This is a genomic window from Clostridium sulfidigenes (assembly GCF_052067195.1).
Classification (GTDB): Bacteria; Bacillota; Clostridia; order Clostridiales; family Clostridiaceae; genus Clostridium_J; species Clostridium_J sulfidigenes.
Genome location: NZ_JBQHQR010000005.1, coordinates 1 through 115,343, shown reverse-complemented (window position 1 = coordinate 115,343; position 115,343 = coordinate 1). Strand labels below are relative to the sequence as shown.

Annotated in this window: 97 protein-coding genes, 2 riboswitches and 1 other annotated feature (1 of these 100 running past the window's edge); of the genes, 22 read left to right on the top strand and 75 right to left on the bottom strand. The window is 29.5% G+C overall.

All coding sequences use genetic code 11. The features are described from left to right. The 4 genes from ACTNBA_RS07705 to ACTNBA_RS07690 all read right to left on the bottom strand — a co-directional run. Positions 1-93, bottom strand: partial view of a heavy-metal-associated domain-containing protein gene (locus tag ACTNBA_RS07705; RefSeq protein WP_035132469.1) — the start only. Its footprint begins 111 nt before the window's first position; the window shows 93 of its 204 coding nt (coding positions 1-93); it begins with the start codon at positions 91-93; its stop codon lies beyond the left edge, outside the window. Between the two features lie 180 nt (positions 94-273). Then, positions 274-2,709 (bottom strand): heavy metal translocating P-type ATPase, encoded by a 2,436-nt coding sequence (locus tag ACTNBA_RS07700; RefSeq protein ID WP_441073299.1) that lies wholly within the window; start codon positions 2,707-2,709, stop codon positions 274-276. 13 nt (positions 2,710-2,722) lie between these two features. After that, positions 2,723-2,989: a metal-sensing transcriptional repressor gene (locus ACTNBA_RS07695; protein ID WP_150844034.1), complete on the bottom strand. Its 267-nt coding sequence runs from the start codon at positions 2,987-2,989 to the stop codon at positions 2,723-2,725. Positions 2,990-3,134: 145 nt separating this feature from the next. Further along, positions 3,135-3,704: an ECF transporter S component gene (locus ACTNBA_RS07690; protein ID WP_441073298.1), complete on the bottom strand. Its 570-nt coding sequence runs from the start codon at positions 3,702-3,704 to the stop codon at positions 3,135-3,137. Between the two features lie 248 nt (positions 3,705-3,952). Between ACTNBA_RS07690 and ACTNBA_RS07685 the strand changes: the two genes are divergently transcribed. Then, positions 3,953-4,123, top strand: coding sequence for a hypothetical protein (locus tag ACTNBA_RS07685; protein WP_156964319.1), 171 nt, complete (start codon positions 3,953-3,955; stop codon positions 4,121-4,123). A gap of 39 nt (positions 4,124-4,162) precedes the next feature. On the opposite strand, the gene ACTNBA_RS07680 is transcribed toward ACTNBA_RS07685, so the two are convergent. The 3 genes from ACTNBA_RS07680 to trpS form a co-directional block, all read right to left on the bottom strand. Next, positions 4,163-5,758, bottom strand: a complete 1,596-nt coding sequence (locus ACTNBA_RS07680; protein WP_441073297.1) for a peptide chain release factor 3 — start codon at positions 5,756-5,758, stop codon at positions 4,163-4,165. Positions 5,759-6,048: 290 nt separating this feature from the next. After that, positions 6,049-6,579: a hypothetical protein gene (locus ACTNBA_RS07675; protein ID WP_441073296.1), complete on the bottom strand. Its 531-nt coding sequence runs from the start codon at positions 6,577-6,579 to the stop codon at positions 6,049-6,051. Positions 6,580-6,963: 384 nt separating this feature from the next. After that, positions 6,964-7,962 (bottom strand): tryptophan--tRNA ligase, encoded by a 999-nt coding sequence (trpS, locus tag ACTNBA_RS07670; RefSeq protein ID WP_441073295.1) that lies wholly within the window; start codon positions 7,960-7,962, stop codon positions 6,964-6,966. Positions 7,963-8,029: 67 nt separating this feature from the next. After that, positions 8,030-8,260, bottom strand: a binding site (T-box leader). 268 nt (positions 8,261-8,528) lie between these two features. Here trpS and ACTNBA_RS07665 point away from each other — a divergent pair. After that, positions 8,529-8,795: a hypothetical protein gene (locus ACTNBA_RS07665; RefSeq protein ID WP_051824017.1), complete on the top strand. Its 267-nt coding sequence runs from the start codon at positions 8,529-8,531 to the stop codon at positions 8,793-8,795. Positions 8,796-8,839: 44 nt separating this feature from the next. Here the strand turns inward: ACTNBA_RS07665 and ACTNBA_RS07660 are convergent, their stop codons facing one another. Together ACTNBA_RS07660 and ACTNBA_RS07655 are read right to left on the bottom strand one after the other, a co-directional pair. Then, positions 8,840-17,455, bottom strand: coding sequence for a GH36-type glycosyl hydrolase domain-containing protein (locus ACTNBA_RS07660; RefSeq protein WP_441073294.1), 8,616 nt, complete (start codon positions 17,453-17,455; stop codon positions 8,840-8,842). Between the two features lie 294 nt (positions 17,456-17,749). Further along, positions 17,750-19,051, bottom strand: a complete 1,302-nt coding sequence (locus tag ACTNBA_RS07655; protein ID WP_441073293.1) for a M18 family aminopeptidase — start codon at positions 19,049-19,051, stop codon at positions 17,750-17,752. Between the two features lie 153 nt (positions 19,052-19,204). Between ACTNBA_RS07655 and ACTNBA_RS07650 the strand changes: the two genes are divergently transcribed. Next, entirely contained in the window at positions 19,205-20,383 is a 1,179-nt protein-coding gene (locus ACTNBA_RS07650; RefSeq protein WP_035132558.1) for a cation diffusion facilitator family transporter, read from the top strand. A 75-nt stretch (positions 20,384-20,458) separates the two neighbouring features. Further along, on the top strand, positions 20,459-21,547 hold the full coding sequence (locus ACTNBA_RS07645; RefSeq protein WP_441073292.1) for a PRK06851 family protein: 1,089 nt from the start codon (positions 20,459-20,461) through the stop codon (positions 21,545-21,547). A gap of 46 nt (positions 21,548-21,593) precedes the next feature. Here ACTNBA_RS07645 and ACTNBA_RS07640 read toward each other — a convergent pair whose 3' ends face one another. From ACTNBA_RS07640 to lepB, 5 genes are all read right to left on the bottom strand, one after another. Then, positions 21,594-23,714, bottom strand: a complete 2,121-nt coding sequence (locus tag ACTNBA_RS07640; RefSeq protein ID WP_441073291.1) for a HelD family protein — start codon at positions 23,712-23,714, stop codon at positions 21,594-21,596. 127 nt (positions 23,715-23,841) lie between these two features. Then, a complete protein-coding gene (locus ACTNBA_RS07635) occupies positions 23,842-24,933 on the bottom strand; it encodes a dipeptide epimerase (RefSeq protein WP_035132568.1) in 1,092 nt (363 codons plus the stop codon). 246 nt (positions 24,934-25,179) lie between these two features. Then, positions 25,180-25,554: a PqqD family protein gene (locus tag ACTNBA_RS07630; protein ID WP_441073290.1), complete on the bottom strand. Its 375-nt coding sequence runs from the start codon at positions 25,552-25,554 to the stop codon at positions 25,180-25,182. 117 nt (positions 25,555-25,671) lie between these two features. Beyond that, complete coding sequence (locus ACTNBA_RS07625) at positions 25,672-27,597, bottom strand: OPT family oligopeptide transporter (RefSeq protein ID WP_346848935.1); 1,926 nt, start codon at positions 27,595-27,597, stop codon at positions 25,672-25,674. A 287-nt stretch (positions 27,598-27,884) separates the two neighbouring features. Further along, positions 27,885-28,391, bottom strand: coding sequence for a signal peptidase I (lepB, locus tag ACTNBA_RS07620; RefSeq protein ID WP_346848934.1), 507 nt, complete (start codon positions 28,389-28,391; stop codon positions 27,885-27,887). 254 nt (positions 28,392-28,645) lie between these two features. Between lepB and ACTNBA_RS07615 the strand changes: the two genes are divergently transcribed. Together ACTNBA_RS07615 and ACTNBA_RS07610 are read left to right on the top strand one after the other, a co-directional pair. Continuing rightward, positions 28,646-29,365 (top strand): pirin family protein, encoded by a 720-nt coding sequence (locus tag ACTNBA_RS07615; RefSeq protein WP_441073289.1) that lies wholly within the window; start codon positions 28,646-28,648, stop codon positions 29,363-29,365. A 205-nt stretch (positions 29,366-29,570) separates the two neighbouring features. After that, positions 29,571-30,521 carry a Ppx/GppA phosphatase family protein gene (locus ACTNBA_RS07610; protein ID WP_441073288.1) on the top strand — a complete coding sequence of 317 codons (951 nt, stop codon included), beginning with the start codon at positions 29,571-29,573 and terminating at the stop codon, positions 30,519-30,521. An 89-nt stretch (positions 30,522-30,610) separates the two neighbouring features. On the opposite strand, the gene ACTNBA_RS07605 is transcribed toward ACTNBA_RS07610, so the two are convergent. Both ACTNBA_RS07605 and ACTNBA_RS07600 read right to left on the bottom strand, forming a co-directional pair. Next, the gene (locus ACTNBA_RS07605) at positions 30,611-31,780 is read right to left on the bottom strand and encodes a CD0519/CD1768 family membrane protein (RefSeq protein WP_441073287.1); all 1,170 of its coding nucleotides are present in this window, start codon (positions 31,778-31,780) and stop codon (positions 30,611-30,613) included. Between the two features lie 322 nt (positions 31,781-32,102). Beyond that, complete coding sequence (locus ACTNBA_RS07600) at positions 32,103-32,837, bottom strand: acyl-[acyl-carrier-protein] thioesterase (protein WP_441073285.1); 735 nt, start codon at positions 32,835-32,837, stop codon at positions 32,103-32,105. A 124-nt stretch (positions 32,838-32,961) separates the two neighbouring features. Here ACTNBA_RS07600 and ACTNBA_RS07595 point away from each other — a divergent pair, with 124 nt between their 5' ends. Further along, entirely contained in the window at positions 32,962-34,263 is a 1,302-nt protein-coding gene (locus tag ACTNBA_RS07595; protein WP_441073284.1) for an alkaline phosphatase family protein, read from the top strand. A gap of 72 nt (positions 34,264-34,335) precedes the next feature. Here the strand turns inward: ACTNBA_RS07595 and ACTNBA_RS07590 are convergent, their stop codons facing one another. Then, positions 34,336-34,851: a phosphatase PAP2 family protein gene (locus tag ACTNBA_RS07590; protein WP_441073283.1), complete on the bottom strand. Its 516-nt coding sequence runs from the start codon at positions 34,849-34,851 to the stop codon at positions 34,336-34,338. Between the two features lie 231 nt (positions 34,852-35,082). Here ACTNBA_RS07590 and ACTNBA_RS07585 point away from each other — a divergent pair, with 231 nt between their 5' ends. The 3 genes from ACTNBA_RS07585 (at position 35,083) to ACTNBA_RS07575 (ending at position 42,342) form a co-directional block, all read left to right on the top strand. Next, on the top strand, positions 35,083-39,936 hold the full coding sequence (locus tag ACTNBA_RS07585) for a nucleotidyl transferase family protein (RefSeq protein ID WP_441073282.1): 4,854 nt from the start codon (positions 35,083-35,085) through the stop codon (positions 39,934-39,936). Positions 39,937-39,950: 14 nt separating this feature from the next. After that, positions 39,951-41,210 carry a lactate/malate family dehydrogenase gene (locus ACTNBA_RS07580; protein WP_441073280.1) on the top strand — a complete coding sequence of 420 codons (1,260 nt, stop codon included), beginning with the start codon at positions 39,951-39,953 and terminating at the stop codon, positions 41,208-41,210. 79 nt (positions 41,211-41,289) lie between these two features. Further along, complete coding sequence (locus tag ACTNBA_RS07575; RefSeq protein WP_441073389.1) at positions 41,290-42,342, top strand: flavodoxin family protein; 1,053 nt, start codon at positions 41,290-41,292, stop codon at positions 42,340-42,342. A 71-nt stretch (positions 42,343-42,413) separates the two neighbouring features. Here the strand turns inward: ACTNBA_RS07575 and ACTNBA_RS07570 are convergent, their stop codons facing one another. Continuing rightward, positions 42,414-42,719 carry a rhodanese-like domain-containing protein gene (locus ACTNBA_RS07570; RefSeq protein WP_051824021.1) on the bottom strand — a complete coding sequence of 102 codons (306 nt, stop codon included), beginning with the start codon at positions 42,717-42,719 and terminating at the stop codon, positions 42,414-42,416. A gap of 73 nt (positions 42,720-42,792) precedes the next feature. Next, a complete protein-coding gene (locus tag ACTNBA_RS07565; RefSeq protein WP_441073279.1) occupies positions 42,793-43,965 on the bottom strand; it encodes an AI-2E family transporter in 1,173 nt (390 codons plus the stop codon). A 235-nt stretch (positions 43,966-44,200) separates the two neighbouring features. Between ACTNBA_RS07565 and ACTNBA_RS07560 the strand changes: the two genes are divergently transcribed. After that, positions 44,201-45,013, top strand: coding sequence for a DUF368 domain-containing protein (locus ACTNBA_RS07560; protein ID WP_441073278.1), 813 nt, complete (start codon positions 44,201-44,203; stop codon positions 45,011-45,013). Between the two features lie 47 nt (positions 45,014-45,060). Here the strand turns inward: ACTNBA_RS07560 and ACTNBA_RS07555 are convergent, their stop codons facing one another. Both ACTNBA_RS07555 and ACTNBA_RS07550 read right to left on the bottom strand, forming a co-directional pair. Beyond that, positions 45,061-45,786: a hypothetical protein gene (locus tag ACTNBA_RS07555; protein ID WP_441073277.1), complete on the bottom strand. Its 726-nt coding sequence runs from the start codon at positions 45,784-45,786 to the stop codon at positions 45,061-45,063. Positions 45,787-46,067: 281 nt separating this feature from the next. After that, positions 46,068-47,231 carry an iron-containing alcohol dehydrogenase gene (locus ACTNBA_RS07550; RefSeq protein WP_441073276.1) on the bottom strand — a complete coding sequence of 388 codons (1,164 nt, stop codon included), beginning with the start codon at positions 47,229-47,231 and terminating at the stop codon, positions 46,068-46,070. A gap of 231 nt (positions 47,232-47,462) precedes the next feature. Next, positions 47,463-47,520, top strand: a riboswitch (Fluoride riboswitch). Positions 47,521-47,665: 145 nt separating this feature from the next. Here ACTNBA_RS07550 and ACTNBA_RS07545 point away from each other — a divergent pair. Both ACTNBA_RS07545 and mgtE read left to right on the top strand, forming a co-directional pair. After that, positions 47,666-48,850, top strand: a complete 1,185-nt coding sequence (locus ACTNBA_RS07545) for a cation:proton antiporter domain-containing protein (protein WP_441073275.1) — start codon at positions 47,666-47,668, stop codon at positions 48,848-48,850. Between the two features lie 142 nt (positions 48,851-48,992). Then, positions 48,993-49,152, top strand: a riboswitch (M-box (ykoK) riboswitch). Positions 49,153-49,558: 406 nt separating this feature from the next. Beyond that, positions 49,559-50,896 carry a magnesium transporter gene (gene mgtE / locus ACTNBA_RS07540; protein ID WP_441073273.1) on the top strand — a complete coding sequence of 446 codons (1,338 nt, stop codon included), beginning with the start codon at positions 49,559-49,561 and terminating at the stop codon, positions 50,894-50,896. 127 nt (positions 50,897-51,023) lie between these two features. On the opposite strand, the gene ACTNBA_RS07535 is transcribed toward mgtE, so the two are convergent. From ACTNBA_RS07535 to nagZ, 15 genes are all read right to left on the bottom strand, one after another. Then, entirely contained in the window at positions 51,024-51,179 is a 156-nt protein-coding gene (locus ACTNBA_RS07535) for a zinc-ribbon domain-containing protein (protein WP_035132598.1), read from the bottom strand. Between the two features lie 304 nt (positions 51,180-51,483). Next, on the bottom strand, positions 51,484-51,639 hold the full coding sequence (locus tag ACTNBA_RS07530; protein ID WP_035132599.1) for a zinc-ribbon domain-containing protein: 156 nt from the start codon (positions 51,637-51,639) through the stop codon (positions 51,484-51,486). 158 nt (positions 51,640-51,797) lie between these two features. Further along, on the bottom strand, positions 51,798-53,240 hold the full coding sequence (locus tag ACTNBA_RS07525) for a DEAD/DEAH box helicase (protein ID WP_441073272.1): 1,443 nt from the start codon (positions 53,238-53,240) through the stop codon (positions 51,798-51,800). 197 nt (positions 53,241-53,437) lie between these two features. Continuing rightward, on the bottom strand, positions 53,438-53,593 hold the full coding sequence (locus tag ACTNBA_RS07520; protein WP_035132601.1) for a zinc-ribbon domain-containing protein: 156 nt from the start codon (positions 53,591-53,593) through the stop codon (positions 53,438-53,440). A gap of 177 nt (positions 53,594-53,770) precedes the next feature. After that, positions 53,771-56,386, bottom strand: coding sequence for an ATP-dependent chaperone ClpB (gene clpB / locus ACTNBA_RS07515; protein ID WP_441073271.1), 2,616 nt, complete (start codon positions 56,384-56,386; stop codon positions 53,771-53,773). A gap of 60 nt (positions 56,387-56,446) precedes the next feature. Then, complete coding sequence (locus ACTNBA_RS07510) at positions 56,447-56,884, bottom strand: MarR family winged helix-turn-helix transcriptional regulator (protein ID WP_441073270.1); 438 nt, start codon at positions 56,882-56,884, stop codon at positions 56,447-56,449. Between the two features lie 289 nt (positions 56,885-57,173). Next, positions 57,174-59,150 (bottom strand): YgiQ family radical SAM protein, encoded by a 1,977-nt coding sequence (locus ACTNBA_RS07505; RefSeq protein WP_035132606.1) that lies wholly within the window; start codon positions 59,148-59,150, stop codon positions 57,174-57,176. A 181-nt stretch (positions 59,151-59,331) separates the two neighbouring features. Continuing rightward, positions 59,332-60,366, bottom strand: a complete 1,035-nt coding sequence (gene gap / locus ACTNBA_RS07500) for a type I glyceraldehyde-3-phosphate dehydrogenase (RefSeq protein WP_346868915.1) — start codon at positions 60,364-60,366, stop codon at positions 59,332-59,334. Between the two features lie 305 nt (positions 60,367-60,671). Continuing rightward, on the bottom strand, positions 60,672-60,980 hold the full coding sequence (trxA, locus tag ACTNBA_RS07495) for a thioredoxin (RefSeq protein WP_156964322.1): 309 nt from the start codon (positions 60,978-60,980) through the stop codon (positions 60,672-60,674). A gap of 174 nt (positions 60,981-61,154) precedes the next feature. After that, entirely contained in the window at positions 61,155-61,607 is a 453-nt protein-coding gene (locus tag ACTNBA_RS07490; RefSeq protein ID WP_035132610.1) for a magnetosome magnetite crystal formation protein family, read from the bottom strand. A 193-nt stretch (positions 61,608-61,800) separates the two neighbouring features. Further along, positions 61,801-62,184, bottom strand: coding sequence for an aspartate 1-decarboxylase (panD, locus tag ACTNBA_RS07485; protein WP_346868834.1), 384 nt, complete (start codon positions 62,182-62,184; stop codon positions 61,801-61,803). A 15-nt stretch (positions 62,185-62,199) separates the two neighbouring features. Continuing rightward, positions 62,200-63,045, bottom strand: coding sequence for a pantoate--beta-alanine ligase (panC, locus tag ACTNBA_RS07480; protein WP_346868835.1), 846 nt, complete (start codon positions 63,043-63,045; stop codon positions 62,200-62,202). A 56-nt stretch (positions 63,046-63,101) separates the two neighbouring features. Continuing rightward, positions 63,102-63,929: a 3-methyl-2-oxobutanoate hydroxymethyltransferase gene (gene panB / locus ACTNBA_RS07475; protein ID WP_441073269.1), complete on the bottom strand. Its 828-nt coding sequence runs from the start codon at positions 63,927-63,929 to the stop codon at positions 63,102-63,104. A 1-nt stretch (position 63,930) separates the two neighbouring features. Continuing rightward, positions 63,931-64,788 carry a Rossmann-like and DUF2520 domain-containing protein gene (locus ACTNBA_RS07470; protein WP_441073268.1) on the bottom strand — a complete coding sequence of 286 codons (858 nt, stop codon included), beginning with the start codon at positions 64,786-64,788 and terminating at the stop codon, positions 63,931-63,933. 288 nt (positions 64,789-65,076) lie between these two features. Then, on the bottom strand, positions 65,077-66,318 hold the full coding sequence (gene nagZ, locus ACTNBA_RS07465) for a beta-N-acetylhexosaminidase (RefSeq protein ID WP_441073267.1): 1,242 nt from the start codon (positions 66,316-66,318) through the stop codon (positions 65,077-65,079). 93 nt (positions 66,319-66,411) lie between these two features. Between nagZ and ACTNBA_RS07460 the strand changes: the two genes are divergently transcribed. The 5 genes from ACTNBA_RS07460 to ACTNBA_RS07440 all read left to right on the top strand — a co-directional run bounded on the left by ACTNBA_RS07460 (position 66,412) and on the right by ACTNBA_RS07440 (position 69,684). Beyond that, a complete protein-coding gene (locus ACTNBA_RS07460) occupies positions 66,412-66,567 on the top strand; it encodes a hypothetical protein (protein WP_167402876.1) in 156 nt (51 codons plus the stop codon). 136 nt (positions 66,568-66,703) lie between these two features. Continuing rightward, positions 66,704-67,408, top strand: coding sequence for a glycerophosphodiester phosphodiesterase (locus tag ACTNBA_RS07455; protein ID WP_441073266.1), 705 nt, complete (start codon positions 66,704-66,706; stop codon positions 67,406-67,408). A 180-nt stretch (positions 67,409-67,588) separates the two neighbouring features. Next, on the top strand, positions 67,589-68,119 hold the full coding sequence (locus tag ACTNBA_RS07450) for an ECF transporter S component (RefSeq protein ID WP_441073265.1): 531 nt from the start codon (positions 67,589-67,591) through the stop codon (positions 68,117-68,119). A gap of 21 nt (positions 68,120-68,140) precedes the next feature. Further along, a complete protein-coding gene (locus ACTNBA_RS07445) occupies positions 68,141-68,575 on the top strand; it encodes a DUF1893 domain-containing protein (protein WP_441073264.1) in 435 nt (144 codons plus the stop codon). Continuing rightward, on the top strand, positions 68,572-69,684 hold the full coding sequence (locus tag ACTNBA_RS07440) for an aldo/keto reductase (RefSeq protein WP_441073263.1): 1,113 nt from the start codon (positions 68,572-68,574) through the stop codon (positions 69,682-69,684). Before ACTNBA_RS07445 ends, ACTNBA_RS07440 begins: the two co-directional genes overlap by 4 nt. Positions 69,685-69,820: 136 nt before the next feature. Here ACTNBA_RS07440 and ACTNBA_RS07435 read toward each other — a convergent pair whose 3' ends face one another. The 10 genes from ACTNBA_RS07435 to ACTNBA_RS07390 all read right to left on the bottom strand — a co-directional run bounded on the left by ACTNBA_RS07435 (position 69,821) and on the right by ACTNBA_RS07390 (position 81,462). After that, on the bottom strand, positions 69,821-70,723 hold the full coding sequence (locus ACTNBA_RS07435; RefSeq protein ID WP_441073262.1) for a GGDEF domain-containing protein: 903 nt from the start codon (positions 70,721-70,723) through the stop codon (positions 69,821-69,823). Between the two features lie 144 nt (positions 70,724-70,867). Then, complete coding sequence (locus ACTNBA_RS07430; RefSeq protein WP_441073261.1) at positions 70,868-72,253, bottom strand: DNA recombination protein RmuC; 1,386 nt, start codon at positions 72,251-72,253, stop codon at positions 70,868-70,870. A gap of 218 nt (positions 72,254-72,471) precedes the next feature. Continuing rightward, a complete protein-coding gene (locus ACTNBA_RS07425; protein ID WP_441073260.1) occupies positions 72,472-73,755 on the bottom strand; it encodes a sensor histidine kinase in 1,284 nt (427 codons plus the stop codon). Positions 73,756-73,764: 9 nt separating this feature from the next. Continuing rightward, entirely contained in the window at positions 73,765-74,463 is a 699-nt protein-coding gene (locus ACTNBA_RS07420; RefSeq protein ID WP_441073259.1) for a response regulator transcription factor, read from the bottom strand. Between the two features lie 236 nt (positions 74,464-74,699). Continuing rightward, positions 74,700-77,225, bottom strand: coding sequence for an ABC transporter permease (locus tag ACTNBA_RS07415; protein WP_441073258.1), 2,526 nt, complete (start codon positions 77,223-77,225; stop codon positions 74,700-74,702). 12 nt (positions 77,226-77,237) lie between these two features. Continuing rightward, positions 77,238-77,918 carry an ABC transporter ATP-binding protein gene (locus tag ACTNBA_RS07410; RefSeq protein ID WP_346877870.1) on the bottom strand — a complete coding sequence of 227 codons (681 nt, stop codon included), beginning with the start codon at positions 77,916-77,918 and terminating at the stop codon, positions 77,238-77,240. A gap of 254 nt (positions 77,919-78,172) precedes the next feature. Then, positions 78,173-79,267 (bottom strand): hypothetical protein, encoded by a 1,095-nt coding sequence (locus ACTNBA_RS07405; protein WP_441073257.1) that lies wholly within the window; start codon positions 79,265-79,267, stop codon positions 78,173-78,175. After that, positions 79,260-80,126 (bottom strand): DUF1700 domain-containing protein, encoded by an 867-nt coding sequence (locus ACTNBA_RS07400; protein WP_346848900.1) that lies wholly within the window; start codon positions 80,124-80,126, stop codon positions 79,260-79,262. Before ACTNBA_RS07400 ends, ACTNBA_RS07405 begins: the two co-directional genes overlap by 8 nt. Further along, complete coding sequence (locus ACTNBA_RS07395; protein WP_441073256.1) at positions 80,119-80,454, bottom strand: PadR family transcriptional regulator; 336 nt, start codon at positions 80,452-80,454, stop codon at positions 80,119-80,121. The genes ACTNBA_RS07400 and ACTNBA_RS07395 overlap by 8 nt, the downstream gene beginning before the upstream one ends. 393 nt (positions 80,455-80,847) lie before the next feature. Then, complete coding sequence (locus ACTNBA_RS07390) at positions 80,848-81,462, bottom strand: superoxide dismutase (protein WP_441073255.1); 615 nt, start codon at positions 81,460-81,462, stop codon at positions 80,848-80,850. 192 nt (positions 81,463-81,654) lie between these two features. On the opposite strand from ACTNBA_RS07390, the gene ACTNBA_RS07385 reads away from it, so the two are divergent. Next, a complete protein-coding gene (locus ACTNBA_RS07385; protein ID WP_346877871.1) occupies positions 81,655-82,188 on the top strand; it encodes a DUF6512 family protein in 534 nt (177 codons plus the stop codon). A gap of 83 nt (positions 82,189-82,271) precedes the next feature. Here the strand turns inward: ACTNBA_RS07385 and ACTNBA_RS07380 are convergent, their stop codons facing one another. Continuing rightward, the gene (locus tag ACTNBA_RS07380; RefSeq protein ID WP_441073254.1) at positions 82,272-83,606 is read right to left on the bottom strand and encodes a sensor histidine kinase; all 1,335 of its coding nucleotides are present in this window, start codon (positions 83,604-83,606) and stop codon (positions 82,272-82,274) included. Positions 83,607-83,655: 49 nt separating this feature from the next. Further along, the gene (locus ACTNBA_RS07375; protein ID WP_441073253.1) at positions 83,656-84,342 is read right to left on the bottom strand and encodes a response regulator; all 687 of its coding nucleotides are present in this window, start codon (positions 84,340-84,342) and stop codon (positions 83,656-83,658) included. A 154-nt stretch (positions 84,343-84,496) separates the two neighbouring features. On the opposite strand from ACTNBA_RS07375, the gene ACTNBA_RS07370 reads away from it, so the two are divergent. After that, entirely contained in the window at positions 84,497-85,927 is a 1,431-nt protein-coding gene (locus tag ACTNBA_RS07370) for an urease accessory protein UreH domain-containing protein (RefSeq protein WP_441073252.1), read from the top strand. A 90-nt stretch (positions 85,928-86,017) separates the two neighbouring features. Here the strand turns inward: ACTNBA_RS07370 and ACTNBA_RS07365 are convergent, their stop codons facing one another. The 11 genes from ACTNBA_RS07365 to ACTNBA_RS07315 all read right to left on the bottom strand — a co-directional run bounded on the left by ACTNBA_RS07365 (position 86,018) and on the right by ACTNBA_RS07315 (position 100,460). Continuing rightward, positions 86,018-86,197, bottom strand: coding sequence for a DUF1858 domain-containing protein (locus tag ACTNBA_RS07365; RefSeq protein WP_035131910.1), 180 nt, complete (start codon positions 86,195-86,197; stop codon positions 86,018-86,020). 193 nt (positions 86,198-86,390) lie between these two features. Then, complete coding sequence (gene hcp / locus ACTNBA_RS07360; protein ID WP_441073251.1) at positions 86,391-88,094, bottom strand: hydroxylamine reductase; 1,704 nt, start codon at positions 88,092-88,094, stop codon at positions 86,391-86,393. 208 nt (positions 88,095-88,302) lie between these two features. Next, a complete protein-coding gene (locus ACTNBA_RS07355) occupies positions 88,303-88,851 on the bottom strand; it encodes a hemerythrin domain-containing protein (protein WP_150842895.1) in 549 nt (182 codons plus the stop codon). Positions 88,852-88,862: 11 nt separating this feature from the next. Then, positions 88,863-89,501, bottom strand: coding sequence for a hypothetical protein (locus ACTNBA_RS07350; protein WP_441073250.1), 639 nt, complete (start codon positions 89,499-89,501; stop codon positions 88,863-88,865). Between the two features lie 299 nt (positions 89,502-89,800). Further along, positions 89,801-92,695, bottom strand: coding sequence for an EAL domain-containing protein (locus ACTNBA_RS07345; RefSeq protein ID WP_441073249.1), 2,895 nt, complete (start codon positions 92,693-92,695; stop codon positions 89,801-89,803). 193 nt (positions 92,696-92,888) lie between these two features. Beyond that, a complete protein-coding gene (locus ACTNBA_RS07340; RefSeq protein WP_346867741.1) occupies positions 92,889-93,542 on the bottom strand; it encodes a putative bacteriocin export ABC transporter in 654 nt (217 codons plus the stop codon). Between the two features lie 5 nt (positions 93,543-93,547). After that, positions 93,548-95,659, bottom strand: a complete 2,112-nt coding sequence (locus tag ACTNBA_RS07335) for a DUF1430 domain-containing protein (protein WP_441073248.1) — start codon at positions 95,657-95,659, stop codon at positions 93,548-93,550. Positions 95,660-95,701: 42 nt separating this feature from the next. Next, entirely contained in the window at positions 95,702-96,004 is a 303-nt protein-coding gene (locus ACTNBA_RS07330; RefSeq protein WP_441073247.1) for a hypothetical protein, read from the bottom strand. 400 nt (positions 96,005-96,404) lie between these two features. Further along, a complete protein-coding gene (locus ACTNBA_RS07325; RefSeq protein ID WP_346867745.1) occupies positions 96,405-96,596 on the bottom strand; it encodes a YwbE family protein in 192 nt (63 codons plus the stop codon). A gap of 12 nt (positions 96,597-96,608) precedes the next feature. Continuing rightward, entirely contained in the window at positions 96,609-98,804 is a 2,196-nt protein-coding gene (locus tag ACTNBA_RS07320) for a DNA topoisomerase III (protein ID WP_441073246.1), read from the bottom strand. 174 nt (positions 98,805-98,978) lie between these two features. Beyond that, positions 98,979-100,460 (bottom strand): aldehyde dehydrogenase family protein, encoded by a 1,482-nt coding sequence (locus ACTNBA_RS07315; protein WP_441073245.1) that lies wholly within the window; start codon positions 100,458-100,460, stop codon positions 98,979-98,981. A 418-nt stretch (positions 100,461-100,878) separates the two neighbouring features. On the opposite strand from ACTNBA_RS07315, the gene ACTNBA_RS07310 reads away from it, so the two are divergent. Next, positions 100,879-101,214, top strand: a complete 336-nt coding sequence (locus tag ACTNBA_RS07310; protein ID WP_150842901.1) for a winged helix-turn-helix transcriptional regulator — start codon at positions 100,879-100,881, stop codon at positions 101,212-101,214. A 304-nt stretch (positions 101,215-101,518) separates the two neighbouring features. On the opposite strand, the gene ACTNBA_RS07305 is transcribed toward ACTNBA_RS07310, so the two are convergent. From ACTNBA_RS07305 to ACTNBA_RS07260, 10 genes are all read right to left on the bottom strand, one after another. Next, positions 101,519-102,061, bottom strand: coding sequence for a GNAT family N-acetyltransferase (locus ACTNBA_RS07305; protein ID WP_441073244.1), 543 nt, complete (start codon positions 102,059-102,061; stop codon positions 101,519-101,521). 32 nt (positions 102,062-102,093) lie between these two features. Further along, the gene (locus ACTNBA_RS07300; RefSeq protein WP_441073243.1) at positions 102,094-102,621 is read right to left on the bottom strand and encodes a GrpB family protein; all 528 of its coding nucleotides are present in this window, start codon (positions 102,619-102,621) and stop codon (positions 102,094-102,096) included. Between the two features lie 48 nt (positions 102,622-102,669). Beyond that, positions 102,670-103,431, bottom strand: coding sequence for a Nif3-like dinuclear metal center hexameric protein (locus ACTNBA_RS07295; RefSeq protein ID WP_441073242.1), 762 nt, complete (start codon positions 103,429-103,431; stop codon positions 102,670-102,672). A gap of 179 nt (positions 103,432-103,610) precedes the next feature. After that, positions 103,611-104,258: a hypothetical protein gene (locus ACTNBA_RS07290; protein WP_441073241.1), complete on the bottom strand. Its 648-nt coding sequence runs from the start codon at positions 104,256-104,258 to the stop codon at positions 103,611-103,613. A 62-nt stretch (positions 104,259-104,320) separates the two neighbouring features. Further along, positions 104,321-105,010 carry an HAD family hydrolase gene (locus tag ACTNBA_RS07285; protein WP_441073239.1) on the bottom strand — a complete coding sequence of 230 codons (690 nt, stop codon included), beginning with the start codon at positions 105,008-105,010 and terminating at the stop codon, positions 104,321-104,323. 69 nt (positions 105,011-105,079) lie between these two features. Next, complete coding sequence (locus ACTNBA_RS07280; RefSeq protein WP_441073238.1) at positions 105,080-105,265, bottom strand: hypothetical protein; 186 nt, start codon at positions 105,263-105,265, stop codon at positions 105,080-105,082. Positions 105,266-105,294: 29 nt separating this feature from the next. After that, entirely contained in the window at positions 105,295-105,822 is a 528-nt protein-coding gene (locus tag ACTNBA_RS07275) for a hypothetical protein (protein ID WP_441073237.1), read from the bottom strand. 13 nt (positions 105,823-105,835) lie between these two features. Next, positions 105,836-106,441, bottom strand: coding sequence for an adenylyl-sulfate kinase (locus ACTNBA_RS07270; RefSeq protein WP_441073236.1), 606 nt, complete (start codon positions 106,439-106,441; stop codon positions 105,836-105,838). A gap of 13 nt (positions 106,442-106,454) precedes the next feature. After that, entirely contained in the window at positions 106,455-106,625 is a 171-nt protein-coding gene (locus ACTNBA_RS07265; protein WP_346885481.1) for a hypothetical protein, read from the bottom strand. Positions 106,626-106,647: 22 nt separating this feature from the next. Continuing rightward, complete coding sequence (locus ACTNBA_RS07260) at positions 106,648-106,914, bottom strand: hypothetical protein (RefSeq protein WP_441073235.1); 267 nt, start codon at positions 106,912-106,914, stop codon at positions 106,648-106,650. Between the two features lie 417 nt (positions 106,915-107,331). Here ACTNBA_RS07260 and ACTNBA_RS07255 point away from each other — a divergent pair, with 417 nt between their 5' ends. Then, positions 107,332-107,958 (top strand): flavodoxin family protein, encoded by a 627-nt coding sequence (locus ACTNBA_RS07255; RefSeq protein ID WP_346897855.1) that lies wholly within the window; start codon positions 107,332-107,334, stop codon positions 107,956-107,958. A 91-nt stretch (positions 107,959-108,049) separates the two neighbouring features. Here ACTNBA_RS07255 and galE read toward each other — a convergent pair whose 3' ends face one another. The 6 genes from galE to ACTNBA_RS07225 form a co-directional block, all read right to left on the bottom strand. After that, positions 108,050-109,063, bottom strand: coding sequence for a UDP-glucose 4-epimerase GalE (gene galE, locus ACTNBA_RS07250; RefSeq protein WP_441073234.1), 1,014 nt, complete (start codon positions 109,061-109,063; stop codon positions 108,050-108,052). Between the two features lie 141 nt (positions 109,064-109,204). Next, a complete protein-coding gene (locus tag ACTNBA_RS07245) occupies positions 109,205-110,332 on the bottom strand; it encodes an ArsR/SmtB family transcription factor (protein ID WP_441073233.1) in 1,128 nt (375 codons plus the stop codon). 69 nt (positions 110,333-110,401) lie between these two features. Then, a complete protein-coding gene (locus tag ACTNBA_RS07240; protein WP_441073232.1) occupies positions 110,402-111,658 on the bottom strand; it encodes an MFS transporter in 1,257 nt (418 codons plus the stop codon). Between the two features lie 190 nt (positions 111,659-111,848). After that, complete coding sequence (locus ACTNBA_RS07235) at positions 111,849-113,618, bottom strand: sensor domain-containing diguanylate cyclase/phosphohydrolase (protein WP_441073231.1); 1,770 nt, start codon at positions 113,616-113,618, stop codon at positions 111,849-111,851. Positions 113,619-113,908: 290 nt separating this feature from the next. Then, positions 113,909-114,241 (bottom strand): hypothetical protein, encoded by a 333-nt coding sequence (locus ACTNBA_RS07230; RefSeq protein ID WP_346885474.1) that lies wholly within the window; start codon positions 114,239-114,241, stop codon positions 113,909-113,911. Between the two features lie 84 nt (positions 114,242-114,325). Further along, positions 114,326-115,105: a PHP-associated domain-containing protein gene (locus tag ACTNBA_RS07225; protein ID WP_441073230.1), complete on the bottom strand. Its 780-nt coding sequence runs from the start codon at positions 115,103-115,105 to the stop codon at positions 114,326-114,328. Positions 115,106-115,343 lie beyond the last annotated feature (238 nt).

Genomic DNA, 115,343 nt, shown 5'->3' with positions numbered 1-115,343 from the left:
TTCTGAAACTCCAGCTAACTCTTCTAGAGCATTTTTTACGTGAGCTACACAGTTTTTACAGCTCATTCCTTCAATTAATATTTTCTTTTTCATCGCTTTCTCCTCCTAAAATATATATTAGTATGATAATTTAATATTATCATTAAAATTATCAAATGCCTTGAAACCCTGATAAACAGAACAAATAGTTAACTATTTATATAGTTTCCTATTTATATAGCTTAATATTTATATAGCTTAATATTTATATAGTTTCCTATATAAATAGGGATATTAAGCTTTAAATCTTCTAAGCCTTAATGCATTTAATAATACTGATACTGAACTTAGACTCATAGCTCCTGCAGCTATCATAGGATTTAATAATGGGCCACCAAAAATGTGTAATACTCCCATAGCCACCGGTATTCCTAATACGTTATAACCAAAGGCCCAGAATAAATTTTCCTTTATATTTTTAATAGTTGCTTTGCTTAGTTTTATGGCTGATATCACATCCATTAAGTCACTTCTCATAAGAACTATATCTGCTGATTCAATGGCTACATCTGTTCCTGATCCTATTGCTATTCCTATATCAGCCTGGGCAAGAGCTGGAGCATCATTAATACCATCACCAACCATGCCTACTCTATTTCCATCAACTTGAAGCTTTTTCACTTCATTTGCTTTATCCTCTGGTAAAACCTCTGATAATACTATATCTATACCAACTTGTTTTGCAATGGCATCCGCCGTTCTCTTATTATCTCCAGTTATCATAGCTACTTTTATACCCATTTTATGCAGACTTTCTATGGCATTTTTACTACTTGCTTTAACAGTATCTGCTACAGCTATAATTCCAGCAGCATTTCCATCTATAGCTATATACATTGGTGTTTTTCCCTCTGAAGCTAATCTATTAGAAGTTTCATCTAAACTTGAAATATTAATATTTTTTTCTATCATAAGTTTTTTATTTCCTAGAAGAATAGATTTTTTATCTATTTCTACTTCTATACCGTGTCCTGGAATAGCATTAAATTTATCGATTACTTTAAGGATCAACCCTTTTTCCTCTGCATCTTTGACAATGGCTTCACCAAGTGGATGCTCTGATCCCTTCTCTGCACTAGCTGCTAAAATTAGAATTTCTTCCTCTGATTCACCATTAGTTATAATATCTGTAACCTTAGGTTTTCCCTCTGTTATAGTTCCTGTTTTATCAAATACTATGGTTTTTAATTTATAAGTAGTCTCTAATGGTTCTCCACCTTTAATTAAAACACCATTTTCAGCACCCTTTCCTGTTCCCACCATAATGGCAGTTGGAGTAGCAAGACCTAAAGCACATGGGCAGGCAATAACCAGTACTGCAATAAATATAGTAAGAGAAAATATAGGTGTTTCACCAGCAATCAACCAACCCACTGAAGCAATTATAGCAAGACCTATAACTACAGGTACAAAGTAGGCTGATATAACATCTGCTAGTTTAGCAATAGGTGCTTTTGAACCTTGAGCATCTTCTACTAGCTTAACTATTTGCGCAAGAGCAGTATCTCTACCAACTCTAGTGGCCTTATACTTAATAAATCCTGTTTTATTAATACTAGCCCCTATTACACTACTTCCTATAGATTTTTCAACAGGTATGCTCTCTCCTGTAAGCATTGATTCATCTATAGATGTATTTCCTTCTATAACTTCTCCATCTACTGGCAACTTTTCACCTGGTTTAACTAGTACTATATCCCCAACTATAACCTCTTCTACAGGTACTACAATTTCTTTGTTATCTCTAATTATAGTTGCTGTTTTAGGAGCTAACCCCATTAAAGCCTTTATAGCTTGAGAGGTTTTACCTTTAGATACCGCTTCTAAATATTTACCTAAGGTTATTAAGGTTAGTATTACTGCAGCAGATTCAAAATATAGATGCATTGCATACTCATGATTCCCTTGCATTATTTTATATATAGCAAATATACCGTATATAAAAGCAGCCAAAGTTCCTATGGATATTAGTGAGTCCATATTAGGACTTAGTTTAATTAAATTTTTAAGTCCTACCTTATAAAACTTATATCCAGCTATCATTACTGGTAAGGTTAGTATCAACTGAATTAATGCAAAGTTTAGCGGATTAGCCATAGGATCTATTATAGATGGAAGATGCATCCCTACCATGTGACCCATTGTTATAATTAGTAGTGGAACTGTAAAAATTAGGGAAGATATGAACCTTGTAAGTAATTTACTAGCTTCACTTTTTTCCTCTCCTTGTTTTTCCTTATCTTTTACTTCCTCTTTAATTAACTTATACCCAGCTTTATCTACTGCTGCTTTTATATCACCATAGGATATCTCATCTTCATTCACTTTAATAGTAAGCTTCTCTGTGGCAAAATTTACTGCAGCATTTTCTACTCCATCTAGTTTTCTAGTTACTCTTTCTACTCTATTAGCACAGGCAGAACAAGTCATTCCTTCTATTTTAAAATTGTAGGTTTTTACATTTTTCTTTACGCCATATCCGGCTTTAACTACAGCTTCCTCAATCATTTGAGAATTTAAATTTTCCTTATTAAAATCTACAGTTAAAGTTTCTGTAGCAAAATTTACATTTGCTTTTTCAACCCCCTCTAACTTACTAATTGCTCTCTCTACTCTATTGGCACAAGCAGAACAAGTCATTCCTTCTATTTTAAATGATTTATTATCCATGTTTTCACCTTCTTTATTTTGTAATTATCTTTTCTAATATATTATTTATTTCCACAATCTTTTCATCCATATTATTATTTATTGCTGCATCCTTAACACAATGATTTAAGTGGCCTTTTAGAATTTCTAAGTTTGATTTCTTTAATAAAGCTTGTGATGCTAAGATTTGATTAGAAATATCGATACAATACCTCCCATCTTCTATCATTTTGATAATCCCATCTATCTGACCCCTTGCTGTTTTTAACAATTGCAAAGCTTTTTTTCTTTCTTCACTCATCATTTACCTCCCCTCCCCCCTCAGGGGGTATATCTACATAATAGTACTCCATTTATATATTGTCAATAGGTTAATTTTTTATTTAAATTTAGTTTGCCCCAAAATATAAAAAAATAAAGCACCACCTTTAGTGATGCTCTATCTATTATAAATATTTAGCTAAATATTTTTTTAACGGTATGGAAAGTGGTAATGCTATAGCAATTCCCCCTGCTACTTGAAGTATATTAGCTGGTATATCCTTTAAAGCCACTATAAATCCTTGTCCAATAGTTGGTATTCCATATACAAAGTGATTTAAGCAACCTCCAGCAAAAAAATATCCAAAAATCATAACTATTCCGGCTACAATGAATGCAAATAAGTTATTCCAAAATTTATCTCCTTGATAATCACCTCTATAGGCTATAGCTCCTGCTATATATGCCATAACTCCTTTTATAATAAAGGTAAATGGCGCCCATATATAGTATGGAGAAAACAAATCAAAAAATGTCATACCTATAGCAGCAGCCACAGCTCCTCTTTTTTTTCCTAGTAAGATGGCACATAAAAATAGTACTGCATCACCTATATGTAAAACTGCATTATCTCCCACTGGTATAGCTATAACTGCAGTTGCTATATATGTTAACGCTGCCATAAGTCCTATTTGAACTATTTCAATAATTCTAAAACTATTTCTCGATGCTTTTATTGATGCCTTTTCTTTCATTTTAAGTCCCCCTTTATGATTATGCAATATTGTACCCATACAACAAATTTAGTATCCATACAATTAAATTATACATTAAATCTAAAGAATTTCAACCTTATTTTTTAATATAAAAGAATAATATTAAATATTTTACACAAAATAATTTTAACTTTGACTTTCAGATCTTATAATCCTATATATTTTTGAGAAAATAGTCAAAAGATCTAACTTATTACTTTACTTGGATGTAGAAAGGATTGACATATATGATGTATCTTCGTTGGTTTGGTAGCTTTTTACTATTAGTAGTTTTAATTGGTTTATTTTTTGTTATGGGAGGAAATTTAATTAATTTAATAATTGCAGTAGCTCTTCTAACTATTGCCATGGACTACATAGAAGAATACCTAACTGTAAAAAATAAATTTAATAGTTAAATAAAAAAATTCCTCAAAGAAACTTGAGGAATTTTTCTATTATTCACCTTTACTAATATTAGATAAAACTAAGCCCTTATTGTGATCTAGTGCCCAACTAATACCCCAATCATTTTGGAATATAAGTAAGTCTCTATCTTTAATATCCTTAACAACTTTAGAATCACTTGTTAAACTTAAATCATCAACTTTACCTTCTAAAGCTTCAATCCATCTAATATTTCTATATGGAAGCATATCCATTTTTATATCTACATTATATTCATTTTTTAATCTAAATTCTAAAACTTCAAATTGAAGAACTCCTACAACTCCTACTATAATTTGTTCTGTTCCTATGTGAAGCTCTTTAAATACTTGAATTGCTCCCTCTTGAGCTATCTGTGTTACACCCTTTATAAACTGTTTTCTCTTCATAGTATCTACAGTTCTAACCCTTGCAAAGTGTTCTGGTGCGAAGGTTGGAATTCCTTCAAACTTAAACTTCTTGCTTGGTGAACAAAGGGTATCACCTATACTAAATATACCTGGGTCAAATACTCCTATAATATCTCCAGCATAAGCATTATCAACAATTTCTCTATCTTGAGCTAAAAATTGTTGAGGTTGTGCTAGCTTTATTTTATTTCCACCTTGAACATGATAAACTTCCATACCTTTTTCAAATTGACCTGAACATATTCTCATAAAAGCAATTCTATCTCTATGAGCCTTATTCATATTAGCTTGAATTTTAAATACAAAAGCAGAAAAGTTATCATCTGTTGCCTCTATCTTTCCTATATCAGAATTTCTTCCTAATGGGGCTGTAGTTAACTTTAAGAAGTTCTCTAAAAATGGTTCTACACCAAAATTAGTTAAAGCACTACCGAAAAATACAGGGGTAAGTTCTCCAACTCTCACCTTTTCTTCATCAAAGGCATCTCCAGCTATATCTAATAATTCTATGTCCTCAAGTAATTTTTCATATAGACTATCGGTTATAGCCTCTCTAGCTGCTGATTCATCCTCTAAATCTATAACAGTCTCACTTACTTCTAACTGTCCATGATCTCCAGCTTTAAAAATATGAACTTGTTTATTATTTCTATCATAAACACCTTTAAAGTGCATACCTGTACCTATAGGCCAGTTTATTGGATATGATTTTATACCCAATTCATTTTCTATCTCTTCCATAAGTTCAAAAGGGTCTCTTGTTTCTCTATCCATCTTATTTACAAAAGTAAATATTGGAATATCTCTCATACTACAAACATGAAATAGCTTTCTAGTTTGATCCTCTACCCCTTTTGCTCCATCAATAACCATTACTGCACTATCTGCAGCCATAAGTGTTCTATATGTATCTTCACTAAAGTCCTGGTGTCCTGGAGTATCTAATATGTTTATACAATATCCCTCATATCCAAACTGCATTACTGAAGATGTAACAGAGATTCCTCTCTTCTTCTCAATTTCCATCCAGTCAGAAACAGCATGCTTAGATGTCTTTCTTGCTTTAACAGATCCTGCTAGTCTTATTGCTCCCCCATATAAAAGTAATTTTTCAGTAAGTGTAGTTTTACCTGCATCTGGGTGGGAAATTATAGCAAAGGTTCTTCTCTTCTCTATCTCCTTTATATAATCACTCATTACCTTAACTCCTTTATTTAAATTTAAAATTATCTTCAATTTATATAGTATCTCTTTTTAGCACATTTTATATAATACCATATTAATTAATATAAACACAAATATTATTAATGTTTTTATGTATATCACATTTAAAATTAATACTAAAATTTTAGTTTAAATATCATACTAAATTTATCATTTTCAATTTAATTATACCAAAATAAAGCAGTAAGATATTTGTATCTTACTGCCATTGTAATAAATATTAAAATAATAAAATATAATTCCACAAATATATAATTATAATTTTAGTGTGCATATTGACTTAATAAGCCACTATAAACAACTTGTCCCTTTTCTATTCCATCGAAATCCTCTGGTTTCACTAAAGAAACATCTTTATCAAAGTTTATGATTTTGCCTTCTTTTAGTACGTAAGCCACAAATTGTGAGCATAAAAAATGATATCTTCTTTGATAAGGAATGTGTAACATTATAGCTAAAATTCCTAAAAAATTATATTTATATCTATCATGTTCACTTTCAAATCGATCTATAATCTCTTTAACTTCATTATATTCATCTTCTGTAACACTTAATTCATAAACTCTACAGGATGTCCTTTTATATAGTTTAAATATTCCTCCATCAATTTGTTCTCTAACAAAACCAGCATGAAGTGGAAAATATATTTTTCTTCTTCCAAAGCTATATAATTGCTTTAATTCTTTATCTAAGGCTATAGATGTATGATTATAATTATATCTAGTATATAGCTTTATAGCTCTTGAAAAAAAAGTTCCTGTCTGTGTCAATACAACATAGATTTTTCTATCCACTTAATCACCCCAATTATTATTATTATAATAATGTATTAATTCATTATAAATTAAATTATTTAATAAGTATACTATATTTAAAAAATATACTATAGATATATTATAATTTAAAAACCTTACAATTTCATTAAGAAATTATTACAATTTATATATTTTTCCTTTATTTCATTTTAACCATATATGATAATCCAATCTTTTGTTCCTTTGAAAAAGAGGATACTTCTTAAGATTTTACAAAGGATATACATAGACAAGCTCCTACTATCTTAACCATAAATACTGATGTAGTAACAGATATTAACTTCAAAAAAATTAAAAGGTACTTTATATAAACTATTATTTATTAGTTTATATAAAGTACCTTTAGTATTAATACTGATAATATTAATACTGAACTAATCCTATTTTCTTTTGCATCTTTCTTAAAGTCTTTGTAGCTACATAATTTGCCTTTTCCGCCCCAGCTTTGAAGATTTCTTCTAGCTTACCTTTATTATCTAAAAGCTCTTTAACTCTCTTTTGAACTGGTTCAAGCTCCTTAACTACAGCCTCTGCTACATCTAATTTAAATTGGGCATAACCTTGACCCTTATATCTTTCTTCTATTTCTTCCATAGATATATCTTCAATAGTGCTTAAAATTGTCATTAAATTTTTAACTCCTGGTTGTTCATCACAGAATTTAACTTCTCCTACACTATCAGTTACAGCTCTGGATATTTTTTTTCTTATGACTTCTGGTGGATCTAATATTAAGATATATCCATTAGGATTTTCTTCCGACTTAGACATCTTCTTTTCTGGATTTTGAAGGTCCATTATTTTTGCTCCAGCCTTGCCTACGTATGGTTCAGGTATTTTAAAGGTTGGACTGTATAATTTATTAAATCTGTCAGCTATATCTCTAGCTAATTCTAAATGCTGTACTTGATCTATTCCAACTGGCACTACATCTGTTTGATATAATAATACATCAGCAGCCATTATAACTGGATAACTAAATAATCCTGCCCCTATACTTTCTCCACTATTTTTAGATTTATCCTTATACTGAGTCATTCTACTTAGTTCTCCCATATAACTATGGCAAGTTAAAAGCCACGCAGCTTCAGAATGAGCTGGTACATGAGATTGTACGAATAGAGTATTTTTTTCTGTATCTATTCCTGCAGCAATATAAATTGCTAGTACTTCTAAAGTTCTCTTTCTAAGTTCAGCTGGTATCTGTCTTACTGTAATTGCATGCAAATCTGCAATAAAGAAATAACATTCATATTCATTTTGTAGTTTCACCCAATTTTTTATAGCTCCTAAATAATTTCCTAGTGTTAAATCCCCAGAAGGCTTAATTCCACTTAACATAACTTTTTTCTTATCTTCCATGTTTTTTCTCCTTTCAATCCGTAAAATTATTCCATTTAATTGTAAATAAAAACCCTATGGAATAAATCCATAGGGCATAAATCACGCGGTACCACCTATTTTGAGATAATAAAACCTCACCTCTTTCAGATACAAACATATCCTAGCTCTATAACGTGAGCATCCGTGCTAGGCTACTTTAAATTCACCCAACATCTCAGCGACCCATTCATATCAAGCATAATTGCGATAATCTCACCATCTATCGCTCTCTGAAAATCTGTTTTTAATACTACTTACTTCGCCTCACCGATCAATTAATAATAAAGTTGTTTAATATTACATTAAAGTTATTATAATTCTAATATTATATTATGTCAATATTAGAAATTGTTATTCTATTTTTTAGTTTATCTATTTTTAACCTTACCATATAATTATTTTTATTTAAATTAGAATTATATAAAAGCCCATAAATTTCTAGTATTTATTTACTGTATTGAAGCAAACTAAACATATTAAATACATTTTAGTATTTTAATATAATTTAAAAATATATCACCACTTACTTTAAGGAGGTATTTTATATGGATTCAAAAAACAATTCTAGTAAGTCTAATGGTGCAAAACCTTATGGTCCTAATGAAAGAGACTTTTTAGATGCTAGTACCAAACCTGTAAAAGCACATTCTCTTGAAGACTATGTACTGCTTCCAAATCATGTTGTAGATCCAATTGTGGCAAACAACATCTCTAATGCAGAATTTGATTATACCTATAACGAGGAATCGGATCTTCTAGGTTTTGAAGATCAACCCTTAGCATCAATAAATAAAAACACTCCAACTAAATAGTAAAAAATATAGGAATTGCTTTAATGGCAATTCCTATATTTTTATTAAATATTTACTTTTACTTCATGTTCTCCATCAGAGGTAACAGGTATTATATCTCCTTCTATAACATTTCCATCTAAAGTTATGGTAGAATTACCACTTCTAATTACTTTGATATGATATACAGCATTTCCATATACATAGTCTATAGAGTATTCTTTAAAGTCTTTAGGTACACATGGTTTAATTTTAAACCCTTTTCCTTCTATTAATCTAAAGCCCAATATGTGTTCTAATGCGATAGTATACATCCAACCTGAGCTTCCAGTATACCAACTCCATCCGCCTCTTCCTTCATGAGGTTCCACCGAATATATATCTGCAGCCATAACATAAGGCTCTGTCTTAAATACATTTGCTTCCTCTATGTTTAAACTATGATTTATAGGATTTAGCATGGAATATATGTTATATGCTTCTTCTCCTCTTCCTAGTTTTGCAAGAGCTAAAGCTACCCACGCAACTCCATGGGTATATTGTCCTCCATTTTCCCTTACTCCAGGTACATATCCTTTTATATATCCTGGTTTTAAATCTGATTTATCAAAAGGTGGGCTAAGTAGTAATATAATTTTTTCTTTAGGCTTTACTAAATATTTTTCTAAATAACTCATAGCTATATTAGCTCTTTCCTTATCTCCTGCTTCTGATATTACAGACCAACATTGTGATAGGGCATCTATTTTACATTCCTGATTTTCATGAGATCCTAGTGGAGTGCCATCATCAAAGTAAGCACGTTTATACCAACTTCCATCCCATCCATGAATCTCTAGATTTTCTTTAATAAAATCCATAGTCTTAATATATTTTTCATAATTATCCTCATCCCTTTTATATATGCATAGATCCTTAAAATCTTTTAATATAGCATATAGGAACCAGCCAAGCCAGATACTCTCTCCCTTACCCTTATTTCCTACAGTGCTCATTCCATCATTCCAATCTCCACTTCCCATGAGAGGAATATTATGGGAACCAAACTTTAAGCTTCTATTTATAGCTCTTATACAGTGATTGTATAAGGACTCTTTTAAATCTGATTTTGATGATACATTATACCTTTCATCTTCTCCTTCTCTTAAAGGCTCATCCCTTAAATATCCAATCTCTTCATCTAAAATCTTATAATCTCCAGTGGTTTTAACATATATACAAGTAACATAAGGTAACCATAATAAATCATCACTAAATCTAGTTCTTATTCCACTATTTACAACTGGATGCCACCAATGTTGCACATCTCCTTCTTCAAATTGTCTAGTAGCACTATAAAGAATTTGATTTCTAGCAATTTCAGGTTGTATATAAATCATTGGAATGGAGTCTTGTAATTGATCTCTAAATCCATAAGCTCCTCCACATTGATAAAATGCTGTTCTTGAAAATAATCTACAACTGATAGTTTCATAAGGAAGCCAACCATTAATCATGAAATCTAAAGCTTTATCCTCTGTTTTTATCTTTATCTTAGTTAAAAGCCTTTCCCAATAGCCTTTTACCATTTCTAACTCTTTTTCAACTCTAGTTATATCTGAAAACTCTTCAAGGGAATTTTGAATTCCTTCAATACTGTCTTCTGCTCCTAATACAATTACCAGTGATTTTTCTTCATTAGCTCCTAAACTTAAGTAAACTTTCTCACTAAGTACTGGTTCTAATCCTGAACCACACCTTCCTGATAAGCTTATAGTGTTCTGTTCAGATAAAGAATCCATATATTCTTTACTTACAATAAAATCTCTTTCATCTCCACTAAAACTTTCATTTTTTCCTCCACTTATTTTTAAATAAACATGACTAGATGAAAAATCACTACTATATGGATTGATTCCATATATGTATTTGTTTTCTTTATCTATTACAGTGTAAATCTTCTTATAATTGTTTTCTCTTAAATCTCCTAGACACAATCTTGCAATATAAGTAATTCCTATATTTCTCTCCTTATCTACTAAGTTATTTAAGCTAACCTTAATAAGTTTTGCACTTCTCTCCTTTGAAGGAAACACAGTAATTTCCCCCAGTATTCCACTTTTACAATGAGTAAATTTGGAATATCCAAATCCATGAGTTATTACATACTCCCCTTTATCTCTTATTGGTTCAGGAGTTATTGACCAAAGTTTATCCCCTTCTTCTAGGTATAAAACTTCACTAGGGGTATCTTCAATGAAATCATTGTTCCACGGAGTAATTTTAAATTCTCTACTATTTTTGTACCAAGTATAGCTACTACCAGACTCACTTATATTAAATCCAAATCTATTATTATTGGCTATAACATTTATCCAAGGAGCAGGTGTAGACATTCCATCCTTTAGTATAATTGTATATTCTCCCTCATTATTAAAACCTCCATATCCATTAAAAAAGCTTAACTCTGGAATTTCTAATTTAGGGATATTGCTATCACTATAACTTAAATTAGCTTCTTTTAGTTCACTCATTTCCCATATATACTTTCTTGAGTCATATGGGTAATCTTCATTTTCCATGGCTTTTTCAATTTGTTTTAATAAAGGCCCTTCTGATCCGTCTACGATTATTGCTGCAATAGAATAAAGCAAATTCAAATCTTCTTTAGACATTTTTTCATTACTAATTATAAATATGCCACCGGAAGTATTTTCTCGTCCATTTAAAGAGCTATTCAATATTATTCTTTTTATTGCATTATCTAGAGGCTTTTCATAGCTTATTTCCTCTTCATTAATGACTACAATATCAAACTTTAATCCCTTTTCTTCTAAATATCCATGGCAATTTATAAGCTGTCTTAAAATATCACTTTCCTTTTCCTTGTTAATAGTTAACAATACAATAGGTAAATCTCCTGAAATTCCGTATGCCCAGAGATTTCTTTGACTTCTACTTAGATTAATTAAGTTATTTATTCTCTTTGTATAACTAAAGTTATTAAATAATATACTACTTGCAAACCGCTCATAAATAATCCCTTGTGTTGGTTTTATTCCTTTATTAATAAGACTTTCTTCTACACTTAAAGCAGATCTTAGGATACTTTCCTCTAGAATATTAATATCTTGATAATTTCTTGACTTATTTAATACATCCTCCTTAGAGTTTCCTGTAATTGTTATATATTTTACAGATTTGCTTTCACCTTTAGGAATTTTTATTATTCTCTTAATTGCAATTATAGGATCTAATACATTGCCTACATTATTTTTTAAAGGTTCATTTTCTTCTAAAACTATAGGATTTTCTTTTGAATGATTTCTTCCTATAAAACTTAGCCTTGCCGTATCATACTCTGTTTTAAATTCCTCTTCACTTAGTGTACTTTCAAGAGTATATATGTCCCTGTCTTTTTCGCTACGAGGTCTGCGTTTTGCAAGTATTCCACTTAATTCATCTATATACTCTGTAGTAATAAATAAATTCCCAAAAGTAGGATGTGCTATATCTCCACTGTATCCTTGTAAAACTACTTCACTATAGCTAATAACTTCTATGATTTTTTCTTCACTACCATTATTTTTTATATCAATAGTTCTAATTTCACAATTATCTTCAGGAATTACTTGAACTATAGTATTTATTTCTAGATCTCTCCAGTATTTTATGAATTCTGCCTTATACAAATAGAAATTAACTTCGTATTTATCTCCTTGCTCTTTACAAGGTTCATAAGTAGAAGATGTATATTCATTAGAATTAGTGTCTTTAATATAAAAAAACTTTCCCCAACTACTACGAATCAAATCTTCTTTCCATCTATATACCATTACATTTTTAAACTTAGAGTAGCCACCACCAGCCGTATTTAATAAGATGTTATAATTTTTATTCCCAAGAAGTATGGTTTGGGGATACTTACTTTCTCCAAATTTAAATGTTCTATGGATGGAATATTGCCTTTGCACTTCTTTCACTTCTTGTGAATTATCTTCTTTTCTATCATAGACCACATTCTTACTTATTTTCTCTTGAAGCAATATTTCCACAGCTCTAATCATGGGAATTCTATGAAATCTTCTTTGAATAATATTATTATTCATCACATTATCTAAAGCCAATAAACTCATTCCTAGATGATGTATCATATAACATTTCACTAATTCAAACTTTTTATTTTTTATCCTTTTATCTGTATAATCTATAGCTTCATAAAATCCATATCTTCCATAACATTCAAGTTTTAAGAGACTTCTTATATTTGCCATAGACTTAGGTATATTTTCCATAAGCCCCATAATAGTAGAATATGGTGATACTACTAACTCTTCTTCTAATCCTCTTTTTATACCAATTTTAGGTACACCGAAGGCTTTGTATTGATAGTTTAAATCTACATCAAATTTATAGTAGGCACTTTCTGAAATACCAAAAGGCACCTTCCTCTTATCTCCATATCTTATTTGACCTTCCATTACAGACCTATAAGTTTCATCTAACATAGAATTCCTATAATTTTTCATTAAAATCCTTGGCATAAAGTATTCAAACATGGTTCCACTCCAGCTAGCCAATCCTTTTCTACCATACATTAAAGTTAAGGATCTATTTAAAGCAAACCAATGAGATGTTGGAACTATCCCCTTAGCCACTGCAATAAAACTTGTTGTTCTAGCTTCTGATGCCAATAAGTCATAGTAATTACTACTTAATGATTCATTGTCTACATCATAGCCTATATGAAATAACTTTCTTTCATCATTATACAAAAACTTAAAATCTGTATTACCTATAATTCTATTTAGTTCAGCTTCAATTTTTGTAAATTGTTTTAATAGTGTTCCTACTCTTTCTTTACATAAATCTATATTCTTATTTATTCTTTCTAATTGAAATTCATTTAAATTATTAGATATAAAATTAAACCCTTTTATAATATCATATATATGCCCTAAACTATCACTACTAATAATTCTAATTATATTTTCATGCTTGCTTCTAGGTAATAGATTTATATCATCTATGAATGGAAATAAAAATTTAATTTCACTTAAATAGCCTTTAATATTATCTAATAGTTTTTTATTCCAATAAGCACTATCTACATTTTCTATACCTTCCTGTACAATATCTTCAAAGTTATTTAATATATTATAAAAAGTTAATATATCTTTTCCTTCTCTTTTTATTCTTTCAATAACATTAAGGTACATATATTTTTTTCTTTCATCTTCTAGCTCTTCCATGGCAAGATAAACAGTATCCTCTATGCCCTCAACACTATTATTAAAGTAAGGTGTGTTTCTTAATTCTTTTAGTGCTTCTTCTATGGTGTATAAATAAGATACTAGATTTCCACTATCTACTGTAGATACATACTTAGGTAATAGTGGACTAAGTGTCTCAACATCATACCAATTATAAAAATGCCCTTTACAGGTTTCTAGTCTTTTCAAAGTATCTATAGTTTTACCTAAGTTTTCTATACCTTTAGCTGTCCCAATGTACCCCATATCTATAGCAACAATGTTAGAAATTAAAGTCATACCAATATTAGTAGGAGAAGTTCTCATAGCTAATCCTCTATATGGTTCTTCCTGATAATTATCCCCGCCAAGATAGTTAGTATCCTCAGTGACAAAGTCTTCAAAATACGCCCAAATCCTTCTAGTTAACCTTTTTAAAACCTTATTATCGTCTTCACTTAATTTTACTGTTTCATCATTAATATTCTGACCTATAATATAAGCTATTATTGGACTAATAACCCATATAATACAACTTGGTATCATTACATAAAAGGTATCCAAGCCACTTCTCCATGCTACCACCATAATACATAAAGCTATTACTATCTCTTGCCACATGTATTTAAAATAACTTATAAAGTCTTTTCCTGAAGACCTTTCTGCTTCCTCAGCCGTTTGCCATTGTAATAAGTTTTTTTTACTTATTATTAATCTGTATAGTGTTCTTATAATGGCATCTACCATTAAATATGTTTTAAAAGGAAGAAAAGTATATATAAAAAATACTTGCTTTAAAGCCATTTGGAAATTCTGAACTTTTCCACTTAGACTTATTCCATTTATAGGCGAAACTATATTTTCTGACATATTAAATAGAATAGGTGTTATTAAAGCAATGAAAGCTGACATATACCACTTATCTATACCATCAGGAAGGATTCCTGCTAAAGAGCAAAGTAATAAAATTAACATAGAAGGAGCCATCAAGCTTCTTCTTAAATTATCTATCATCTTCCACTTAGATAATCTATTTAATTTATTTTTCTTTAATACGTATGGTAATAGTTGCCAATCACCTCTTACCCATCTATGAAGTCTTTTACAACTTGCAATAAAGTTAGAAGGATACCCATCTACTAACTCCACATCTGTAAGCAAAGCCGTTCTTGCCAAAGATCCTTCTAATAAATCATGACTTAGAACTTGATTTTCTTCAATTACTCCATGAGTTACCTTTGTAAATACATCCACATCATATATGGCCTTACCAGTAAAAATACCCTCTCCAAATAAGTCTTGATATACATCAGATATTGCAAATGTATATATATCAATACCTGCTTCTCCTGAGAATACTTTAGAAAAATAAGTTTTATTAGCACTTTCTAAATCTATACCAACTTTAGGTTGTATTACTCCATAACCTCTCCAAACAGTTCCATCTTCCTTTGTATAAGCTCTATTTAACGGGTGAAGCATTGCTCCAATTAAAATCTTTGCTGATTCTCTTGGAAGTATGGTATCTCCGTCTAAAGTTATAACATACTTTACTTTAAAAAGTTTTTCCACACCTTCACTTAAAACACTATAAGTGGTATTTTTATCTCCTCTTATAAACTTATTAAACTCTTCTAGTTTTCCTCTTTTTCGCTCCCAACCTAGCCACTTATTCTCCTTTTCATTAAACCTTCTATGTCTGCATAAAAAGAAAAAACGACCACTATCTTCATTATACTTTGTATTTAACTTATTAATTTCTTCTAAACAAAATTTAGATATCACTTCGTCTTCTGCTTCTTTTTCTCTATGACTATCTATAAAATCTCCCAAGATAGCAAAATATAGATTTTCATCATTATTTCCTAAATAATAAGTTTCTAAATTACTCATTAAACTTTTAGCTTTCTCTATACTTTCTATTAGAGTAGGAACTACTACACAGGTGATTCCTTCTTTAGGAATTCTATCGGATATATTAATTTTAGGTAATACATTAGGTGTGCTTAAATTAGTAATACTCCAATTTAAGATGGATACCACAACCTCACTGAGCGGTATAATAGTAACTATTCCAGATAAAATATATTTAGATATTGATATATTTGTATCATTTATATAGCTCCAAGTTATAAATCCTCCCGATAGTATGGCTGTAAGAATAACAATAGTTCCTATATAAATACCAACAGCTCTTCCCTTTATCATATTTTTTAACTTTTCAAATCCTTTAAAATCAATATTCAAAATATGATTTAGCTTTTCTCTACCACTATCAGTTAGATAATATCCCACATGATTTTCAAATTCTTTATCATTATTTACTTCTGCACACTGTAGTACTTTTCTAGCAACAAATGTCTCAGAAATTTTATTTTGTCTAGCTATTTTTTCTAAAACATGTCTATAATAGTCCTTGGAATAAAAATCCATAGTACTATAAACCATAGCAGGATCTTTACTTAATATTTCTTCTACTTTATTGCTAATATTAAATACTTCTTCCCAATTTATATTATCTAAATTTCTTAAGCCATTAATGCTACTACTAATGGCTGTAGAATAGATACCATCACTTTTATTAGAATCTATAATAATCTTATCTAAAGTAATTTCATTTTCGCTTAATTTATCTTCTATCCATAAATTTAATTCATCGTAATATACTCCATTATCTCTTAAAACTCTTATTAATGCATCCGCAAAGTATTCTGTAAACTTAATATTGTTCTCAGATATGAAATCCATAGCTCTCTTCATATTTTCTTCATTATAATACTTAATAATCCTATCAGCTAATCTTTCTCCTCTATGTCTATCATTAGCTTTATCCACTATCAATACTGAGCTTTTTCCTATTATCTCTAAATAGGCTATTTTAAGCATTATAGGTAAAGCCCATAATTCTCCCATGGTTAATATGGTTGTTTCTTGATATCTTTTTAAAAACTTATTAATATTATCCCTAGTTAGCTTATCCCTATAAATTCCCAATATTTCTCTTGATACAGCATAAATTCTAGGATATCCTTTTAATGCTCCACTTTTTAGTATAGGTAGTGATTTTAAATATTTCTTTGATAAATGTTTTTTTATAAATTTATACTCTTTTTCAATAACATAGATATTATCTAATATCCATTGTGTTCCTTTTATCTTGAAATACTCTCTATTTTCATCCACTTTAAACAAATTATGGCACTCCAATATATTATTAAAATGCTTATCTAAATTGGAAATTAAATCATTCCTACTTATTTTTTCAATTTCTCTATGGTCTCTGGCTATATCATCAATAGCATCTTCCAATTTTTCTTTATTTTCTGCTAAAAAACTATTGTCACTAATCTTAATATAGGCTCTTCTCTTATTTCTATTTTTGATTACGTACATAAGAAGAACTATACTTAGTATAAGTATTAAATTTACTAAAATAAATATGTGCTCCATGGTGCTATCCCCTTTCAATGATGCTCAACTATTATTATTACCAAATTAACTTAAATCTATAATAGTAAATATTTTTCTATCCTATGGATTAGCTTTCTCCTATAGCTAAATAAAAGCCATCTAAGAAAAGCAACTTTATATCTTACTTATCTTAAATGGCTTCTTTATATATGCTATTGTGAACTACCTTTAGTTAATCCTCTATAACTACCTGGTTGCACATTAAATTTTACTTCTTTCCCATGACTAGTTTCAATAATTGTTCCTTTGTTACAAGGAGTTTCTATAATTATATTATATTTTGTAAAACTCTATAAAGGATTTTGCTACATAACTATGATCCTTAACTCCTGCAAACTCTCTTATAGAATGCATAGCAAGGGTTGGATTTCCAATATCTACAGAACGTATATTCAAATGGGTTGAAGAAATTGGTCCTATGGTTGAACCACCTCTTAAGTCTGAACGATTTACAAACTTTTGTACTGGTACCTCTGCTTTATTACAAATAGATTCATATACAGCAGAAGAATCTGAATCACTAGTATATGCACAATTCGCATTTATCTTTATAACAGGACCTTTATTTACAATTGGTCTATTAGTCGGATCTGCCTTTTCTGGACTATTAGGATGAACTGCGTGAGCATTATCTGCCGAAATAATAAAGGATCTGCTAAGTGCTCTAAAGAACTCTTCTCTCCCTTTTCCAAGACAAAGAGCAATTCTTTCTAAAATATTTGCTAACATATCAGAATCGGCTCCTTGTTTTGTAGAGCTTCCAACTTCTTCATTATCAAAACATACCATTACATTTATACCCTCAGTTATTGGAGCTTCTTTTAGTGCTTCAATTCCAGCATGAACCATTTGAAGGTCATCTAATCTACCTGAAGATATAAATTCATCTTTTAATCCAACAATACATCCCTTTTCAAATTCATAAAGGAATAAATCAAAATCTATAATATCCTCTTTATTTACCTTCATTTCCTCAGCTAATATGTTTATTAATGCATTATCCTTTTCTAATTCTTCAGTTACCATTGCAAGTAGTGGAAGTGTATCTTTTTGTGGATTTAATTCTCCTCCAGAATTAGCTTCCCTATTCATATGAATTGCTAAGCTAGGTATTATTAATATTGGTTTCTTTATGTTAACTAACCTTAACTCTGGATTAAGTAAATTTTCACCTTTTAAAGCAACTCTTCCTGCTACAGCTAGTGGTCTATCCATCCATGTACTTCTTATTAAACCACCATAAACTTCAGTATTTAATTTAATATAATTATTTTCTGATATAATTTCACTATTTGGTTTTATTCTAAATGTAGGTGAATCTGTATGAGCACCTATAATTTTAAATCCATGGTTCTCAACCTCACCATTACCTACAGTAAATGCAATTAATGCAGAACCATTTTTAGTAGTATAATATTTACCACCCTTTTCTAATATCCATTTATCCTCTTCCTTTAATTCCTTAAAATCACAACCTTCAAGAGAATCTTTAACATTTTTCACTGCATGAAAAGCAGTAGGGCTTTCATACAAAAAATCTATAAGTTTTTTAGCAAACTTCAATTCTTTTGACATAATTAATCCCCTCCTTAAAACGAAATACTAGTAATAGTATACCAAACTTTTACTACATTTCCTATGAATTTTGTGATTTTCCCTAATTTATAACATGTTCTCGTGTTATACTATAGTTATGAGAAAAAATATATTGATAAAGAGGTGTAATAATTGATTTCTCAAAAACTTATAACAAAATTTATTAAAAATAGTGAAGATATAAAAAATAAGAAAGTCAGAGAACGTTATGGATATCTTGGTGGAGTTGTTGGTATTTTAGTAAATCTAGTTTTATTTTTAATTAAAATCACTGCTGGACTTTTAGTTAATAGTATTGCTGTAATTGCTGATGCTTTTAATAATCTCTCCGATGTTGGTGCTTCATTAGTAACCATCTTTGGCTTTAAACTTTCAAGCAAACCAGCGGATAAAGAACATCCCTTTGGACATGGACGAATTGAGTACATTTCTGGTCTTATAGTTGCATTTTTAGTAATATTAGTTGGCTTTGAATTCATAAAAAGCTCTTTTGAGAGAATTAAAAATCCTGTTCCTGTAGAATTTTCACTACTTCCATTTATTCTTTTAATCATATCTATATCATTTAAAGTATGGTTAAGTAGGTTCTATAGAGGTATAGGTAACAAAATAAATTCTTCCGCTCTTAAAGCTTCTTCTGTAGACTCAATAAGTGATGTAATATCTTCTTCTACTGTAGTTATATCACTACTAATCTCAAAATTCACATCACTTCCTATAGACGGATATATTGGTTTAGTTGTTTCCTTAGTAATTCTTTATGCAGGATATAACCTAATTAAAGATACTTTAAACCCATTACTTGGAGTTGCTCCTGATAATGATTTAGTAGAAGATATTCAAAAAATGTTATTATCCTATGAACATATAGATGGTGTTCATGACTTGCTAGTTCATAATTATGGTCCTGGAAGAATAATTGCTTCTATTCACGCTGAAGTTCCTCTTGATATTTCTGTTGTTGCTGCTCATGAGGTTATAGATAGAGCTGAAAAGGAAATTTCTTCTGAACTGGGTATATATCTGCTAATTCATATGGATCCAGTAACTACAAAGGATGAAGAGATTCTTAGTGCAAAAAGAGAATTGGAAGAAGTTTTAAATAAAATTCCTCATATATCTTCTTTTCATGATTTTAGAGTAGTAGGTGAAGGTGACTATAAAAACCTAATATTTGATGTAGTAGTTAAGGATGATTTTATAATAACTAAAGAATCAGAACTTAAATTACAAAAACAAATAAATGAGGAAATTAAGAAAGTTTCTCCAAATCACAACGCAATAATTACCGTAGATGCATCTTTTATCTAATTAATTTGAATTTTCATTAACCATTTTTAACTTATATAATATTATGATAGTGTAGAAATCATTGGAGGATTAATTATGACTGGAATATCCACTCACTATTTTTTAGGTGGCAATACCGGAAAAGGCTTTTACTCTCACTTTAATTATATTATTTCCCAAAAGGATGCAACTAGAATTATTTGCTTAAAGGGAGGTCCTGGTACAGGAAAATCTTCCCTTATGAAAAAAATTGGAAAACACTACATTGATAGAGGATATGATGTAGAATTTCATCATTGTTCTTCTGATAGTGATTCTTTAGATGGAGTTCTAATTAAAGAATTAAAAGTAGCTATGCTTGATGGTACATCTCCCCATATGATAGACCCTATTACTCCTGGTGCTGTAGATGATATAGTAAATATGGGAATATGTTTAAAAGAAGAGAACTTTGAGAACATAAAATTTAACATTCTAGCTGTAAATGAAGAAATTGGAAATTCCTTTAGAAGAGCTTACAGATTTTTTGCTGCGGCTAAATCTATTTATGATGATTGGTATACCTTTAATAATGAAGCTTTAAATCTTTATGAACTTAATATTTTAAAAGAAAATTTGAAGAATAGAATTCTTCCTAATACATTCTCATCATTGGGTAAAAAACGCCACTTATTTGCAACAGGATTTACTCCAAAGGGAGTTATAACTTATATTCATAATATAGTAAAAGACATGTCCAGTGTTTATGTACTTAAGGGCTCTCCTGGAACTGGCAAAACTCGTGTTCTTGAATATATTGCAGATGAAGCTACTCGAAGGGGTCTAGATGTAGAGATTCTACACACTCCACTAAATCCTGAAAAAATTGAACATTTATTAATTCCTGAATTAAAGGTTGCTCTAGTAACATCAAATGAAATTACCAAAATAGAATTTCATGGCGAGGAGTATGATATGGATAGTCTATTAGATGCAAATTATATTGAAAAAAAACAAGATGATATAGATGATGTTTCTTCCATTTTTTACATCCTACTTCAAAAAGGTCTTGATTGTATAAAAACAGCTAAAGATTTACATGATGAATTAGAGGAATTCTATGTTCCTAATATGGATTTTAATAAGGCCGACCAAATATATGAAGAAGTATTAAATAAAATTCAAGGATATGAAGATAGCTTATAATATATTAAAAATAAAAAGTAATAGCACCCTGTGATGCTATTACTTTTTATTTCTTAATAACTATTAAATTATGAAGTGCTCTTGTACACATTATATACATTAGATTGTCCTTGTATCTTTCTTGGATGTCCTCTTCAATTATAATAGCTCCATCAAATTCTAAGCCTTTTGCATAATAACTAGGCATAATCATAGTTCCCTCAGCAATATGAAGATTCTCTTTATCTATAAGCTTTAATGAAATATCTTCTTTTAACAAATCATATATATACTTAGATTGAGATAAATTTTTAGTTATAATAGCTATATTTTCAAGATTTTTTTTCTTTAAGCTAGTTGCTAGCTCTATAATATATTCTTTTATCTCTTTCTCATCCTTTACTAGTATCTCATTAACAGAATCTCCAGTTCTAACCATAGGTACTATGGAAATATCATCTATATACATATTACTATATTCCATGATTTCTTTAGTTGAACGATAACTTTTATTTAACTTAAACATTTCAACTGAATCCTCACTAAATATATCTTTAATACTACTTAAAGAAGAATTATTTTCAATAGGTATTAATTGCTGATTACTATCTCCAACTATAGTCATAGATTTAGTATTTACAAGTTCTTTTAACACTATAAATTGTAGTGGTGAATAATCTTGAGCCTCGTCGATTACTAAATGTTTAATTTCTCTATTAAGCCTTAAGCCCATAAGTTTAGCTTTTAAGTATAATATAGCAACCAAGTCTTCTTCTGTATATTCTTTATTACCATTAAATTCTTCATATATCTTTTCTATATTTTTTCCATCTAAATAACTTAATGTAGCTTTTACTTCTATTACATCTCTTACTAATTCTCTTATTTCTAACTTTCTTTTGAATTCTAAATCATTTATATGAAGTATTAATTCTTCAGGGGTAAACTCTTTCTTTTTCTCTTTATACCTCATTTCAATAGATCTAAACTCTTCATCTCTCACATCCCTAATTCTAGAGAATAAAATCCTTTTAATTTTTTTACTTCTTCTAAATAATGGTAGTGAAGTAAAGTCTTTTGTAAACATGGCTTTTATTTCTTCTTTAGTTGCTATAACTTTATCTCCAAAGAAAACCCCATGGCTAAAATAACTATCTTCTTCTAGCTTAATAACAAGTTTATCTAGATCTTCCATAAACCTTAATGATCTCTTATAAATAATTTTCTTCTCAAAACCTTTATCTTTATTAAGAATTCTTTCCATAACATCTTTAATATCTATAACATCATCTACATCTACTAAATCTAAAGCTAAATCTAAAAATGTAGTTTGAAATACTCCGGTCTCTCCTAAAGTTGGAAGAACATTTGAAATATAATCTATAAATATTCTATTAGGTCCTAAAATTAAAACCTTATTTTCTAAAAGATTCCTGTAATTATAAATTAAATAAGCAACTCTATGAAGTGCAATAGTAGTTTTACCACTTCCAGCTACACCATCTACAACTAGTATCTTATTCTTATCTTGTCTTATAATCTCATTTTGTTCTTGTTGTATAGTCATAACTATGTCTTTAAGCTTATCTGAAGAGTTTTTGCTTAATACCATTTGAAGAATATCATCTTTTATATCGATATTAGAATTAAATAATCCCTCTAATTTACCTCTCTTTATGATATATTGAACCCTTCCTAAAATAGAAGCTGTAATTTCTCCTTCAGGTGAATTATACTGTCCAATATTTCCTGAATTATTATAAAAAAGTGCTGAAATTGGAGCTCTCCAATCTATAATCAGCGGTTCAAAGGTTTCCTCTAAAGTTACTCCAAACCTTCCAATGTATATATCTTCTATCCCATAATCTTCTTCTCTAAAAGTAACCTTACCAAAATAAGGAGAAGATTTTAACACTGTTAGTTCTTTTAATTTTCTATCAGTGCTTTTAAAATTTTCTTCTTTTACGTAGTTTTCATGGTCAAAATACTCTATTATCTTATCTTCATCGTCTTTAAATTCTTCTAAAACATTTTTTCTGTATTCTAATATGGCATTGGTTATATGCTTCCTTTTCTCTATACACTTAAGAATTTCATCATTTATTATTTTTATAACATGTTCTAATCTTTCTTCTTCTATGGCAACCTCTAACTGTTTCTTTAATTGGTCTTTAAGATCATTTGACATAAAACCACTTCCTTTATTAGATTCTTATAATGAATTTTCATAGTAACTTATTATAAGTTCTATATATTAATCTTAAACCCTTTCATCTATGCAAAATTAGTATAATATATAGATGGATAAAGTTTACTTATACTATTTCTTCCCAACCTCTTATATCAGTAATTCCAAGGCCAGGTTCATCGGACAAAGTGATTTTATTTCCTTCAAAGATTGCTCCTCCAACTATAGGGTCCTCTGCAAAGTATATCATTGTATCTAAATCTGCTGTTATCATATTTCCTCTTGAAGCTGCAAAGCTTGCTGCTGCTGTGATCCCAATTTTGCTCTCTAACATACAACCGACCATACACCTTATACCCATGGTATCTGCCATGTTGTAAATTCTTATGGCATTTTGTATTCCTCCACATTTCATCAGTTTTATATTGATTAAGTCACAAGCTCTATTCTGAATTACCTTAAAGGCCTCTGGGGATCCAAACACTGATTCGTCAGCTAAAATCATAGTATCCACATTATCTTTAATAAATTTTAATCCTTCGATATCCCAACCTTTAACTGGTTGTTCTACAAACTCTATGTCTAAATCTAATTGCTCTATCTTCTTAATTATCTTTATTGCATCTTTAGGTGACCAGCCTTGATTCCCATCAACTCTTACTTTTATTCCTTTTCTAATAGCACGTCTAATAAATTTCACTTTTTCAAAGTCTGATTCTACATTATTTCCAAGCTTTATCTTTATATTAGTATAGCCATCTCTAGTAGCTTCATAGGCTGCATTTATCATATTTTCCATCTTATCATCATCTTGTATAGTTATATCTGTAAGTACCGTTGAATTGAATCCTCCTAATAACTTATACAAAGGAGTATTTACTCCTTTACTCCAAAGATCATATATAGCAATTTCTACAGCTGCTTTTGCACTATTATTTCCTTTAATGCATTCATCCATAACTTTAAAAATACATTGAAGACACGTAAGATCCATTCCCTTAATAAATGTAGTAATATGTTTAATAGCACCTACAATTGAACTTTCTGTCTCCCCTGTCACTCTTGGTGCTGGAGCTGCACTTCCTATTCCCACATCTCCATTTTCCGTAAAAATCTTTACAACTACTTCGTTGGAATAATTATAAACTCCGTTTTTAGTTACGAATGGTTTTTTTAATGGCATTGTAATTCTACCAACTTTAACATCTGCAATAATCATCTTTATACCCCTACTACTTATAAATTTATATTTTTAATATTATTATCTATCCGAATTTTATTCATATAAAATATGCTTAAAATAAAATATGATAGATTTTTTACATTTCCGTAAAAATTTCTATCTAGTCAAGTCATAATTATACACCAAAGCCTAAAGTAGTCAAGCTATATAGTAGGTTGTTTTTGTTCAATTTATTTATTTAAATAGTAGATATTACTCTCAATGTCTACATATTTCCTAATATCAACCCTGGTTATGTTTTATTCCTATGAATTTTATCCACCTCTTTCTAGCAATATATCTTATGTACATTACAAGCCTCTCTATAGCTACTTCTTCCGTATCACCTAATCTCCTTGCCATCTCAAGTGCAATGTCATATATACTTCTTTTACCATCTATTAAAGTCCATGCCAGCGATGATTTATCATCAAAAACTATATCACTAAGATTATTTTTTTTCACTAACCATCTTGCGAACTTTTCTATAGGTTTGTTATGTTCAAAGTATAGAGTAACTATATTATTATCATTAATTTTATAGTTATCATGTTCAATTTGGGGAATATATAAAAGAAAATTCTTTTCTTCTTTATTTTGTGTTTTTTTACCTTTCATACAAATCACCTACAAATTAGTTAAGAGCCTTAACGGCTCTTAACTTTAATATTATTCATAATTATATCCATATTTTTTAATATTATAAGAAATATTATCAATAATCATAATTTACCTTTAAGTTCTTTCATTATCTCCACTACAAGAAATAAGATAAATAATTACTCCAAGAATTATAAATATACCTGTTGAGAATATAGAATTTTGGGTTAATCCTTCAAAATTAAGTCCAAAGGCCACATTAAGTCCTAAAGTAGCAAACCCTGCAACTACTATACCCATTAATGCATCTCCAGCAACTAATCCAGAAGATATAAGAATACCTCTCTCTACTTTTTCTTTCATAAGGGATTCATTTTTCTTAAATTTCTTCTCAACAAATATTCTAATTATACCACCTGATAATATACCTGCATTTAAATGTATAGGTAAGTATAAACCAAGCGCAACTGGTAGTACTGGTAGACCAGATATTTCTGCAAATATAGCTATAGATACTCCCACAAACACAAGTACCCAAGGTAATTCACCAGTCATAACACCTTCTATAACCATTGACATAAGAGTAGCTTGTGGTGCTGGCACTGCTTCTGAACCAATTCCATATGTATTATGAAGCATTAATAATACATACCCAGAAACTACAGCACCAAATATTAACCCTAAATACATTCCAATTTGTACTTTCTTTGGAGAACCACCAATTACAAATGTAGTCTTTAAACTTTGAGCTGTACCACCAGCAACAGCTATAGCTACACATACTATACCACCTACCATAACAGCTGTAATCATTCCCTCTTGCCCTATATTGCCAGTTATCTTTAATATGGCTGTAACAAATAGTAAAGTAGCAATAGTCATACCCGATACAGGATTATTTGATGCACCAATTATACCAACCATTCTTGCAGAAACTACTGCAAAGAAGAATGAAAATACTACTGCCATTAGTGAGCCAATTATTCCTACTCTAATTTGTGGCAATAACCATGCAAGAACAAATACCAATATTGCTGAAGCTATCACCCAAACAATTGGCGGATCTTCATTTATTCTAGTAGTTGCACCACTTTCCTTTTTACCTATACCTGACATGGCTTCTTTAAAAGATCTAATAATGGTTGGTGCAGATTTTCCTAAAGAAATAAATCCTCCTGCGGCAACAGCTCCCGCTCCTATATATCTTATATACTTACTCCATATATCTGAAGCTCCCATCTCAGAGATTAACATAGTTGAAGGAAATAAAGGTTCTGGAACTGTACTACCTATATATTTAATAAGTGGTATTAATCCAAGCCAAGCTACAAGAGATCCTCCAAACATAAATGCCGATGCTTTTGTACCTACAATAAAGCCAACCCCTAGAAGTGAAGCTAATGTATCTATTCCAAATACGGAATTTTGATATGCAGGTATAACCCATTCTGGTCTTTCACTCCAAAGAGCAAATCCTCCAGAAGCTAACTTATAACCTCCACCAATTCCGAGACCCATTAAAACCATTTTAAATCCACTACCACCTTCACTTCCATTAACTAAAACTTCAGCTGCAGCCATAGATTCTGGATATACTAAATTTCCATGCTCCTCAACTATTAAAAATTTTCTTAAAGGAGTAACAAAAAATATACCTACTATCCCTCCTAGAAGAGTAACAATAACTATTGTAGAAACCCTTAAGGTAATTCCCCATAAAATAATTGCTGGTAGTATAAATATAATTCCACCTGCTATAGATTCTCCAACTGCTGCAATTGAAGCAACCATATTAGCCTCTAATATATTGTTTCTTTTAAATAATCCTTTTAAAATCCCTGTGGCAAGTATTGCCCCAGGAATACCTGCTGAAATTGTAAGACCAACCTTTAATCCTAAATAAGTGTTTGCAGCAGCAAATATCATTGTAAATACTGCACCCATTAGAATAGAATAAACACTTGACTCAGGCATTGCCGTTGTAGTTGATATAAAAGGCATATAATCATCACCTTTTATACCACCATAGGCAGTATGGGATAATCTCTTATTATCTTTCATTTATAATTCCTCCTTTGTAAAATATATTAGTCACATTAATTATGCATCTTTAGACTTATTTTTAATATTTACTTTTCCCCTCATTCCATTACTTACCACTTTATTTTATTGCCGATTTTAGTTATTGTTAAATTCCCTTATACCTTTAAATATATTTTATGGATATGAATTTATCTTTCCCTAAATATAGTTTAATTATTATTGTATTTAGCATAAATTAAAATAAAAAAATGGTGAAATAAATTTCACCACTTCAATACTTCTTTAACATTTTACTTACTTATACACTATTTTAGTTTACCAAACCTATCAAAAGGAAATATAATAAATTTTCCTTCTCCCTGTATGTCTTCAAAAGATATATAAGGATTTTCCCATAATCGTGCATCAATAGAATTTCCTCTATTATCTCCCAAAAATAAATAACAACCTTCTGGTACATTAAAAGAACCTGTAGTATCGCTAAAACTACTTACATAACTCTCCTCTAGAAACTCACCATTTATATATACACTTCCATCTGATTGAATTTCTACATTCTCTCCTGGAAGACCTACTACTCTTTTAATCAAGTCTTTATTTAGCTCATCAGAATGAAATACTAAAATATCTCCTCTTTTAATAGATGATGGTTTATAAGTTCTCAATGAAAATATTCTATCTCCTGGTGTAATAGTGGGATACATAGATTTAGTTGGAACATTTACATTGAAAAAAATAAACTTATTTATTAAAAATCCTAAAATTATAGCAATTAATGCTGGTATTATCCATTCTTTAAGAAATTTTATCACTAATTATTCCCCCCAAAGTCATTTTAAGTTTTTTATATTACTATATTACCACATTTTAAACAATAAATATCATCTTATCATATATTCTTTTATTATCTAATGTATTCCACTTATTAATTTATTTAATAGTAGGTGAAAAACATACCTACTATTAAATTATAAAAACTGCAAATACTAATATCGTAGAATAATTTTATATTTATTAAAATTATTTGATCATATAAACATTTAATTATATAGTGGGAGGTAATATTTTGATTAATAGAAGAATTGTTACTTATAATCAAGAAGAAGATTTTTCTTATTTAAAAACTACTTCTAATCTTTCTACTTCTATTGAAAATATGGATTCAGAACTTTGCATCAAAGAACTAAAAAATATTACCTTAGTTCCTAGAAGTGGAACTCATAATAATTTTAAAATAGGAGAAGAATTTATTATGTATGTAATCTCCGGTGAATTACTATATAGCGATAACATAGGAAATTTAGAAACCCTTTCATCTGGAAATTTTCTTTATATTAATTCTATGGATGGGATAACTTATGATATTTTTAATAGTGGCATTGATTTTCTAGATATCATTGAAATAACCTTATACACCAATAATAACTCTTATATTCAAAAAAAGAATAGTAAATCTCCTATATTAAATAAATATGACTTTAAAAATTCTATTGAAAATCAGTGGATATACGCTATTAGTCCTTTAAATGGTCTGGCTCCAATTAAATCTAATTGTGATATTAATATTTATTTTGCATTACTACAACCTAACAAGGATTTAACTTTTACAATTAACAAAGATAGACAAGGCTATTTATTTCAATGTTATGGAGAAACTGAAATTTTTACAAATAATTCTGATAATATTACCTTAACAGGCTCTGACAGCGCTTATATTTCCAATGAAACTTTTGAAGTAAAAGCAAATATATCTAGCAATATACTTCTCATTGAAACTGCAACTTAGTAAACATTAAGGCTATGTGAAATTTATTAGAAATTTTAGTTCTGTAGATTTTTTCTTATACATAGCCTTAATATTTTTTTCTTATAATATCTTCTTTAAAAACTCTTTCTTTAAATTTCAATAGTCTAATATATTTATTATGTGATATTTTATTATTTTTATCGTATAAATAATAAAAGAGTTTTTTGGGGAGGTATCAAGTATTATGAATATTATTGCTATTATAGATATTGGTTCAAATACGGTTCACCTACTAATTGTTAATATAGATGATAAGTCCAATCCAAAGATTATAGATGAAGATAAGGAACATTTAAGACTTGGAGCTACCTTAGCTACCAATAAAATTATAAGTTCTGAAAAAACCATTCATGTAATAACAGTTTTAAAAAAATTTTTGCGTTCTTGCATTATAAATAAAGTTTCTAAAATCATATGTGTAGCTACGGAAGCTTTAAGAGTAGCTGAAAATAGTAACTATGTTCTTGATTTAATAAAAGCTCATACTGGAATTTTAGTTCAGGTTTTGTCACCTAAAGAAGAAGCTTATTTATCTTACCTAGGAGTTTTTTCTACTTGTAATCTAGATAAAGGTATAATAATGGACACTGGTGGAAATAGTACAGAATTAATTTTTGTAGAAGAGGGTAAATTTACAAATTACACTAGTATTCCTCTAGGTTCTATAAACATAACTGAGAAAATAAAAGTTAATAAGCGTGGTAGATACTTGAGCTGTGACTACAACGAGGACTTTTTCTATAAGCTATTTTCTAATATACCTTGGATTGAAAGCTTTTATGGAAGCTCTTTAGTTGGCATTGGCGGAACTTTTAAGAATCTCGGAAAGATATATTCTAATTATTTAACAAATTCATGTTCATCTACTAACACAATAGAATTTTCCAACCCTCATGAACTAAAAACTCTTTGTGAAAGCCTTAAAGTTATAAGTTTAAAAGAGAGAGAAAACTTACAAGGTCTTTCAAAAAAACGTGCTGATATTATATTAGGTGGATGTGAAATAATAACTCATATTGTAAACTATTGTAACTTTTATAACATTATTATATGTAGTGAAGGCTTAAGGACTGGTATACTAAATAATTACTTAAATTCTACTAATGAACCCATTGAGACACATATAACTATATAACTATTTTATAAGTAAAATAGTTATATAGTTATATATGTATGTCCATTATAATAAAAATAAAAACCACTTTATAAAAGTGGCTTTTATTTTTATATGAATTTTGATATAAGTAAATATATAAAGTGAGCTGACATACCTGCTATTAATCCACCAAAGGTATGACTAACAATAGCTTTACCTGTTAATTCTCTACACTTTAAACCATCCATCATCGCAACGTGAGTACTTAAATATCCACTCCAACACATCCCCATAGCTGTAAATACTGCAATTTCATTACCGCCTATTAATCCATTTTGTAACATTTCCGGTACTAAACCAATTGCAGCTCCTGCTGCCCCTAAAGATGTTATCGGGAAAGCTATAGCTTCAGGACTTTGGAAACCAAATAACGGAACTAATATAAATTGTAGTTTTTCCCCAATCCAAGGTAAGAGTGCGATACCTTCTGATGCAGCTCCAGTGTAAGCTCCAGATGCAGATGGTCCATTAGTAAGCATTAAAACTAAAGTACAAATTATTAAAACTCCTGGAATTATAGCAAGTCCCATTTGTACTCCTGAAGCTCCTCCTTCAAGCATAGCACCAATAAATCTTTCTCCAACACTTCCATCTCTAATTTCTCTATAGTTCATCATGTCAAAACCAGTATCATTGTCTTGTACACACATTTCTTCTTTTCCATAAATTTTTGCGGTTTGTCTAAGCATTAATCTAGTGCTTATAATACTTCCTATTACAGCTCCTATATTACCTATTATAGCTGGCAGTATAAAACTTTCTCCTATAGGTGACTTTTGTCCCATCATATAGGTAGTAATAATCAACCCCATTCCAAAGGCTGTTCCTAAATTAGTTAAAGCTGGCAACTGATATTTTTTAAAATATCTTCTAAATCCTTTATCATCTGCTAAAGTAAGTATAGCAGGATTATCAGACAGATAGGTGGTTAAAACTCCTATAGCACTAGCACCAGGTAAATCATAAAGTGGCTTCATTAATGGTGATAACAATTTGTTAATTAAAGATACCACTCCAAATTCTGATAGAAGTGCAGATATAGCTCCTGCCAATACTGCAATAGCCATTATATAAAAAACTGTTTTCATTAATAAGCTATACGCAGTTTCCATTAGGGTATTAAACATATTTATGGTTCCCATAACACTTCCCATACCTATGAAAAAACCTAAAAATAAAATTAGAAATATAATACCTTCTTTGCTAACGGCCTTTTTCAAACCCTTCTTATGTGTCAATTATTGCTCCCCCTTATTTTAAATTTTAAATCTTTTATGAATATTCCATATTTATTATGAATTATTTACCCATTAATGTCAATGGTTATTACTCGTAAATTTTTTCACTTCTTATTTCATATTTATAAATATTTTTAAATCAAATTTTATATATAATTGCTGTTTGAATTTAATTTTCACTTTATTGAATTATATTCTTATATTATGTATTCCTTTACACTTTTTCATTTATACTATATTAGTTATTTCTTAAAATAAAAGGTATCTAAAAATTTTATTATCTAGATACCTTTATCTTAATGACTTTTCAATACACATTTGTTTAAAACTTTACCCTACATTGAAAAAATTCTTGTTCTGAAATTCCTGAAATTCCATTAATGCAAAAACTATTACTTTCTTTATCCTCAATAAATTTATTCATTATTAGCGAATCATCAAATTTAATTTCCTTAATAAAGTTAAGTTGCATATAAGATATTTTCTTTTCTCTATGCCAATCTAAAGAAAAGAAATCTTCTATAAAAGAAATATATTTAGCATTATTAACATGATTATTTATATCTATATCATTATAATATAACTTCCTATTGACAGTTTCTATAGCCTCACCTGGCATCTTTATCTTGTTAAGCTTATTATCAATGACATCCCCTACATTAATATTTATATCTACTGGGCACATGGACGGCTTTTGTGGAAGTCTAGTTTCAATATCTACAATTAAATAATATATCAAAACTCTACCAATAACTTGTCCATCCTTATCCTTAATCTTAAATCTTCTTTTCATAAAGACTTTTTCACGGCCACCTAAACAAGTTTCTACTGTTATATCTTCTCCAACCTTAGGATATCTCTCCATTGTAATTTCAACTCTAGATACTACCCAAAATAATCCTTTATTCATCATAGACTGAAAATCCACCCCCAAAATTTGAGAATGACCTTCTGAAACTTGTTGAACATAATCCATTATTGTAAATAATTTAACATTTCCCATAAAGTCTCCTTCATGAAACTTTATAGTGAATTGTTCTTTATAATTTAGCTCCAAAATTACACCTTCTTACGCCACTTTTCTTCTTTATTCCTTATTTATATTATCTTACTATGTAGATTTAATAACAAAATTAGTATATCATAATTTATATATAACATAAAGTTAAGGAGAATAAGTTATGAATAATTTAACAAATAAGCACTTGGTTGTTATTTCAATTGATGGATTAAAAGCAGCTGATTTTGATATAATAAGTAACTTACCAACTTTTTCACAATGCATTCAAAAGGGGTCAGTAGTTAGAAATGTTAAATCTATATATCCATCATTAACATATCCAGCTCACACTACCATAGTTACAGGTAAGTATCCTAAAAACCATGGGGTTGTAAACAATAAATTATTAGAACCTGAAAAAGCTGCCCCAGATTGGTTTTGGTTCAGAAAATATGTAAATGGTCCAACACTATATGATATGGCAAAAAGTAGGGGGCTTACTGTAGGATCTATATTTTGGCCTGTTACTGGTAGATCCTCTATAAAATATAATATGCCTGAAATTTTCTCTAACAATAAATATATATCTCAAGAAATGGCATCACTTCTAGGTGGAAGCCCTATATACCAATTCAATTTAAACAGAAAATTTAAACATCTCCTTGATGGTATAAAGGAGCCTAACTTAGATAATTTTGCTACTGCTTGTGCTATAGAAACCATTAAAAAGTATAAACCTAACTTACTTTTACTACATCTCTTAGACTTAGACAGTCAACGTCATGGTTATGGTACTGATTCTAAAGAAGCTGTAGAATCACTTCATCGCCATGATGGGAGATTAGCTGATGTAATAAAAGCTCTGAAAGAAGCTGGTATATATGATAATTCTTCTATAGTTATTTTAGGTGATCATGGATTTCAGGACTTTAATAAAGTTATTACCTTAAACACCCTATTTAAAAATCAAGGGTTAATAAGCATGGATGATAATAATAGACTTAATTCTTGGAGAGTATATGTAAAATCTTGTGATGGAAGTGCCTATGTATACGTTAAGGATGACTTTAATAAAAATCTCTCCTCAAAAGTTTATAATATTTTAAAAGCCTTATCTCTTGATGAATCTAAGGGAATTGCAAAGATATATAGAAATGATGAGATAATAGATTTAGGTGGTGATCCTAAGGCTACATTTATGATTGAGGCTAAAAGAGGTTTTATTTTTATTGATAAATTTAATGATACTATAGTGACTTCAACCACTCCTAAAGAGGGAAAATCTAACGGAAATCATGGTTATCATCCTAATAGTCCTGATATCCATACTCTCTTTATTGGATGTGGTGAAGAGTTTAAAGAAAACTTTTTTATGAATAATATGAATTTAGTGGACATAGCCCCTACCCTCTCAAAAGTTTTAGGTATTAAATTTCCAAAATGTGATGGAAGGGTAATTGATGAAATATTGACTATTCCTTAATTCTTTAAGAATAATCTATGATGTAATAAAGAGATAAGAATTTAAATTAAATTCTTATCTCTTTCCTAATTATTATACTATCATATGCATACAAATGGCACTCAAAGTTCCAACTACAACTCCTGCACCTACATCTGTTGGATAATGTACACCAAGATAAACCCTTGAAAATCCCACAAGACTAGCAATTACTATAGATACTACTGCTAATCCAGTAAAGCTTAGTGCAATACTAACTCCAATTGAAAAAGCTGCAGTGGTGTGACCTGATGGAAAGGAATAATCATCTACACCTATCTTCTTTATGTTTAGCGTTGGAAACTTTATATATGGTCGTATCCTATTTTTTACTCTCTTTAGAAAGTGAGTAATACCGCCAGAAGTAATAATTGATAAAGATGCTAGAAATCCTAGGTTCTTAATTTCTTTACTTTTAGACATTACAGTCATCACAACAAAAACCATACAAAATGTGGCAGATCCTAAAAATGTTATATATGGCATAATTTTATCTAAAAATTTGCATCGTAATTTTTTATTTATAAACTGCAATAGTGTTATATCCACCTTTTTTATTAATTCTATCATAGATCCTCCTAAAAACATCATAAATAGATTATATATAAAAATAAGATAAAATAAAAGTTTTTCATTTAATTCTTTCTTATTTCTCTCTTATAATAAATAATTAGATTTTATGAATATATTATTTCGATTATTATTATAGTATATTTATTAGGATAAATGCAGTTTAAATGATAAAATATTTATAAGAAATATGTTTTATACATGTTATATATTCATGTTTAGGAGGTCTCTATGGAAATTTTACAATTAAAAGAAATAAAGAAAAAGATTTTAAGAAAGCTTTATAACTCTCATTTCTTAAAATCTGAAAATATATCGCAAAAATTTCTTGATAAGCATATAAACTCACCAGTTTTTTTATACACACTCCAAGACATTTTAGTGGAAAAAGATTTTTCTCCATCTAAAGTTCTTTATCTATGTACTCCTTTATTAAATGATTTATATGAAGAAGGCCCTAATGAATGGTTAGTATATTTATATAATTATGCCTTAAGCAAGAATTTTAAAGATGCAGTAACTATAGAATTAGATTCAAAATTAACTTCAGGATGTGAAATATTCCTTAGAATTTATAAGGTTCTATGTAATATAGAAAAATCCATATCTGATTCAGATTGTTGGCAAGCAAAATATCCTTTAATAACTTTAACAGATAGTGAAATTGAAGAACTAGAAAGAAAAGATGAATATTTAAAATTCATTAAAGCCTTTGACCGTGACTATGTATATGAAATGATGAAGCTTAATGGAGAAATATTTAAGTATAATACTTTAGATCACATCTGTGGTGTACATTACCTAGCTATGTTTTTAGCACGCCAACTTAAAACTAAAGGGTTACCTATAGATTTAGGAAGAGTCTCTGGAGCTGCTGCTGGACATGACATTGGAAAATATGGATGTAAAGGTGAAGAGCTAAAACGCGTTCCACATCTCCACTACTATTACACAGACCAATGGTTTAGAAACCACAATATAAATTATATTAGAAATATCGCTATAAATCATTCTACTTGGGATTTAGAACTTGAAAATCTATCTTTAGAATCATTAATACTCATCTATTGTGATTTTAGAGTTAAAAATGTATTTACGAATTCATATCCTACTATGCATATTTTTTCTTTAGAAAAATCTTTTAAAGTAATTCTTCAAAAACTAGAAAATGTTGATGCTAAAAAGGAATCTCGTTATAAAAAAGTATATGGCAAGTTAAAAGACTTCGAAGATTACATAAAGAGTATTGGTGTAAATGTTGATTTAGATTTTAAAGAAGACAATTTATCTTCTGTAACCCCTCCAATATATTCTTTGCTTACAGGAAAAGAAATAACTGATAGTATGAAACATTTAGCAATAAATCACAATATAAATCTTATGTACTTATTACGTGATGAATATTCGTTAAATACTATATTAGAACAGGCTCGAAGTGAGAATAACTGGAAAAACCTTCGCCAATATATAAGAGTATTAGAAGAATATTGTACTTACTTTACTCAAAAACAAAAGCTACAAACTCTAGAATTTCTTTATGACAATTTAGCTCATAGAGAAGATGACATTCGCCGTCACTGTGCATATCTAATAGGAAAATTAATAGCTATTTTTGATGAAGATTATAGTAAAGAATTACCTAAAAATGTATCTATAGATAAACCTAACATAAATAGTTATCAATTATTTGAAGAGTATATTTCATTAATGCTTTATCCTAGCGGTAAACTAGTAAATGCTCATAAAAACTGGATTGGCTATAATACTAAAATCATGGTTAACTCTGTTTTTATAAATTCCAGAAAAATTTTTATGAAAATATATAGAAGTATTCTCTTGAAACATTATATGTCTCAAAACATAACTTCTTTTGAAACTCAGCTGTATTTACTCTATACCGCAAAGTATATATCTTTTGAGTCCTATGATGAAACTTTAGATTCACTCATAGAATTCATTATTGATAAAGTAAAAAAAAGAAATGTAGTTATAAGATTAGCTGCTCTTGAAAGTTTAAACGATATAATTCCTAAAATACCACCTACTCATTCTATACTTGATTATATGATTAAAAATCTTGGAGAAATTAAAACTAGAAGGAAAAATTCATCTGAAAATTATTTATATTTAAAAATTTTCACAACTCTTAATATGGATGACCATATATCTCTTTTTAAAACTTACTGTAAGGAAGATTATAATAAAATCCCAGATATCCTCCTTAGCAACTTAAAAACAGCTACTAATTGGGTGGTAAAAAAACATCAGATAGATATACTTCTTAATTATACACTCTATATTGCGCCAACTACAGGACTTCATACTTGCATTCACTTTTGTAATATGTTAAAAGTTAGTGCTATGGAAAGTGTTAGAAATAGTGCAGGCTCTTCAATAATTAAAATTATGCCTAACCTAAATGATTCAGAAAGAAATGAAGTAGCTATAGAGCTTTTACGTGGACTAGAAATTGAAGGCCAGAAATTCACAGAATATATATCACCTTTCTTAGGTCAGATAATCTTATGGCTAGCACCTAATGAATTAGATGAAATTATTGATGATTTAAAAAGCAAAATTAAAACTTCAAATGAAGATGTTAAGATACTAATTCTTAAAGCTATAGGAATCTCCTTGTCTAACTATGATGTATATAAATCTCGTTATAATGAAAATGAAAAAATTTATAATGAAAGATTAAAATCAATGTTATCTATTATTTTAAATGGTATAGGTGATTATAAGGATAAGGTTAAACAAGCAGCCATAATCACTCTTGGTAAGGATATATTTGGAAGTTCAACAATTTCTATAAATGATAAGTTATATGTTTTCAAATTAGTAGCTAAAAAAATTCTTACTCTTATAGGTAATGATGACAATAATAGATTACTTTTACTAACCAATGCAGCTGCTCTAAATCACATCTATAGATTTATAGCAGACTATACTTTTTTAAATGGCGATATTCTTATAGATATCCCTAAGAAAATAGCATTTTTCCCTGGTACCTTTGACCCTTTCTCTTTAGGACATAAGAATATTTCTAAAGCAATTCGTGATTTAGGTTATGAAGTATACTTAGCCGTGGATGAATTTTCTTGGTCTAAAAAAACCTTACCTAATCTTTTAAGAAAAATATTAATTAATTTATCAATTTGTGATGAATTTAATATTTATATATACCCTGAGACTATGCAAGTGAATATATCTAATACTAATGATTTAAGAATGCTTAAGGAATCATTTTCAGATTCTCAAATATTCTTTGTTTCAGGTAGCGATGTACTTTTAAATGCCTCTTGCTATCGTAATCCTGTGGAAGAGGATTCCATTCATACTTTTAATCACATAATTTTTGAAAGAGGTAATTCAAAAAAACTTTTAGCTGCTAAATCTCTTATAAATGGCACTGTAGAAGTATTAAAACTTCCAGCTAAATACTCTACCATAAGCTCTAGTCAAATCAGAAACTATATAGATAGAAATAGAGATATTTCAACCTTAGTAGATCCTTTAGTTTCTCAATATATTAATGAAAATGGTTTTTACCAACGAGAACCCCTAGATAAGCTATCTCTAAATGAAAGTCACTTAGATTTTGAATTTGTTGATGAAGTTACTGATAATATAATATTAAAATTATTCTCTCATTTAAACCTTAGTAATGAAATAAAATCTATCTTATCAGAACTTAAAGATAAGGAAGCTCCTAAACTAGTAATGATTAAAGATTCTAAAAAAAGTGAAATTCTAGCTATTGCCGCAATGCATTGGGTTCGTTCAAATAATCTTTACGATGAAGTTAAAGATGAGAATATTTCTAGAGCACTTCGTTCCCTATCTACAGGAAGAATGATATTTATAGATGGAATTTATGTTACTGATAGAGAAAAATATAAATTTCTTGAGCAAATTATTTTAACTGAGGCTTTAGCTTATGCTATTTCTAAGGATTATGAATACGCTGTCTTTAATCCATGCCATAGTTCATTATCTAGCTCAACCTTAGTAGAAATAATGCTATCCCAAGGTTTTGTAAATATTGGCTCTGAAAATAAGGAGTCTCCTGTATTAGCAGTTAATATGACTAGTCCATGTATTTTGAACTTAGATGTAGAGAATATTTTAAAAGAACCTTTTAGAAGTAACTCTAAAATTAAGAATGTAATTAATTCTAGAAGAAAATTATTGCAAGGTGCTCTTTCAAAATTATATCCTAATGAACTTTTACTTTGCTTTAATAGCGAAGTACTTCATCAAAAAATGATAAGAAATATTTGTCATGAAAATAGTATCTCTACTTATGTAAAAGCATCTAAGGAATATGGTGAAGCTATGTGTGTACCTTATGGTGATATTTTAGATAGAGATTTAGTGCCAAATACTGTTACCAAATCCCTTCATACAGAAAAGTATTATTATGGTGATATGAAGAACTTCTTTATAGGCGAATCTCCCTATTACCTATCTTTAAATAACCAAATGAAAATGATAAAGTCCTTTAATCGACCAATTTTTTTAGTAGATAACATTCTCCATAAGGGGTATAGAATGAGAGCCTTAGACCCTATACTAATTAATCAAGGAATTAATGTGAAAAAAATCCATTGCGGTATTCTCTCTGGTCGAGGAAAAGATTTAATGGATATGCAAAATAGGCAAGTTTCTAGCGTATACTTCATACCTAGACTCAAAATTTGGTTTAATGAGAATTCTTTATATCCATTTTTAGGTGGAGATGCTATATGGAGAGGAGAATTTCCTAAACGAAACTTAATTCCATCAATTAATAGTATATTACCATACACTTACCCAGTATTCATAAAAAATACTTCCCACGAAAATGTTTATAATTTTTCTAAAGTCTGTCTTGAAAATTCTATAGAAATACTAAAAATACTTGAAAGAGAATATCATAACATATATGGGAGAAATCTAACCCTTTCATCACTAGGCGAAGTTATAACTACTCCTCGAAGTCCAGATATTGGAAAAGGAATTGAATATGATTTATCATCTACTCCATCAGCCCTAGTTGAAAAGGATTTAGAACTACTTACCAGACTTGAAAATATGCTATAAAAGGAGAACTATACATGTTTTACTATATATTTAATAATAATTTAATTATAACTAATGAATCTATAACACGAGATGACTTTATCTCTACAGATGAAAATTTCTGTAAAAACTATACTGGTAAGATCTTTGCTTTAACTTCTATAAATTGTGAAAATTCTAGAAGATCCTTTATAGTCTCTACTGAAAATCTTTTGTTTTTAGATAAAGAGGATTTAAGTATACTTAAATCCTCTTATAAAATAAATAAAACAATACCTATCTGGCTTAAAAATGCCATTAATGAAAAAAGAGTTATTTCCTTAAATACTAATTATCCAAACTTTCTAGATGTGCTAGTCTATTCTACCCCTCTAAAGTGGAGAGTAAATGTAGTTGGTTTAGGAGATGTAGGTGCTACTCTTTTAACCGGCCTTAAACTTCTAGGTAATGATGTAATATCTAGTTTAGGCATTTATGATAAGGATTTTAAAAAAGTGAATCGACTTAACCTTGAATTATCTCAAATTTTATCTTGCGACGGTAAAGAAAACAATCTACAAATTCTTCCCTTAAGGGAAGAAGATTTGTTCAACTGTGATATATTTGTATTTTGTGTATCTGTAGGTATTCCTCCTATAGGAAAAGAAGAAAAAGATGTAAGACTTGTACAGTTTGATGGTAACAGAAAAATCCTTAAAGTATATGGACAAATGGCAAGAGATGCAAAGTTCAAAGGAATCTTTGCAGTAGTATCTGATCCTGTAGATTTATTATGCAAATCTCTTTTTATTGATAGCAATAAAAATAAGGATGGTACCCTTGATTTTCAAGGTCTTGCTCCAGAGCAGATTCGCGGATATGGATTGGGGGTTATGAATGGTAGAGCAGCTTATTATAGTAGCTTAAGGGAAGATACTGCGAATTATTTACAGGAAGGTAGAGCTTTTGGTCCCCATGGTGAAGGATTAATAATTGCTAATAGTATTGAAAACTTCAATGAGTCTGCCTCGGATTTTCTTACTGAAAAGGCGAAAACTGCAAATTTGGAGGTTCGTGCTACCGGTTTTAAACCTTATATAGCTCCAGCCCTATCTTCTGGTGCTCTCAGCATCCTTGATACAATTAAAGGTAACTTTCACTATTCTTCAAACTTTATTGGTGGTACCTATATGGGGTGCAAAAATAAATTTCTAAATGGATGTACAGAAAACGAAACATTAGATTTACCTTTAGAATTAATGAATAGATTAAAAAATACCTATAATCTTTTAAATGAATTGTATAATAAAAAATAATAAGAATAAACTGTTTATATATCTAATATTTTATTATAACAAAAATGTTATTTATAATACTTTGTTAGGAGGGATAATAATAGAAACTTTATATGTGATATTACCAAATAAAAATACATCTCCTATATTGAATACTATGGTGTCTCATTCACTTAAAAATATACATCATGTAGTAATAGATGATGTATGTAATCTTCCTGATTTATCCTATAAAAAATTACTTTTTGTAGCTCAGGTTGAGGATGTTGGTTATGATATCCCTATGATTAACCTTCTATCAAAACTTCTAGAGAAAGGTAAAGACACCTTACTTGGATCTACCGGTGCTATTCTTATATATAGTATTGATGACCATGGTACAAAACGTTTTGCTCAAGATATTGTATATATTGCTAATAATATGGGATGTGCTTTTATAGGCCATCCTCTAGTAGAAGCCACTAGTTCTTTAAAAAACTTTTTAACGTGGCAAAAGACTATGGATATGTCATTGAATGATATTTGTTATGATCTCTGTAGGAAACTAGTCAATCGCCTTGTAAAGGATAATCCTAAGACTCTTCAAAGTGGAAAGATTTCTGTTATATACTCTAGTCCACATAAATCATCTAATACCTTAGACTTATGGCACCTAGTATCTGATCATATTAATTATTTTCAAATTAATGAAATACAAATTGAAAGAGGAGAAGTGCTAGATTGTATAGGATGTCCTTATAAACTTTGTCTTCATTATGGAAAGAAAAAAGGTTGTTTCTATGGAGGTATTATGACAGAAAATGTTCTTCCTGCCATTGAAGAAAGTGACGCAGTAATTTGGCTATGTCCTAACTATAACGATGCTATAGCAGCTAATTTAACAGCTGTAATAAACCGTCTTACAGCACTATATAGAAGATGTAACTTCTATAATAAATCCATCTTTGCTGTAATAGTATCTGGAAATTCTGGTAGTGATTCTATTGCTAAACAATTAATAGGTGCTCTTAATATAAATAAAGGATTTAGGCTTCCACCTTATTTCTCTATTCGTGCCATAGCTAATGATCCTAAAACGATTTTTTATGTAGAAAATATAAAGATGAAAAGTGAAGATTTCGGTAAAATAATTATAAATAATATAAAGGTGTAGAGATTACTCTCATACACCTTTATATTATTATTATTTTTATTTACTTACTAGCTACTTTAAATAAATTGAAGCTATTTTTTAAGATCATAACTCCAATTTGTAATACCACCTAAATCACACACATTAGAATAATCTAAGTATTCTAGCATCATTGCAGCTCTAGCACTTTTATTGCCGCTATAGCAATATACACATACAGTTTCATCTTTATTCTGAACTATATCTTCAATGTCATGAGAAATATCACTTAAAGAAATCAATATGGCCCCTTCTATATGTCCTTCTCTGTAAGCCTGCTCATCTCTTAAATCTAGTATAACTAATTTCTCATTGCCATCCATTTTTCTCCTTAATTCTTCTGCTGAAATTTTTCCCATACTTATTATCCTCTCTTTTGCTTCTATTTACAGTACCTGCCCTTATATCCATAACTAAATCAGTTTTATTACACTATATAATTGACTTTTTTTTATAAATTCTGTGAACATATACACTTAGTATAGCTGCAATAGGTACTGCCACTATCATTCCAATAGCTCCTGCGTACCCTCCTCCAATGGTTAAAGCAATTAAAGTCCAAACAGCTGGAAGTCCTACACTACCACCTACCACCTTAGGTTGTATAATATTACCATCAATTTGTTGATATATAATTAAAAGTATGAATCCCCAAATTCCAAGTGTAATACTAGAAAACATCCCCAATATAAATGCTACTACTGCTCCTATAGCGGGACCTATATAAGGAATTACATTACTTATACCTGCAATTACTCCAACAAGTACAGCAAATGGATGATGAATCATTAACATAAGTATGGATGAAACTATACCTACAATAAGGGCATCAAGTAAAACTCCTCTTACAAATCCTCCTACAACTTCATCTAAATCTATAATAAATTGCTTAAGTACTGTTCCTAACTTTCCTGGTATAAAAGCTCTCCCAAATCTCCTAATAGTTTTAAATAACATCTCTTTATCTTTTAAGAAATAAAAGGTAAATATTATGCTTAAAACAAAATCTATCATAAATGAACCAAATCCATAAATGCTATTTGTAATTATATTAACTATCTCTTGACCAATAACTGCAAATGCTGCTGTTACCTTATCAATATAAGTACTAATTTGCTGATAATTTATATCTAAAGTAGCAAAATACGAATTCAAGTTATTTATTCCATTCCTTACTACACTCTCATATTGTGGAATATTATTTATTAATGATTTTGCATTCTCTAAAAGAGGTGGAATTATAAAATTAAATATTAATACTACTGATAGTATTATTATAAAAAAAACTAATACGATACTTATAATTCTATATATCCAATTAAATTTATTATTTTCCTTTACACTAACACATTTCTTAATAAAGATTTCAATACGTCTTACTAAAGGAAATAATAAATATGAAATTATAGCTCCTATTATTATGGGTCTTATTACACTTAAAAATCCTAATATTGCATTTTTAATTATATTAATAAAAGTACCACTTCTACTTACTATTTCATAGCCTATAAATAAGGCAATTCCTGTAATAACAGCTACAACTCCAATATTTATATACTTTCTATCTATATCTAACTTTTTATCTATTCTAAACCTATCCCACATATGATTTGCTCCTTTATAAAGCTTGTTTTTATGTTGATTTAATAATATTAAAATTCAAATAATCCATCATATCTGCATTATAACACGAATAACCTAAAATTAACAAAAAATAAATATATTATTAACTTTTAAATAATTAATTTGCAAATTAAAAGAGTTCTCAATATAATTAGAGTAGTTATTTGTAACATTAGGTTAAATTAACTACAAATTTAATTATATGAGGAGATAAAATATGGAAAATATATTTGTTATTTTAAAAGGAATGGTTATTGGTGTCTCCAATGTTATTCCTGGTGTTAGCGGAGGAACTATGGCGGTAGTTCTAGGTATTTATGATAAACTTATATCTGCTGTAAATAGCTTTTTTAAAGATTGGAAAAAAAATATTTTCTTTCTTGGTGAAATAGCTATAGGTGCAGCCTTAGGTATAATACTATTTAGTAAATTAATTACAAATCTATTAACAAACCACCCTGAGCCAACCAATTTCTTTTTTATAGGATTGATTTTAGGTTCATTTCCTATGTTATATAAAAGAGCAACAAAGGGAAAAGTAAAAAAAATAAATTATCTTTGGTTTCTCTTAACTTTCACATTAATGGTAATTATGTCTATATTTAGTGATGTAGAAGTTAGCACTATAGCTATGACTAGTTTAAGTGTAAAATCTTTTATATCCCTATTCCTAGCAGGATTCATTGCAGCTGCCACTATGATTCTTCCAGGGGTAAGTGGTTCTTTAGTACTTTTGATTATTGGACTATATACTACTTTTACTAATGCAGTTTCTACCTTTAATATTCCTTTACTTATTCCTGGTGGTTTGGGTGTTCTTGTAGGTATATTGACTATGACAAAGCTCATAGAATCCTTTATGAGTAAATATCCTCAACCTGCATATTTTGCTATTTGTGGATTAATTTTAGGTTCTGTCTTTCCAGTATATCCTGGTTTTACTTTTAATTTATCAGGAATGCTATCAATTATAACTTTTTTAATTGGTTTTATACTTACATATATACTTGGGAAAAAAGAAAATAATTAAAACATAAAAAGTAAAGACTGTTTCTAAATTGAAACGGTCTTTATTTTCTATGATAGATTGTTTTCGTCCTTTAACCAAGTTTTCCATTGAACTTCAAAGTCATCAATAGAACACTTTAATATATTAAAAATATCATCTACATCATACTTTCTTATGATTTCATTTATAATTTCTTTACCATAGACATCTTCTATATATCTTACTATAGTCCATCCCCATGTTTTATATAGGCTTTTATTTTCTTGAATCATCTTTAGCGATGGTATCATATCTTCCTTTATAGCTTTTTTTATCTCTTTATTAATATTTTCTTCATTCCATAACTTAGATAGGTATATAGCTATTCCTTGTCCAAACCATGTGGATGAAGCCTCTGGATTTAAAGATAAAAATTCATTAAATATATGAACCACTTGACTATAAATAAGTTTTTGAAGCATTTCTCCTTCATAATCATAAGTAGACTCTTCCTCATAAGCAAAAGGTGACAATATCAATAGATCATTTTTAGATGTAATAGCTACTTGACTTTTCTTAGATTCATTATTCCCCCTAAGTTTTAAAATCATTTTACTTATATAATTATATTCTCTTCTGTTCATAGCTATAATAGCCCTTATAGAAAATCCTTTATCTATTAAATGAAAATAATTTTCTAATTCTTTATATGCATAAAGTATTCCCTCTTTAACTTCTACTACAAATCTCATATCATTTCCAATATAATAAACTGTTATATTTTCATTTTGTATATACCTATAACTTTCTAACATTAATCTACTCCCCCAAACTCCAGTAATATACCCCATTTTTTCTTATATATTCTATAAAAACTTCATTATTCCTTTTTATTTTCTATAAGATATTGTTAGTTCATTTCTTTGTATTATCCTTACAAAGGTTTGTAGTGTTATTAATAGGACTTTTAGTAGACTTTATAGGATATAAATTAGAAACAAAAGGACTTTCATAAAATAGTCCACTAATCTTTATAAAATATTAGCTTATTCTACGAAAGTCCTTTAATTTATCTTAACCCTTATATATTCTAAGTTTATTCAAAGGCAATTTCTAAAATTTTATAGATATCATCTCTATATAAAGGTTTAAGAGTTCCAAGTGGTGCAAGGATTGCAGCATTGTCTGCTATAAAATCTAAATCATCTTTCTTAACTCCTACCTCTTTTAAAGTTATAGGTGCACCTATTTCCTTATAGAAGTTTCTTAGCGACTCTATTCCTTTTAGAGCCTTTTCTTCATCATTGCCCTCGTTTATATTAAATACATGACTTGCAAATTTTGCAAACTTCTTAACATCTTCCTTGTGAACATACTTCATCCATGCAGGCATCACTATAGCAAGACCTGAACCATGAGCAATATCATTAAGTACTGAAAGAGAGTGCTCTATGGAGTGAGACGCCCAATCTCCTTTTCTACCAACGCCATTTAGTCCATTTAAAGCAAGAGTTGCTGCAAAAGCAAGTTCACTTCTTGATTTATAATTATTACTATCTTTTAATAATTCTCTAGTATGAGTAATTACAGTTCTGATAATTCCTTCTGAGAGTTCATCAAGCATATCTGTGCTTTCTGTTCCACCATAGTATGCTTCAAATACGTGACTTATAGCGTCTATTGCTCCGTTAGCTGTTTGATTTGCTGGAAGAGATCTTTGAACTGAAGGATCTAATATAGATACTTTTGGATATAATAATGGAGAACCAAAGCTCCACTTTTTACCTTCTTCTTCATTAGTCACAACCCCACCTGCATTCATTTCAGATCCTGTAGCTGAAAGAGTCAATATAGTAAATAGCGGTAGTGCTTTTTTAACACTTCCTTTACCTTCAAATAACTCCCATACATTGCCCTCATAGCATACTCCCGCAGCTATAGCTTTAGACGAATCTATTACACTTCCTCCACCTACAGCTAAAACTCCATCTACCTCATTTTCTTTAGCTAACTTTATGCCTTCTTGAACCTTTGATAATACTGGATTAGGCTTAACTCCTGATAATTTAATATAATCTATGTTATTATTCTCTAAAGATTCTACAACAGTATCATAAACTCCATTTTTCATTATGGAGCCTTTTCCATATACTATTAATACCTTTCTAATTCCACTCTTAACTAAATGTTCTCCTATAGTTTCTATTGTACTTTCTCCAAATACTAATTTAGTTGGATTATAAAGTGTAAAGTTTAACATATTCTTTCCTCCTCTTAAACTTATATTACTTGTAACAAACATCTTTTTATTTAATTCTATCTTAAATTTAACTTTATATCTAATAAAGCTTATGTAATTTTTCTATATTTATTATGTTATCATAACATTCCATAAAACTCCACAAAATTTCGTATATCGAAATTTAAACTCCAGTAACATTATATACTATTAAATATTGATTTTATTTTTAAACATTGATATACTGAAAATATAATTTATGGTGATGGAGTTCACCTTAATCGCAATTGCTAATGACTCCTACAGACAACGCTATGAGTATGTCTGTAGGAGATTTTTATGTGTAAAATAACTAAATTATTAACACCAAATAAATTCTTTCAATATTTTGTGTTAATAATTTATGGTCTTAATCTTGGCATTGTAAAACTTTAATTTAAAAGGAGGGCTATTTTATGGCTACAAGTATAGCAATTATTATATTACTTGCTATTGTTTCTAACTTTATATTTGAAAAAATTAAACTTCCTGGACTTTTAGGTATGTTAATTTTAGGAATCACTATAGGTCCCTATGGATTTAATTTGGTTCATGGAGATTTACTAAATATCTCTTCTGATTTGCGTAAAATAGCACTTATTGTTATCTTATTAAGAGCTGGGATGGGTATAAAAACGTCTGATTTAAAGGAAATAGGAAGACCTGCAATAAAGATGAGTTGTATACCTGGCATATTAGAAGGCTTCACTATAGCCTTTATATCTACTAAACTATTAGGATTTACATTTATACAGGGAGGAATTCTTGGCTTTATAATTGCTGCTGTATCTCCTGCTGTAGTTGTACCTCAAATGATTAACCTTATAGATAATAAAATTGGTACTAATAAGAGCATCCCTACTTTAATACTAGCTGGTGCTTCTATTGATGATGTATTTGCAATTACAATATTAACTAGCTTTCTTGCCTTATATTCTGGTAAGGACGTTAATATCGCTTCTCAACTTTTACAAATACCACTTTCCATAATATTAGGAATAGGACTAGGATTAATATTAGGCTTTATAATTATATATTTATTTAAAAAGTGTAGTATTAATGATGTAAAAAAGATACTAATTGTGCTAGCTATTTCTATACTTTTAACTACCTTAGAAACTATCTTTAAAGATAAATTATTAATTGCAAGCCTTTTAGGTGTTATGACTATTGGCTTTGTTCTTACTGAGAAACTTCCTAATGTTGCTGCTCCCCTTTCTCAAGGACTTAATAAATTATGGATATTTGCAGAAATTCTACTCTTTGTTTTAGTTGGCGCTCAAGTAAATATATCTGTAGCATTCACCTCAGGCGCAATAGGTATAATAATTATTTTTATAGGACTAGTAGGTAGAGGTATTGGAGTTATAATTTCACTTATAGGTACTAATTTAAACGTAAAGGAAAGGATTTTCTGTGTCATCTCCTATATACCTAAAGCTACAGTTCAAGCAGCCATGGGGGCCTTGCCTCTATCTCTAGGTGTTGTATCTGGAGATTTGATTCTAGCAATATCTGTATTATCCATTTTAGTAACTGCACCTTTAGGTGCTATTGGAATAAAGGTTTCAAGTAAATCCTTATTACACGTTGAGAACTAAAAATGTAATAATACATAATATAGGACTATTTCTTTCAAAATAAATAGTCCTATATTCTATCAAATGAAATGATTTAAAAAAATTCACCTTTTACTGTTGACTTATATTAAACAAAGTAATACAATTGTTTAGTGGAAAATTTTATATACCTCGGTAGGTGAGGTTACTACAAGGATACGGGTTGCTACCGTAAAAGAGTGGAAACATTCTTAACTGGTTAGCAGATTTTGCCGAACAAAGAAGGCTTAATCTAACGCAATTTCATTGCCTTGCAGAGCTAAAACTTGAACGAGACATACTATTATTAGTATTTGCCTGCGTTTTAGTTTACGGAGGTTTTTTTATTTTATAAATTTTAGGAGGTGTAAGAAGCATGGACGATGGTAGTAGTAATATTGACGATGAAGATTTAATAAGTTTATTGTTTAATCCAAAAATAAAACGCTATGTAACTTCTTACCCTCTTTATGGCATAATTTAATTTTACTTTAACTTTTTCAAAGTTAAATCTATCATTAAGAATTTTATGTCCATAAACAGATAGAAATATTACATAGTTATTTATCAAGGCATTAAACATGAGGTTTAATGCTTTTTTATGTCTTCATTGTTTTTTACCCACTACAACCTAGAAATTATAATTTTTCAATTTTAGTCAATACTTATTTTGAACGTTCATAATGTATTGAATTAATAGGAGGGGTAACAATGGAAAACACAATAAAACTAATCAATGAAAAAAAATTCATTGATGCAAGAAAAACTCTTGAAAAAAAGAATGTAGTAGATATAGCTACTTTATTGGGTGAAATAGATAAAGAATCTGTAGTTAAAATTTTTAGAGTACTTCCTAAAGACAAAGCTGCACATGTATTTTCTTATCTAGACCACGAGGAAAGACTATTTATAATTGACTCTATTACCGATAGTGAAATTTCAAATATTATAGATGATTTATTCATTGATGATACTATAGACTTTCTAGAAGAACTACCTGCTAATGTGGTAAAAAAAGTTTTAAAAAATACAGATGAAAATACTCGTAAGATTATAAATCAATTCTTAAAATATCCTGAAAGTTCAGCTGGAAGTATAATGACTATAGAATTTGCTGATTTAAAAAAGCATATGTCTGTAAATGAAGCTATTGCTCATATAAAGAAAACAGGCATAGATAAGGAAACTATTCACACTTGCTATGTTTTAGGCGATAACAGAGAGCTAGAAGGTATTGTTTCTTTAAGAAAACTTATTTTAAGTGATGAAAATATGCTAATAGAAGATTTAATGAAAACTGAATTTATACATGTTAATACTTTAGATGATCAAGAGAATGTGGCTCAACTATTTAAAAAGTATGACTTGTTATCTATCCCAGTTACTGATAATGAAAAAAAATTAGTTGGAATAATCACCATAGATGATATAGTAGATATTATAGACCAAGAAAATACAGAAGACTTTCAAAAAATGGCTGCTATGGAGCCAAATGAAGAAGAATACTTAAAGACCAGTGTTTGGACTCTTTCTAAGCATAGAATAGTTTGGCTTCTTGTATTAATGATTTCAGCAACTTTTACAGGAAACATTATAAGAAAATTCGAAGATGTCCTATCCTCAGTAGTTATTCTTGCTTCCTTCATTCCAATGTTAATGGATACAGGCGGCAATGCCGGATCTCAATCTTCAACTCTTATCATAAGAGGTCTTGCCTTAGGAGATATAAAATTATCTGATGGATTTAAAGTTATATTTAAAGAACTAAGGGTTAGTATCATTACAGGTTCCGTTCTTGCCATAGTAAATTTTATAAGAATATATTATTTTGAAAAAATTAACCTTTTAATTTCTTTCACTGTATGTATAAGCTTATTCTGTACTGTTGTTGTAGCTAAAATAGTAGGTGGTATACTACCCATCTTAGCAAAAAAATTAAAATTAGATCCTGCTATTATGGCAAGCCCATTAATCACAACTATAGTAGATGCGGTTGCTCTAACTCTATACTTTACATTATCCGTAAATCTACTACACCTAGCAGTTTAATTTATATTTTAATATAATAAAGGACTATTCTAAGGCAATCTATTATCTTTTAATTGCCTTAGAATAGTCCTTTAACTAAAAAAAGAACTACAAGACCTTAGTCTGTAGTTCTATAGAAAATAGATTATTATCTTCTATTTCTTTCTGCTTTTCTTGCTCTTCTGCAATCTGGGCATCTTACTGGCTCATTTTCGAATCCTTTTTCAGCGTAGAAAGCTTGCTCTCCCTCTGTAAATATAAATTCTTTACCACAGTCTTTGCATAATATTGTTTTATCTGCCATTTTAATTCCTCCATTTTTAAAGATTTACATTCAATTAACCAATTCCCTAAAAACGGAGAAAGTTATAATAGATGTGAATCTTTTTATTTTATGGTTTCAGTTTATCACTTTGCTAGTTAAATTTCAAGTATTTTTTGAATACTTATATCCATTTTTATACCAATTATAGGATTATTTTATTTTTAAATAACTCATATACTATATATAAAATCAATCCTTATATTTCAATAAATTATTATAATTTTATATAAAAATAAAGCTATAAGATTAATTCTTATAGCTTCTATTGAAATATTAAATATTACTATCTTCTATTTCTTTCTGATTTTCTTGCTCTTCTGCAATCAGCACATCTTACTGGGTCATTTTCGAATCCTTTTTCAGCGTAGAAAGCTTGCTCTCCTTCTGTGAATATGAATTCATTTCCGCAATCTTTACATGTTAATGTTCTATCTGCCATTTTTCATTCCTCCATTTTTAAAGATTTACTTTTAACTAACTGATTCTCTAAAACTGGAGAAAAGTGTTATTAATCTTAAATCTTTATAATATATTTTTGTATTTACTACTCTTTTAGTATATCATGGCGATAATAATAATTCAATATATATTTTAATTTTATTTCCTAGATTTTTGCACTTTAACTTTTTTACCTTTAATAATTATCTCTCCATATTTTTTTAAGAAGTTCTCACCTTTATTATTCAGTATATCTACATAAGAAATATTATCTTGTATATCTATTATACCAATATCGTCTCCATTCAAATCTGGAAGATTACTAAGAGCTCCCACTATATCTATATTCCTTATTTTCTTTTTTTTACCAGCTCCAATGTATACTTTTAGGATATCTTTATGAATTACTTTCTTTTTATTTCTCTGTCCTACTTTAAGTTCTTTCTGACTCTCCTTAAATACACTCTTACCTTCTTTAATCTCTAAATCACTTGGGAAATTCCCCTTTTTAATACTATACCCTAAGTATTCTTCTATAGAAGTCAAATACTTCTTTTCATATTCAGAAACTAAAGTTATAGCTGTTCCTTCCCGTCCGGCTCTTCCTGTTCTACCTATTCTATGAACATAACTTTCCCTTTCCATTGGAACTTCATAATTAAATACATGAGTTATATTATCTACATGAATCCCTCTTGCTGCAATATCCGTAGCAACCAGTACTTTAAATTCCTCATTCTTGAACCTTTCCATAGTTTCAATCCTTATTTTTTGCTCCATATCTCCATGTAGTTGTTCTACCGAAATTCCCTCTGACTTTAATTCTTCATACACTTTTTTAACTTTATCTTTGGTATTACAAAATACTATAGCTGCATCCGGTGTGCATGCATATAAGTTCTTCCATAAGGCTTTAAACTTATCTTTATGTTCAACATTTAAATATGATTCTTTTATTTTATCGCGATTAAATATCTTGGATTCTATTTCTAAAAATCTAGGGTTTATCATATAATTAGTGCATAGCTCCTCGATACTTTCTGGTATTGTTGCAGAAAATAGAGCTGTTGTCCTTTTTTTCGGTAGTCTATCTAGTATATCACTTATCTGATCTATAAAACCCATATTTAGCATTTTATCTGCTTCATCAATGATTACATATGTTAAATCCTTAAAGTTTAAGTTCCCTCTATTCATATGGTCACTTATCCTCCCAGGTGTTCCTATTACTATATGTACCCTCTGCTTAAGTTCTCTAACCTGCTCATTAAAAGGCTGCTTTCCAAAAACAGCAGCACATCTAACTTTTTTTATTCTCCCTATATTGGATATATCATCTTTAACCTGTAATGCAAGTTCTCTTGTGGGAACTAGAACTAATGCTGTTATTTTTCCCTCTTCTACCCTAACTTCATTACAAATAGGAACTCCAAAGCTCGCTGTTTTCCCACTTCCAGTTTGTGATTTTACTATAATATCTTCTCCATCCAAAAGACTTGGTATTGTTTTATCTTGAACTTCAGAAGGATTTTCAAACCCTAGATTGTTTAGAGCCTGTAATATGTTTTCATTTAAATTATATTTGTTAAATCCACTTTCCATAACTTTCTCCTTGTATCTAATTAATATCTAATCATTATTCCTATTTCACATCATATTAGACTTATATATATATTTCTACTTATTTTTAAAATTTTATACATTAATACTTTTTATATAAATAGTTAATTCTATATAGCTCAAAAAAAAAAGCTATAAGAATCACTTCTTATAGCTTTCATTGAAATATTAAATATTAATTATCTTCTATTTCTTTCTGCTTTTCTTGCTCTTCTGCAATCAGCACATCTAGTTGGCTCATTTTCGAATCCTTTTTCAGCGTAGAAAGCTTGCTCTCCCTCTGTGAATACGAATTCGTTTCCGCAATCTCTGCATGTTAATGTTCTATCTGCCATTTACAATTCCTCCATTTTAAAGATCCACCTATTATTAACAAATCCTCGAATTGGAGAAAATTATTATATATGTTAAATCTTTATTTCAATTTTATTTGTGTTTAACCACTTACTCAGTATAACATACACTTTACGTATAATGCAAGTAATTATATAAATATTTTATTTTATCTTTATTTATACAGTAGTAATCCCTTTATTCCTTATTTCAAATACTATTTGTTCATCCTTACCATCTACTAAAATATTACATCCATCGTAAACTTCCCCAGCTATAATTTTTTTTGCAATCATGGTTTCTAAAACATTTCCAATATATCTTTTTAGTGGTCTTGCCCCATAAACTGGATCATAGCCTTCTGTTGCTAAAATCTCCTTAGCTACGTCAGTAATTTCTAAACCTATATTTTTATCATATAATCTTCTTCTAACATGGTCAATAAATATATCTATAATTTTCTTTATACCTTCAATATTTAGTGGTTTAAACATTATAATGTCATCTACACGGTTTAAAAATTCTGGCTTGAACCTACTCTTCATTTCACTCATTACTAAAGCTTTAGTTTTTTCAGTAATCACACCACTATCCTCTAGTAGATGACTACTACCTATATTAGAAGTCATAATTATTATAGTATTTTTAAAGTCTATAGTCTTGCCCTTATTATCAGTGAGTCTTCCATCATCTAATATTTGTAGAAATACGTTAAATACATCTTCATGAGCCTTTTCTATCTCATCAAATAAAACTACTGAATATGGATTTCTTCTTACAGCTTCAGTTAATTGTCCCCCTTCTTCATAACCTACATATCCTGGAGGCGCTCCTATAAGTCTTGATACTGAATATTTTTCCATGTACTCTGACATATCAATTCTTATAATATTTTCTTCACTATCAAATAAATTTCTCGCTAAAGTTTTAGCCAGTTCTGTTTTACCTACCCCTGTAGGCCCTAGGAAAATGAATGAACCAATAGGCTTATTTTCATCTTTCATCCCTGCTCTAGCCCTAATTACGGCATTAGCAACAGCTGTTACTGCTTCATCTTGACCTATTACCCTATTGCTAAGTTCCTCCTCTAATCTTAATAGTTTTTCTCTTTCCCCTTCTACTAATCGTGTTACTGGAATTCCAGTCCACTTAGATACAATTTGAGAAATTTCTTCTTCTGTAACCTCTTCTTTGAGAAGGGCTGTTTCATAATTATTGTGCATGCTTTCTTCTTTTTCTTTTATTTCTTCTTCAAGACGTGGTATAACCCCATATTTTAGTTCTGCAGCACTATTTAAATCATATTCTCTCTCATACCTTTCAACCTTACCTCTAGCTTCATCCAATTGCTCTTTCAAAGTTCTAACTTCAAGAATCTTGCTTTTTTCTTGTTCATATTTAGCAGTCATTTCATCATTTTTTTCTTTTAATTCTGCTAACTCCTTTTGAAGTTGTTCAAGTCTCTTTTGAGATGCTTCATCACTTTCTTTAATCAGAGCTTCTCTTTCAGTTTCTAATGTAAATAGCTTTCTTCTAACCATATCAAGTTCTGTAGGAAGAGAATCTATTTCACTTCTTATCATAGCCCCAGCTTCATCAATTAAATCTATGGCTTTGTCTGGTAAAAACCTATCTTGAATATACCTATTAGATAATTTGGCTGCTGTTACTATAGCTGAATCATGAATTCTAACTCCATGGTGTATTTCAAATCTTTCCTTAAGTCCTCTTAATATTGAAATTGTATCTTGTACTGTAGGCTCTTCTGCAATAACTGGTTGAAATCTTCTCTCTAATGCTTTATCTTTTTCTATATATTGTCTATATTCATCAAAAGTAGTAGCTCCAATACAATGTAATTCTCCTCTTGCTAGCATAGGCTTTATAAGATTTCCTGCATCCATAGCTCCATCAGCTTTTCCAGCACCTACAATGGTATGAATTTCATCTATAAATAATATTATCTTCCCATCAGAACTCTTAACTTCCTTTAGTACAGCTTTAAGTCTTTCTTCAAATTCACCTCTATACTTAGCTCCTGCAATTAAAGCTCCCATATCTAAAGAAAAAATTATCCTGTCTTTTAATCCTTCTGGTACATCTCCACGTACAATTCTTTCTGCCAGACCTTCAACTATGGCAGTCTTACCTACTCCAGGTTCACCAATAAGCACTGGATTGTTTTTAGTTCTTCTTGACAAAATTCTAATTACACGTCTTATCTCTTCATCTCTTCCTATTACAGGATCTAATTTATGTTCCTTAGCAAGGTCAATTAAATTAGTTCCATACTTAGCAAGAGCATCATAAGTTCCCTCTGGATCATTAGTATCTACCCTTTGATTTCCCCTAACCTGAGATAACACTTCCATAAATCTTTCTTTATCTATGCCATATTCCTTAAGTATTTTCCCTGATATACCTTTTGCATCAACCTCCATGATAGCCATCATTATGTGTTCTACACTTATATAGGAATCATGAAATTTCTCTGATATATCTTGAGCCTTAACTAAAACTTCATTGATTCTTCTAGTGGCAGTAACACCAGATGAACGAGCTCCTTCTCCTAATACTTTAGGCATTTTCTCTAACTCTAAATTTACTTTTCTTTTAATTCCTTCAACATCCACAGCCATTTTTTCAAGGACATTAGGTATTAATCCATCTCTTTGATTTAGAAGTGCAGAGAATAAATGAATAATATCTACTTGTTGATGATTATTTCTTACTGCTTCCTCATAGGCATCATTTAAACTTTGTTGAACTCTTATTGTTAACTTTTCTGTTTCCATAACATCACCTACTACTCCAATTTTATATCTTGTTAAGTAGCATTTCTCCTTTCATAAAACTTAAATATTATTTACTATCTTTCTAAATAGCTTTAAAAATTCTTCTCTTTCATCAGTTGTGTCTAAGGCATTTAAAACATATCCATACAATTTTCTTTCAAAAGCTAGATGTTCATTTTTCACTTCTTCACCTTCATCTGTAAGTTGTAATCCATAGGATCTTCTGTCTCTCTTACTAATAGTTCTATTCACATAATTAAGTCTTTCTAGCCTATCTATAGCGCTGGTTAAAGTACTTTTAGGTACGTCTAACATATTACAAATTTCCTTTAAAATTATATCCTCCCTATCATAGACAATTCTTATAATACTAATTTCCATGGTATTAAGTCTTTCTATCCGAGGAAATTCCTCCATAGTCCTATATTGATTTGAAAAAGACAAAAACATTTTCCATAAATTCGAAAATTCTTCAATTAACTTGTCATTATCCTCCATTACATCTACTCCTTTAAAATCTTCTTATATCCTACAATCATCATAATTCAATTATTAAATCAATAGATTACAACCTATATTATTGTTTGCTAAACGTAAAATTTAATTAGTACGAAACTCGTACTTTATCTTTAAGTAAATAGTACTACCATCGTACTATTTTGTCAATAATGAAATTTTTTAATCAAAAATAAAAGTAATAATGAAAATCTACTATCATTATTACTTTTATTATATTTACAATAAATTTTGATTTAATTATTTATTATTTTTTATTTCTTTACCCTAACTACTGACGAGTTTTCTTCATAGATTTTCTCTTATTAGTAGAAGTGTTTTTACCCTTTTTTCTTTCTAAAGAAGTTCTTCCATGACTACCTCTAGGTAAAACTGTTTTACTATTACTATGTTCTTTACCAACCTTTTTATGTCTACTGTAATTTCCACTATGGTTAAGATTTTTTCCTTGTGTTTTAGGCCTTATTAAACACTTCGGTCCATTTCCTATTAAATCTTCTCTTCCAGCTTCCACTAAAGCTTCATATACTATATCATACTTTTTAGGGTTTCTATATTGAAGAAGAGCTCTTTGCATTGCTTTTTCCCTCTTGCTCTTAGGTACATATATCTCTTTCATAGTTAATGGATCTACCCCTGTATAGAACATAGCTGTAGATAATGTTCCAGGTGTTGGATAAAAGTCCTGAACTTGCTCTGGCTGATAATTAATATCTCTTAGATATTCTGCTAACTCTATAGCTGATGCTAATGTGCTACCTGGATGACTAGACATTAAGTAAGGTATAATATACTGCTTCTTTCCAACTTGCTCAGTAAGATTATAAAACTTATCTACAAATCTATCATAGGTCTTCCCAGATGGTTTTCCCATATACTTTAAAACATCAGCACAAACATGCTCTGGAGCTACCTTTAATTGTCCACTTACATGATGTTCAACAAGTTCTTTAAAGAAGGTATCATTTTTATCAGCCATTATATAATCATAACGTAACCCTGAGCGTACAAATGCCTTTTTCACCTTAGGAGTAGCTCTTACCTTTCTTAGTAGTTCTAAATACTCAGTATGATCTGCATCTATATTTTTACACGGTTTTGGATATAAACATTGTTTATGCTTACATGCACCATGCTTAAGCTGAGTTTTGCATGCTGGACGTCTAAAGTTTGCAGTAGGACCTCCTACATCATGAATATATCCTTTAAAATCAGGTAGATTTGTTATTTCTACCACTTCTTGTAAAATAGAATCTTCACTTCTACTCTGAACTATTCTTCCTTGATGGAAAGTTATAGCACAAAAAGAACAATTTCCAAAGCAACCTCTAGAACTAACTATACTAAATTTAACCTCTTCTATAGCAGCTATTCCACCTGCTTCTTCATAACAAGGATGATAATTTTTTGTGTAAGGCAATCCATAAACATGATCTAACTCTTCCCTAGTTAGAGGCATCTCTGGTCTATTTTGTACCACATATCTATTGGCATGCTTTTGTACTAGAGTCTTTCCTCTTACTGGATCTTGTTCTTCATATTGAACCTTAAATGCTCTGGCATACTCCATCTTATCTATAGATACAGCTTTATAGGATGGTATCTCAATATACCCGCTTACATATTCTAAGTCATCTATCATATAGCATGTTCCAGGCACATGTCTTATATACTGAACTTCTAATCCATCATTTAAACAATTTGCCACTTCTACTATTTGCTTTTCACTCATTCCATATATAAGTAAATCAGCACCACTATCTACTAACATTGATTTTCTTACCTTATCACTCCAGTAATCATAATGGGCAAATCTCCTAAGACTAGCCTCTACCCCACCAATTATAACTGGAATATTCTTATATGCTTCTCTAATTTTATTACAGTATACAATAGTAGCTCGATCTGGTCTTAAACCCATTTTTCCACCTGGAGAATAAAGATCCTTTTCTCTAACTCTTTTAGCTACAGTGTAATGATTTACCATGGAATCCATGTTTCCACCATTAACTAAAAATCCTAATCTAGGTCTTCCTAACTTCATAAAATCTTCAGTGCTATGCCAATCAGGTTGAGGAATTATTCCTACTTTAAATCCTGCATCTTCAAGAACTCTAGAAATTATAGCAGTACCAAAACTATGATGGTCTATGTATGCATCTCCTGTTACTATTATAAAATCCAACTGTTCCCATTGTCTTTCTAACATATCATCTTTACAAATTGGTAAAAATCTATTTTCTAACATTTAATCACCTACTCAAATATAGTTCAAATTTATAATTCAACTCAAGGTCTAATTATACTATAAAAAGAATCAAGAGACTATTTCTTTTACAAAATAATCTCTTGACTCTAAATTAAATATATTGGTATTTTATAATAGTTGGCTAAATTAATTTATAATGTTACTTAAAACCCTTAACACCTTAAGCTATTTTAGTAACTTTCTCTTCCTTTAACATCTGTGCTACGTAGTTAGCTAAATCAACAACTCTTGCTGAATATCCCCACTCATTATCATACCAAGATGCTATCTTAATCATGTTACCATTTACCATAGTTGATAATCCATCTACTATAGAAGATCTGCTATCTCCTTTAAAGTCTACAGATACTAAAGGTAATTCACATAATCCTAATATTCCCTTAAGTTCATTTTCAGATGCTTCTTTAATTACTCTATTTATTTCTTCTACTGTAGTTTCTTTTTCCACTTCACAAACTAAATCTGTGATAGATACAGCAGCTGTTGGAACTCTTAATGCAAATCCATCTAATCTACCCTTTAATTGTGGTAATACTTTTGCAACCGCTTTTGCAGCTCCAGTTGTAGTTGGCACTATAGATTCCCCTGCCGCTCTTGCTCTTCTTAAATCTTTATGGCTCTTATCAAGGATTTGTTGATCATTTGTATAAGAGTGAACTGTAGTTATAAATCCTTTTTTAATTCCAAATTTATCATCTATTACTTTAGCTACAGGCGCTAGACAATTAGTAGTACATGATGCATTGGATATGATTGTATGTTGTGATAAATCTAAATCAGAATCATTTACACCCATTACTACTGTTATATCTTCATCTTTACCTGGCGCTGTTAATATAACTTTCTTAGCTCCTGCTTTTACATGATCCATAAGTTCTTCTTTTGTTTTAAATTTTCCAGTAGACTCTATAACTAAATCAACCTCTAAGTCCTTCCAAGGAATTTCTTTTGGTGATCCACATCTTGTTATCTTTATTTCTTTATTATTAATTATTATTGAATCCTCTGTTGTCTTAACGTCTCCTTTGAAGGTACCAAAGCATGAATCATAAACAAATAAATGTGCAAGTGTTTTTATATCTGCTCTAGCATTTATAGCTACAATATTAAAATCCGTCTCAGGACTTTCACATGCTATCCTTAAAAAAGTTCTTCCGATTCTTCCGAATCCATTTATTCCAACGTTTATCATAATTGAACCCCCGCAATTCATTGTTATACTCTTTATATCAATATAGTATATCACATTAGAATATGTGTCAAATATAGTATATCATATTTTTTCTTAATTTCCCGTTGAAATATAGTATTTACTTTCATTTTCTTTTATTTACTACCATTTTCATATTTATATTTATGTAAAAAATATTTAATTTACTAGGTTGGTTATTAAATTTCATTAAAAACTAATCATTTAAATCTGATATATGTGCTACACTTTTGCTTTTATAATATAAATAAAAATCCCACCAAGTTTGGTGAGATTTTTATTTGTTATTTTTAAAGATGAGTTTGAAGTTTAGCTTTAATATCTTCTGGAGACATATACCCTACCATTCTATCTACAGGAATTCCATCTTTAAGTACTACCATAGTAGGTACACTCATAACAGAGAATTTTTTAGCAAGAGATCTACTTTCATCAATATCTGACTTTAAAAATTTAATTTTACCATCAAAATCTCCTTGAATATCTTCTAATACTGGGGTTAATCTTTGGCATGGTCCACACCAGGTAGCAAAGAAATCCACTAAAACTAAACCTTTGCCTGCTTCATTTTCAAAATTATTTTCATCTATAACTTTCATAATAATCATCCTCCTATTCTTTTAAAGGTTAATACCTTTATTTTACTATAAATACATAAATTAAAAAAGTCTTCTTTTCATCATTATCTCATTTTATTTCGTATATCTAAGTATAATCCTTAAAAATCCTTTTAATATCATCATCAATCTACGAATTTCAAAGATTATACCATATCAATATTTTTTATATGCTATTTTTCTAGCCATTAACCCTATAAGAGGAATTTCATATTCTTTATATTCATAACACTTTACCATTGAAATAATTTCAAATATAGTTATAACTATAGCAACTATACCTGTTATTATTGCTGATAGTAATATAGTACCTAGGGCCCCATATGCTAGAGGTCTAAAAAACATTAATCCTATACTACCACCTATAATCATAAATATAATAGAACTAAATATAATACCTACAATATTTATTAAAAAAGCTTGCATAGCATGAAACTTCACAAAGCTGCTATCCTTTTCTAAAATATAAATTACAATAGGAGCAAGCCATGCTATAATCTTTATTCCTGGAATAAAAATTACTACTATTGCTGCACCGTAAGCAATCAGCGCCATAACATTAGCATCTATATTTCCTATAGAAGACTTATGTGGTTCATAAATATTCATATAATACCATCTCCTTTTATATCCATATAATTATATTATTCCTTAATATAGTTATAATTACAATATATTTAATTCCTTATTTTTAATTTTTTAAATTTATAAAATAAAGGAATGGAAAAAGCTCATAAATAGTTAATTTTGATTTATGAACTTTCTCCATTCCTAATAAATATGAAATTATATATGTTTATACTTACTTAAGCTCACCATGTTTTTCATAATGTGCAATTTCTTTTATTTTATTGCTATGATCTACAAAAACCACTGCTGGCTTATGTTCTTTGGCTTCTTCTCCATTCATTTCACAATAACTCATAATTATAACCTTATCTCCTACTTGAACACATCTAGCTGCTGCTCCATTAAGGCATATAAGACCACTACCTCTTTTTCCTGCTATAGTATAAGTTTCAAATCTACTTCCATTGTTAATATCTACAATTTGAACCTTTTCATATTCTAGAATTCCTGCTGCATCAAGTAAATCTTCATCTACTGTAATACTCCCTACATAATCAAGCTCAGCTTGGACTACAGTAGCTCTGTGTATTTTTCCCTTTAACATCGTTATTGTCATTGTTTTTCCTCCTAATTATATGTGATAAGTAAAGTTATCAATTAATCTTGCTTTTTTAAAGTACACTGCCAATGCTACTAGGACATCCTCCTTAATCTCTTTTACCATCTCTAAACTTTCACTGCTTACCACTTCTATATAATCTATTTTGGCTAAATCTTCTTTCTCTATATTTTCCCTAATTAGCTTTTTAATATTATCTGGATTTCTTTCTCCATCCTCTAATAGTTTTTTAGCCATAGAAAGAGATTTATTAAGCACTAATGCAGCCTTTCTTTCTTCTGGAGATAAATATATATTTCTTGAACTCTTCGCAAGTCCATCAGTTTCTCTAATAATTGGACATCCTACTACTTCAATATCAAAATTCAGATCTCTTACCATTCTTTTTATAACTGCTAATTGCTGAGCATCCTTTTCTCCAAAATATGCTCTATGGGCAGGTATAATATTAAATAACTTAGAAACTACAGTGCAAACTCCTCTAAAGTGCGTTGGTCTACTACTTCCACAAAGTCCAGTGGTCAAACCACCTACCTCTACAAAAGTTGAAGCATCTTTATAATACATATCTTCACTTTCTGGATGGAATATTAAACTTGCTCCAGCATTTTCACAAAGTTTTGAATCCCTTTCTAAATCTCTAGGATATTTATCTAAATCTTCATTAGGTCCAAATTGAGTTGGGTTTACAAAAATACTAACTACTACTCTATCATTTTCTGATACAGCCTTTTTAATCAAACTTTCATGACCTTCATGTAAATAACCCATAGTTGGAACTAATCCTACTTTTAAACCTTGAGCCTTCCACCCTTTAACTACTTCTCTTACTTTTATTACATCATTTAATATTTCCATAATTTTACCTTCTTTTTAGTTTAATTTTATTAATTCATTCAGCACTAAATTTACTTTTAATATAGTTTAGATATAACTTCTTCACTTATTTTAAATCCATGCTCTAGTGCTGGAAAAATTCCCTTACTTACATCTTCAATATAGGCTTTAAAAGCTTCTGTCATTGTAGCTCCTAAATCCGCATATTTCTTAACAAACTTAGGTGTAAAATCATTAAACATTCCTAACATATCTTGATATACAAGAATTTGCCCATCGCAACTAGCTCCTGCTCCAATACCTATTGTTGGAATTGATATTTCTTTGCTAATTATCTCTGATAACTTAGCTGGAACACACTCTAAGACCACTGAAAATGCGCCAGCTTTTTCTACCGCTTTTGCTGCTTCAATAAGTTCTTTAGCCGCTTCTTCACTTTTTCCCTGCACCTTAAATCCCCCTAAGGAATTTACTGATTGAGGGGTTAATCCTATGTGTGCCATTACAGGAATAGATGCTTCAGTTATAGCTTCAATTCTATCGCACATATCTACTCCACCTTCTAGTTTTACGCATTGAGCACGTCCCTCTTTCATAAGGCGTCCTGCATTAAAAACAGCGTCATAAACAGAAGTTTGATAAGACATAAATGGCATGTCTGCAACTACTAAAGCATTTTCTGTTCCTCTTGCTACGGCCCTTGTATGATGAATCATATCCTCCATAGTTACTGAAATTGTATCCTCATAACCAAGGCACACCATCCCTACTGAATCTCCAACTAAAATACCATTAATTCCTGAACTATCAATAATCTTAGCCATGGAATAGTCATAGGCAGTAAGCATAGTTATTTTTTCACCCTTTGCCTTTGCTTCTCTAAATGTTATAGCCGTATTTTTCATTTTATTTTTCCTCTCCTAGAAATTTTTCAATCTCACTATAATCTCTATTTTTATTTTTTTTCTTTGCCACCTTTAACAAATTATTATTTAACATCCTATATAAAACTTTATCTTCCTCACTTAAACAAGCTATATGAGCCTTCATGGTAGATAAATCCCCTCTTTCCAATGGTCCTGTAAGGCTTTTTACCATTCCTGAAGATTTTATATTCTCTATATTATTGGTTATAAGAGGATATAAGGCTTCAATGGCTAAATCTTCACTAAAACCACACTGTTTAAGATAATTTACGCCATTATTAATAAGCCCTAGAACCAAGTTACTGCTAATAACTGATGCTAAGTGATATAAACTCTTGCTTTCTTTTTCAATAATTTTTACAGAATTACCTAGAGAACGAAAAATTTCAGCTAATTTATCAATATATTTTTCATGTCCCTCAATAGTTATAAAAGCTTTTTTAAAATTTTTATAGGAATTATATTTGTCTGATATGGCAAACATAGGATGTATAGAATATGGGTAAGCACCAAACCTGCTTATATCTGAAAAGATTTCCGAAGATAACAAACCACTACAGTGGCATATTAATTTATTTTTTATAGACAACTCTTTAAGCTCATTCCAAACCCCCTGAATTTCTCCATCTGGGGTAGTAATAAAAATCACATCACTTTCTTTCATTAACTCCTTTAAGTTTATGAAAGATTTTGTGCCAGTAAATTCTGCGGCTTCCTTTGCTGAGCTATGATTCCTACTATAATATCCAATAAGTAAGATACCATTCTCTTTAAAGTATTTTCCTAGTGAAAAACCAACCTTCCCGGCTCCAATGAATCCAAATTTTATAACAATCACTCCTCACTTTATCTGTTTTCTAAGTTAATATTAAAACAATACATAGATATTAACTGCAATTAAAACTAAAAATCATGTGAAGTAATTTGTTATCTAAGTCTCATTCTAAAAGATATGAGCTGTCCGTAAAACTTTTCCTTTATAGCTATTTCCCTAGAGAATAATAGCTATATACAAATTAGAATATTATTTTTCAATCTATATTCTAATTTAAAGATATAATCAAATTATAGGTGCAGTTATTTCTATACTGCCCATAATTACTTATATCACAATTATATAAGTAATTCAATGTATATAAATTGTATTTTTTAGTTTTAAAATTCTATAAACACTCTCATTAATTCTTTTTTCGGTAATTATACCATTTCTAACAGCTTCTACTACTCCATCTATGGCTCTATTTTGATCATGTATACCTGCTGATACTATTATTACGTCAATCCCTGCTTCTATAGCTTTAACCGCTGATTCATTAGTTGGATACTTACCTTTAACTCCCTCCATAATCATATCATCTGTAACAACTACTCCATTAAATCCTAACTCTTCCCTTAAAAGCTTTGTGACAATATTTTTAGATATACTTGCTACGTAATCCTTATCCAGTTGAGGTAAATATAAATGACCTACCATTATCATATCAATACCATTATCTATTGCATATTTAAATGGGATTAACTCTAGATTTCTTATTTCATCAAGGGATTTATTTATAACTGGCACCCCCACATGAGAGTCAACATCTGTATCTCCATGTCCTGGGAAATGCTTTCCTGCTCCTAAAACACCTGCACTCTTCAAACCTTTATATACTTCCGTCCCCATTTTCTTAACAATTTTAGGATCATCTGAAAATGCTCTATTACCTATAACTGGATTATTAGGATTAGAATTCACATCTAGCACAGGTGCGAAGTCAAGATTAAAACCTAAAGACTTTATAGTTTCACCTATAGCTTTTCCATGTTCAAAAGCATAATTTAAATCTCCAGTGGCTCCTACATCCCATGCAGATTCAAAACGTCCCATTTCCTTAGGAATTCTACTTACAACTCCACCTTCTTCATCCACTGACATAAAAAGTTTAACCTTGTTTTCATTATTTAACCCATTCAAACTTTCTATTAATTTTTTTGTTCCACTTACAGTGTTAATATTTTTACTAAATAATATTATCCCTCCTACTTTTTTATTTTTTATTAAACTAATAATATTATCATCCACTTCATAACCATCAAATCCAACAATAAACATCTGACCTACTTTTTCCTCTAATGACATAGCATCTATTTCATCTTGTATTGAGTCAACTTGAGGCTCCTCTTCACCGAATTCTTCTACCCTATTATTATTTTTCAAATCCCTATTAGACTTATCTCCTATATCTATTTTATTATTATACTTTGATTCTTTGCTTATAAAGCTACATCCATAGAATAAAATATTTGATGTGCAAATAACTACTACAATCATTATAACCTTTGTTAATTTACTAATTATCTTGAAAATATTTCTATTGTTTTTCATTTATTTTACACCCCTTTAATTTCCTATAATAAAATACACAAAATAAACCACACTAAAATTATATTCAAATTTAATTTTTTAGGAGGAATTCTTATGACAAAGGATAGTCAACCAGATAACAAACAAGCTAGAATGGAAAAATGTAATTATCAAACACCAATTACTAGTGAGACGGGAAAAAATCATAATAGAACTGCTAAAAAGCACTCTATTAAGAGAGAAGGATTTCAAAGCCCTCATATAAATTAAAATTATAACCTATCCTTAAGTAATGGGGAAATTCCCCATTACTTTTTTAATATATTTTAATATATTATTCTTTTATAACATATTAACACCTTTATTCAACTGTAGTAATATATTTATATACGGAGGTGTATAAATTATGATTTATTTTGCTCATAGAGGTGCTAGCAAAAATTATCCTGAGAATACTTTGCTTGCCTTTCATAAGGCTATTATTGCAGGTGCAAAAGCAATTGAACTAGATGTTCATAAAACAAAGGATAATAAACTAGTAGTTATTCATGATGAAGATGTTGCAAGAACCTTTCAGGGTAAAGGACTTATAAAAGACTTAACCCTCGAAGAAATTAGTTCCTTAAAATCTAAAAATATTGATTTTGAAAATAGCAAGTTATGCAAGATTCCAACTTTATACCAGGTCTTAGAGTTACTTAAACCTAGTAAAGTCTTTATAAATATAGAACTTAAAACTGATGTTATTCACTATAAAAATATAGAAAAAGACGTGATTGATTTAATAAAAAACTATGGTATTGAAAACCATATATTACTTTCTAGTTTTAATCACACTTCCCTTGAAATATGCAAGTCTATAGATAAAAATATAAAATTAGGTGTGTTAATTGATAGCAAAATTGATAATATAATTGCCTATGCTAAAAATCTAGGTGCTTATTCTTTAAATCCTAATGTTTATTTAGTAAATGAGCCTTTAATCAAATTGGCTCATAATAATAACTTAAAAGTATTTACCTACACCGTAAATAAACCATTTATAGCCAATCACCTTGATAAAATTGGATGTGATGGTATCTTTACCGATAACATAGAGAAATTTATTTAAGTATGATTTTAAGTTCAGTAGACAAAAGAAGTTAAATTACTTGCTTTAACACTTTATATTATACTTTATACTAAGTTATTTTAATATTCATAATTTTAAAATAACCGTAGAAGTACTTTTACTTATAATGGTATAATTATTTAGAGTCCAAAAATAATTATTGAAAAGGTTGTGATAAAATTGAAAACAAAACGAATAGTTTACAGCGGACTTTTAATTGCTTGCAGCATTTTACTTCCCCAATTATTTCATTTAGTGGGAGGTCCAGGTATTGGAACAACACTTCTTCCTATGCACATTCCAGTTTTAATTGCTGGATTTATCCTTGGTCCTATTACCGGATTAATAATTGGAATTTTAAGTCCTATTTGTAGCTTTTTATATACTGGAGGAATAATGCCTGCAATACCTATGTTATATCTTATGATAGTTGAGCTAGGTACTTATGGATTATTTACAGGTCTTATATTTAAGAAATTTAATTTCAACATATATGTATCACTTATTGTATCTATGATTGCAGGTAGAATAACTAGAGGTTTAGTTTTTGTCGTTGCTACAAAATTTTTGGGAATTTTTCTTCCTCCTGCTATGGGTATATCTATAGCAATAACTCAAGGTATTCCCGGAATAATACTTCAAATGCTAATTATACCACCAATTCTCTATTTGTTATGTAAGCTACCATATACTAAAAACTTAATGACTTAATAAATTTGGAGGCGTATTAAAATGAAAACCCGTATAAAAGCTTTACTTGAAGAATATAAATATAGCTGTATCCTTATGAGCAAAGAAAAAACTGTGATGACTTCCTTTGATAAAGGTGTAAGCCCTATATATAAATATATCAAAGAAAATGGAGTGTCTCCTATACCATTAATAATGGGCGATAAAATTGTTGGAAAGGCAGTTGCTCTGCTGGCTATTTATGGTGGTGTGAAATATATCTACACACAAATAATTAGTCAAGGTGCTATAGATATTTTAAATTCCCATAATATTAAATTTGACTACGAAGAAATAGTTCCTTATATAAGTAATCGTAAAAAAGATGGGCAATGTCCTATGGAAGCATCTTTGTCTGGCACAATAAATCCTGAAGAAGGATTTAATATAATTGATACATTTATTAAAAATAGAGAATTAAAGGAGTGTACAAAATGATTTATAAACCCTATGGTAAAACTGGTAAAATGGTTTCTGCCCTCGGCTTTGGTGGAATGAGATTTAAAGATGATTGTTCCATTGAAGAAGGAGCTGAAATAGTTAGGTATGCAAATAGCCTTGGTATAAATTACTTTGATACTGCACCTAACTATTGCAAAGATAGAAGTGAAGATATCTTTGGAGAAGCTTTTAAAAATATGCCTGGTGAATTCTATGTATCTACTAAAAGCAGTCTTGGTAGTGAACCAGATGCAGATTCAGTAAGACGTAGAATAGAAAACTCACTCAAAAGACTTGGTATAGACAAAATTAACTTTCATCACATGTGGTGTATTATGGACCTTAATCACTATAAAAAAGTTATGGCCAAAGGTGGTCCTTATTGGGGAGCTCTTAAAGCTAAGGAGGAAGGCTTAATAGACCACCTAGTATTTTCTACCCATGCTTCTGGTGAAGAAATTAGAATTATGGTAGAAGAAGGTTATTTTGAAGGAGTAACCTTAGGGTACAACATTTTAAACTTTCCGTATCGACAAGAAGGTATTTTAGCTGCCCATCAGCATGGTCTAGGAGTAGCAACCATGAACCCTTTAGGTGGTGGATTAATTCCTGAAAATCAAGAATATTTTTCATTTGTAAAACAAAATCAAAATGAAAGTGTTGTACAAGCAGCGCTGCGTTTTAATGCTTCTCATGAATGTATTTCAGTAACTCTATCTGGTATGGGTAGTAAGGAAGAAGTTAAGCATAATGTAGATGCTGTTAAAAACCTTACTATTCTCAAAAACTCTCAAATAGAAACTTTAAAATCTTCTCTTAGGCAAGATATGAATCAACTATGTACAACTTGTCAATATTGCAAACATTGTCCTAAAGGTATTAATATTCCTAAATATATGGATTTATATAATTATTACGTATTAAAAGGAATTAATGGTATAAAAGAAATGTATGAATTACTCTCTAAATATGGCGATATTGACTTTGAGAAAGATATGGCTCCTAGTGATTGCATTGGCTGTAAAAAATGTGAAACTCTATGTACGCAAAAGTTAAATATAGTAGACAGACTAGATTGGATTAATCGCAATGTGATTACTAACTAGCTATTTATAGTAGTTAGTTATAAAGCTTAGTCTTAAATTAAAAATATATGGATTTATTAACATTTCATTTAATAAATCCATATATTTTCTTTGTTATGTACTTTAAAATAATAATCATAAACTTTTTATAATTTTATTAATCTCTTAACCTATTTTTATTAACAACGGTAGTATTCCTCCCCTTTTCCTTAGCCTCATAAAGGTTTATATCTGCTCTATGTATTATATCTTCGGTATTCATATCTAAATCTCTAAAGCCATATACTCCGAAACTACAGGTTATACTAAATTTATTTCCTTTATGTTCAAGGGTCGTTTCCTCTAAATTTTTCCTAATTCTTTCTGCAATAATTTCTGCTTTATCTTCATCTGTATCATTTAAAACTATTAAAAATTCTTCTCCACCATAACGTCCAATCCAATCACTTCCATTACTTCTAATATATTTTGAAGCAATTCTCGTAAAATCTTTTAATACATTATCTCCAACTATATGACCATAGGTATCATTAATTTCCTTAAAATAATCTATATCTGCCATTATAACAGACATAGATTTTTGTTCCCTTATAGATTTCTCAACATCAACTTCTAATCGCTCTCTTATGTACCTTCTATTATATACACCTGTAAGATCATCTATTAGGGTAGTTTCTTGTATATTTTTCAAAAACTTCTCAATAGATTCTGCATATTCCCTCTCTCTATCTATAATAGCTCCTCCTTTTGATATATCCTTCACTAATTCAACTATATAGGTTTCCTTACCAAGGTTTATAGGAGAAGCCATAACTAGAAAAATCCTGTTTTTGTTATACTCTATCTTTACTACTGTTTCATTGATTTCATATGCTTTTTTAGAAATACAATTTTCACATATACCATTCCTATCCCATAACTCATAACAGTGTGTATCAGTATTTATAGTATTGTTATCTGTTGATAAAATTTTATTATTATTGGGATTAATTATTCTTATCATATCATATATATTTTTAAAGATTGAAAGTCGCTCTTTCACATCATCCATTATATCCATACTTCAAAAACCTCCTTGTTTAAAATATGGCTTCATTTGTTCTGTATTTTTTTTCAACTGTAATAAAGTACATCTCTACATGTAATTCTAAAATATCTTTCATATATATTTTGAAAAAATGATCTAGAATATACTTCTATTTAACTATTCATCTATAGGAAGTACATCTATATATTTCTCTGATACATCATTTGTCAAACTTTCTACACTCATAAGTTTTTTATTAATCTGCTTAGTCCTTGTACCTACAAGCTTATCTAAATCTGTACTTGCTTGATTTAACTTTTTCTGTGTAGCTTTAAGCACCTCTTCAAATTTTCCAAACTCTGTTTTAACTGCTCCAAGTACATTCCAAACTTCACTAGATCTTTTTTCAATTGCAAGAGTCCTAAACCCCATCTGTAAACTATTTAAAAGTGCTGCTAAAGTTGTTGGTCCTGTTATATTTATCTTATATTCTCTTTGAAGAATTTCAACTAAATTAGTTCTTTTAACAACCTCTGCATAAAGACCTTCTATTGGTAAAAACATAATTGCGAAATCAGTGGTGTAAGGTGGGTCTATATATTTATCTCTAATATCCTTAGCTGATTTCTTTATAGCTGTTTCTAACTTTTTATAACCTTCTTCTATTAAACTTTGGTCTCCTGTATCATAGGCATCCACTAAATTGTGGTATACATCCAAAGGAAACTTTGAATCTACAGGAAGGTATACTACATCAGAGGTTTTATCCTTACCTGGAAGTCTTATTGCAAATTCCACATTATCTCTAGATCCTTTTTTAGTTACTACATTTATATCGTACTGTTCTTTAGTAAGAATTTGATCTAAAATTCTTCCCAATTGAATTTCTCCTAAGGTTCCTCTAGTCTTAACATTAGAAAGAACTTTTTTTAAATCTCCCACTCCCATAGCTAAGGTTTGCATCTCTCCTAGTCCTTTATGCACAACTTCCAATCTTTCACTTACCAACTTAAAGGATTCTCCTAATCTCTTCTCCAATGTACTTTGTAACTTTTCATCCACAGTTTCCCTCATTTTTTCTAACTTATCCTCAGTAGACTTAAGCAACTCACCCTGTTTTTGGGATAAATCATTAAATTTTTCCTTTTGAAGATTATTAAACTCATTAACACTTTTAGAAAATTGATTTTCAAAGGATTTAAGTGATTTTTCTATAGTATTAGAATATGTATCTAGTTGATTCTTTTGAAAATTTGCTATTTCACTCATTCTACCTAAAATAGCTTCACTTAACCTTTGTATTTGAAGGTTCAACTCAATTCTAGCTTCTTTTTCACCTTTTCGAGATTCTTCCCTATTTCTAGAGATTTCATCTCTAAAGGCTTTTTCTAATTTATCAACACTTTTATCTATATCTCCTACCCTTTGTTCTATATGTAAAATTGAATTCTCAATATCAGCTGTACTGCCCTTTTGAATTGTGCTTCTAGAATCCTTTAATTTTAAAGTAAAATATATATTTATAATTAACAATATAATTACAATAACCAATAAAACTTCCATTACCTCATCCCCAATCTTAAAATTTATATAAGAATATTACTCTCAAATACCATTTAAAGGCTAAATAGAAAATTTTATCTATTTAGCCTTATATTTAAGGTAAAATAAGAAACATGAAAATATGTTCCCTTGGTCATTATATCATTTTTCAGTATAAAATTACAAATAGATTAAATTATTAAACTCTTCAATGTTTTTTACTACCCATTTAATTTATATTAGATACTTTTCATAAGTACAATTTTAAACTCAGTACCTATGTCCACTTTACTTTTAACTTCTATATATCCTCCTTGGGCTTCAATAATTGATTTACTAAGAGATAATCCAATTCCAACAGACTCAGATTTTCCCCCTTTATAAAATCTCTTAAAAATATTAGGAAGATCCTTTTCACTAATTCCCACTCCATTATCCCTTATTACAATTTTTGTATTTATAGGATTTTCTTCAAGTTCTATATGGATTTCACCATTATAACTATGTTCTACACCATTCTTAACTATATTAATCAACGCTTCTCCTAACCATTTCTCATCATAATTAAACATAAACTTATTTTTATTTTTTTTATTAATCTCTTCTATATTACTTATTACCGTTTCTTCATACATATTACTTTCAAATACTATATTAACTTTATTTTCTGCTGCCATCATTGCAACATTGTCTATAACTTCATAAATAGTATTAACTAAGCTATTTTCCTTCATGTTAAATTCAATTGCTCTTGCATCTACCTTGGCTAGCTTCAATATACTTTTTATAAGCCAATCCATACGATTTAATTGTGTCTTGCTATTATGTAAAAATTTTTCCCTATTATCTTCACTAATTTTCTTATTACTTAAAATATCATTATAAATAATAAGGGCAGATAGTGGTGTTTTTAATTGATGAGATATGTCTGATAATATATTTACTAGAAACTCCTTTTCTTTTTTTAAGTCTACCATCTGACTTTGTAATACTTGTCTCATATTTTTAAATCCATAGGAAAGTTTTGCAAAATCTCCTTCCTTTTCTTCATAAAGATTTACATCATAGTTTTCCTCTAGTATTTCCTTTGAGGCTCTTGTCAAATTTCTTACTCTACTATATATACCTCTATACTGAATATAATTTAATAATATTAGTAAACCTCCAAATGTACTACCTATAATTATAAATATAAATTTACTATTTTTAAAAGCTTCATTTATTCCATCTATATACATTATATTTATATTTTCTTTATAACCATAATTATCTATAATTTTTTCTCCTAATTTTATCTCTTCCTTTGTTGGCACCTTAAATGCTGCCTCTACTAAATCCGCTTCAAGATTAGGAAATTTTTCTACCATTGTAGATAGCATTGCAGCCCTGCCATCTATATATTGACTCTTTATGTTATTAAAATAAAAAGTAATCCACATATTAACGATAAATATAAATATTATAACTATAAATAATAACACTATGGAACTCTTTTTTAATTCTGGATTTATAAGCTCTTTCATTAATTTCTCCTACTTTCCATTAACAACTTCTTTTATCCACATATAGCCTAGTCCTCTTTTCGTTATAACATATTCTGGCTTACTAGGATTATCTTCTATTTTTTCTCTAAGTCTTTTTATATAGACTGAAAGAGTATTTTCCTCTACATATGCTCCTTCTTCACCAAATAATTCCTTTAATATATGATCCTTGCTAAGTAATATTTCTGGACTCTGTAGAAATGCTAAAAGAAGCCTATATTCCTTTGCCGTTAATGATATCTTTTCATTACATTTGGATACTTCTGCACTAGATGTGTTAATAATTATATCCCCTGATCTTAAAGTTGTTATATTATTATCACCTTTGCCAACTCTTCTTAAAACTACACGAATTCTTGATAATAACTCCTTTACTCTAAAAGGTTTTGTTATATAGTCATCACCACCTATATCTAATCCCAAAATTATATTTACTTCTTCATCTAAAGCAGTTAAAAATATTATAGGTGTGTCCTTCTTTTCTTTCACGTATTTACAAAAGTCATAGCCACTTCCATCAGGTAAATTTATATCTAGAAGTATTAAATCGAACTCCTCATTATTAAATTTTTCTTTTCCATTCTCTATAGAACCCACTCTAAAAACCTGATACCCTTCTTCTTGAAGGGTATATTCTACTCCTAAAGCCAATGCCTCATCATCTTCAACTAATAAAATTCTATTCATTACATAACCTCCTCCATAAACAAATTTTCAAATTATTTATTAACACTATTTTATAACTTGCATTTATACCTTAATTTTATCATTAAAATCATATAACATTATAGGAATTTTAAAAAGCCTAGATTATAATTATATTAAAACAAAAATCCAAAGAATATTTCCTTGGATTTTTGTTTTATCTATTTCTTATTCTTATTTTAGAATAACTGTTTTATTTAATAATAGGTCTATATTATTTACTCGCCTCTTATACTATCAATAATATTTTGTTTACTCAATCTTCTAAGAGGTATTAATGCCGAAACATATCCCATAATAATTACAGCTACAATAGAAATAATAATACTATTCCATGGTAATGTGAATTTGAAATCCCTAATATTTGACATAGGATTATATAGTATATATGCTAGTATAGTACCTGCTACTGAACCAATAATTCCTCCATATAGTCCAAATAATACACCTTCAAAGGTTATCATTTTTCTCACTTGTTTCCTTGTCATCCCTATAGCTTTTAAAGCTGCTATTTCCTTATTTCTAAGAAGAATATTTGTAGTTACCGTATTTACAATGTTTACTGCACTTATTAAGGTTATTACTATTATAAATCCCATAAGCAATATACTCATTTGCAATTTATACGCCTTTTCACTTTTAGCAGATTCTATTTTATTATAATAGCCAATTCCTGCATTTGTATTTTCTATCTTTCTTAGCGATTTGTCTATTTTATCTAAATAACTTTCATTCTTAATCTTTATTCCCACATCTGTAACTTTAAAGTTTTTCATCTGCTGCTGATTGCCTTCTATTATATTCTTAACAGTATTCTTACTTCCTATAACGTTTAATACTCCTTGATAATCTAAATCACTAAAAGGCTGAACATCCATAATTGCTACTACTTTAACCTTCTTAAGCTCCTTACTATTAAAGTTCTCTTGTCCATCTGAATATTCCACATCACTAATTAGTATATCATCTCCTACTTTAAGATTAGCCATGGGTGCAATAAGACTTCTCTTATCTCCAAAGAATGTTGTTTCTCTAACTATAATTACTTCTCCATCCTTAAGATTATCAATGCTACCTTCCTTAATATATTTCTTAGCCACATTTAACTTATTATCTTCATAGGCTTGAAATACAACACTAATTTTCGATTTATTTTTTCCATCAACTTTACTCTTGAATAAATCTTCATCCCTATTTTCTGCTGCCCACTGTCTTACTTCTTTAGGTATAGCAGAATCCTCAACAAATCCTTGAGTTAATATGAAATTATAATGTTTATAGACTTCACTTACCCCTGAAATATTTCTTACTTCTTCAATTAATTTATTATTTATAGCATCTAGTTTTTCAGTATTACCATTATCATAAATGGTAAATGCAATGTCATTATCTTCAGTAACCTTCTCAGAAAAATTATCTGAGAACTTAGCAAAGCTCATAAAAGTTACAAATAGGGTTACACTTATAGCCATAGATAATACAGTGATATAAAATCTTCTTTTATTTCTCTTAACATTTTTTAGAGCCATGGCTGTATCTATTTTAAAGAATTTTCCTAAAAATTTACCACTCCTATTTCTCTTTTCTTTCTTAATTAAAGATTGACTACTTATAGCTATTAATGGCGAAATCTTACCTGCACTTCTAGCTGGTAGATAAGCTGAAACATATATAGTTGCTGCTCCTATACCACTACTTAATAATAGTACAAATGGTGATGTTACTACATTAAGGTTTGAAAACTCACCCAATCCTGACATCTTATTAAAGGTAAATGCAATACAATATACAGCCACTATTCCAAAGAATACTCCAAGAGGAATACCTATAAATATCATAATAGATGCTTCTCTAATTACTAAATTCATAATTTGTTTTTTAGTAGTTCCAATAGCTCTTAACAATCCAAACTGCTTCATTCTTTCTGCTATGCTAATATGGAAAGCATTATAAATAACCACTACTGTAGCCAAAACAACAATTCCTATAACAATGAAAACTATCATAAATAGAGATTTATTCATATCAGCATTACTAGACTCCCCTATAAGTCTTAGTAAATCTTTATTTTGTACTACTTCACTTTTACTACTAACAAGATTAGATACTTCCTTAATCACTTCTTGTTTATCAGCTTCATCATTAATTTCAACTAATACTGTGGAATCTTCTTTCACATTACTATCATTCTTTATTAAATAAGCCTTTGATATTCCTTCACTTTGATTTTGCCAATCATCTTTAGCTATTCCAGATAAGGTATAATCTTTTTCATCTCCATCTTCATCTTGTATTTTAATTATATCGCCTACTTTAACTTCTTCATCAAAATATCTAAGAATCCATCTTTCAATAACAACTTCATTATTACTCCTAGGTAATTGGCCTTCTTCCAAATTTATATTCATAAGTTTAAATGCAGCTTCATTTAAATAGTTAAGTTCAATGTTTTTATCCTTTATAAATGGAACAGCGTTTTTACTAATCATAATCCCTAAACTATTAACATTTATATTAGTTTGAATCTTATTTATTTCATCTTCAGATACATTAGTTACAGCAACATGAAATGCCCCTATACTTTTCTTTGAATTTTCAATCATAGAATTCTGCACTGTTAATATAAAAGTACATATTGATGTTATAAGTGCTACTGACAATATTATTCCTATTATAGTTAATATTGTCCTTTTTTTATTATCCTTTAAGTATTTTCCACTTAAAGCTTTATAACTATTAATCAATGTTTCTTCCCCCTATGCCATAGTTTTATCACTTTCAATTTTTCCATCACTTAAAGTTATAACTCTATCTGCTTGTTCAGCCACATTCCTATCGTGAGTTATAAGTATTAGAGTTTGATTATACTTTCTAGCGGTAACCTTTAAAAGCTCTATAACTTCCTTAGAATTCTTACTATCCAAATTACCAGTTGGCTCATCTGCAAGAATTATAGATGGCTTATTTATAAGTGCTCTTGCTATTGATACTCTTTGTTGCTGCCCTCCTGAAAGCTCTGATGGAATATGTTTTCTTCTATCTTCAAGACCGATCATAGATATAATTTCATCTAAATATTTTTTATCTACCTTCTCACTATCAAGAAGGGCAGGTAAAGATATATTTTCTTCTACATCGAGAATAGGCATTAAATTAAAGAATTGAAATATAAATCCTATATTTCTTCTTCTAAAGATACTAAGACCAGTTTCATTTTGTTTGTATATGTCTATATCATTTATAAATACTTTTCCACTAGTAGGTATATCTAATCCTCCAATTAAATGAAGTAATGTAGACTTTCCAGAACCTGAAGCTCCTACTATAGCTACAAATTGTCCTTTATCAATGCTAAAGCTAATATCATCTAAAGCACGAACCTGACTATTTCCTTCTCCATAATACTTCTTTAAGTTTTCAACTCTTAAAATCTCCATACATAATTCTCCTTCAATCTATATTAAAATTTTGTAGTTACAATAATTTAACTCTTAGCCTCAATAGTATTTAGATTAAGGTTGTATTAATCACTACACTTCTCTTTACAAATATCATTATATATATTTAACTATTTTTTCACCATAAACCTTACCTTACATAATTAATAGTTTTCTTACATTTTAGTCATATAAGAAAGAGTGTAGCAAATTGTCATTAAACAAATTTAACTACACTCTTCCAATTCTAAAAGTTAATTATATAACTCCATTTCTAAATCAGTAGTAGATGAATGTTCAAATTCACATATATCATATCCAGATACACTTAATTGAAAATCCTTCTTTTTTCCTCTCCCTATATACCCTTCATAACTACTATTTGAATTTACTGAATTAAAGTTTTCTTCATTACCTAAATCAGCTCCATCAAAGTATACTCTTCCTCCATGATTATCTTTTAAATTAACCTTCATAGCATATTTGTCAAAATCAGTGGTATACTCTATATCCCTTCCAACTAATATAACATTTTTTCCTATTGGCATGTAGGATTCTATATTTATATAATTAGCATTGATGGTAACATTATTAGGTAGCACTTTTCCTTCTCCATAATCCTTATAAGTACCTCCTGAATATACCCTAGCATTATTACAATCAATTTTAACATTCTCAGCATTTATAAATTCCCTTAAATCTATTTCTAGATAATTGCTAGTTTTAATATTAATATTTTTAAGAGTATTATTATGTGGTAAATTTACATATCCCCCTCTAGGACTAGTAAAAATCAATGTATCTTTCAAAACTTTACTATCCTTTATTGTTAGATTTGTATAATAATTACTATTAAAATTAATGTCTACTCCCACTGGAACTTCTATAACAATTTGAGCATTATTATTTTTTTCTTCCATAAGTGTGTAAATAATTGCATCATACGATTTTTCAAAAAATCCCCTTATATTTTTTGCTTCAAAAAAATTATACATAGTTCTGTCTCCTACAACTTTAAGACCCTTTGTATTGGCATCATAGGAAGTTTGTACCTTCATATCATTTTCTATATATTCTAGTACCTTAACCCTTGTATTTTTATCTGATGAAGACTTAATTTCTACATTATACCCTTTATTTTCCAAGGATGAAATATCAACAACATCAACTTGTTTATCTGTTACAAATACTTCTCTTTCCGAAGGAGTTGCATTTATTATTTCTCTTTGAATTCTATAAACTTCATTTGCAATTTTAGGCATCATATATGCTCCACTTATAATAGACCCTGTAATTCCTACTGCAAGAAACACTCCAGCCACAATAAGAGATTTTTTCCATCTATTCATTAAATTTTTCCTCCTTATCATCTATATTTTCTGCTTTATAATCTACATCTATATCTTCTGTAAAAATAGGTTTTTCTTCGTAAGCCTTATCTTCTACAGAAATTTCTTCTATCTCTTCATTTTTCTCAGTAGCACTTTCAGTATTCTTCTCATTACCTTCAGTGTTTTCTTGTTGATTTTTAACTCTTACATACATATTCCTAGTTTTAACCCAAGATATATAGCTCACTACTAGGTATTTTAATCCTTTATATACTAAACAATATAAGATCCAACATAAAATAATAAATCCAGTCCATGCTATACAAGCAAAGAATCCAAACACGCCCATAGATATATCAATTCCACAAAGGAATGCAGCTCCTAGATAACCTATAAAGTTTGCAATTGACATTCCAACAAGTCCTAAACCACTGGCTATCATAGACATAACTATTGTTAAAGCTGGGAAAAATAATAAAATACTTATAACAACTATTATTAATTTTACTCCAGCAGAAGATATCTTTCCGTTAATTACTGAATTGGAATCTAAAAATTCCTTAGTCTTATTACCTGCCTTTTTTCCTTGTCTCTTTACATTTTTCCAAAGATTTTTAGCGTCCTTAGAAACTTTATCTTTAAGTTCACTATTGCTACTACTTGTAGATTTGCCTTGCCCCTTCATCTCCTCAGTTAATTCTTTTGCAATGCTCTTAGGAGAACCTAATGTTTTTATAATCTCCTCATCACTCTTTCCCTGTAATTCTCCATTTAAGAAAAATTCTTCATAGTCTCTTAATATATCATTTATCTCAAGTTCACTAAAAGCTCCCTTTAAGTAATCCCTAAGTATATCTAAAAAATCATTTTTAGTCATTATCCTTATTCTCCTTCCTATAACAATCTAATATTATATTTACATCCCTTACAAACTCATCCCATTCTTTAACTAAAGTACTTAAATTACCTTTTCCATAGTCTGTAATCCTATAGTATTTTCTATCTGGGCCACCTTCAGACTTCACCATATAGGTTTCAAAATTTCCTTCCGTAGTAAGTCTTCGTAATAATGGATATATGGTGCTTTCCTTTACTGACATAACGCTTGAAATATTTTCTACAATTTCATAACCATACATATCTCTGTCATTTATAAGTGTAAGAACACAGATTTCAATTACACCTTTCCTGAGTTGTGTACTCATATCTAAACCTCCTTTATTAAGTTTTAACAACATACTTTTCTTTGTATATATTTTAACTATCCTTATACTATGTAAAACACAATAGTGTCTTAAAAAATATAGAAGTTACTGTGTATTAGACAACCCTTCTAAAACTCTAGCAACTTCACTATGTAAAACATAGTAGTCCCTTTTAAATTTGGTACTACGTTTTACATAGTACCCTTACATTCTTATGTTATCATAGTATCGTGTTATACACAATAGATACATATTAAAAATATCATAAATAAAACATAAAGATTATATCCGATGACTCCCAGCTCTAATACGCCTATATTCTAATTAGTGTACAAGTTCTTTATATTAAAATAACCAAGGCATTAAGCCTTGGTTATCCAATGTTAAAATAAATTATTTATAGCTTTCATATACTTCTTGAATCTTATCCCAGTTAAATAAGTTCCAAATACTATTAACGTAATCTGGTCTTACATTCTTATATTTTAAGTAATAAGCATGTTCCCAAACGTCGATTGTTACAAGTGGTTTTTTGCCTTTACTTAAAGGAGATTCTTGATTTAAAGTAGCCATAACTTCTAGTTCACCATCACTATTTAAAACTAGCCATCCATAGCCTGAACCAAATTGTCCAATAGCAGCTTTAGAAACAGCTTCTTTCATGTTTGCAACACTTCCAAAGGCTTTATTGATTTTTTCAAGTAATTCTCCCTTTGGTTCACCTTTTCCTCCTGGTGTTAAAATACTAAAGTAAAAGTTGTGGTTTGCCACGCCTCCACCTTGATTAATAACTCCTTGACGAATTTCATTTGGAATACTATCTAAATTCTCTAACAATTGTTCTAAAGTTTTACCTTCAGTAAGAGCTTCATGTCCTTCAAGTAATTTGTTAAGATTATTTACGTATGTTTGTAAATGTTTGCCGTAGTGAGTTTCTACTGTTAAAGCATCAATGTGTGGCTCTAACCCATTATATTCATAAGGTAATTTAATTTTATTATATGTCATTTTAATCCACCTACCCTTTCCATTTATAACATATGCTTATATTTTACCACTTTTCATCCATATAAGCACTAATAAAAATTTTTAATTACAATTTATTATTATAAATTATTTAATATATTATTCATTGATATTTCATATACATTAATATGTTCAAATTTATTTTAAAAATCAATAATTAAGGAGTGATATTTTATGAAATCCACACTATTAATGTGGGAATGCATTGGTGCAATCATGATTTTCCTAATAGGTGCATTAATACATTTTGGCTATGAAGCAACAAATAAATTATCTTTTACTTCTGGTATCTTTGCCGTTAATGAAAGCATATGGGAACACTGTAAGCTTACCTTTTGGTCTCCTCTAATCTTTGCTATTATAGAATATTTTTTCGTAGGTAAATATGTAAATAATTTTCTCTTTGCAAAGACTCTAAGCGCTTATATTACAACAATTTCAATGTTAGTTCTTTATTATGAAATGCTTAAAAAGAATGGCCATCACTCACTGCTTAAAGATTTAATTATCTTTGAAGTTAGTATTCTAATAGGACTATTAGTAAGTTATAACTTAATGTTACTACCTGAATTTCCACCAATAATGAATAAGATAGCCATTATTATGTTAGTTGGAGCTACATTCATATTTTACCTATTTACTTATTGTCCACCGAAATTACCTATATTTTATTGTCCAGTATCTAATTCCTATGGTATCAAGAATTAAATTCTCACAACAAATATTATCAAAAATGACTGTATCAAAATTAACTAAATGTTAATATTTAATATAGTCATTTTTAAAATTTATCATACCTTAGGTATTTCTATTATAAATTCCGTTCCTTTATTAATTTCACTTTTAACTTTTATATTTCCTCCATGAGCTTCTATTATTGCTTTAGATATGGTAAGACCTATACCAGCTCCTCCTGTAGCCCTAGTTCTTGATTTATCAGCCCTGTAAAATCGCTGAAAAATATAAGGTAAGTGCTCTTTAGAAATTCCTATGCCATTATCCCTTATGTGTATTATTGCTATATTTTTTCCTTCATCACAGGTAATTTCAATTATTCCCCCTTGCTCAGTATATTTTATTCCATTTGAAATGATGTTTATTAACCCTTGAGTAATTTTATCTCTATCTACATTTATAATAAAAGTTTCTAATTTATTGTTCACACTGATATTTTTATCATGAAGTTCCTTTTCAAAATTAATTAGAATCATTTCTACTAATTCCTTTATATCAACTTCATTTTTATTTAAAATCAAATCTTCACTTTCATATCTAGAAAGATGCTCTAAGGAACCAACTAACCTACTTAATCTCCGTACTTCCTCATGAATACTTTGCAGCCTTTCTTCTGTAGGCTCCCAAATTCCATCTATTAATGCCTCCAGTTGTCCTTGCATGGTAGTTAACGGAGTCCTAAGTTCATGAGAGATATCCTTAGTCATGATTTTTCTTATCTTTTCTTCTTCATCTAAACTAAAAGCCAAAGTATTTACTGAACTAATCATTTCATTAATTTCTTTTATATTGCTTTCCTTTTTTATTTTATTTTTATATTTGCCTGTAGCTATGGAATTTGTGGCTTTAACTACGCTTCCTATAGGTTTACTTATTGAAGTAGAAATTAAAATTCCTATAAATATGGAGATACCTAAAGAAAAAATCCCCACAAAAATTAATATATTATCTAAGGTTTTAAAAAAAATCACATCAGAATCATTATAATAAAGGGGACCATAATAGCCTATTTCAAGAATCCCTGCATATTTTTCATCTATTTTCAAATTATATACTTCCTCAGTATAATCACCTTTATATCCTGGATTTACAATGCTCATATTGTAACCCATCCTACTCATCATTGCCTCACACATACTACTATTATGAGTTTTGGCACTCCATATTACATTATCTGAAATATCTTTTATGCTTATAATAAATCCATTATTTATAGCTTCAATCCCTATGTCTTCTATATTTTTATTATCCCATTGTCCATTTTTATAAGTATTACTTATATCTTTAATCAGTGATTTTTTTCTTCCTTCTATAATATCCTCTAGATATCTATTAAAGTTTTTCTTCATAAATATATGAGATGAGAAACTAATTAAAAGAATAATTGTCATAGAAAATAATAAAAAAATCAAAGTAAGCCTATGTTTCAATTTCATCGAATTATTCACCACCAAACTTATATCCAATGCCGTGAACTGTTAATATATATTTAGGATTTTTACTATTTTCCTCTATCTTACTTCTTAAATTCTTAATATGAGAATCTATTATTCTATCATAAACATCACTATCATCCCCTAGAGCTCGATCAAGAAGTTCTCCTCTTGAGAATACTTTCTTTGGACTTTCACATAAAGTTAAAAGTATCTTGAACTCTGAAGGAGTTAATTCTACTAAATTATTACCTTGTCTTACCTCATAAGTATCTAAATTTATAACTAGATCTCCCTTATTAAAGGATAAAACATTATCCTGTTTATAATTCAAGGCTCTTTTTAACACTGCATTTACTCTAGCCACTACCTGCTTAGGGCTAAATGGTTTTGTTATATAATCATCAGTCCCTAGAGAAAAACACTTCAAGATACTTTCTTCCTCTACCTTGGCTGTTAACATTATTATAGGAACCTCTGATTCCTTTCTTATGATTTCACAAATTTTTTCTCCTGATATATCTGGTAACATTAGATCTAGTATTATTAATCTAGGATTGTATTGTTTATATTTATATATAGCTTCACTTCCATTAATTGCTGTTATAACACCATAACCAGCTTTCTTTAGATATGCTTCCAAAACTTCTAAAATTTTAACTTCATCTTCTACAATAAGTATATCCACTTGCATATATACTCCTCCATTAATTTAAAACTTATTATAATATACTTCCTAATTATAATAAATCATTATGAAGATTCTATGTAGAATTCCTCCATAAAATCTACACAACTTAAATATATACTTTAGCTACTATCTTAAAATTATGTATGAGGTGATAATTTTGTCTAATAAATCCATAACTCTAAATATTGATAATATGGTATGTACGTCTTGCGAGAATACTATAATAAGACATTTAAAAAAGATTTCAGGAGTTACAATTGTAAAAGCAAACTATACTAAGGGAACTGTCCATGTTGAATATGATGCTGAGAAAGTATCCTATTCTACCCTAGTTGCTACTATTGAAAAATCCGGCTACAAAGTTACTAGTGATAAAAAAAAGAGTAACTCAGAACTTTTACCCATTATGGGAATAGTCCTTATAGCTTTACTTATGATACGCCTTGGAAAAGGTACTGGCGTATTTGATATGTCTTCTGCTTTAAGTAGTAAAGTTAGTTACATTGCTCTATTTACCATTGGTGTTTTCACATCTCTACACTGTGTGGGTATGTGTGGTGGAATAATGATGTCCCAAAGTATTACATCTTCTATTGTACCTGAAAAAAACAAATTTAAACCTGGACTTATGTATAATTTAGGCCGTTTAATTTCTTATACTGTTTTAGGTGGTATCGTAGGTGGTATTGGTAAAGCTTTTTCTCTTTCCTTTGGAGTTCAAGGCTTCATAGCAATAGTTGCAGGTGTATTTATGGTAATTATGGGTTTAAACTTATATGGTTTTAAAGCCCTTAGAAAATTTTCAATAAAGCTTCCTTGGAGTAACTGTAACTCCCAGAAAAAATTTAGAAACCCTCTTATAGTTGGATTTTTAAATGGGTTCATGCCTTGTGGTCCTCTACAAACAATGCAGCTTTATGCTCTAGCTTCTGGAAGTGTCATAGCTGGTGCAACTTCAATGTTTTTCTTTGCCCTAGGTACAATTCCTTTAATGCTAGGCTTTGGAGCTATTGCTAATGTACTTAGTCAGAAAAATTCCAAAAGATTAATTAAATACAGTGGTGGTATTATCATAATTATAGGTATTATTATGGCTAATCGTGGCTTGTCTTTAATAGGAGTTAATTTAATGCCTAATTCCTTATCTTTAGGTGGAAATAATAATACAACTATATCCGATAAATCTTCAGCTAGCAAAGCAACAATTTCTAATGGAAAGCAAGTTATAAGGATTGCAGCTAATAATCAAGGATATACTCCAAATGTAGTTTATATTCAAAAGGGAATTCCTACAGAGTTTATAATTGATGGTGAAAGTATTAACTTCTGTAATAATAAAATTGTTATTCCATCTATGAATATTGAAAAGACTCTATCCTCTGGAGAAAATGTAATAGAATTTACTCCAGACGCTGGAGACATAAACTATAGCTGTTGGATGGGCATGCTTAGAGGAACAATAAAGGTAGTAGATGATTTAAATTCTATAAATGATTCTACTATACAAAATGATATAGATAGTGAATTTTATTATCCTTCTAATGATTCTAATAACCAATTTTTTAATGGTGGTTTTTCTTGTCATTAATAAAAAAAGAAGTATTAAGGAAATTTTCCTTTAATACTTCTTTTTTATATACATCTTGCATAATATTTACTTTTAATTAACTCTTTAAAACTAATTTAATGCAGCTAATAATTTCTCTATGTCTAATCCATGAACTATAGCAGCTTCTGCAAGAGTTTCTGCTTGAGCTGATGGGCAACCTACGCAACCCATACCAAAACTCATTAAAATTTCAGGAGCTCCTTCTTTCATTCTTATAACTTCACCTATTGTCATATCTTTATTTATCATATTCTTTTCCTCCTATAATTTGAATTTTTATTTATAACTAATAATTTAAAATTATTAGTATCTCTTACAAGTTAAAGTATACTAAAACACTCTGCTACATTCGGTAACATAGGTTACAGAATAGAAAATTTTTATAAAAAAAGTATTCAAAGATAAACTCCACTTACCTTTGAATACTTCATTACTTCTAATTCTAGCTTTCCATGAACATTTTCATATCATCTTCTACATTAGTTATTCCACCAATACCAAAGTTATCTACAAGAACTTTAGCAACATTTGGTGATAAGAATGCTGGTAATGTTGGTCCTAGATGAATATTTTTAACTCCTAAGTATAATAGTGATAATAATACTATTACTGCTTTTTGCTCATACCATGCAATATTATATGATATTGGTAGGGCGTTTACATCATCAAGCCCAAAGACTTCTTTAAGTTTTAGAGCTATAACAACTAATGAATAAGAATCATTACATTGTCCTGCATCTAGAACTCTTGGGATTCCTCCAATATCTCCTAGGTTTAATTTATTATACTTATACTTTGCACAACCTGCTGTTAAGATAACTGTATCCTTTGGTAGTTTTTCAGCAAATTCAGTATAGTAGTTTCTTGATTTGGCTCTTCCATCACAACCAGCCATAACAAAGAATCTTTTTATAGCTCCAGTTTTAACAGCCTCCACAACCTTATCAGCCAAAGCTAATACTTGATTGTGAGCAAATCCTCCAACTATTTGTCCTTTTTCTATCTCTGTAGGTGCTTTACACTTTTTAGCCATTTCTATAATCTTAGAAAAATCTTTTATGCCATCTCTATTAGCTTCTATATGTGCACATCCCGGCATTCCAGTTGCACCAGTTGTAAATAATCTATTCTTATAAGACTTATCTGGAATTACTATACAGTTTGTAGTCATAAGAATTGGACCATTGAACTTTTCAAACTCTTCCTTTTGCTTCCACCATGCATTTCCATAGTTTCCTGCAAAATGTTTATATCTTTTAAACTTAGGATAGTATTGTCCAGCAAGCATTTCACCATGAGTATAAACATCTACCCCTGTTCCTTCTGTCTGCTCTAACAACATCTCTAGATCCTTTAAATCATGTCCTGAAATTAATATTCCTGGATTTTTTCTTACTCCAATATCTACAGTTGTTATTTCTGGATGTCCATAGGTTTCAGTATTGGCTTTATCTAATAATGCCATACCATCTACTCCATATTTTCCTGCTTCTAATGCAAGTGCTACTAAATCATCAACAGTTAAACTATCATCTAAAGTTGCAGCTAATGCCTTAGCCATAAATCCATGAATTTCTTTCTCATTATATTTTAGGTTCATAGCATGCTTCATATATGCTGATAATCCTTTTAATCCATAAGTTATAAGTTCTCTTAGACTTCTAATATCTTCATTTTCTGTAGCAAGCACTCCAACTTTTTCAGCTTTAGCGTCAAATTCTATAGTATTATCTGCTGTCCAAGCTACTGCATCTGCCATTACTATTTCTTTCTTTTGTAGACCAAATATCTTTTTAAAGAAGCCTCCAGTTATTTTTACTTCTCCAACTTGTCCACCAGCACTAACAACTTTTCTTTTTAAAGTTTCTCTTAATTTTAAAGTTTCTCTTACTCTATTTAAAATAGCATCTCTATGGAAGTTAGCATTAGTAATAGTAATAAATAAATTTTCTGTAATATATTTATCTACTACACTATCAATAACATTTACTTTTCTTCCTTCATTACTTACGATAGCTAATCCTTTAGTTACATATACTAATAAATCTTGAGCCTTTGCAACTTGCTCATCTTTACCACAAACACCCTTTATAGTACAGCCTTTACATCCTGCTGTCTCTTGACATTGATAACAAAACATTGACATAAATTTCTCATCTCCTATTAAATTGTTATTATTGCTTTTCACAAGTTAAAGTATACTAAAGTACAAAACAATATTCGGTAACATTAGTTACCAAAATTCAAAAGAATATATATTTTAATATGCAAATAAAATTTAGATATCAATAAAAATAAATAAAATGAACTTTAAGCACAAACTCTCATGTACTTAAAGTTCATTATTCCGATTATTAAAGATATTTTTTCTCTAACTCCTCTAATATTGAAGTATATTTTTTCATAACTTCAGTATTTGCATCTTCAAATTCAACACACTCTGCATTTACCTTTTCAATGATTTCTTGCTTTAATTCTCTAGTAGCAAATTTATATATTACATTATCTTCTTTGTCTATATGCCTTTCTAAAAGATGAGTATAAGAAATGGCATTAGCAATAACATCTAATATAGCTTCTTTATTACCTGATTTTAAATTTTCAAGTGCTTCACTTAGTCCTGTAATATAAAGTCTTCCTAAATCATGTTCTACAAGCATACCATATTTCACAGTCTTCTCTGCAATAAGTCCAAGCTCCTCCACCATCTTATTAAAAAGAATTACTTCTTCTTTTTTATGGTGATGTGCATCTGCATAATTTCTAATGAAATCTATCATCTTATAGAAATCTTCATAATTTACATTCTTCTCTTCTAGAGATTTGTAAGTAGCTTTTCTAACTACAGTAAGCATACGTTTAATATACTTATGCTCTTCCATCATTAAATCTATAGCATTCATCTTTTCTCCTCCTACTTTCTTTTAATGATTTGAGTTCCATCTCCTAATTCCTCGTATTCATAGTTACCATTAACTTCATTAACAAAGGCCTTAATCCATAGTCCTCTTAAGCTATAGAAATAAGAAACATCTCCAGATTCTCTATTCCATATGTCCTTATGAACACAAATTCTTCTACTCCACTGTACCATATCTTCCGTAGACACTAGAACCTCATTCACTCTATCACATGGCATTCCATCTAATATATAGTCATTTATTCTATCATATATATCCATAGCATTACTTGCTGGGTCTAATTTTTCTTTAACTTCCTTAGCTGCTTTCATTCCTTGATGAATATAAATATTTTCTAATTTAGCCTTAACTTTTTCATTACTATTTAGTAATTTAGTTGTCCAAGCTGCCATTCTTCCCTCTGCTGAATGTATTTTTCCTTGTAGCCACCCATGGATATTACTTGTATCTATCATATCTTTTAAAGGAAGATTTGGCAGTTTTTCTCCATGATTTTCATTAATCTCCTTAGCTAATGAAGATACATCTAGTCCCTCTTCCTTAGCTAGATTAATTATTTCTTCCTCTAATCCTTCAAACCATAATATTTTGTTAAATAACCAATAATGTACTTTTCCAAGATATAAACTCATATTTTCTCCTCCTACATTTAAATAATTTTAAAACTCAAATCATGTTTATCTTCTATATTGAAATTACTTTATAGCCATAGTTTCAATATAATTGTAAATCATAATCCTTTAGTTAAATATATTTTAACCTGCTTAATTTATATTAACCTTTATAAGCAGATTATATTTTATTAATCTCTACATCTATGAGTTTATATTAATATCTTTATAATTTCGGTAACATTGGTTACCAAAACAAATTAAAAGCCAATATATCAAAACTTTTTATGATATATCAGCTTATAATTTATATATTCATCCTATATATAATTTACATTTAATAGTTCTTCAAAATCTTCCCTAGGCATAGGTTTTGCAAATAAATATCCTTGGGCCATTTCACATCCTATCTCTTTTAAGAAATCCGCCTGTTCTCGCGTTTCTACCCCTTCACAAATTACTTCCATATTAATATTTTTTGCCATATCAACTATACTTTTAACAATATCTTTACTCCTCTGTGAATTAGTTGTTTCATCTAAAAATGCTTTATCTATCTTTAAGGTATTAGCTGGAAACTCTTTTAAAAGATTTAATGATGAGAATCCAGATCCAAAATCATCAACAGAGATTTTAAATCCTACCTTTTTTAAACCTATCATCTTTTCTATAAGTCTATCAGCATTTTTCATAAAAGCACTTTCCGTTAATTCAAACTCTACCAGTTTAGGATCTATGTTATAGCTTTTAACTAACTCATTAATGTCTTTGACTATATTGGGATTATTAACATGGAATCTAGAAACATTTAATGATATTGGAACTACACTTTCTCCATTATCTAATCTTTCTCTTAAATCTTGCAGTACACATTTATAAACATACATATCTAAGTTTACTATAAATCCATTTTTCTCAAACAAAGGTATAAATTTCACTGGAGGAATTAGCCCTTTCTCAGGGTCCTGCCACCTAACTAAGGCCTCAGCACCTACAATTTTCTCTGTATTTAAGTCATATTTAGGTTGATAATAAACCTTATATTCTCTATTTATAAGGGCCTTATACATTTTATTTTCTATTTCCAATTCCTCAATAATTTTATTTTCAAAACACTTATCATAAAAGGCAATTTTATTTGTATGAGAACCCTTAACTGATTTACGTGCTATATTAGCTTTATTGATAATATCTTCAACCTCTATACCATTAGACTTAAATATACAAATCCCACTTACAACTATTAACCTATAATTTTTTGCAAAAACCTTTTCTAATTGTCTAAAAATATTTTCAAATTTTGTTAACCTATCAATTAATTCTTTTTTATTTGTGTATTCTACAAGTATTAAAAAATTATCTGCAGATACCCTTGCAAAAATTTCATTTTCCCCCATTGAGTTGTATAATTTATTGGATATTGCACAAATAATTTTATCTCCTTCTTCATATCCTAAATTATCATTTATAAACTTAAATTTATCTATGTCACTGTATATAAGCGCATAGGATTTTCCTTTATTAGTCTCAAGTATCTTTTTAGCTCTAACTTTAAACTTATTAGCATTCCATAGACCTGTAAGTGGGTCTGTAAATGCCATTTTTTCATAATACTTTGTTCTTCGTTGTTTTACATAAAAAAATATCAAAAGAGATATTATTACTAATAAAGATATAAAAATAATAATTTCTAATCTATATTTAACTAGTACTACCTTTAAATTTATTGGAATAGATTCTTGTACTACGTTTTTCATAATAATATCTACTCTAGTTTTTTCATCTATAACATTAATAGCCTTATTAAGTATAGGTATTACTAATGAATCTATATTAGTATTTACTCCAATTGATATATTATAACTTAAATTCCCAATATTCATTGATTTTAAATTATTATCTTTTATACTGCTAATAGCAATATTGGCTGTGTAGCTGTCTAATACTGTTATATCTACTTTTCCCGATTTAACTGCATTAATACAACTAATATAATCATTGTAATACTCAATGTTGTATTGTCCAAATTTATTTTCAAAAGCTCCTTTGTTGATTTTCATATCATTAGGTATAGCTATATCCACATTCTCTGTTTTTATATATTCTTCTCCTTTTCCAACTATAACTAAAGGTAAGGATATATATGGGTTAGTTAATATAATGTCTCTAGAATATGTATTTTTTTCAATACTAGATTCACTAGCTATTAAATCTACTTTTCCATTTGCCATTAACTTTATAGCTTCTTCCGTATTTTTTACCTGTATATATTCAAATTCTATACCTATTTTTCTAGAGATTTCTTCTAACATATCTCTTACTATTCCAGAGAAGTCACCCTTACTACTCCTATATTCTATAGGACTTAAATAATCTTTATAAGCCACTTTTAACACCGGCTTTCTTTTTATAAAGTCCACCTCTCTTGGAGTAAGTAACGGTTGTTGATTTAAAATACTATTACCATAATATTTTTCTCGTAATTTCATATCAAAATTTAACTCATCTAGTTTTATCTTTCTTAATGCTTCATTAAGTTCATTGGTGATATCATTATTACCCTTTTGCGTTATATAATAAAAAGGGTGAATATCGCATTTGGCAACTAATCTACCACTATTCTGATTTGAAATGCTTCCTAAAACTATAGCATCCACATTACCTGATTCCATATCTGCTATCATTTCTTCTTCAAAATCATAATATACTTTTTCATAAGAGAAATTATTTTGTTTTGCATAACCTTCAAAGACTGTATTTTGAAAACTTTCCTTTAAAAACCCTATTTTCAAGCCATTGAATGCTTCAAAATCTTCATAAAATACACTGTTATTTTTACTTGAAACATACATAGTTGTAAGTTCTATTCCATTTGAATATTCTACATAGTCATATATCTTGCTTCTATCCTCGGTGTACTGAGCCCCACATAACAAATCTATCTCTCCTTTAGATAGCTTGTCTAATAATTCTGGCCATGTATCATATACATATTCATAATTCCAATTAGTATATTTTGATATTTCCTCGAGATACTCTACTCCATACCCTGAAAAAAGTCCATCTTTATCTTTTTCAATGAAAGAAGGATAATCATAATAACCTACTTTAATTATCTTGCTATCAGTATCTGAAAACGCTATCATAGTCATAGCTATGTTTGTAATTATCAAAAATATTAGTGTTAAGCACAGTAATTTAAATTTTCTCATCATATCCTCTTTTCCTATTGCAAATAATAATATATTTACATACCACTATAATTATCGTACTTTAAAATTATATCTTAAAGCAACATTTATTATAATGATGAAATAAAATTTTTATTTCACTTTCTCCTATAAAAAACAGGTTTTAGATTCATAAATACAAATCTAAAACCTGTTTTAATTTATTGAAAAGTAAAGCTTACTTCACACATTTAAAATTATTAAGCTTAATATGATTATCTCCAATTTCCATGAGCTCTTCATCATGGGTAACTATTAGGATGGTTTTCCCCTCTTTATGCATCTTCTGTAATAGGCTAACTACCAGCATCTTGTTATCATGATCAAGACTTCCTGTAGGTTCATCCGCAAGAACCAGTTCACAAGGTTTGAGTAGAAGTCTTGCAATAGCTATCCTTTGCTGTTCTCCTCCAGAACACTTATAGACCATTTTTTTCTCATAGCCTTGAAGTCCCACCTGCTTTAAAACATTTGATATGAGTTCTTCCTTATTCTTAGCCTTCACATTCTCCAGTGCAATCTTTAGATTATATTCCACTGTTTCATTGTCCACCAAGGCGAAGTTTTGGAAAAGGTACCCTATCTTTTCCCTAAGAAGATGCTCTGCTTTCTTGGAAAATGGATGTACATTTTTTTCTTCAAATAGATAGATATTTCCCTTATCCTTGGTATCTAAAAGACCTATTATATTGAGAAGAGTAGACTTTCCAGATCCAGAAGTACCGCTGATGATAGTAAAACTATTTTTTTTAATTTCAAGGCTAAAATCCTTAAAAATCTCCACATCCTTGAAGGATTTGTTCATATTTTCTATACGTATTACATTTTCCATACTTTCTATTCCCCCTTAAGTACCATTGATACGGCATTTTTCTCAAACTTCTTAATTAGATAGACTAGGAATATTATTTCAATTGCCATGAATACTGCTACAAACAGTGCTGCTTCATTAAATGGAATCTTCAATATCCCCACAGCTGATAGAAGAAGTATAATATGGGGACTCAGGTTAAAAATAACAAGTCCACTGTATCTAGACCAGAACCTGTGTCCTAAAAGATACTTTACAGATATCTCCTTCTTAATTTCCTCAAGGTGAAGATAGACACTTTGATATAGGAATACCAGCATGATGAAGACGTACAAAAGAATAATCCCTACAGTCTTACTAAAAGTCTTAGCATATATTTTCATATAATAATCATATATTCCACTATTATCAGTAATTCTATATTTATTCTCGTATCCCATTTCCTTTAGGGTTGTCTCAAGAGATTCAACATCTCCATAACGTGCATATTCATACATAGGTTGGACAAGTTCTGGTGCAAAATCAGTAACAAGAAGTACTGAAGGGTCTTCACTAAGAGCCCTAGGTGCAATAATGTCTGGGTTATAGAAAGGCCTTTCAAAGGTAACGTAAACCTCCTCTATAGATTTATCTTGAATTATCATTCTAATATATTCTTTATCCTTATATTTTTCCGGTATAAAAAGTGTATTATTTGAAATCGAATCAACATCAATTATTTCGCCCTGTTCATTTCTAATTTCATAATCTCGTAGATATTCTTTGTTTACCGTGATATGTGGAACAATATTTTCAATTTCATCTTCAAATGAAAATACGGCATTTTCTTTATTAGAATAATCAAAATCAGTATAAACACCCTTTTCCTCTTCTAAAACCTTAAAATAATCTTCGCTAATTTTAATACTCTCTTCAAGACTAGAGTTAAAAGATGTTTTGCTAGTTCCTGATACGGTATATCTATAGTTTTCTTTATCATAATACTTTAAATGGTTATATAGATTCTCGGAAGAAATTATTCCTTTATTTACCTGTGAAATCATAGGTGAAATAATTATGGCCATGAGTATGATTTTCACCACCAAATTAAAGAATACTAATTTCATATTTACACTACTCTTTTTCAAACTTACTAAGGATGAAATATATCTTATATAAATATAGAGTATTCCCATGACCGAGATTAGTCCTATGATAAATATTATAGAAGTAATACATATTGGTTTTATGATATTGTATGACATAGGAGATATTTCTCCCACTAGTACAGCATAAGTTATAATAACTGCCAAAGAAAAAACAATGATTTCCCGTGAAATATATCCCCCTATAACTCTTTTCATAATCTGATGATTCTTATTACCGTTCATCTTTCTAATACTAATTTCTTTTAGCTTCTTGTTTATATAACTTGTCATAAGTATGATATTTACCACAACCAAAATAATGATTAGCTGAAGATTTGTTCCTATAGCTCTTTCAGCTGGCTTGGGTCTTTCCATTTGAATAAAGGATTCATTAGTAAGAGAATATTTATTCATTAATGATTCTTTTAGAGCATTCATAGCATTTATATCTTCTTCATAAAATGAAACATGTAATTCTATGTCTCCATCATCGGTGAGATTTTTCAATTGATAAAGTGGTCTGTATGATTGAAGACTATGCAATACTCCTGTGCTATAATAATCATCCAATACTTTTATCTTTATTGCATTGCTATCATCACTATTTAAAGCATAATAGCGGTCTTCTGCCTTATCAGAAAAAGAAACCTTGCTATCCTCATCAGTATAGATAAAATTATCAACATCAAAGGTACTAGAATAGATAAAATGGTCTATTACTTGTCTGTTAAGGTCATCATTTTTTCCCCTTCCAATATGGATTTCAGTATCATTCTCTTCTGCAAATTCTTGTAAACTGTCGATTAATTGGGACATGTTCATATTATTATCTTCTGCGGAAAGAATCACATCTATAACTTGCATATCTACATATTTTTCATTAGAAAAGTTATCTATTTTGAAATAGTATGTCTCATTGAATTCCGAATATATAGTTAGAGTAATTAATAATCCTAAAATTGTGGTAAAAATATAGCTTAACTTTTTCATACTTTTTATACCTCTTTTCATTTCAAAGAGAGTTGTTTATAACAACTCTCTTCCTCTAATATACTACTGAACTAATGCTTCAGTGTAATAATGAGTATGTTTGCCGGTATCTGAGATTCCATAAAAGGTATATGATGCTGAAGACTTTAGATAGCCTGGCTTTGCTACAAGACCATCTTCATTTCCATAATTCGGCACATAGACTCTAGCACGACCGTTAGCATTCATATTAGTTAATGTGTAATTAGTTATTGCCATATTCCCAGTATCTTCAGCAAAAACACTTCCATAAGCCGTACCTCTTGTACCATGCCCCACACTTGTCCAAGCAAGGACTGAGACTTGTGATACAACTAATACCCCCAATAACATTAAACCTATTTTCTTTTTCATAAAAATACCCCCAAGTAAATATTATACAAATAAACCATAATAAGATAACTTATATTGTAACCACTGTATCAAAATGGGAAGTTAATGTCAATACATTTATGTAAAATTATGTTTACAATAACTTTTTATAGATATTATAACTTTTATGGAATCTAATATATCTAGCAGTTGATTTTATTAAGGGATTAAACTGAACTAATTCATCTAAAGACTCTGTTGTGCGCTGATGAAAGATTAATCTCAAATCAGAGAAGTTCTACGCTTTGAGGTAAAAGCTATTAGTAGAGCATTAAATATTTCTATATAATATTTATTAGAAGAAAAAAATAAGCTTTGAATACCGATTTTAGTATTCAAAGCTTATTTTTATTAATTATAATATTTTTTGAACTCTACCAACTATTCCACCTTCAAGCATTACCTTAATACCTCTTGGATGTACTGAAGAATTAGTTAATAACCTTGTAACTGTTCCCTCTGTCAATTTTCCTGTGCGTTGATCTTCCTTCTTTACAACTAAGACCTTTGAGCCTATTTTTATGTCTGCTCTTTTAGTTCCATCCATAGTTATTTCTCCTTACTTCTTGAATAGATCTCCAAGGGCTGCAAATGGATTATCATTAGCTGCTTCTTGTTCTGCTTCTTTTTTCATTTTCTTCATATAGTTGTTAACATCCCTCTTATCAACTTTTCCGCCCTTTTCAAATCTCTTATTAAACTGAGATGCTTTTTCTCTAAAGTTACAGTTTGCTCCTGGACATACATAAATTTGACCTTCTCCGTGTCCTTTAATGGTAAGTTTTTTCTTACACTCTGGACAACGAGCATTGGTAGTTCTACTAACACCTTCTCTGTGACCACATTCTCTATCTTGGCACACATTCATAACTCCAGTTTTAGTCTTAACCTCTAACATGTATTTTCCGCACTTAGGGCATTTTGCACCTGTGACATTTTCATGAACAAACTTATTACCATTGACTTTAACATCTTCAACTAGAGCTCTTGAATATCTTCTCATCTCTACAATGAAGTCCATGGCATCTTCCTTGCCTTTGCTAATATCCTCTAGCTGACTTTCCCACTTAGCTGTTAAAAGTGGTGACTTAAGGTCACTTGGAACTAATTCTATAAGTTGTTTTCCCTTAGATGTTGGAACTATTTCCTTACCTCTTTTTTCTATAGAAAATGAGTTAAATAATTTTTCTATAATATCTGCTCTTGTAGCTACAGTTCCTAATCCACCAGTTGCATTTAAGGTCTTTGCTGCATCCTTTGAAACATTAATATACTTATGTGGATTTTCCATAGCTGAAAGTAATGTTCCCTCGTTAAATCTTGCTGGTGGCTTAGTTTTACCTTTATTTATATCTACAGAGTTTATCTTTAATTTATCTCCAATATTCAGCTTTGGAAGTACTTGATCCTTTAACCCATCTTCTTCGCTAGGCTCCTCCATATCTTCTCTATCATATAGTGCTTTCCATCCCTTTGATTTTATAACTTTTCCTTTAGCTACAAACTTCTCTCCAGCTATTTCTGTCACTATATTAGTTTGTAAATATTCAAAAGGTGGCATCATAACACTTAAAAATCTCTTAACTACTAAATCATAAATATTTCTTTCCTCTGAACTTAAGTTAGACATATTAGGACTTTGCTCTGTAGGAATTATGGCATGGTGATCTGAAACCCTGCTATTATCTACAAAACTCTTGCTTGGAGTAATCTTACCCTTTAGTATATTTGTAGCTGCTACTCTATATGCTCCTATAGATATAGCTCTTAATCTCTCTGGAAGTGTAGCTACTATATCTGTAGTTATATATCTTGAATCCGTTCTTGGATAAGTTAATATCTTATGATTTTCATAAAGTCTTTGCATTATAGAAAGGGTCTGCTTTGCAGAATATCCCCAAATTTTGTTGGCATCTCTTTGAAGCTCTGTTAAATCATAAAGAGCAGGTGATGGCTTTTTCTTTAGGCTTTCAGTTATATCTATAATACTTGCTTCTTGACCTCTAACCTTAACTAGGGTTTTATTAGCTACTTCCTCATTAAAAGTGCTTTGATAATTATTCTTATCAACCCACTGTAGTGAAAATTCTTTAGCCTTGGCAGTAATTGTATAGTAATCCTTAGGAATAAAGTTTTTAATATCTTCTTCTCTTTGAACTATCATGGCTAAGGTTGGAGATTGAACTCTTCCTGCTGAAAGCTGAGCATTGTATTTACAAGTAAGGGCACGAGTAACATTAAGTCCTACAAGCCAATCTGCCTCTGCTCTACACACCGCAGCCTTATATAAATTATTATAATCTTTACCTGGTTTTAAATTTTTAAATCCATCTAAAATTGCCTTATCAGTCTGAGAAGAAATCCATAATCTCTTTAGTGGTTTTTTTACTCCAGCCTTTTCTATTGTCCAACGTGCCACTAACTCTCCTTCTCTTCCCGCATCTGTTGCAATAACTATCTCATCTATATCATTTCTTAGCATTTGCTTTTTTACTTCATAAAACTGCTTTTGGGTCTTTTTTAAAACTGTAAGTTTCATATGCTTTGGAATCATTGGCAAAGTTTCCATGCTCCACTTTTTATATTTGGCATCATAGTCCTCAGGATCTTGTAGTCCCACTAAGTGACCTAGTGCCCAAGTTACCACATACTTACTTCCCTCTATGTATGCACCCTTACTCTGATTGCATTTTAAAACCTTAGCTAAGTCTCTACCTACTGAAGGTTTCTCTGCTAGTACTAATATTTTTCCCATCTTTTACTTCCTCTCTTATCTACAGTATCTATATAAAGTATTATTAACTTATTAACTTATTAAGCTAAATCTTATCTTTTGTATTATATCATACTTTACCTTAGTATAAAGAGATAAATGGTAAAAGAAGGCTATAAACCAAAGTCCATAGCCTTCTTAATATATTTATTAAACCTATTTTACATACATTCCACTTGGTTTTTCAGATAAATTAACCATAATATTCTTCATTTGAGTATAAGCATCTAGGACAGATTTATGAGTTTCTCTACCTATTCCTGAGTTCTTATATCCTCCAAATGGTGCTCCAGCTGGGAAACTATTATAAGTATTTACCCATACACGTCCTGTTCTAATACCTCTAGCAACTTGTATAGCTTTATTAATGTCTCGAGTAAATACCCCTCCACCTAAACCGTATTCGCTATCATTTGCCATGGCAATTACTTCATCTATTGTCTTGAATTTAATAACAACTCCTACAGGTCCAAAGATTTCTTCTCTAGCAACTCTCATGTCATTAGTAACATCAACAAGTAGAGTTGGTTTCATGAAGTAACCTTTAGCAGCATCGCCTTCAGTGTATCTTTCTCCACCTGTAGCTACTTTAGCTCCTTCTTTCTTACCGATTTCTACATAGCTAAGAATTTTATTAAGTTGAGCCTCACTTACTTGTGCTCCCATTTGAGTGTTATTATCTAATGGGTTACCCACCTTAACCTTTTCAAAAGCTTTAACTGCTTTTTCTATAAATTCATCATAAAAATCTTCTTGTACAAAAATTCTAGATCCCGCTGAACAAACTTGTCCTTGATTAAACAGAATTCCTAGTTGAAGTCCTTCTAAAGCTATATCTAAATCTGCATCTTTAAAGAATATATTAGCAGATTTCCCTCCAAGTTCTAGAGTTGCAGGAATGATATTTTCAGCTGCTGAAAGTCCAATTTTTCTACCTACTTCTGTTGATCCAGTGAAGGCTAATTTATTAAGGCCTTTATGATGTTGTAGATATTCTCCACTCTTAGAACCTCTGCCTGTAACTATATTAATTACACCCTTTGGAACTATATTCTCTATTAATCTCATAAGCTCAAGTACACTTAATGAAGTTGTGCTTGATGGTTTAAATACTGAAACATCCCCTGCTGCTAATACTGGAGCAAGCTTCCATGCAGCCATTAAGAATGGGAAGTTCCAAGGTACTATTTGTCCTACAATCCCAATTGGTTCTCTTAATATTATGTTTAAAGTATTTTCATCAAGCATTGTTGAGCTACCCTCATCTGAACGAATAACTCCAGCAAAATATCTAAAGTGATCTGCTGCAAGAGGTATATCAGCTCCTGTAGTTTCTCTAATTGGTTTTCCGTTATCCATAGTTTCAATAGTAGCTAAATACTCTGCATTGTCATCAATGACATCTGCAATTTTGTTTAACACATCTGCTCTTTCAGCAACTGTTGTTTTTCCCCAAGTTATGAAAGCTCTTTCAGCTGCTTTAACTGCATCATCTACATCTTTTTCTGTAGCATCTGCTATTTCAGCTAAGAATTCTCCATTAGCAGGATTGTAAGTTTTCAATACGCCTCCATCAGAAGCCTCTCTCCATTGACCATCAATATATAGTTGATATTTTTCTTGTAATTTTATATTCATAGTAAATCCTCCTTGTACATTCTCATAATGTTTTATATTTTTTTAATCTGTTTTTTCTATCTCTTAATTTAACTTTATTATAATCACAAAATATCTTTCTAGGAAGTAGGCACTTTATTCTCATTAACTATACTTTTTGTGACATAGTATCATAAAAGATACTAATATATTAATAAATAATATTAGAAAATCTTATAATAATGTTAATAGTGGATTTGAAATTTAACATATATAAAATTCATGGTATAATGCAGAGTATGTTATAGACTTTTTTATATGTAGTTACTTTTTTATACTATAATATTATAAATATACTATTAGGACGGTGAATATAATGGATAAGAATTTGCTATGCATATTTCCTAGACATGAAGAATGTCATATGAGGAATCAATGAACTAAGTACTCTACGTGCCCCATGGTGGTGGTACAAAATCTTCTATCTGGTAAATGGAAATTATTAATTTTATGGTACTTAAGTTATGGTACCTTGAGATTTAGTGATATTAAAAAGAGGTTACCTAAGGTAACTCAAAAAATGCTAACTTCACAATTGAGAAGTTTAGAAGAAGATAAGCTTATATCTAGAAAAGTATATCCTGTAGTCCCACCTAAAGTTGAATATAGTTTAACTGAAGTTGGTAAAGAAATCATACCAATTCTAGAAATGATGCATTCCTTTGGAAGTGAATATTTAGATGCTGGTTTATTAAATACTGAAGAAAAGGATGAAGATAACACTGATTTAAATTAATTAGATCTTTCTATTTAAACTTATGTAATAATTGAAGAAATGCATATAAACAGATTTCTTAGTATCAGTATTTTTGATACTTACTAACAGACTTCTTAGTATCATATTTTGATACTTAGAAGTCGTTGTCCTTTAGGGGAAATCGTTATCCAGGGACGTATCAGCTCTTTACTCCCACTTTGAAGAGATGGGAGTATTAGAGCTGGTAGTCACCAGATAAAAAGTGCCCAATGCTAATTAGCATTGGGCACTTTTTATAACAGTTGTGTAATCTCAATATATTGGTAGCAGAGTGGTACAACATTTAATTATTTTCGTTTGTCCATTTAGATTTTAAAATTGACATTTCATATAGGCTCCAATAACCGTCCTTAGCCTTTCTTACATCCTTTAATAATTTTTCTATTACAAAACCAACCTTTTCATAGCATCTAACTGCACCCTTATTAAAATCAAAAACTCCAAGAGTTATTTTCTCAAATCCTCTATCTTCAAATCCACTTCTTAAGATTTCCTTTAATGCCAAAGCACCTATGCCTCTACCTCTTTCCTTTTCTTCTCCAATTAAAAATCTACATACTCTAGCAATCTTATTTTCTCTATCTATTTCACGCAGCTCCACTGTTCCTATAATTTCTTCTGTACTAATATTAACTATCTTATATATGTAGGTATCCACCACTTCCTTATTTTTCTCATCTAAGAAATACTTTTCTACTTGAGAAAGGGTTAATGGATACTCATATAAAGGTCCAGCCCATTGCAATAGATCATTAGCAGATTTATTCCTATTCCATTCCACAATTTTATATAAATCTTCTTTTTTAATTAGTTCTAATCTTAGCATTTCATATCCTCTATTTCTTATAATTAGTAACTCTAAGACTTATTAGAGTATAGTGTCTTATTTAAGATTTTCTGAATAAATTTTGTCTTTCTCTCGCAGTAAGTATCAGCATCGTATCTATATTCTTTAGCTAGCTTTGTTTTCAATGCTGCATAATCCTCTAGTGCATCTCTATTTGTTCTAAGATGATTTCTTAATGCAATATGCTCTAAATATCCTTTACCATCTTTAGGACATACATATAAGTGATATGGCATAAATCTATTTTTCACATAACTAAAAGCCTCTCTATCTTCAATGCCTAAATTCCCTTCATGATGATATCCAGCTTCTTCTAACCTCTTCTTTATTTCAGGGAAATTATCATAACTATCCATAACCACATCTATATCGATGATAGGTTTTGCAGAGAGCCCTTCCACTGAAGTACTTCCAACATGTTCAATTGATAAAACTAAATCTCCAATATAAGAATCTAGCATGTCCCTTATTTTTTCAAATTCTAACTTCCATTTTTCATTATAAGGCTCAATAACAATAACTTTTGTTCTAATTGACATAGATTTATACCTCCTTTACACATCTAATGTAGTACACCTTACCCCTACTTATTTTATATTTGCTTCATAATGCTCTTCATTAAGTCTCACTATTTCAAGTTCTTTTATATTCTCATTCAATTTTAATGCTAAACTTTGAATTCCAAAGAACTCAGTGAAAGTATGACTACCGATGATAAGATTTATCCCTTTAAACTGAGCATATTGAATGGTATACAAATTACATTCACCTGTAATGTATACATCACACTTATTTTCGACGGCTTCCTTAAGGCAATCTGTTGGCCCTCCATTACCACAGACTAAACCTACCCGCTTCACTTTTTCGTCATTAAACTTCCAAGATTTAACTGGTTCTTCAAGTAGATTTTCAATTTTTTTTACTAATTCATTAAACTCAATTTCTTCATCATATTCTGCCACTCTACCAAAATATAATCCTTCCCATTGGTGGGTTCTTTTAACATTTTCTAAATTCAATTTTTTTAATAGACTATCATTTGTTCCAAAGTTACAGTCATCAAGTGGCAAGTGATTATAGTAATGACTTATACCATACTCTTCCAATCTCTCTCTGCATGCCTCTTTTAATCCATATATTTCATCCCATGCATCGTGATGTGTCACCATCATATCAACTCCATGAATTCTTGCTTCCTCTATAGTTTCAAGGGTTAGGTTAACACAGTATCCTAATTTTTTAACTTTTTTACCTGCATGATATGTGATCCCAGATTCATTAGAAAAGATTTCCTTACTTGTTACATTAAAAAGTTCATTAATTCTTTCAACAATATGTGAAACGTCCATATACTTCCCTCCATTTTCTTCCTTGCATTCAGGTATATTTTCAACTGTAGTACATAAACTTGTACGAGTTAAACAATGACTAATAATTGCAAAAACAATTATCCTAGTCTTAAAAATTTCATTGCCTATAAAATTAAATGTTAAATCACCATCTATAAAAGGTACTAAAAATGTCCATATTAAAAAGTCTTAACTTCTTTTCTATCTATATCAACAATTCGAGTTCTAGTATCAGCTTTAGATATAAATATTTCTTCTCCATTACTATCTATGCAATAGGAAATAGGAATAGATATACCACAATTTCTATATGAACCATCTGCATGACTTGTTCCAATTACAATGGTTTTATAGATTCTAGCAATATTTTTCGCCTCTGTTATCCACTGTTGAAATTGTTCATCACTAAACATTCCTACACCAATTGGATGAGCAATAAAGTTTATAGTTTCATTAACTCTTTGTAAATCTCTAACACCTTTCAAAATTTCCATACATAGTAAATAACCAATATTCATTTTATTATAATTAACCACTAAAGGATTATATAATTTCTCATTATCATCTGGTGGTGTTTTAACTCTCTCTAATATTTTCTCTCCATGATTATTGATTATTACTGCTCTATCTTTGTTATTCATTCTATAAGACGTAATAATCATCACTCTATATTCTTTTGCAATGTTACAAACATCCTTTAATAATTCTTCATTAGCTAAATACCCTTCAGGATATAGTACAATATCAACTTCTCTATTATTTATTATTTCATTACTAATCTGCTTAAGCCCATTTTCATGTAGTGGTTGTCCTATTAATATCTTCATCTTCGTTCCCCATTCCGTAGTTAAATACTACCTTGCCATTAGTTTAATCATAGAACCCTCTACTAATTTAAATCATTTAAAGATTTAATTATAGGGTACTTACTTTCAATATCATTCCTATCATATCTATCAATTAGAATTGGAATCATACCAAAATCTTCTGCCGCAATAAGATTTGATTCACTATCATCTATAAAAATTACTTCCTCTGGTTTTACTCCGATTTCTTCAATAGCTATTTTAAAAAGTACCTTTTCAGCTTTATAGGAGCCATAAATTGATGACATAACAAATGTAGAAAAATATTTTCTTAGACTCTTATTAATAAATACTCTTTCTAAGGATGGCCATGTATCTGAGACAACCCCTAAAATATATTTATCTTTTAATCTTTGTAGCCCAGGTTCCACATCATCAAAAAAATAAAATTTATCATCATTATATACATTATCACTTGCCAAAGAATTAATTATTTCCTCATTTATACTCGCATACTTTATTTCTTTTAGTACTATTTCATAAAACTCCTTGAACATCGCAAATTCATCTTCTTCTGTTTTTACTAATAACATTTTATTAATATGATCACAGGCTTTATTCATTGCTTCACTTAATTGATCTTCTGTATATTGAAAACTTGTTTCATTAATAATATTAAAGAAGTTAGGTGTAATAAACCAATGTCCTGTCCTAGGTGCATTTAAGGTTCTTCCCGAATCAAATAAAATAGCTTTAATGTTGTTCATATTCATTATAAATTTCCTCCAAGCCCACAGTAAACATTTTCATTGTTTCTGTGTATAAATAATTACGATTCTAAATTAAATACTGTTGCTATCCTCATTGTTCAACTTTTTTAAAATAATATCTAGCTTTTCATCTATTTCTTTATTTCTATTAACAAAGTTTTTACACCATTTTATGCCTTTATATATAGCTATTAAAATTAAAAATATTAAAATAACATTTATAATAGAAATTATTATTATCTTATTATCTATCTCCATCTATAGATTCCTTTCTTAATTTAAAATACTTATTTATTTTCCTTCATATTAAATTCTTTTACATTTAACATAATTATGGAATTTTCTATTTCTCCATCAACTGTTGAATATCGAAGGCTGAAATAAAGATTATTCTTAATAAGACCCAATTGTTCTTCATTGAATAATTGTTGTGAACTGATTTCTCCTATACTTTTATTTAACAAAAGTTCATCAGATAAAGATATTCCTTTATTGTCCATTTCCATTGAAACTGTTTTTAATAAAACTACATCTTTATCTCCTTCTTTATCTAAATAGATACTTTCAGAATATGATTCAATTTGTTCTTCTTTGCTTCCTATATACTGTATATTACCGCCACTAACTATATGTTTATTAGGAGACATAATAATTAATCCATCAGTTATTCTTATATCTGTGTTTTCTCCCTGAAATGAATACACTTTAAATTCTTGTTTATCCATCTTAGTTTTGTACCAAATAGTTGTACCAATGAATACTATATTAGTTATAACTAGAAAAAATACAATCCAAAGTATAAATTTTCTCTTCATACATCTCTCCTCCCTATTTTACTACCAAATCAGCATTTTCAATTGGTGAATAATCTAAGATATATTTTTCTTCCGCTGGGAAGTAACGCCTTTCATATTTGCATTTTATATCCTTTAATCCACCTATATACCCATCTCTTTTTATAACTCTACTTAATCTAACTTCTTGTGGTACATCAAGATAAATTATAAAATCTAAATACCTTCTTATCTCTTTTCTTTGTAGAAATATCCCTTCTAAAAGCAAAACAGTACCATGTTCTATTAAAACTTGTTGTTTAATATATCCATCATTTTCTTTATCATATAACTCTATTAATTTATATATTTCATCTCCTCTTTTTACAGGTGATAAAATTTCTTTCACTAAATAATCATATCTCCACTGTATATTGTAATAACAATCCCCTTCTTCTTTAGACTCATCATATCTAATATGTTTTGGATGTATAAAGTCATCAATATGCAACACATAAGTATGATACTTTTCCTTTTGTAATTGCACTTTTAATGAATTAACTATTGTACTTTTACCTGCTCCTCCTAATCCATCAATTCCAATAACATAAATTCTATTAGAAATCTCTTGGTTTCTTAATTTCCTTAATAAGCACTCCATATAAGACTCCTAACTAAATATTATTATTTTGCTTCTTTATCATTTCTTCAAGCTTATTCATCCGTAAATTAATCTCCTGAAAATGTTGTAACATTCTTTCTTCATGGTTTTTTATCTTTTCGGGAATGTAAACTGTAATATTATAAATTACCCATAATATTAATATAATTAAAATGTATTCCAATGCTTTGCCTCCTACATAATATCTAATTTGTAAATAGCAATTCTTTTATTGCATCTATAATTGCATCTGGTTGAGTTTCATTTATACAGTGATTACTATTTTTAACTACTCTTACATCACTCTTACTGGATAACTCTTTTAACCCACTAGAGAGTTCTTGTGATAATCTTTCAATTCTTTCTGCTTCTATTTTAGGTATTCCTTCTTCAATCATTTCATTAATAGAATAAACTGGGTCTTCAATTAGTACTATTAATGGACAATCTGGAAAATCACCGCATTTACTCATATACTTTACATTACTTCTCAAATCTTTTATTTCAGAGAGTTGATTTATATATATTTCTGGTCTTACATAAAACTCTATAAGTTCCTTTTTTGCATTTATTGGTAATTAAAAATCTGCTTGTGATAATTTAGGTTTCACCTCTTCTATTAATTGTTCTTTACTATACTTAGAATATGTTGTCCATAACTTTATGTAAACTTCATCAGACTAATTATTTTTGTATATTTTTACAATATATAATTATTATACCTTATTATTAACTATATCCCTATAACTTTTACACATTTTTACTCTTTTAAATCTTAAAAATATTAATTATAAAAAATCTAATTTACTTTTTATAAATCATACACTTTAAAATGAATAATGCTATAATTTATTTATTAATGATAATATTGTATTGGAGGGAATTTTAAAATGAAAGTCTTATTAATAAACGGTAGTCCTAATGAAAAAGGATGTACTTATACTGCTTTATGTGAAATAGCAATGGAACTAGAAAAAGAAAATATACAATCAGAAATATTCCATGTGGGCAAGGCTCCTATTAGAGGCTGTATGGGGTGTGGTCACTGCTATAAAAGTGGTAGTGAAAGATGCGTTTTCAATGATGATACTGTTAATATTGCTTTAGAAAAAGCTAAGGATGTTGATGGATTTATCTTTGGTTCTCCAGTTCACTATGCTGGTGCTTCTGGTATGATTACATCATTTTTGGATAGATTTTTCTATGCAGGTAGTGGATTTGAATATAAACCTGGGGCTGCTATTGTAAGTTGTCGTAGAGGTGGTTCCTCTGCTACCTTTGACCAATTAAATAAATACTTTACTATATCAAACATGCCAATAGTTTCTTCACAATATTGGAATATGGTTCATGGCAATACTCCAGAAGAGGTAAAACAAGACCTTGAAGGTATGCAAACAATGAGAACTCTTGGTAAAAATATGGCTTGGCTATTAAAATCTATAGAGGCTGGTAAAAAAGCCGGAATATCCTTACCTAAAAAGGAAGAAAAATTAAGAACCAACTTCATAAGATAAAATGAAAACAAAAGTGCTTTTCAAAATATCTTACTAATTTCATGTAAGATGTCTTGCCAAGCACTTTCAATTTATTTATATAAAGTTCACTTTACTCTTCATATCCTTTTGGATTTTGGCTTTGCCATCTCCAAGAGTCTTCACACATTTCTTTTATGCCCTTTTCAGCTGTCCAGCCTAACTCTTCATTAGCCTTTCTTGGTTCTGAATAACAGGTCGCAATATCACCAGGTCTTCTTGCAGTAATTTTATAAGGAATTTCTCTTCCACTAGCCTCTGAAAATGCCTTAACTATATCAAGAACACTATATCCATTTCCTGTTCCTAAATTATAAGTTACAAGACCTGAATTAGTTTTTAATTTTTCTAATGCTTTTAAGTGACCTTTAGCTAAATCTACTACGTGAATGTAATCTCTAACTCCTGTACCATCTGGTGTGTCATAATCATCCCCAAATACACTAAGCTCCTTAAGCTCACCTATAGCAACCTTTGTAATAAAAGGCATTAAATTATTTGGAATACCACATGGATCTTCTCCAATAGTTCCACTTTCATGGGCCCCTACTGGATTAAAGTAACGAAGTAATGCTATATTCCATGAATTATCAGAGCTATATAAATCTCTTAAAATTTCTTCTAACATTAGCTTTGTTCTTCCATATGGATTTGTAGCAGATAGTGGTGCTTCCTCTGTAATTGGAATAATTTTTGCATCTCCATAAACAGTAGCTGATGAGCTAAATACAAAATTTTTAACTCCATATTTTCTCATTAATTCTAAAAGTACAAAAGTGCTAGTTAAGTTATTGTGGTAGTACTCTAGGGGCTTAGCCACAGATTCTCCCACAGCCTTAAAGCCTGCAAAATGAATTACTGAATCTATAGTATTTTCACTAAAAACCTTGTCCATATCTTCCTTGTTTAAAACATCATATTTATAGAATTTAGGCTCTTTTCCTGTAATAGCCTTAATTCTATCCTTTACTAACTCTTTACTATTACTTAAGTTATCTACAATAACAACTTCATACCCCTCTTTTAATAGCTCAACAGTAGTATGACTACCGATATAGCCCATTCCTCCAGTTACTAAAACTGCCATGTAATACACTCCATTCTTAGTTAATTTATGTCGAATTTAAATTTATATCATAGCATTTAACCATATTGACAATGCTCAGATAAATAACTTCGTATACAATTATATCTCAAATTGTAAAATTATTAAAGTAAAAAAGAGCTATTAGTTAAGCTCTTTATTTAAAACCATCAAGAATTCCTTCATAGTATCTTTATCTACACTATAAAAAATTTTATTATCTACCTTTTCCATATATACTAATTTAGCTACAATTAAAGCATTCATGTGATAAGAAACAGTAGCTGTAGTAAGAGAAAGAGCCGCTGCAATCTCCTGTCCAAACATAGACTTTTCCTTAAGCATCTTCATAATATTAAATTTACTTTTATCACTTAGACACTTCAATCTATCAATTAGGATTTTTTCCTCATTATCATTTCCTATAGAATCACTCAAAAGTTCATAAAACTTCCATCCAAAGTACATATATTCTCTTCTTTTATTATTAAAAACAGGGCTTATGGTTGATAAAAATGATACTGAATTAAATCTAATTATACTTGGAAAGATATAAATATCATCTTCCCACTGATCAAAGATTTTAATACCTGTGGAATCAGAGATAAATTTAGGATTTTCTTTAATTAAATCTCTAAGATCATATATAAATTTTTCTACTTCTTTTTCCATAACCTTAAAAGCTTCCTTAAATACATCTATAGAATTTATAATCATATCAATAAGTTCGCTTAAATACTCCTTTGGATTTTGAGAAATAACCGTAAGCCACCACTTAGATTCACTGTCTAAAGTACATCTTTCTATAAGATAAGGCATAAATTCTTTTTCTGCATCTAAGCTAGATAAATCATCCTTATCAGGAAAATCATCTCTAAGATAATCATCTTGACATAGAATTTCCTTCATAGCAAGTTCCTTTAGTTCCATGGAATCTAAATTGCGAATTCTATTGCGTCCCTCAATTAGTTCCTTCTCGGTTATGTTGTTAACAAAAATACTAGCTATACAATGTGTTTTTTCATGAACTTCACTAATATCATTAAAGAATATCTTAAGTCTATCCATAGGTATCTTATTTCTAGTCTTAAATTTTTCGATAAATTTAAAAAAGTTTTTTAAATCCTTATTTATATATTTATCTACATCTTGGTCATACTTTTTAAAACTGTCCTTCAGCTTGTTAACTATTTTTTCTTCATTAACTATAAAATAAAGAGTATTTTTCACTTCCTCAATTAAATTAATGTTATTCTCTACTATATATTTCATATGAAACTCCTTCTCTCGTCCTTCAGATGAGTAAGTTCCAATAACTAAATCAAATATTTAGATTGTCACTTAAATTTCTTGCATGCTTTTATTATAACGTTGACATAGGAATAATACCACTGTACCTATTCCGAATATTAAGAATAGTTGAGCTGTGGTTAAGAATACACAAAGACTCCCTACTACTAACGATCCTACTGGTGTAGCTGCCATGCATAATGAATTAAGTATTCCTGCTGCCCTTCCCAAATATTGTTGTTCTGTTTTTTGCATAAAAGTTATATTTACTATCATCATAAATATACTAGCAGATGCGCCAAATAAAAAGGCTAATAAAATGATAGTTCCATAAAGGACTAAATCAACACCTATCATAGGTACAAATGCTAAAGATAAATATGCAATTCCTATGATTACCCCTGAAAGTATAAATAAATTAATTCCTTTAAATTTTTCTGCTATTTTAGGATATATAGCACCACCAATAAGCATCCCTGTAGTTAAGCTAAAACTAATCATTGCAACTACCTCAGGACCCTTTAACAACTCCTCATTTACATATGCAACTCCTAAAGTGTTAAAAGGTATCATAAATAAATTAATTAATGCGGCAAATATGGTTATTGACATCAAAACTTTACTAGTCTTTAAATAGATAAATCCATCCTTTAAATCTACAAAGTACCCCTTCATATTTAACTGTTGCTTCTTTAAAATCTCTTCTTTATATCTAACCATAGCCATAAATATTCCACAGAGAAAAAAACTAACTGCATTAACAATCATTCCGCCACCAATACCAATAACTGCAATGATTCCAGCCGCCACTGCAAGACCAACTAACTCCACAATTCTAGATAAAGTAGATTGTACTGCTCTTGCATAGGCAAACTTTTCTTTTTCAATAATTAGTGGATAGGCTGCTATTGCTGCTGGTCCTTCAAAGGACTCAAAGGTAGAATTCATGAAGGTAAATATAAATAAATGATATGGCTTAAGTATGTCAAAGATAAACATCAATGCTGTGATAGTTACTACAGTGGCTCTTCCTAAATTACAAATGACAACTACATTTTTTTTCTTTTTATAGTCTACAAACACACCAGCAATAGGTTGAAGCAATATTGTTGGAATAGCATTAACCCCAAAAATTAAAGCCATTAACGCAGTACTGCCTGTAATCTCATATACCATCCATCCATAAGCAATGGTATCAATAGAATCCCCAAATCTTGAAATCAGATTACCAATGATAAATAAGCAAAAATTTTTATCCATAAGTATGTCCTTATATCCTATTTTTTTCTTTTCTACAGCTAAATCCATAACTATACCTCCCTTACATAATTTATATATTATTAAATTTTTTTCCTATTATTAGTTTATGATTATGTTAGATAATTGTCAATACCAATTAGATATATATCTAATATAAATCAAAAATAAAAAGGGCAAGAAGTATTATTCAACATCACCCTTTATTAAGGTGTTTTGCTACTTCTCAACCCTTTATTTCTTAATCATTTTTTTCTTCATTGTTATCTAAACATTTTAAAAATAGCTCTACTAGTTCTGGATCAAATTGCGTACCTGCACATCTCTTTAATTCTTTAATAGCCTCTTCTTTATTCATAGCCTTTCTATATACCCTATCATGGGTCATTACATCATAGGCATCAGCAATAGCAATAATTCTTGCCATAAGCGGTATTTCTTCTCCTGCAATGCCTAAAGGATATCCACTTCCATCCCATTTTTCATGATGAGTTAAAACACATTTTGCCACATTAATTATTTCACTAGAAGCATTGATTATTCTAAACCCCTTCTCCGCATGAGTTTTCATCACTTCAAATTCATTTGTTGTAAGTGGACCTGGTTTTAAAAGTATATCTTCCTCTATAGCAATTTTCCCAATGTCATGTAGTCTAGCTATTATCATTAATTCATCCATTTGGGAACTCTTAAAACCATATCTCTTTCCTATTTCCAATGCGTAAGATTCTACTCTTTCAGTATGTTCTTCTGTTTCCATGTTCTTAGCTTCTAAACTCTTTTTTAACGAGTTCATCATAGAACTCCTAACACTATTATGTTCTAAGAGTTTTTGCCTATACACTCTCTCTTCCACTTCTTTAATGCACTTATCAATATTTTCTTCTAGAGAGTGCTTAACAACTTCACCAAGGGCAATGCTAAGTTCAATGTAACTATAATCATCCTTCTTACACTCACTTCTTATTTTTTCTACCATTCTTTCACAAGAATATTCATTACAATTTGGTAGAAGTATCATAAATTCATCTCCGCCCCATCTAAAGACAAAACCTTTATCACCACAAGCTTTATTAAGAACTCCTGCTATGCTTTTTAATAACTTGTCTCCTTCTAGATGTCCTAGGGAATCGTTAACTAACTTTAAACCATTCACATCTCCCATAATTATTCCTAAAGGAAGGTGCTGCTCATTATTTAATTCTCGAATTTTTTCTTCAAAATAAGTTCTGTTATATATTCCAGTTAAAGCATCATTATAACTCAAATATCTAAGCCTATCCTCTAATTTTTTTTGGCTAGTGATATTTCTAGCTAGCCCAACAATTCCCCATACTTCTCCATCTTCATTTATAACAGGAGCTTTAAAACTTTCTTCTATAACTCTATTCCCACTAATGTCTAGCGTCATTCCTTCAATATATTTTGCTTGTTTATTTTTCATTATTTCTTTATCAATTTTAATAAAATTCTCTGCAACTTCTTTATCTGGATAAATTTCTAAATCACTTTTTCCAATTACATCATCTACTCCAAATTGTTTATAATAATCACTAAAGTTTTTGTTACATCCGATGAATCTTGAATCTTTATCTTTATAAAAAATAGCTTCTGGTAATGCATCTATAATAGTTCTGAGAATGCTCTTTTGATTTTGAAGCTCCATTTCTCTTCTTTTTTCATCTTCAACATTTACAATAATTCCACCTATAGCATTAGTTTGACCTTCTTCATCTGTAATTGGAAAAGCATAACACTCTTCTTTTATCTCTCTAGTAGTCTTATCATATGCATCTATTTGTAGCTTCTTTAAGCTTTCCTTTGTTTTTTTATTATATACGCTTACTACTTCATCCGGAAAGATTCCTTCATAGTTCTTACCTTTTACATCCTCTAAATTGACATTGTATTTTCTTTCAAAAGCCTTGTTAATAAATATAATTTTTTTATCTTTGTCTGCAATCCATGCAGACCATGGCATATTCTGTAAGTACAATTCAGCTAACCCCATATTTTTCCCCCATATTTATTCCCAATAATTCATCTTCACCTTATTCTACCACTTTTTTCCCTATAATATCTACATTTTCTTGTCATACTATGTATTTTTATTCATCCTATATTTATCTAATCTCAGATCTATACACTATTTAATATAAGTCTATACAAGCTTATAATATATACTCATATTAAATTTTCTTATACTATTTAATATGAGTATATCATCCAAAAGGACAAAGGAAATTATCTCCAAGTTATTTTGCCTATTAGAAGCTTATTAATTTCTATATAGCCCTCTAATTATCTTTTTCCTTTTCTTCGTAATTCCTTTTGTAATTTAATCTGAAATCTAGGATCATTAGCAATGTAGTAACTTAAAATATCACTTATAGTTTCTCCATCTAACCCTTCAATTCCACCTCTTTTATCTACTTCATCTTCTATAATATCTAAAATATATTCTTCTAGAATTTCTCTTGTTAACTCCTCTCTCTCTCTTATTTCTTCTTCCCTTTCCTCTCTTTTCTCTTTTTCTTCATCAGCTTTTAATCTTTCTTCTATTGATATATATTTATTATTTCTTTTCTTTTGTTTTTTCCTCTTTTTCTTAATTTTACACAAAAAACACCCCATATTAATCCTCTCTCTTTAAAATTCTTTCATTATAAACTTCACCTACTAATCCTTTCTAATTAATATCTTCCCTAAGAACTCTATTTATATAGTAAACTCCATATCTTTGTTATAACCTGTTCTAGCAATCAAATATCTTTTTAATATTTTAGAAGTGTATACTCTAAAATTTAAGGAGGGTTCTATTTTTATAGAATAACCTTCACTAGTTATAGCTAATCTAAGCTCTTCTATGGTATAACATGGATTGTCTAGTTTAGTATATATCCCACCCAATTGTAATGGAGTGTGACTATCGCTACCTGTAATTACATTAACTCCTATTTTACTAGATAATTCATATAACTCTCTTCTTACCTCTTCTTCACCTTTTTTGAATATATCTTTAGCATTTAAATCTATAGCATCTAATCTCTTTAATAGTTCTTCAGGATGATTACATAACCTATGTCCTCTTCTAAAAGGATGTGCTCCTATTTTTAAACATCCATACTCATCAGCTAAATCTAATAACTCTTTAAATTCCACTAAGTTTTCTCTATTCATATAAGGTTCTAGCCTTTCATGAATCTCTAATATAGCCTCTCTCCTTCCTACTAAAACAACATGTCCCTTATCCTTTATGCTCACTTCCATAGCAGGAAAAACAGAAACTCCTTTAACTAAATACCTATGATCTTTGTATTCATAGTTTTCTTCAAGATATTTATATATTTCTTTAAAATTTATAGCATTAAAATGTTCACACATAATTATTCCACTTAATTCACATTGCTTTGCATATTCAATTTCCTCATTAAAAAATCTCTCATTAAAATCTTTTCTTTTACTCAACAATCCATGGACATGAAAATCTATGTTCATATTAACTTCTCCTCTTAAAATTAATGATAAAATCTAGAATCTAAACTGTAAACTCCCTCTTCTTATCATTATATAGAAATAACACCAGTAAGTTCCCCATATCTGAGTTGCTTCTCATCCATTACACAATCGAGTAGGAGGAAAATAATTATTTTATTTTCCGTCCTCTCACACCACCGTGCGTACCGTTCGGTACACGGCGGTTCAATAGAATTACCTATATCTTAAATAACTTTCA

Excerpts from the sequence above, each read along its gene's own strand:
- ACTNBA_RS07700 (WP_441073299.1), bottom strand. The coding sequence starts at position 2,709 with ATGGATAATAAATCATTTAAAATAGAAGGAATGACTTGTTCTGCTTGT.
- ACTNBA_RS07695 (WP_150844034.1), bottom strand. The coding sequence starts at position 2,989 with ATGAGTGAAGAAAGAAAAAAAGCTTTGCAATTGTTAAAAACAGCAAGG.
- ACTNBA_RS07690 (WP_441073298.1), bottom strand. The coding sequence starts at position 3,704 with ATGAAAGAAAAGGCATCAATAAAAGCATCGAGAAATAGTTTTAGAATT.
- ACTNBA_RS07685 (WP_156964319.1), top strand. The coding sequence starts at position 3,953 with ATGATGTATCTTCGTTGGTTTGGTAGCTTTTTACTATTAGTAGTTTTA.
- ACTNBA_RS07680 (WP_441073297.1), bottom strand. The coding sequence starts at position 5,758 with ATGAGTGATTATATAAAGGAGATAGAGAAGAGAAGAACCTTTGCTATA.
- trpS (WP_441073295.1), bottom strand. The coding sequence starts at position 7,962 with ATGGAAGATAAGAAAAAAGTTATGTTAAGTGGAATTAAGCCTTCTGGG.
- ACTNBA_RS07665 (WP_051824017.1), top strand. The coding sequence starts at position 8,529 with ATGGATTCAAAAAACAATTCTAGTAAGTCTAATGGTGCAAAACCTTAT.
- ACTNBA_RS07660 (WP_441073294.1), bottom strand. The coding sequence starts at position 17,455 with ATGGAGCACATATTTATTTTAGTAAATTTAATACTTATACTAAGTATA.
- ACTNBA_RS07655 (WP_441073293.1), bottom strand. The coding sequence starts at position 19,051 with ATGTCAAAAGAATTGAAGTTTGCTAAAAAACTTATAGATTTTTTGTAT.
- ACTNBA_RS07645 (WP_441073292.1), top strand. The coding sequence starts at position 20,459 with ATGACTGGAATATCCACTCACTATTTTTTAGGTGGCAATACCGGAAAA.
- ACTNBA_RS07640 (WP_441073291.1), bottom strand. The coding sequence starts at position 23,714 with ATGTCAAATGATCTTAAAGACCAATTAAAGAAACAGTTAGAGGTTGCC.
- ACTNBA_RS07635 (WP_035132568.1), bottom strand. The coding sequence starts at position 24,933 with ATGATTATTGCAGATGTTAAAGTTGGTAGAATTACAATGCCATTAAAA.
- ACTNBA_RS07630 (WP_441073290.1), bottom strand. The coding sequence starts at position 25,554 with ATGAAAGGTAAAAAAACACAAAATAAAGAAGAAAAGAATTTTCTTTTA.
- ACTNBA_RS07625 (WP_346848935.1), bottom strand. The coding sequence starts at position 27,597 with ATGAAAGATAATAAGAGATTATCCCATACTGCCTATGGTGGTATAAAA.
- ACTNBA_RS07610 (WP_441073288.1), top strand. The coding sequence starts at position 29,571 with ATGAATATTATTGCTATTATAGATATTGGTTCAAATACGGTTCACCTA.
- ACTNBA_RS07595 (WP_441073284.1), top strand. The coding sequence starts at position 32,962 with ATGAATAATTTAACAAATAAGCACTTGGTTGTTATTTCAATTGATGGA.
- ACTNBA_RS07590 (WP_441073283.1), bottom strand. The coding sequence starts at position 34,851 with ATGATAGAATTAATAAAAAAGGTGGATATAACACTATTGCAGTTTATA.
- ACTNBA_RS07585 (WP_441073282.1), top strand. The coding sequence starts at position 35,083 with ATGGAAATTTTACAATTAAAAGAAATAAAGAAAAAGATTTTAAGAAAG.
- ACTNBA_RS07580 (WP_441073280.1), top strand. The coding sequence starts at position 39,951 with ATGTTTTACTATATATTTAATAATAATTTAATTATAACTAATGAATCT.
- ACTNBA_RS07570 (WP_051824021.1), bottom strand. The coding sequence starts at position 42,719 with ATGGGAAAAATTTCAGCAGAAGAATTAAGGAGAAAAATGGATGGCAAT.
- ACTNBA_RS07565 (WP_441073279.1), bottom strand. The coding sequence starts at position 43,965 with ATGTGGGATAGGTTTAGAATAGATAAAAAGTTAGATATAGATAGAAAG.
- ACTNBA_RS07560 (WP_441073278.1), top strand. The coding sequence starts at position 44,201 with ATGGAAAATATATTTGTTATTTTAAAAGGAATGGTTATTGGTGTCTCC.
- ACTNBA_RS07555 (WP_441073277.1), bottom strand. The coding sequence starts at position 45,786 with ATGTTAGAAAGTTATAGGTATATACAAAATGAAAATATAACAGTTTAT.
- ACTNBA_RS07550 (WP_441073276.1), bottom strand. The coding sequence starts at position 47,231 with ATGTTAAACTTTACACTTTATAATCCAACTAAATTAGTATTTGGAGAA.
- ACTNBA_RS07545 (WP_441073275.1), top strand. The coding sequence starts at position 47,666 with ATGGCTACAAGTATAGCAATTATTATATTACTTGCTATTGTTTCTAAC.
- mgtE (WP_441073273.1), top strand. The coding sequence starts at position 49,559 with ATGGAAAACACAATAAAACTAATCAATGAAAAAAAATTCATTGATGCA.
- ACTNBA_RS07535 (WP_035132598.1), bottom strand. The coding sequence starts at position 51,179 with ATGGCAGATAAAACAATATTATGCAAAGACTGTGGTAAAGAATTTATA.
- ACTNBA_RS07530 (WP_035132599.1), bottom strand. The coding sequence starts at position 51,639 with ATGGCAGATAGAACATTAACATGTAAAGATTGCGGAAATGAATTCATA.
- ACTNBA_RS07525 (WP_441073272.1), bottom strand. The coding sequence starts at position 53,240 with ATGGAAAGTGGATTTAACAAATATAATTTAAATGAAAACATATTACAG.
- ACTNBA_RS07520 (WP_035132601.1), bottom strand. The coding sequence starts at position 53,593 with ATGGCAGATAGAACATTAACATGCAGAGATTGCGGAAACGAATTCGTA.
- clpB (WP_441073271.1), bottom strand. The coding sequence starts at position 56,386 with ATGGAAACAGAAAAGTTAACAATAAGAGTTCAACAAAGTTTAAATGAT.
- ACTNBA_RS07510 (WP_441073270.1), bottom strand. The coding sequence starts at position 56,884 with ATGGAGGATAATGACAAGTTAATTGAAGAATTTTCGAATTTATGGAAA.
- ACTNBA_RS07505 (WP_035132606.1), bottom strand. The coding sequence starts at position 59,150 with ATGTTAGAAAATAGATTTTTACCAATTTGTAAAGATGATATGTTAGAA.
- trxA (WP_156964322.1), bottom strand. The coding sequence starts at position 60,980 with ATGAAAGTTATAGATGAAAATAATTTTGAAAATGAAGCAGGCAAAGGT.
- ACTNBA_RS07490 (WP_035132610.1), bottom strand. The coding sequence starts at position 61,607 with ATGAATATTTATGAACCACATAAGTCTTCTATAGGAAATATAGATGCT.
- panD (WP_346868834.1), bottom strand. The coding sequence starts at position 62,184 with ATGACAATAACGATGTTAAAGGGAAAAATACACAGAGCTACTGTAGTC.
- panC (WP_346868835.1), bottom strand. The coding sequence starts at position 63,045 with ATGGAAATATTAAATGATGTAATAAAAGTAAGAGAAGTAGTTAAAGGG.
- panB (WP_441073269.1), bottom strand. The coding sequence starts at position 63,929 with ATGAAAAATACGGCTATAACATTTAGAGAAGCAAAGGCAAAGGGTGAA.
- nagZ (WP_441073267.1), bottom strand. The coding sequence starts at position 66,318 with ATGAAAAACAATAGAAATATTTTCAAGATAATTAGTAAATTAACAAAG.
- ACTNBA_RS07460 (WP_167402876.1), top strand. The coding sequence starts at position 66,412 with ATGACAAAGGATAGTCAACCAGATAACAAACAAGCTAGAATGGAAAAA.
- ACTNBA_RS07455 (WP_441073266.1), top strand. The coding sequence starts at position 66,704 with ATGATTTATTTTGCTCATAGAGGTGCTAGCAAAAATTATCCTGAGAAT.
- ACTNBA_RS07445 (WP_441073264.1), top strand. The coding sequence starts at position 68,141 with ATGAAAACCCGTATAAAAGCTTTACTTGAAGAATATAAATATAGCTGT.
- ACTNBA_RS07440 (WP_441073263.1), top strand. The coding sequence starts at position 68,572 with ATGATTTATAAACCCTATGGTAAAACTGGTAAAATGGTTTCTGCCCTC.
- ACTNBA_RS07435 (WP_441073262.1), bottom strand. The coding sequence starts at position 70,723 with ATGGATATAATGGATGATGTGAAAGAGCGACTTTCAATCTTTAAAAAT.
- ACTNBA_RS07430 (WP_441073261.1), bottom strand. The coding sequence starts at position 72,253 with ATGGAAGTTTTATTGGTTATTGTAATTATATTGTTAATTATAAATATA.
- ACTNBA_RS07425 (WP_441073260.1), bottom strand. The coding sequence starts at position 73,755 with ATGAAAGAGCTTATAAATCCAGAATTAAAAAAGAGTTCCATAGTGTTA.
- ACTNBA_RS07420 (WP_441073259.1), bottom strand. The coding sequence starts at position 74,463 with ATGAATAGAATTTTATTAGTTGAAGATGATGAGGCATTGGCTTTAGGA.
- ACTNBA_RS07410 (WP_346877870.1), bottom strand. The coding sequence starts at position 77,918 with ATGGAGATTTTAAGAGTTGAAAACTTAAAGAAGTATTATGGAGAAGGA.
- ACTNBA_RS07405 (WP_441073257.1), bottom strand. The coding sequence starts at position 79,267 with ATGAATAGATGGAAAAAATCTCTTATTGTGGCTGGAGTGTTTCTTGCA.
- ACTNBA_RS07400 (WP_346848900.1), bottom strand. The coding sequence starts at position 80,126 with ATGACTAAAAATGATTTTTTAGATATACTTAGGGATTACTTAAAGGGA.
- ACTNBA_RS07395 (WP_441073256.1), bottom strand. The coding sequence starts at position 80,454 with ATGAGTACACAACTCAGGAAAGGTGTAATTGAAATCTGTGTTCTTACA.
- ACTNBA_RS07390 (WP_441073255.1), bottom strand. The coding sequence starts at position 81,462 with ATGACATATAATAAAATTAAATTACCTTATGAATATAATGGGTTAGAG.
- ACTNBA_RS07385 (WP_346877871.1), top strand. The coding sequence starts at position 81,655 with ATGAAATCCACACTATTAATGTGGGAATGCATTGGTGCAATCATGATT.
- ACTNBA_RS07380 (WP_441073254.1), bottom strand. The coding sequence starts at position 83,606 with ATGACAATTATTCTTTTAATTAGTTTCTCATCTCATATATTTATGAAG.
- ACTNBA_RS07375 (WP_441073253.1), bottom strand. The coding sequence starts at position 84,342 with ATGCAAGTGGATATACTTATTGTAGAAGATGAAGTTAAAATTTTAGAA.
- ACTNBA_RS07365 (WP_035131910.1), bottom strand. The coding sequence starts at position 86,197 with ATGATAAATAAAGATATGACAATAGGTGAAGTTATAAGAATGAAAGAA.
- hcp (WP_441073251.1), bottom strand. The coding sequence starts at position 88,094 with ATGTCAATGTTTTGTTATCAATGTCAAGAGACAGCAGGATGTAAAGGC.
- ACTNBA_RS07355 (WP_150842895.1), bottom strand. The coding sequence starts at position 88,851 with ATGAATGCTATAGATTTAATGATGGAAGAGCATAAGTATATTAAACGT.
- ACTNBA_RS07350 (WP_441073250.1), bottom strand. The coding sequence starts at position 89,501 with ATGAGTTTATATCTTGGAAAAGTACATTATTGGTTATTTAACAAAATA.
- ACTNBA_RS07345 (WP_441073249.1), bottom strand. The coding sequence starts at position 92,695 with ATGATGAGAAAATTTAAATTACTGTGCTTAACACTAATATTTTTGATA.
- ACTNBA_RS07340 (WP_346867741.1), bottom strand. The coding sequence starts at position 93,542 with ATGGAAAATGTAATACGTATAGAAAATATGAACAAATCCTTCAAGGAT.
- ACTNBA_RS07335 (WP_441073248.1), bottom strand. The coding sequence starts at position 95,659 with ATGAAAAGAGGTATAAAAAGTATGAAAAAGTTAAGCTATATTTTTACC.
- ACTNBA_RS07325 (WP_346867745.1), bottom strand. The coding sequence starts at position 96,596 with ATGGATGGAACTAAAAGAGCAGACATAAAAATAGGCTCAAAGGTCTTA.
- ACTNBA_RS07320 (WP_441073246.1), bottom strand. The coding sequence starts at position 98,804 with ATGGGAAAAATATTAGTACTAGCAGAGAAACCTTCAGTAGGTAGAGAC.
- ACTNBA_RS07315 (WP_441073245.1), bottom strand. The coding sequence starts at position 100,460 with ATGAATATAAAATTACAAGAAAAATATCAACTATATATTGATGGTCAA.
- ACTNBA_RS07310 (WP_150842901.1), top strand. The coding sequence starts at position 100,879 with ATGGTGGTGGTACAAAATCTTCTATCTGGTAAATGGAAATTATTAATT.
- ACTNBA_RS07305 (WP_441073244.1), bottom strand. The coding sequence starts at position 102,061 with ATGCTAAGATTAGAACTAATTAAAAAAGAAGATTTATATAAAATTGTG.
- ACTNBA_RS07300 (WP_441073243.1), bottom strand. The coding sequence starts at position 102,621 with ATGTCAATTAGAACAAAAGTTATTGTTATTGAGCCTTATAATGAAAAA.
- ACTNBA_RS07295 (WP_441073242.1), bottom strand. The coding sequence starts at position 103,431 with ATGGACGTTTCACATATTGTTGAAAGAATTAATGAACTTTTTAATGTA.
- ACTNBA_RS07290 (WP_441073241.1), bottom strand. The coding sequence starts at position 104,258 with ATGAAGATATTAATAGGACAACCACTACATGAAAATGGGCTTAAGCAG.
- ACTNBA_RS07285 (WP_441073239.1), bottom strand. The coding sequence starts at position 105,010 with ATGAATATGAACAACATTAAAGCTATTTTATTTGATTCGGGAAGAACC.
- ACTNBA_RS07280 (WP_441073238.1), bottom strand. The coding sequence starts at position 105,265 with ATGGAGATAGATAATAAGATAATAATAATTTCTATTATAAATGTTATT.
- ACTNBA_RS07275 (WP_441073237.1), bottom strand. The coding sequence starts at position 105,822 with ATGAAGAGAAAATTTATACTTTGGATTGTATTTTTTCTAGTTATAACT.
- ACTNBA_RS07270 (WP_441073236.1), bottom strand. The coding sequence starts at position 106,441 with ATGGAGTGCTTATTAAGGAAATTAAGAAACCAAGAGATTTCTAATAGA.
- ACTNBA_RS07260 (WP_441073235.1), bottom strand. The coding sequence starts at position 106,914 with ATGAGTAAATGCGGTGATTTTCCAGATTGTCCATTAATAGTACTAATT.
- ACTNBA_RS07255 (WP_346897855.1), top strand. The coding sequence starts at position 107,332 with ATGAAAGTCTTATTAATAAACGGTAGTCCTAATGAAAAAGGATGTACT.
- galE (WP_441073234.1), bottom strand. The coding sequence starts at position 109,063 with ATGGCAGTTTTAGTAACTGGAGGAATGGGCTATATCGGTAGTCATACT.
- ACTNBA_RS07245 (WP_441073233.1), bottom strand. The coding sequence starts at position 110,332 with ATGAAATATATAGTAGAGAATAACATTAATTTAATTGAGGAAGTGAAA.
- ACTNBA_RS07240 (WP_441073232.1), bottom strand. The coding sequence starts at position 111,658 with ATGGATTTAGCTGTAGAAAAGAAAAAAATAGGATATAAGGACATACTT.
- ACTNBA_RS07235 (WP_441073231.1), bottom strand. The coding sequence starts at position 113,618 with ATGGGGTTAGCTGAATTGTACTTACAGAATATGCCATGGTCTGCATGG.
- ACTNBA_RS07230 (WP_346885474.1), bottom strand. The coding sequence starts at position 114,241 with ATGGGGTGTTTTTTGTGTAAAATTAAGAAAAAGAGGAAAAAACAAAAG.
- ACTNBA_RS07225 (WP_441073230.1), bottom strand. The coding sequence starts at position 115,105 with ATGAACATAGATTTTCATGTCCATGGATTGTTGAGTAAAAGAAAAGAT.